The organism is Faecalibacter macacae (assembly GCF_003687725.1).
Lineage (GTDB): Bacteria > Bacteroidota > Bacteroidia > Flavobacteriales > Weeksellaceae > Empedobacter > Empedobacter macacae.
This window is the reverse complement of the sequence record NZ_RDOJ01000006.1, coordinates 57,672-160,402: the sequence shown is the minus strand read 5'-3', so window position 1 is coordinate 160,402 and position 102,731 is coordinate 57,672. Positions and strand designations below refer to the sequence as shown.

Genomic DNA, 102,731 nt, shown 5'->3' with positions numbered 1-102,731 from the left:
ATTCTCATGTGATCCTGAAAAGAGTTCTGGATGACTTTTAACTTTGATTCTTCAACAGGCTCAAAATTACAAGTCTCATAACTCTATTAATAAAGCCAAGATTTATAATAATCAGGATCTTCTAATCCTAACGCTTGTTCTGTTAACATCAATGGTCTAAAAGGATCAATCATCACAGCTAATTCGTGTGTTTCTTTTGCTCCAATAGATTTTTCTACAGTTCCTGGATGTGGACCATGTGGAATTCCTGCTGGATGCAAAGTAATTTGACCTTTTTCAACAGATTTTCTCGACATAAAATCACCATCTACATAATATAAAATCTCATCAGAATCTACATTACTATGATTATAAGGTGCCGGAATTGCATTTGGATGATAGTCAAAAAGTCGTGGAACGAAACTGCAAATTACAAATCCTGCACCTTCAAAAGTTTGATGTACTGGAGGTGGTTGATGAATACGACCTGTAATTGGTTCGAAGTTATGAATAGAAAAAGCCCATGGATAGTGATAACCGTCCCACCCGACAAAATCGAATGGATGTGTACCATAAACATAAGGATAAATCAATCCTTCTTTCTTTATCATGATTTTGAAATCACCATGTTCGTCGTGCGTTTCTAAATCTTGAGGTCGCTTAATGTCACGTTCGCAAAAAGGCGCATGTTCCATTAATTGACCAAAATGATTACGATAACGACGTGGAGTTTCAATCGGACTAAATGATTCTGTTATAAATAATCGGTTATTTTCATCATTAAAATGAAGCTGATAGATAATTCCTCGTGGAATGATCAAATAGTCTCCGTATTCAAATGGAATTTGACCATATCCTGTTTTTAAAACTCCAGAGCCTTCATGAATAAAAATTACTTCATCAGCCATTGAATTTTTATAGAAATAATCGGTCATAGATTCTTGCGGAGCAGCCAATGAAATATGTAAATCGTTATTGACTAAAACCGGAACACGAGAGGCTAAATAATCTTTTGTTGGCTTAACTTTGAAGCCTTTTAAAGATGTATGTTTTAAATGTTTTGCGCGAGCTATTTTAGGTTCAACAGAGTATGGCTCGTTGATTTCCTTAACCAATGTTGGCGGATAACAATGATAGACATTAGAATACGTACTCGAAAAACCATGTGTAGAAACTAATTCTTCGGCATATAAATCGCCGTTTGGTTTTCTGAATACTGTATGTCTTTTCTGTGGAAAATTTCCCAAATGATGATACAGTGGCATATAACTTTTGTTTGTGTTTTGATGTAATAAATGAAAATGAGTAATCGTTCGATTAATAAGTTAACCGATAAGCAATACTATAAAGAGTATTGAGCAAATACAATTTTAGAAAGTAAAGCAGAAGTCTGCTTATTCATTCCAATAAATAAAGGTTTTAAGTGCGCCTTCATTTTGATTACTATTCTTTTGTGTTTAAATCAAATATAGGAAAGAATTTTAGTTGTACAAAATACACTAATAAATAATATTAATATAAATTCGTTTAACAAATAATATCTAGATAATAATTAACACTAAAATCAATCTATTTTGAAAAAATTAACATCGATTCTTTTATTTTTTTTATGCATTGTTCTTCATGCTCAGAATTATAAACTTACAGAAATTACGATCGAGCCCGAAATTATTGGAAATCTATACCAAACTAATAATTCAAAATCAATTATACTTATAATTCCAGGTTCTGGACCAACAGATAGAAATGGAAATTCAGCAATGACAAATAATAATTCTCTCAAATTATTAGCTGAAAGTTTAGCAAATGAAAAAATTAACGTTTTTACATACGACAAACGTGTGGTATATATGGTTAAAAATTATCAGAAAGAAAAAAAAGAAATCCCAACATTGGATTTTAAACATGGCATTAATGATGTTAATACTATAATTAATTATTTAAAAAATCAATTAAAATACAAAAACATCATTATTGCAGGACATAGCGAAGGTGCTTTAATAGGAATGATTGCAGCACAACAAAATACTTCTGCTTATATTTCTTTGGCTGGTTCTGGTCATTCTATTGATGAGATTCTAAAAGAACAAATCAATAAACAAGCACCAATGTTAAATGCTGATAATGAAAAAATATTAACAGAATTAAAGAAAGGTAATCTTGTAAAAGATGTTAATCCATTTCTGAAAAGTATTTATGCAGAACAAAATCAACCATTTCTAATTGAATGGATTTCGTATAATCCTCAAAAAGAAATTGCAAAACTACAACTTCCTATTTTAATTATAAACGGAACGAAAGATATACAAGTTCAATCAAAAGAAGCAACTGCATTACATCAAGCTAATCCCAAATCTAAGCTTGCAATCATTGAAAATATGAATCATATTTTTAAAGAAATCAAACTGGATTCGGATAATTTAGCTTCATACAATAATCCAGATTTAATTAAAGAAATTACAACATTTCTAAAAGAAAATAAATTATAAACAAAAACGCCATTTGAAAATTCAAATGGCGTTTTTATACTATACAATTAGTAAAGCTTCTTCTTTTATTTGATTCATAGCTTTTGAATAAATAAATACTTCAAAATCTGATTGAGTAGATTCTTCGAAACTTTGTTTCATTTTTTGGTAAGAAATTGGTTTGTCAGATGATTTTAATTCTTTGATAAAATCTATCAACCACTCGCCTTCTTCTTTTTCCAATACAATTTCTAAATAATTATTTTTAGTGTGGAAAGTTAAAATCGCATTTTCAAAAGTTCTTCCTTTTTTCGATTTTTTACGAACTTCCATTGTAGGGATTCCGCCTAGCCAAACCACTTTTTGTGTTGGTTTATGTGTAATAAAAACTTCTGAAATTAAAACTGATTCTATATAATTCGGTTGAATAGTTGTTCGTGGTACTTTAACATCAAACCACTCTTGTAACGGAATTTCAAAACCGACTCCATGCATATAATTAAACAAGGATTTCTTTAAACCGAAAGAAAATTGATTATGATCTAATCCAGTTTTCTCTTCGTGAACCATGTCATTATTTGCAAAAGTTCCTATTTCCGTACTATGGTTAATAACGTTATATTCTTCAGGATTTAATCCAACTGGACTATGAGCCGTCATCGCAAACTGGTGCCAAAAACCTGATTGTAAAACACCAACTTCAAACATCTGTCGGACCATTTCTAAACTATCAATCGTTTCTTGTTTCGTTTGAGTCGGAAATCCATACATTAAATAGGCATGCACCATAATTCCGGCTTCCGTAAAATTACGATTTACAACTGCAACTTGCTCCACAGTAACTCCTTTATCAATTAATTTCAATAAACGATCTGAAGCCACTTCTAGTCCTCCAGAAACAGCAATACAACCCGAAGCTTTAAGTAAACGACACAAATCCATTGTAAAACTCTTCTCGAAACGAATATTCGTCCACCAAGAAACTGTTAATTTACGACGCAAAATTTCTAAAGCAACTTCTCGCATCAAAGCTGGCGGTGCAGCTTCGTCAACAAAATGGAAACCTGTATTGTTCGTTGTAGCAATCAATTCTTCCATTCGGTCAACAATCTGCTTAGCTGCAATTGGTTCATAAACTTTAATGTAATCTAAAGAAATATCACAAAACGTACATTTTCCCCAATAACAGCCATGCGCCATCGTTAATTTATTCCAACGTCCATCGCTCCATAAACGATGCATCGGATTAACAACCTCGATTACATAAATGTATTGATCTAAATTTAAATCAGTGTAATCAGGCGTTCCAACTTCACTGAATTTATAATCTTTAACCAATGGATTATTGATATATTCAACCTTATTATCAATCAAAGTAAACGTTCTTTTTAAATCAGTAACTTCAATTTGTTGGTTATTAAATTTCAATAATTGTTCAACTGGAGCTTCACCATCATCTAATGTAATAAAATCGAAAAATTCAAAAACACGAGTATCTGAAAGTGATCGAAGTTCCGTATTTGGAAAACCTCCACCCATGGAAATTTTAATCGTTGGATAATGTTTCTTTATGTATTGCGCACAACGAAAAGCTGAATATAAATTACCTGGAAATGGAACTGAAAATCCAATCATTTTAGGTTGAGAATTTTGAATCAATTTCTCTAATTCAGCAATTGTAATATGATCAATATAAGTTAACTCTTTTTGCAATTCTTGATACAATTCATCAAACGAATTTGCCGAACGACCTAAACGTTCTGCATAGCGACTGAAACCAAAATTTTCGTCAACCGCTTCGATAATCAAATCAGATAAATCTTCTAAATATAAAGTAGCTAAATGTTTTGCTTTATCCTGAAATGCCATCGTACCAAAAGCCCATTCTAAATCATCTAATTCAGAAAATCGAGAAGCTTCTGGCAAATATCCGTCTTGTACAATTGCATCTGCCAACGTAGAATTCTTGCCTTGTAAAAAACGAATAACAGGATCAATCGTATGAATATAATCGTCCTTTAATGAATAAATTCTTGTACTATTTTCACCTAATTCAACTTGAAATTCTTCAATATAATTGAATAAATCTGTTAAACCTTTTTTGCTAAACAATTGCAAAATAACATCTAATCCTAAATCTGATTGGAATGTTGTGTAATCCAATTGATTTAAAAAACCTTTTAAATATACTGTTCCAGGATAAGGTGTGTTAAGTTGAGTAAATGGAGGTGTGATAAGTAATAAATCCGTTTTCAATGGTAAGAATTTGTGCAAAAATACGGCTTCTTTATCATTTATCTTAACAATTGGATATTTTAAAAGTTTATGTAATTTGCAATAAACTACAAACAAAATGAAATTCGTTACTTATTTAGAGCAACAAAAAGAAAAAGTTGGTTTATTGATTGATGATTCGACCTACGATTTGAATCAAATCAATCCAAATTTACCACAAACATTAACTGAAATCTTAGCCGATTCAGATTTTTGCTTTCCTATTATTCATCAAATCCAAAAAGAAATTTCAAACGGAAATCATAAAAAAGCGATTATCTTAAATCCTCAACTCATTGCTCCTATTCCACATCCACCAAGTTTTAGAGATGCCTATGCTTTTCGCCAACATGTAGAAACTTCTCGCTTAAATCGTGGATTAGAAATGATTCCTGAGTTTGATGAAATTCCAGTATTTTATTTTTCAAATCATCAAGCGATTCAAGGTCCTGGAAAAGTCTTCGCAATGCCCGAACATTTTAATCAAATGGATTTTGAATTAGAAGTAGCAATTGTTATTAAAAAAGAAGGAATCAATATTAAAGCAGAAAATGCAGATGAATATATTGGTGGTTTTATGATTTTGAATGATTTGAGTGCAAGAGCATTACAAATGCAAGAAATGAAATTAAATCTTGGTCCAGCCAAAGGAAAAGATTTTGCATCGATGATGGGCCCATTTTTAGTTACACCAGATGAATTAAAATCTTATAAAGTTGCTCCAAAAGAAGGACATATCGGAAATTGTTATGATTTGGAAATGACTTGTTCTGTAAATGATATCGAAGTTTCTCGTGGTAATTTTAAAGATATGCATTGGACATTTGCTGAAATTATTGAACGTGTTTCTTATGGTGTTAAAATCTACCCAGGAGATATTATTGGTTCTGGAACTGTTGGTACAGGATGTTTCTTGGAATTAAACGGAACTGGAAAACGAAAAGATGAAAACTATATTCCGCAATGGCTTCAGCCAAATGATAAAATTGAAATGGAAGTTAAAGAATTAGGAAAATTAACAAATTCTGTTCATCTTTATGATGACAATTTAAACGATTATGCAAGAGACTAAATCATTCGAACCAAATACAAAAGAATTTGACAACTTACTAAAACATGCAATTGCTCCACGTCCAATTTGCTTTGCAAGTACAATGGATAAAGAAGGTAATGTAAATTTAAGTCCATTTTCTTTTTTCAATATGATGGGACAAAATCCACCTATTTGCGTTTTTTCACCCTTAAGAAAAATGCGAGATGGATCTACAAAACATACATTAGAAAATGTATGGGAACACCCTGAATGTGTCATCAATATCGTAAATTATGATATGGTTCAGCAGCAATCTTTAGCAAGTGTTGAATACGAAAAAGGTGTAAATGAGTTTATAAAAGCAGGATTTACTCCTATCGCTTCAGAAATTGTGCAACCTCCTCGTGTAGCTGAAAGTCCTTTTCAAATGGAATGTAAAGTAAGAGAAGTTATTTCTATTTCTGATGAACCTGGAGCTGCAAATATTGTGATTGCTGAAGTGGTTAAAATGCATGTGCAAGAGCAATATTTAGACGAAAATAACGATGTGCATCCACAGGATTTAGATTTAGTTGCTCGTTTAGGTGGTGATTGGTATTGTCGCGTAACTCCTGAAACTTTATTTGAAGTTGAGAAACCTATTCGTTCAATCGGAATTGGGATTGATTTAATGCCCGAAGATGTAAAATTCTCTAAATTTTTAACTGGAAATCATTTAGGACAATTAGGAAATGTAGAAGCTTTACCTGCTACAGAATTAATCGAAAATTTTAAAACGCAATTAGCTTCAAGATTGGATATTAATAAATTTAAACCCGCGGAAGTACGTCATCAAGTTGCTGCTAAATTATTGGATCAAGGTGATGTTCAAAGTGCTTGGTTTTGGTTATTGATGGATATATAAAAATTATGATGATATTAATCGCTGTATTATTCCCTTCTCTTTCTTTCCTTTTAAGAGGAAAAATCTTAACTGCAATATTATGTTTTGTGTTACAAATAGTCATTATTGGTTGGATACCTGCTTCTATTTGGGCAGTTGCTTCTCTATTGGACGAAAGAAATAAAAAAAGAACAAATAAATTATAAATTAATGCTTACCATAAAAAATCTACTAACCATAATCATCAAACTTATTGGTTTAATATTTATACTCATCAGTTGTGTATATATTATCCCAGGTTATTTTCATTTGATTTTTTTAGATGATGTGATGTATCCTGATGAAGTTCTTGAAAATCCAGATTTAAAAATGTCGACAACATTGTTGATTACAGATATCTTCATCAATATCGCTATTTATTATTTCTTTATTTTTAGAACAGAATTCATATTAAAATTTCTTCGAATTGATCAAGAACTTGGAAACAAGCAGATTGGAGAACTTAATATGAATTTACAAAAGTATGTGCAGATTACACTTTGTGTAGCAGCAATTGTACTATTTGTAATTTCGGTACCTGAAATTATAATTTCTACTGTTCAACACTTTCGTGTAAGAGATGAATATCTAACATTAGATAGTTATGGATTGATTAATAATATTTTCATTGGATTAACTTCAGTATTAATTATAGCTTTTAATGATAAAATCTCAAGATTATTAACGAAATAAAATAAGCTGTTTTCAATTAAGAAAACAGCTTATTTCGTTTTAAATAATATAAACTTAGTTTGGTTAAATTCCATTAAATCGTACACCAATACTCATCCAACGACTTGGTAAAGGTATTGCTCCAACTTCGTTGTAAGACGTATTAAATAAATTCTGAGCATCTAAATAAATAGAAAACTTATCATTTATGTTTTGATTAATTCTAACATCAGTAATCCAATACGATTTGTACGATTGTCTTGTATTGTAACGATTCGCTAACGAAATCGAAGTATTTTTTAGTTGATAATCTATCGTATTTATTAATTGATGTTTTAAACTTTCAATCTTATATTTCGAATTAAAAGCTTCATCTACATTTTTAAATTTCGGATCCAAATACGAATAACTTAACGCTAATTTTAAACTTTGATTTGGATTGATTTGATGCAAATATGTTACTTTCATATTTAATCCATTAGTTCGCATATCACCAAAATTACTCGCTTGCCAAGGCTCATCTGTCGTTAATCTAACCCAATCGATAAAATTGGTAATATTTCGATAAAAATAATACGCATTTAAAGTCCAATTTGATTGATTATATCTGAAACCAAGCTCAGTTTGAAAGGCTTTTTCTGAATCTACATTTGGATTTCCTATATTTCCAGGACGCTGATCCAAATACAAATCGGTAAATGAAGGAATTCGTTGACTTGTTCCTGCATTTGCAACAAATTTTAAATTAGAATTTATCGAATAACTCGCATCAATTCCTGGAAATATTTGCCAACCATATTGCGAATTATAATTAATATATGTTCCGATATTCGTATTTAGTTTTGGCGTAATATCCGTTTTATATTCCGCATAAAAACCAAAATTATCACGCGAATGCTCCTTGATACTTGTCGAATTAATTTGTTCATTTCTATATTCCAATCCAATTCCAATCTGTCCATTATTTAATTTATAAGTAGAATTAATTTCTCCCGAAATTGAATTTGAATAATGCTTTGATCTCGCTCGACTAATATCATGTTTGAAATAACGATAATCATCAAAATTATAACGATAATTCAGTCTTGGCATCAAAGCCAATTTTTCTGAAAGTTGATGTTTAGATTGAATTGTTGCCAAAGTTGTTTCTACAATTTCTTTCGAATTTTTATCACCTGGAGCGGCATAAAAACCATTAGCGCCAAATCCATTTTTTACATAACCATAAGATGCTTCCAATGAATTATTTTCGTTAAACTGAAAATTTCCTTGATAATACAATTTATTATTCTCGAAAGCTGTATTGTAACGATAACCGTTTCCTATTTCGTGACTTAAATACAACTGATGTTGATGATTTTCTTTGGCTAAATTACCTCCAATCTGAATTCCTCGATTTGTAAACGTATCGCCAGAATCTTCTTCATCTTTCTTAAAATTAGTTCCGAAATAAGTATGAGCGTAAACTCCTGTTTTAGCTGGTTTTCTCGTTATAATATTAATCACACCAGTCAAACTATTATTTCCGTAAACACGAGCTGCTGGACCACGAACTACTTCAATTCGTTCAATTGCCTCCAATGGTAACGGAAGATTTAAAGCATTATGAGCAGTTTGATGATCCATAATTTTTACTCCATTCACCAAAACTAAAGTTTGCTCGAAACTTCCTCCATCCATCGAAATATCTGCTTGCGAACCAAATGGTCCACGCTGACGCAAATCAATTCCTGATGCATATTGTAACACTTCTTGCAATGTTTTTGCAGGCATTTTCTTTAATTCAGCTTTCCCTAATACATAAATATTTCTATTTTCATTAGACAAAGGCGTATTCAATCGGTTATTAATAACCGAAACCTCATTAATAGCAATTGTATCATTTGTATTTTGCGCAAAAATAACTGGACTGATTAATGTAATCAAAAATGAAAATTTCTTCATTTTATTCGTTCTTAAGATGTTGAGTTTTATTGATACAAATGTATTACCTTACCAACCTATACAAATAGTCCAGTATTTAAGATTATGAATAGTCCGGCTTACACACAATTTGATTTCATCATTCTTGATTCTAATTCTGAAACTCCATTATACATTCAATTAGTTAATGAGTTTATTAAAGCTATACAATTAGGACAATTAAAGAATGGAACTAAACTACCTGGAACAAGGAAATTAACTGACATTTTTAAACTAAATAGAAATACAATTGTTAAAAGCTTTGAAGAATTAGCTGCGCAAGGTTGGATTGAGATTAAACCAAACAAAGGAACTTTTATTATCGATCAATCCTATCAAAAAAATCCGAAAATAAATGCAAGAACAGATATTAATATTCTTAACAAAGCATCATTTGATTTTGAAAAGTCGATACTTTTAGAACTTCCATCAGAAAATAATACTTGTTTATATCGCTTAAACGATGGAGTTCCCGAATTTCAACTAACTGAATTAAAATTAACAGGAAAATATTATTCGTCAGTTTTAAAAAGAAAAAATTCTTCACAGAAAATAGTTTCTAATGAAATTAACTTTTTCCTAAAGCAAATCACAAATTACCTTAATATCACACGAAATTTAGCTATTGATTCGTCTAATTTATTAATTACACGTAACAAAGAAATTGCATTACAAATTATTACGAAAACCTTAGTTAAAGCAGATGATTACATTGCTGTAAACGAATTAAGTCACTATAAATCGAATATGATTTTCCAGGAAAATAAGGCGAAAATAATTCCCATTGAAGGCGATAAATATGGATTAAAAACTGATGCTTTAAGATCAATTTGTCAGACTAAAAAAATAAGAGCGCTTTATATTTCGCCGAATTGTAATTATCCAACAACGATAGCATTATCAAATCAAAGAAAATTAGAGATTAAACAGCTCGCAAAAGAGTTTGGATTTGTAATAATTGAAACTGATCAGGATTTTGATATCTATTATAGTAATCGACCAACTATGCCTTTATTTACAAATAACTACGATGGAAATATCATCTATACATGCGCGTTTGGTGATGAACTTCCTCCAGGTTTTCGTTTAAATTTTGTCATTGGTCCCACGGATTTTATAAGTGAATGTAAAAAACAAAAAGTAATATATGAATCATTAGATGATCCTTTAATGATGCAAACTATTGGTGAAATGATTGCTGAAGGAGAACTATTTAAAACACTAAAAAAACATCGAAAAATATACCGAGAAAAACGCGATTATTTCTGTAATATTTTAATTCAGAGTTTTGGAAATGAAATTAAGATTCAAATCCCAAAGAATGGTTTGGCTGTTTGGATTGAATGGCAAATTCCAATTAACCTTTTTCAATTAAAAAAAGATGCAGAAAAATTAAATTTATTTCTTCCACAATCAATTTTATATCAAACCAGAGATAAAATAGGAATGCGAATTGGTTTCGCAAATTGGAACGAAGAAGAAATGCATCAAATCGTAAAAATAATACAACAGTGTATTTATACACAAATTTTAAAAAGCTGAAATATCAATTTCAGCTTTTCAATTATTTTAATTTCTTACTTTAAAAGTCCAAGTAAATTCAAATTCAGAAACTACATCACCTTCTTCATCAACACCTTTTGATTTTGCTAAAAACGTTACACCTTTTTGTGTTTCAATTGCTTCTTTTATTACTTGTTCAATTTCAGCACCTTGATCGCAAGTAAATATAATTTTACCCACAGCTTTTTTTAGAAATTTAGATTGCATTCCAATAACTAACATAGATACATTAGCACCAGATTCTTGAATTTTAGCAGAAGCCATTAGCCCCGATGAAAACTCGGCTGCCATACCTTGTACAGCCCAAAATATACTTTTAAATGGATTTTGATTAAGCAGTCCATATTTTACTTTAGTCGAAACTGAGTTTTTTTCCCATTTTTGTAATCTTACACCGGCAATCCATGCAATAGGAATTTGGTTTGAAATAATATTTCTAAAGAAATCTTTATTCATTTTAAATAATTTTTTTTGTGGTTATTATATGATTTTCATTAGCCAATTTAATAATCCTAAATCATATATTTGCACAATATATTAATTTATTACAATTTAAATGACTGGAGTAATTATATTGTTTATTATACACTGGTATGGATCATTATTTTTCCAAACATTCTTTCATCACCGTTATGCGTCTCACGCAATGTTTACGATGTCAAGAACTTGGGAGAAAATATTCCATGTTTTAGCTTGGATTTTCCAAGGAACATCTTATTTAAGCCCTTATGCTTACGGGGTAATGCACAGAATGCACCACAAACACGCAGATACAGAAAACGATCCACACTCGCCAATATTCGATAAAAATGTTTGGAATATGATGTGGAAAACTCGTATTTACTATAAAGAAGTTGGAACTGGGGAAAAGGAAATCGAACAAAAATACATCAAAGGTGTACCGGCTTGGAGAGAGTGGGATAAATTTGCCGAGCACAATATTGTACGTCTTGCTTGGATTTTTGTTTATATCGGTTTATACTGGTTAGTTGATGCTCCTATTTGGGCGTATTTTGTTTTCATTCCAATGCACTCTTTAATGAGCCCATTACACGGTGCTATCATTAACTGGTTCTCTCACAAATATGGTTACAGAAACTACGAAGTAAAAGATACTTCTACGAATTTAATGCCAGTTGACTGGTTAATGTGGGGAGAATGTTTACACAACAATCACCACAAATTTGGTGGACGTCCTAACTTCGCAGTTAAGAAATTCGAGTTTGACCCAATGTTCCCATGTATCCGATTAATGGAAAAATTGAATATTATTCAATACAAGAAAGGAAAATTAGACACAGATTATATGTAAGATAAAAAAGACCTCGAATCGAGGTCTTTTTATTTTTTATATACTTTTGATTGAATATAATTCCAAAAATATTGTTTCTCTTCAATTAAATTAAAATCATTGAATAAATGATCAATCTTCGGAAAATCTTTTGTTTTAATACCTGCAATCAAATTAAAAAACACAACCATTGACTTGGTTAAAAATCGTTGTATTAAATTTTGATTCTCATTAAACTCAACACAAAACCACTTCCCTTCTATTATTAAATTTGGATTGAATTTAGTAAATAAGACTTCACAATCTGAAGCTGAAAAATGATCAAAAATAAAAGCAGTAATTACAATATTATAGTTTTGATTAGTTTCGAATTTAAATATGTCTTCTTTATAAAAGTTCACTTTTAAATTAGAATGATTTCTTGTTTTTGCTTTGTTTATCATCACTGTAGAAAGTTCAACATAATCAATTTCTACCAGAATATTTAATTCATTAATTTCCTCTAAAAACCATCCACTTCCACCACCTAACCAAAGAATTTTATCGTTAGCTTTTAAATATTTCAATATGATTTTATGAGCGATCTGTTGACGATTTAAGAAACAAATTCTACTTAGCAAATCGTAATATGGAGCAATGTAATTGTAATTCATTATTCAAAAAGTAAAACGCTTAATATTCCGAAAATAGCTTTTATAAATATCATTCCGTCAATAGCTATTAAATAATATAAAATGGATTTTGGACGGTTCAAACGATATGCAAATAGTGCCATTAAAAGAATAGGGACTAACATAAAAAGTGTGCGATGTAAAGGTAAATTATACCAAAAACCAAATAGTATAAAGCTTAAAAAACCTAAAAATATTAAAGGTAAAATTACTTTATTCAGCATAAATTGATTTCCGAATTGAACTACAAAAGTTTTTAAACCTCGGTTTGTATCATCTTCGTAATCCTTCATATCAAACATAATTGCGTTTACTATGAAATACATAAAAGTTTGTGTAAATAAAAAATAAAATTTACTATCCACCTGAAAATGAACACCATTTTCTATTTCTAAAATCAATAACGGAAAATAAACAGTTGTTATCGCCCAAGTCCATGCAATTAAAGTAGGTTTAAACCATGTATAATTTCTTAACGACAAACCAAATTTCCAATTGTAATAACTTGTAGAAAGAAAAAATGTAGTTATTAAAACAAGATAATGAATCCAATGAAGCGTAAATATATTGTTAAACGATTTAAACAGTAAACTTACTCCAGAAAAACAACAGACTATAAATAAAATTATGTTAAATAGTTTGATCGATTTTTTATGATTGATGTAAAACTGTGTTCGAGGATTAGATGATACAGTCTTATTCTGTGGAGTTTTATATGCAAATAAATAGAATAACACGCTTAAAGAACTGATAAACAAATAATAATCTAAACTATTTAATTGTAAACCAATTTTGATATTAGTTTCCAAATTGAGACCAATAGACAACAAACCCATAAAAAAATTGGAGAAAAAAATGTATTCGATAAAACGATGTACTATTTTCTTCTCCATTTCTATTACGCTTTAAACTTTTCCGATACGTTTGTTTTATAGGTCTCACCTATCGGAATTTCAATGTCATTCAAATATAAAACTTTATTTTGAATGGATTTTATTTTTTTTATAGATATAATAAATGAGCGATGAACACGCATAAATAGTGCTTCTGGTAATTTTTCTAAAATTGATTTCATCGAAATTCTTGCTGTAATTTTAGAACCATCAACTAAATGTATTTTTACATAATCGTCTAAACCTTCAATGTATACAATATCATCATACATAATATTATTTAACTTATAATCAGCTCTAATCGAAAGATAATCTTGATTATTAGCTAATTTTTTATCTACTAAAATTAAAACTGCTTTATGAATCGCCTCTTCAAATCTTTCATATTCAATAGGTTTTAATAGATAATCTAAAGCTGCAACATTAAAACCATCAATTGCATATTCTGCATACGCTGTTGTAAATATTACAGGAGGTTTTACTTCTAAATTTTTATAAAAATCCATTCCATTCGTTCTAGAAATCTGAATATCTAAAAACAATAAATCAATCGGAAATTGATTCATATATTTTTGTGCATCTTTTGTATTAGAAAATGTCTTAACCAATTCTATTTCATCATTCCTATGACAATAATTCTCTATAACTATCAATGCCAATGGTTCATCATCTATTGCTATTGCTTTAATCATTTAAATTTAAATCTAATTTTAATTCAACTTTAAACTGTTGATTTGATTCGTCAATATTTAAATCATATCTATCAGGATAATAATAATCTAATCGTTTTTTTGAATTCGATATACCTGTTAAACTTTTATCTTCTTCATTTACATCATAATTTGAAATTGCATTAACAACCATGAAATTTAATATTCCTTCTTCTAATTGAATATCAATTTTTATTGGATTTTCAACTACATCTACTATACCATATTTAAAAGCATTTTCTATAAAATTGATTAACAATAATGGAGATATAGAATAATTAGTAAAATTACCTGTAATAGAAATATTAATCGAGTTTTGATTAACCAACCTCAATTTTTGTAATTGGATATAATTCTTAATGTAATCAATATCCTTTTGCAATGCAATAAAATCTGCGGCACTATCTGTTACTACGTAACGCATCATTTTAGATAATTTCATCACTGCATCTGGTGCATTATCAGATTTTTGTAAGGTTAAAGCATAAATACTATTAAGCGTATTAAATAAGAAATGTGGATTAATTTGAGCTCTTAAATATGCTATTTCAGATAATTGTTTTTCTTCTTTTACTTCTTGATAAACTTTCCTTTGTTTAATAATTACCGATATTAATGTAGCGCATGCAAATATTAATACTTTAGGACTCCAAATAATAAACCATGGTGTTCTTCTTGGCCTAAAACCCTCATCACGTGGCATAACCCTTCTTTCAAAAGGAAAAACAAAATCAGGTATAATATGTATGATTAAAAAAGAAATAAGTAAAACAATGGCATAAATCCAATATTTCTTTTTTAAGTATAACTGTGTTGTGAAAACAAAATAATTGACTATAAAAAACATTACCAATAAAATATTTTCTAACATTAATCTTTTAAAAAAAGAAGAAGTAAAAAAGTTTGTTGGTAAATCTGAATAAGGCGCAAAAACAAAAGGCATCAATAGAAAAACTATTGATATGATTGTCATTACAATTATTTCTTTTTTAGAAATTGTATTCATTTTTAATTCTTAATTAATATTCAATCGCAATAATTAGCGATTCAGTTGCTAACGATTCGTATGCAATAAAATCATTATTGTAGATCTGTAAAATTTTTCCCGCTTCAAGATATTGTCCATAAATTTCAACATCACCTAACAATGGAAATACAGTCCAGCATCTATCCTTACTTTTCAAAGGTAATTCACCTTTTTTACTTAAACCATATTTTCCGAAATAGACATTAAATAAATTATGACGTATAATTTTCTTCAATCTATTTTCTTTATCAACTTTAGTCGAAACTAATACCTTTTCTAAAGGTTCAAATTCTAATTTCAGGAACATAACTAAAATTTCTGAATGGTCAAATCGAGCAGATCCTTCAATTGAAAATTCATTTCCTTCTGCTAAATAATAAACAAAAGTTTGATTAGAATCTAATTTCCATTTATAACCATTCATATCCAATCGTATGTCATTTTCTAAAGTAAAAAGAATCAAATACCCATTTTCAATTACCTTTTTTTGATAATATCCATTTTGATTAATTCTTATTTCCTCTACGAAAGAAAAACTTGAATTATGAATAATTTCTTTGAACGATTTAACTCTTAAAATATCCTTATTTACTGAATAAACTTCGTCAGCTTTGCACAATATAACCATGATTTTAGTAATGTTATTCAAAAGTATCATTTGAGTAGTTGTAGAATAAATAATTGAGGTAAACCCTTTAATTTATGAGGTAAAAAAAGATTAATAAAATCTAAAACAAGATTACTAGATTTCACTATATTTATTAATCAAAAAGAAACCACAATAATATGATTAATAAAACAGTAAACTCAATCGAAGAAGCTCTTGAAGGAGTTGAAAGCGGAATGACAATTGCTTTCGGAGGTTTTGGTTTAAGCGGAATAGCAGAAAACTTAATTCAAGGTTTAGTCGACAAAGGTTTAACAAATCTAACTTGTATTTCAAATAATGCAGGAGTTGATAATTTTGGATTAGGATTATTGCTACATCGTAAACAAATCAAAAAAATGATTTCTTCTTATGTTGGAGAAAATGCCGAATTTGAAAGACAAATGCTATCCGGAGAATTAGAAGTTGAATTAATACCACAAGGAACTTTAGCTACACGTTTAATGGCTGCTGGTTATGGTATGCCTGCATTTTTTACACCTGCAGGTGTTGGAACTGAAGTAGCCGAAGGAAAAGAAGTACGAAAATTTACGTTTCATGGAATTGAAAAAGAATACTTATTAGAAAAAGCTTTTGAGCCAGATTACGCAATTGTAAAAGCTTGGAAAGGTGATACAGCAGGAAACTTAATATATAGAGGAGCAGCAGGAAACTTCAATCATCCGGCAGCAATGTGCGGAAAAATTACTATTGCTGAAGTTGAAGAATTGGTTGAAGCTGGTGAATTAGATCCAAATCAAATTCACACTCCAGGAGTATTCGTAAACCGTATAATGCAAGGAGCTAAATACGAAAAACGTATAGAAAATAGAACTGTTCAACCTAAAAACGATTAAACCCATGTTAGATAAAAATGGTATTGCGAAACGCATTGCAAAAGAAGTAAAAGATGGTTTTTACGTAAATCTAGGAATCGGTATTCCAACCTTAGTTGCTAATTATATTCCTGAAGGAATTAATGTCGAATTACAGTCTGAAAATGGTTTATTAGGAATGGGACCATTTCCTATAGATGGTGAGGAAGATGCTGATTTTATAAACGCAGGCAAACAAACGATTACAACTTTACCAGGTTCTTCTTTCTTTGATTCTGCGATGAGTTTTGGTATGATTAGAGCCAGAAGAATCAACTTAACTATTTTAGGCGCTATGGAAGTTTCTGAAAATGGTGATATCGCAAACTGGAAAATACCAGGTAAAATGGTAAAAGGAATGGGTGGTGCTATGGATTTAGTAGCTTCTGCCGATAATATAATTGTTGCAATGCAACATGTAAATAAAGCCGGAGAGTCTAAACTTTTACCTAAATGTTCATTACCATTAACTGGTATTAAATGTGTCAAAAAAATTGTAACCGAATTAGCTGTTTTAGAAATATTACCTGAAGGTGGTTTCAAATTATTAGAAAGAGCTCCAGGAGTTACAGTTGAAGAAATTAAAAATGCAACAGCTGGTAAGCTAATTATTGATGGTGAAATTCCTGAGATGATATTTTAAACGCTAAAATTTTATCAAATACATAAATTTAATCAATCACCCCTATTTTTTATAGGGGTGATTTTATTTTTAATATATTTTTGATAAAAATTATCACTAAAAACATCACACACACATGAAAATTATGAATGTTAACATAAAATGGCACATCGCATTTGCTATTATTTGTATTATTTCAATTATTGGTCTTTTTTGGGAACAAGACACATCATTTAACAACTTATTATTTAATGCAATCGATTCTATTGATAAAGCTGATACCGCTTGGTTACTTACTTCATCTTGTTTAGTTTTATTAATGACACCTGGATTGTCTTTCTTTTATGGAGGAATGGTTGGTAGTAAAAATGTAATATCTACCATGCTACAAAGCTTTATTTGCTTAGGTGTTATTTCATTAATTTGGATAGCCTTTGGCTTCAGTTTAGCTTTCGGAGATTCAAGTTTAACTGTAAATTTAGATGGAAATACTTACGGTTTAATCGGTAACTTCTCACAATATGCATTTTTTGATCAAGTCGGATTATATCCTCATAAAGTAATTGCATCATCAATTCCGTTTGCTTTATTTGCAATGTTTCAAATGAAATTTGCTATAATAACTCCTGCATTAATTACAGGATCATTTGCAGAACGTGTTCGATTTGTATCTTACTTATTATTCATTTGCTTATTTTCTATCATTATATATACACCATTATGTCATGCAGTATGGCATCCCAACGGATTATTAGGTGGATATTTCGGAGTAAAAGATTTTGCAGGCGGAACAGTTGTACATATGAGTGCTGGAATTGCAGCTTTAGCAGGAGCCCTATATATAGGAAAACGTAAAAAAGTACACCATACTCCAACTAATATTCCATTCGTATTATTAGGAACTGGAATGTTATGGTTTGGATGGTTCGGTTTCAACGCTGGATCAGCTTTAGCTGCTGACGGAACTTCGGCTATGGCTTTTGCGACGACAACAGCGGCTTCAGCTGCCGGTATGATAACTTGGATTTTCTTTGATCGAGTAAACGGAAGAAAAGTTTCTGCATTAGGAGCATGTATTGGAACTGTTGTTGGTTTAGTTGCCATAACACCTGCTGCAGGATTTGTATCTATTTCTGAAAGTATCTTTTTCGGATTCATTACATCAATCGTTTCAAATATATTTATGAATTTGTCTTTTTTGAAAAAAATAGATGATTCATTAGATGTATTTGCTTGTCATGGAATTGGAGGAATTATGGGAATGATTTTGACTGCTATTTTTGCACACGGAGAAAACGCAAGTTTATTACATGGAGGATGGAATGTTTTTGGACACCACATGATAGCATTAGCAATTGTATTTCTATTAACTTTTATAGGATCAATATTATTATTTAAAATAACAGATATCATAATTCCACTACGTGTATCACAAAAATCTGAGGAAGTTGGTTTAGATATTTCTCAACATAACGAATCAATAAGTAACTCTTTTTAACATTAAAAAAAGCTCTCTATTCATTATGAATAGAGAGCTTTACGTTTATATCAACTATATAATTATATATTTTATTTACTTTTAATTTTTAGTTTAAAAATTTTCTATATATATTTATTGTAACACTAATATGAATTTTTATGAGAAAAACTTTACTAAGTCTGGCATTTCTTGCCACGATTTCAAATACTGTAGATGCACAGTATTTCACCGAAAACTTTGATGGTAATGGTCCTGGAATAGGAGCTTGGACAACACTTGATTTAGATGGATTAATTGTAGCACCTAACGTCAATTTTATCACAAATGGATGGAATGTGATTGATTTAGATGGAGAAAATGGCCGTTTTGGTGGACCAGCAGGAGATCATGCAGCTGCAAGTACTTCATGGTATTCCCCAGCAGGATCTTCTAATGATTGGTTAATCACTCCTTTAATAAACTTAACTGGATCAACTTCTCCTATTTTGAAATACTCAGCTAAATCACAAGACCCTGAGTACTTAGATGGATATGTTTTAAAAGTAGCTCCTAATGGAGGAAATACTGTTAGTGATTTTACAGATACTTTATTTACAACTAATGGTGAAACAGCCTCTGAAGGTAAACCATGGACAGAAAGAGTTTTTAGTTTAGTTCAATATGCAGGTCAATCTATCCGTATTGCTTGGGTAAATAACTCGAATGATAAATTTATGTTACTAGTAGATGATATATCTGTTGAAGAATATGTTGCTCCTTCTGTATTAACACTTCCATTCCACGAGTCTTTTGATTCAAATTCAAATTCAAGAAATAATTGGACAAATATAAATGTGGATGGAAATGCAAGTTGGAGTTTTGCTATAGGTTCAACATCTACTATTACAACTCCAAAAGCTGGTGATGCCAATGCAAGATTTGTAAGTGTAAATGGTGAAAATACTCCTATTACCAAATTTGTTTCTCCTGTAATAAGCGCGGGAACTAGTACAAACGCATTTTTAGAATTTTATCACGGTAATCCTACATGGGCAGGTGATACAAATGCGCTAAAAGTCTACTATAGATTATCTGATACTGAAGAATGGGTTGAATTATTTTCTAAAGATACACCTACTGAAGAATGGACTAAAGAACAAATTCAATTACCAGCCGTTTCTACAACTATGCAATTTGCATTTGAAGGAATTAACAACTGGGGTCGTGCAAACGTAATTGATGAAGTTAAAGTTAATGCGGGATTAATCCCAATGACTGTAACTCTACCATTTAATGAAACTTTTGAAGATGATTCTTCAACAAGAGCTGGATGGACTCAACAATCAGTTGATGGAAATGCAGAATGGACATACGCTACTGGAGCTTCAGGAGGTACTGTTACTACAGCTCACAATGGAACTAAAAATGCTCGTTTTGTCAGCGTAAATGGAGATAACACTCCTGTAACTAAGTTAGTAACTCCTATTGTAAATGTTGGTAATGCAAATAAGGCTTATTTAGAATTTCATTATGCACAACAAGCTTGGGGTTCAGATATCAATGCATTAAAAGTATTTTACAGAACGAGTCCTACATCGGATTGGGTTGAAATTTACCAAAAAGAAACAGCTACATCTACATGGACTAAAAAACAAATCCAATTACCAGAGGTTTCTAATGAATTACAAATTGCTTTCGAAGGAATCAACAATTGGGGACGTACGAATGTAATTGATGACGTGCAAATAATTGCCGGTGAAACACCTTTAATAGTGGGTGAATGTGGATTCAATAGCCCTTCTAATGCTTTAGAAAATGGAGTCGGAAATACAAAAACATTTGCTTATGCGAACGATTTCACTGTAAACGCAGCAACAAAATTAGACGTTTCTCAAGTTTCATTCAATTTAGTATCTCAAACAAGTTCAATAGAAAGTGCCAGAGTTACTTTATTAACAGATAACAATGGCAAACCAGGTGATGTAATCTATACATTTACAGGAGCGCCTTCTGCAACTCAATCTAATGGTACTAACTTTAATTTTGATTTCTCAACGTATACTTTAAATTTACCTGAAACATTATCGTTAACAAATGATACTAATAGACATCAAGTGTATTGGATGCAAGTTGATGAGGTTGTTACTGCAAATGCAAATGCATATTTTGAAGTAACATCTTTAACAAATACTCCAAATCCACTCTACGTATTTGATACAAATACAGATGCTTGGAGAGAATTAGAATATGACGGTGTATTCTCAGTAATTGGAGAATGTGAAGAATTAGAAGTTGACGTACCTTGTGAATTCGAAACACCTTCTAATGAAATTGAAAATGGACACGGATCTATTTCAGGTGCTGAAATCGCACACGATTTCCAAGTTGAAGATGGAACAATGTTCAATTTACAATCTGTAGCAGTAAATATTTTATCATCTACTGGTGTAAACTCTGCAACTGTTAAAGTATATGCTGATGATAACGGTGTACCAGGAAGTATATTAGCTACTGTATCTGGTGCTCCTACTACTAGACAATCGATTGGTAGTAGTTTCGGATTTGATAGTTCAACTTACACATTCAACTTACCAAGTACGGTATCTCTAGAAGGTGGTAATACATACTGGGTTGGTGTAACTCAAGCTGTTTATGCTTCTGGAACAAATGGATATTGGGAATCTACTTCAGTTTTAAATTCTAACAATACTGGAAAATTCAAAGGAACTTCTGGTGTTTGGGATGATTTCAGTGAAGGTGAATGGGACGGAGTATTCAAAATTATTGGTGAGTGTGGTTCATTATCTATCAATGATGAGGTAATCGATGTAACTAAATTATCATTCTACCCTAACCCAGTAACTGATGTATTATATGTTAAACATAAATTAGCAGTTGAAGGTGTAGATGTATTTAACTTAGCAGGTCAAAAAGTTATGGCTACTAAAGTTAAAGCTGATGGTTCAGTTAACTTATCAAGCTTACCAAAAGGAGTTTACATTGTAAACGCTACTTTAGCTGACGGTACTAACCAAACATTTAAAGTAATTAAGAAATAATTTCTTAAACACTAAATAAAAACAAAGCCCTCCTGAAATTCAGGAGGGCTTTTATATTGAAATAGTATGATTTTAATTTTAGTCGATTACTTTTCCGATTAAATCGAATTCGTAAGCTTCAATAATTTCTACATTTACAAATTCACCAACTGGCAAATAAGTATCAATTGCAGAAATTAAAATTTCGTTATCTACATCTGGAGAATCGTGTTCTGTACGACCAACAAAATTATCTCCTTCTTTACGATCAATTAAAACTTTAAAAGTTTGACCAATTTTTTCTTGATTTAAATCGTAAGAAATCTGAGATTGAATTTCCATAATTTCTTCGACACGTTGCTGCTTTACCTCTTCAGGTACATCATCAACTAAGTTGTATGCATGTGTATTTTCTTCGTGAGAATATGTAAAACATCCTAAACGATCAAATTTTTGCTCTTGCACCCATGCTTTCATCTCTTGGAAATCTTCTTCAGTTTCACCAGGATAACCACAAATTAAAGTCGTACGAATTGTCATATTTGGTGCTTTTTCACGGAAAGCATCTAATAAGGCATTCGTTTTTTCTTTAGTAGTACCACGACGCATCGATTTTAAGATGTTTGTAGAAATATGTTGTAATGGAATATCTAAGTAGTTACAAACTTTAGGTTCTTCACGAATTACATCTAATACATCTTCTGGGAAACCAGCCGGAAATGCATAGTGTAAACGAATCCACTCTATTCCTTCAACCTTCACTAATTCTTTTAATAAAGATGCTAATTCACGTTTTTTGTATAAATCTAATCCATAGTACGTTAAATCCTGTGCAATTAAGATTAATTCTTTTGTTCCATTTTTAGCAAGATTAGTTGCTTCTTTTACTAAATCTTCAATAGGACGAGATACATTACCTCCTCTCATTAAAGGAATTGCGCAGAAAGAACAAGGACGATCACAACCTTCAGCAATTTTTAAATATGCATAATGACGAGGTGTTGTCGTTAAACGTTCACCAACTAATTCGTGTTTGTAATCAGCACCTAAAGCTTTTAATAACAATGGTAATTCGCGAGTTCCGAAATATTGATCAACATCCGGAATTTGCTCTAATAAATCTGGTTTGTAACGTTCAGATAAACATCCAGTTACGAAAACTTTTTCAACTAAACCATCTTCTTTACGTTGAACATAATCTAAAATCGTATCAATACTTTCTTCTTTTGCATTATCAATAAATCCACAAGTATTAATTACGACAATATCACCAGATTGTTCGTGAACAACTTCTTTTCCATTGGCTTTTAATTGTCCCATTAAAACCTCTGAATCATAAACGTTCTTAGAACATCCTAATGTAATAACGTTGATTTTCTTTTTTCCAACCGATTTTGTACGCATTGCTAAAATTTAAGTCTGCAAATTTACGAAAAATATCATTAGAATGGTATTAAATAAGAAGGTTTGAGCGAAATGAGATAAGGTTTTAAAAGAAGTTTTTAGTATTTTTTACATGTATTTACCAATATGATACAATATTATTTCTACTTTCGCAGATAAATTAAATTTAAAATGATTCAAAAGGTTACTGTAAATAATATTGAATTCAATTCAAAGACGAAAGTTCAAGAATACGCTAAAACAATATTAGTTAAGTACGCAGGTAATGATATTTTATCAAAAGAAGATCAAGAATTTATGATCGCTTATTTTGAACAATTTCATTATGAATGGAAAAGAAAAAAAGGTGTAGGAATTGAAAATCTATTCATCAAAAAATCTGAATGGGATAATAACGAATTTTGGATTAAACGTACAAATGATTCTATTACAGATGTAAGTTACATCATCAGAAAAATTGCGCGTCCAGATTATAAATATTGGTTAGAATTAGCATTAGGAAATGCTATAAAAGTTGAAGACAAAAAATCTTTAAAAGAAATTGTTATTGATTTCGCGAAAGCTAAAGAAATTTCAATTTCTGAAGAATTATTCACTGCTAATCAAGATCAAGAAATGGTTCCTCAATTAATTAATGAAACTTTAGTTGAAGAATTTATTGCATTTTACGCAGAACAGGCTAACTAATTGGTTTTGCAAAAAATTTTGTGAAATATAAAAAAACCTCATCAAATTTGATGAGGTTTTCTTTTAAATACTTACGATTTATGATTCCTGAAAAGTTTAAAAAAGTAAATATTTAGTAAAAACTGAGCATAACCATACACTGCATCTTCTATCGGAATCGTTCCTAATCTAATATTTAAGAATTCTTTTGAATTATAATTTACAATAGGATTTTCTAATCCTGTTCCTGTCAAAATTCCATTAACTGGAAAAAAACCTAACATCAATACAAAAAATACAAATGATGCTTGACCTATCCATTTTTCTTTTACTATTAAATGTATATACAACACAGTTAATATGGTAACAATTGCCGTAACAAACGTGTATATTTTATCATAATTTAACAATCCTATTACTGCACAAATTATTACCGTTACAAATGCTATTATGTTATTAAAACCATTCGCCCAGGTCAGATTAAAAAACTTTGTTAGACAGAAATAGGTAAATACACAAGAGAATGGAATACAATAAAAAAACAACCACTCTTCTATTGGTAATCCTAATAATCTAAAACCGATTAAATAAGTATCATTAAACCACCACACTCCTATTTTTGTAAACAATACATCCCATAAAATAAAAGGAATGGCTACAATTGTACTGGATTTTATAAACGTTAAAAAATGACGATTAAATTGAATTCTTTTATCAAATGAATAAATAAAACAAATAATTATCGTAAAAAAATTAATTAGTAAATAAGTGTACTTTTCCATTAGATATTTTTAGAATAAAACATTTTAAAATACTTAAATGGCACAAATAAAAATCCAAAACATTCGCCATCTTCTTTCGTTATATATTTATGATGTTGCTTATGCGCTCTTCTGATTGCTAAAAAATATGGATTCGTTGTTTTACTAAAAATTTTAATTCGCTGATGTATAAAAATATCATGAACAAAGAAATACGCAATACCATATAGCGTAACACCTAAACCAATAAAAAATAAATAATTATAATTTTTTAACGAACCAAAATAAAAGAGAACAATTGCTGGAATTGCAAAAATGATAAAGAAATAATCGTTCTTTTCAAATTCCCCTTCTGTACTATGATCGTGATGATCTTTATGCAAAAACCATAAAAATCCGTGCATAACATATTTATGTATCAACCATGTTAATGGTTCCATCAACAAAAAAACAGAGATTGTAATTAGTAAATTAATCATAAAACAGAATTTATAAGTTCTTTTAATTCAATTGATTTTACATCTTGATAATTCCTTTCAATAAAGTTTTTATCACGAATTAATTCACTCGAATATCCTAAAAATTTTGGAGCATTATTTTGAATTGAATATCGAATCAATCTAATTTCAATATTATTTTGATCTAGTAAAAATGCATTTTCAATATTTTTTTTTCCTTTATTAAAAGTTGAAAGTTTACTAATCGGATTAATCACATGATTTGCCAAAATTGTTTGATAAGCTCCTAAATAAGCCAAATAAACAGGATCTTTTGTAGTAGTAATAGAATCAATCATCGTTTTACATATCTTTTTATTATCTGGCGCTTTTGATAAATTATTACGTAACAACGATAAATCTTGACCATAAACTAAAGAATTAATAAATATGAAAAATGCATATAATTTCATTAGACTAAATTTGAAAATTTATAATCTAAATAACTACGAGATAACATCAAAAACTTATCAGAATTAGGAATCCTAATTCTTTCATTTAAAACCTTTTTTGCACTTGATTTCTGTATCTTTTTAAACAAAGAGAAATAATATTTGTAAGCTAAATAAACTCCAAATTTAGAAGTTATTGGCAACCTATTAATTCCAATCAAAGCTTCTTCAAATTCAGTATTAATATCACGTTCAATCTCCATTTTTATATGATCATTAAACTCAGTTAAATCTACATTAGGGAAATAGGTACGTCCTAAAACATAATAATCATCTCTTAAATCTCTTAAAAAGTTAATTTTCTGAAAAGCAGATCCTAGCTTCATCGCAAAAGGTTTTAACTCATCGTATTTTACTTTATCACCTTCAACAAAAATATGCAAACACATTAAGCCAACAACTTCTGCCGAACCTAAAATATATTCTTTATACAAATCGCTATTATACTCTATCTTTTCCAAATCCATTTCCATACTATGTAAAAATTGATGAATTAATTTTTCTTCAATTTGGTATTTATGTACAGTTTCTTGAAATGAATGTATTATAGGATTCAAAGATATTTTAGCAGCTAATGCTTTTTCTGTTTCATTTTTAAAATCAATTAATAATTGCTTTTGATTATAACCATGAAAACTATCAACAATTTCATCAGCTAATCTTACAAAACCATATATTGAGTAAATAGCCTCGCGCAATTGTGGATGCAAAGCCTTAATACCCATAGAAAAACTTGTGCTGTATTTCTGAGTTACTATTTTACTTAAACTAAAAGAAACTTCATCGTATATACTTTTCATAAAATTTTTGTTTTAGATATTAATTTCATTTGCGGCTATTTTACCCGAAATAATTGAAGGCGGAACACCTGGTCCAGGAACTGTTAGTTGACCTGTATATAATAAATTCTTAATCTTTTTGTTTCGTAATGAAGGTTTAAAAACAGCAGTTTGACCTAATGTATTTGCTAAACCATAAGCATTACCACCAAAAGCATTGTAATCTTTTTTAAAATCATTTATACAATAACTTCTTTGATAATCTATTTTAGATTTTAGATTCTTAACACCTGTTTTATATTCTAATCGAGCAATCATATCATCTAAATAAGTTAATCTTACCTCTTCAGAATCTTCAATATTTATTGCAATTGGCATTAATAAAAATAGATTTTCATGTCCTGATGGTGCAACGTTAGGATCTGTTTTTGACGGACAACAAGCGTAAAATAATGGATCTGTAGGCCATTTTTTATCAGTATATATTTCTTCTACATGTACATCCAAATCATGCTCAAAAAACAATGTATGATGAGTAATATTTGGTAATTTCTCAGTAATACCTAAGTAAAAAATTAAGCACGATGGTGCAAATGTTTTATTATTCCAATACTCTTCAGTATAGTTACGATACTCTTTATCTAAAAGTGTTTCTGAATGATGATAGTCTGATGAAGCGATAACAAAATCAAATTCTAAAATACGATCACCAATTTGTATTGCTTTCGCAACTTTATCTTTTACAATAATTTTATTAACCGATTGATTTGTAGATATTTTTACACCTTGTTTTTTAGCAATTGCTTCCATTGCTGTAACTAAACTATAAAAACCTCCCATTGGATACCACGTACCTAATTGGTAACCGCCATAATTCATCAAACTATATAATGCAGGAATATTTTTAGGTGATGCACCAAGAAATATAACTGGAAATTCCATTATAGCTTGTAAATAAGGATGCTTAAAATAATTAGAAACATAGGATCTATAATTGGTTAATAAATCTAATTTTAAAGCATTTACAATAACATTTAAGGAAATAAACTCTAACCAAGAATGACAGGGTTTTTGTACAAAATCTTTCATTCCTATTTCATACTTTTCCTTTCCTTCTTCCATAAAAGCAATTAATTTTTTACCAGCTCCTTTTTCAAAAGATTCAAAAAGTTGAACAATTTCATTAAAGTCTTCAGGTAAATTAATCGATTGATCTGGAAAAACAATTTCAAATTGTGGATTTAATGATACTAATTCAAAAAAATCTGAACTCTTAACATTAAAATCTATAAAAAAATTCTCAATAATATCTGGCATCCAATACCAAGATGGTCCCATATCAAAGGTGTAGCCATTCTCAGTTTTAAATTGGCGAGCTCTTCCTCCTATTTCATCATTTTTCTCAAAAATCTCTACGTCATATCCTTGTTTTGCTGCATAAGCAGCTGCTGACAATCCAGATATTCCACCTCCAATAATCGCTACCTTTCCTTTTCTTAAAGTCATTTCTTAATATTATATAATACTATTAAATACAATTTATCTTCAAATATAGTATATTATATTACTTTAATTAAGTTTTTATTATAAGATTTTTAAAAAATTGGTATTATTTAATTCTAAAAACAGATTTAAATATTGATTTAGGAATGACTTTGAAGTTGTAAAACGTAGCTGTTTTAAAATTTTAGGGTTGAATTTTAGTTAATACTCCTAAAAAAAACTCAAAGAATGGACATGCCCCAAAAAGTTAGACACTTTCTGGGCTTTTTTTATGGGAAGAAAAAAGAAATTTATATTGGAATTTAAATTACAATGTGTACTAGAATTTTTAGAAGATTCACAATCAGAACGAACAATATCAAAGAAATATAATATCAATCAAAAATTAGTGAATGATTGGATTAGAATCTATCGATACAATGGTTTAAATGGTTTACTACCAAAAAAATATACAAGCTATGATTCAAATTTTAAATTAAAAGTTATAAAAACGATCGAAAAAGAAAATCTCTCTCTATTTGAAGCAGGTTTACGATTTGGAGTAAATAGCAAAAAAACAATTATTGATTGGCAACGAAATTATGCTAAATTTGGAATTAACGGCTTAAATCTAAACCAATAGGTCGTCCAAGTACAATGAATAAGTCTGAATATAAGCAATTAAAATCGTATAATTTGATTTAAGCTTATTATTAGCTTGTTCAAAAATAGCAAGAAGTAGCTTTTATTATTATTTAAAGAGAAGTAAAACAGACAAATATCTAGAGGTTAAAATATTAATCACTAAGATTTTTCACAAGCATAAAGGAAGATATGGTTATCGACGAATTACAGATGAATTAAGAAAATCAGGAACTATCATTAATCATAAAACCGTTCTTAAATTGATGAATAGCTTAGGATTAAAGAGTTTGATTCTAAGAAAGAAATACAAATCTTACAAAGGAGAACAGGGAAAAATTGCTCCAAATATCTTAAAAAGAGTATTTAAGGCAAATAGACCCAACCAAAAATGGGTTACCGATATAACAGAGTTTAAAGTAGGAAATCAAAAGCTTTATTTATCACCAATTCTAGATCTTTATAATCAAGTAATTATCAGTTATGACTAAGTGAAAGACCTACATTTAATCAAGTGACAAATATGCTCAAAAAAGTATTTAAAAGGCTCCCAAAGGGAAGTAAACTAATGTTACACTCAGATCAAGATAGCAATATCAAATGAGACAATATCAATTTTTATTAAAAGAAAAAGGAATTACTCAAAGCATGAGTCGAAAAGAAAATTGTTTGGATAATGCTATTATTGAAAATTTCTTTGGAACATTAAAATCAGAATTTTTTTTCTTGAAAAAATTTAATTTAATACAACAACTTAAAAAAGAAATTAAACAATATATTTACTATTACAACTACCAAAGAATTAAATCGAACTTAAATAAGATGAGTCCGATACAATATCGAACTCATTTTTATAATAATTAATTTTTTAATCTGTCCAAACTTTTTGGTGCAGTCCATTAATAAGGTTATAATTTTCTTTCTTAATCAGCATCGTAGATTAATACTCGTTTTGCTAATTTATTTGGTCCATTTAAGAATGCGATATGTTCGGGATGTTTTTGATAGGTTTCAAATTGTTCCATTGTTTCAAACGCAGCGAATAAAGAAAACGAATATGATGCATCAATTACATCTCTTTCAATAGCAGCTGGAGTTCCAACATGGAAAAATGCTGAAGGAGCAATTGGTTCTAAATCCAATAATGCTTGATGAAATTGTTTCACTTCTTCTTCAGTTGCATCATCTTTTAACCAAAATAATACATGGTGTGCTAACATAGTTTTTATATTTTGTTTTAGTAAGCAATTTGCATTTTCACCTTCTTATTTTTCACTTTCTGACCGTTTAGTTTCTTTAATAATTCAGGAACTTTTTTACGGTTAACCGCTACATAGGAAGTCGTATCTTTTACTTCAATAATACCAACATCATTCTTTTCTAATTCACCTTTTTTGAATAAGAATCCAACAATATCAACTTTATTTACTTTATCTTTTTTACCAGCCGAAATGTAAATCGTTTGGTAAGGTGTACGAGCTGGAATTGGATATTCACCAGAAATATCTTCTACTTCCAATTTCTTGTCAACAAATGGAAAATTTTCTTCGTTACTAATCACTAAATAAACTGTCCCTTTTGCTTTCATACGTGCTGTACGGCCGTTACGGTGAATAAAAGCATCTTCTTTTGGAGGTAATTGGTAATGAATAATTGTATCAACTTCCGGAATATCTAATCCACGCGCAGCTAAATCTGTCGTAATTAAAACACGTACCGAATCGTTACGGAATTTCAATAACGCACGCTCACGCTCATCTTGTTCCATTCCACCATGAAAACTTTCGCGCGCAATTCCCATTTCGCGTAATAAATCACTGATACGAGTAACTGCATCACGGTGATTACAGAAAATCAACATACGTTGTGTTCCTAACTTACAAATCAACTTGAATAATGAATCTAATTTCTCTTCAGAAATTGTGTTAATTTGCTTCATCTTCAAATTAGGTTTAACTTCTTTATTCTTTAAGAAATTAATTACCTTATGATTATCTAAACCTGCAAATTCAGGAATATCTTTCATTTCCGTTGCTGAAGTTAAAATACGGTGATTTAAATTCTTCATTTCAAAAATAATAGAAGACATATCCGATTGAAAACCGAATTCTAACGCTTTATCAAACTCGTCTAAAACTAATGTTTTAACCGTTGTTGGATCAAAGTTTTCGTTGCGTAAATGGTAAGCAATTCTACCAGGCGTACCAACTAAAACAGCTGGAGCTTCTAATAAATTATTTTGTTCAATTTTAGTATTATGACCACCGTAACAACAAGTTACTTTAAATCCCGTTTTCATTGATTTGAAAACATCTTCGATTTGTAAAGCTAACTCACGAGCTGGAACCATGATTAGGGTTTGAACTCCTTTTACATTTGGATCTAAATCTCTTAAAATAGGAAATAAGAATCCTAATGTTTTACCAGAACCTGTTGGCGATAATAAAATAATATCTTGATTATCTCCCGAAAATTCGAAAGCATTACGCTGCATCGCATTCATGTCCTCGATGCCTAAATTTTTATATAATTCTTGGAATTGCATTAATTATTAAGTATTTGCATTAATTATTTTTTAATAAAATTAGTATCTACAATAATTTTGATGTGTAGATGATTTATCAAAAAATACAAAACGTTCAGTTGTACTGTACGATGTTGCAAATATAAGGAATAATAAAACAAGAGAGTTATTTAGATTTTTATCTTTTAAATCAAGCGGATAATGTTGAGCTAGATTAAATATTAGTTAAATCTTTAAAATACTAACAACCTATAATTAAGTAATGATAACTTTGATCGTTTGTTAAATACATAAACAATTATGAATATTAAAAAGACTATTATATCTTCATTATTTGTACTGTTAACTTTTACTTCATGCTCAAATGAAAAAGAATCAACTGAATTAATTGGAGATGTCGCATCAATTTTGAATACAGTGAATGAAATCTCAGGAGAAACTGAAAAAGATAATTCTGAAGAAAATAAGAATGAAAATGATTCTTCGGAAGAATTTTCTTCTAAAGGAAATGAAGATGTCGATAAATTACTAAATGAATATGAATCTTATATTAATGAGTATTCAAAATTATCAGAAATTGCTGAAACTGGTGATCCTACATTAATTTTAGAATATGCTTCTAAGCTGGATAAAGTGAAAGAATTAAAAGAAGTTATTCAACATGCTAAAGAAGAAAATAATTTAACCGATGAACAAATTTCTAGGTTAATTAAGCTTCAAACTCAATTAAAAGAATTAGCTCAATAAAATATATTACAGCTCGAAATATTAAATTAAAAAGCCCACAAAATGTGGGCTTTTTAATTATTTGAAAATATTTTCGATTTCTGTCTTATAATTTTCAGCGATTACTTTACGCTTCTTCTTTAAAGTTGGTGTTAATTCACCATTTTCGATAGTAAATTCATTCAGAATGATTGCTGGTTTTTTAATTTGCTCCCAGTTCCCAAAGAATTTGTTAGCTGAGCGAACTTCTTGATTGATTTTCTTTTGAATTTCGCTATGTTTTAAAAATTCTTGTTTCGATAACGCTACAATTTCAGGAGAAGCATCTTGTGCCCATTCCTTTAAACTTGCATAATTAGGAACAATTAAAGCTGATGGAAATTTCTCTCCATCTCCTACAACCATTGCTTGTTCTATGAATTTAGATTCTGTTAATTTATTTTCAATCGGTGCTGGAACAACATATTTTCCTCCAGAAATTTTAAACATTTCTTTCTTACGGTCAATAATTTTTAAGAAGTTTTTTTCTTCCCAAACTCCAATATCACCTGTATGCATCCATCCGTCTTTTAAAACTTCGTCTGTTGCTTCTTGATTTTTGTAGTATCCCATCATTACGTTAGGACCTTTCACTAAAATCTCACCGTCTTCTGCAATTTTAACTTCAACATCTAAAACTGGTGAACCAACCGTTCCAATTCTTAAACCAAGTTTATTTGGATTATTTACAGATATTAAAGGAGATGTTTCTGTCATTCCGTATCCTTCAAAAAATGGTAATCCTGCACCTAAAAAAACACGTGCGATACGACCTTGTAATGAAGCACTTCCTGAGATGATACTTTCGAAATTCCCACCTAATGCATCGTAAAATTTATTTAAAACTAACTTACGAGCAACTGCTAACTTCATGTTGTAAACAACAGAACGTTTCGATGGATCTGGCTCATATTCTGCAGCTACTTCTACCGCCCAGTCAAAAATCTTACGTTTTGAACCTGTTAAATTAGATCCTGTTTTAATGATTTTTTCATAAACTTTTTCCATTAAACGTGGAACAGCAGTCATGATATGAGGTTTTATTTCACTAATATTATCCCCAATTTTTTCTAAACCTTCGGCAAAATAAACTGTAATACCAATGTGTAAATAAGTATAAATTACCATTCGTTCGTAAGCATGACAAGGAGGTAAAAAAGTTAATCCGCGTGCATCACCTTGAACAAGTTTAGTTACCTCACGAGCTGCTAAATAGTTTGACACCATATTTTTGTGAGACAACATTACACCTTTTGGTTTTCCTGTTGTACCAGAAGTGTAGATAAGTGTAGCTAAGTCTGTTTCTTTTACAGCATCGCTTAACTCGTCTAATCTTTGATCTGATGTATCTTGTCCAACTTCGAATAGTTCAGACCAACTTCTTGAATCTGGAAATTCGTTAATTGCAAATACATGACGTAGACTATAAATAGAATCAACCATTCCGTTAATTCTATTGTACAAATTTTTATTACTTACAATACATAATTCAATTTCTGCATCATTGAAAATGAATTGATATTCTGCATCTGTAATATTAGGATAAATAGCTACTACCACTGCACCAATTTGCTGAATTGCAAAATCAATTACATGCCATTCGTATCTACTTTCACAAACTAAACCAACTCTATCACCTGGTTTTACACCTAAAGCTAATAAACCTTTAGATACTTGTCGAATTTGTTGTATATAATCAGTTGTCTTAGTAAACTTCCATTCACCATCTATTTTTGATGAAAACATATCATGATCTGGCCATAATTGAGCTTGACGATATGCTAAGTCAAATATTCTTGAAGAATTATTCATCTTGTTTTTATTTATATTTTTCCACTATATAAAAAGCAGGCAAATTTCGGAATAATTTTCAGAATAATAAACTTTCACTAGTAATTTATACAAATACAGCTGAGTTTTTATGCATATTTACATGTTATAAAAGTTAAATTTATATTTGAATAATAATACCTTAGCCTAAATAATAGTACATAAATAAAAGCATAAAAAAAGACCATTATTAACTAATAGTCTTTTAATATATTATTTGAAAATATTACTGATTTCTTCTTTATATTTTTCAGCGATTACTTTGCGTTTTTTCTTTAAAGTTGGTGTTAATTCTCCTCCTTCAATTGTAAATTCATCCGGAATAATTACACATTTCTTTAATTGTTCCCAATTCCCAAAAAATTGATTTGCTTGACGAACTTCTTGATTAATTTTCTTCTGAACTTCGCTGTGCTTTAAAAATTCATTTTTAGGTAAACTCGCAATTTCTGGAACTGCTTCTTGAGCCCACTCTTTTAAGTTTGGAAAGTTTGGAACGATTAAAGCTGACGGGAATTTCTCTCCATCACCAACAACCATTGCTTGTTCAATGAATTTAGATTCTGATAATTTATTTTCAATCGGAGCTGGAACAACATATTTTCCTCCAGAAATTTTAAACATTTCTTTTTTACGATCGACAATCTTTAAGAACTTACCTTCTCCTTCTACCCAAGTTCCAATATCTCCTGTATGTAACCATCCATCAATAATTACTTCAGCAGTAGCCTCAGGATTTTTGTAATATCCCGTCATAACGTTGGGACCTTTCACCAAAATTTCGCCATCCTCAGCTAATTTTACTTCAACACCAGAAATTGGAGAGCCAACAGTTCCAATACGAACTCCTAAGCGATAAGGATTATTTACAGTAATTAAAGGAGATGTTTCTGTCATACCGTAACCTTCATAAAAAGGCAAACCAGAAGCCATAAAAACTCGAGCAATGCGCCCTTGTAATGAAGCACTTCCCGAAATGATATTTTTGAAATTACCTCCTAAAGCATCGTAAAATTTATTTAAGACTAATTTACGAGCAACAGCTAATTTCATATTATAAGCTAATGATCTTTTAGATGCATCTGGTTCGTATTCAGCAGCAACTTCAACAGCCCAATCGAAAATCTTACGTTTAGTTCCTGTTAAAGAACTACCTGTTTTAATAATTTTTTCATAGACTTTTTCCATTAAACGTGGAACAGCAGTCATAATATGAGGTTTAATTTCACTGATATTTTCACCAATTTTCTCTAAACCTTCAGCAAAATAAACATTGATTCCTAAATTTAAATAACAGTAAATTACAGTACGTTCATAAGCATGACAAGGTGGTAAAAAAGTTAATCCTCTACTACCTGGTTCTAAAACTAATAACTCATTAGAAGCTTTAAAATTGGAAACCATATTATTGTGTGATAACATTACTCCTTTGGGACGACCTGAAGTACCTGAAGTATAAATTAAAGTAGCTAAATCAGAAGGACGAACGGCTTGACTTAGATTAGAAACATATTCATCTGAAATGTCTTTTCCTATTGTTATTAATTCTTTCCAATTTCTTGAATCAGGAAATTCATTAATAGCAAAAATGTATTGTAAATTGAACATAGAGTCTATTAATTTACTAATACGATTGTATAAATTTTTATTGCTAACGATACAAAGACTAATATCCGCATCGTTAAAAATAAATTGATATTCTGCATCTGTAATATTAGGATAAACTGCAACAACAATTGCTCCGATTTGCTGAATAGCAAAATCAATAACATGCCATTCGTATCGGCTTTCACATACTAATCCAACTTTATCGCCTGGTTTAATACCTAATGCTAAAAGTCCATTCGAGATTTCTTTCGTTTGTTGAATAAATTCTGAAGGTTTTGTGAATTTCCATTCACCATCAACTTTAGTAGCAAACATATTATTGTCTGGCCATAATTCAGCTTGACGATATGCTAAATCAAATATTCTAGTCGGATTATTCATCTGTTTATATTTTCCAAAAAAGAGTGCAAATTTCGTGATATTTTTCCACAATATTAAATTTTTCTTAAATATTCGTTAACGAAAATTTATTATATAGCTGGAGTACAATTTCATATTAAATAAAAAACTATCTTATTTATCTAAGATTCATAAACTCTAAAATAATATACGAAAAAAAAAGTGATTTGAATAATTTTAACTCAAATCACTTTTTATAATTTAAAAGAATAGAAGCTATTGATAAATTTCTTCAATCTCTTTTTTATATTTTTCAATAATTACTTTACGTTTTAATTTTAAAGTTGGAGTTAATTCACCACCATCAATTGTAAATTCGTTAGATAATATTGCTACTTTTTTAATTTTCTCCCAATTTCCAAGATTAGCATTTCCTTTCTCTACTTCTTGCATTACTTTATTGTAAACTGCTTCAGACTTAAAGAAATCTTCTTTAGTTGACGTAATCAAATCTTTAGCATTTGTTTTAGCCCAATCCAATAAATTTTGATAAGAAGGGACAATTAATGCTGCTGGAAATTTATGATTTTCACCAATAACCATCATTTGTTCGATATAATCAGATTCGACCATTTTAGATTCGATTGCAGTGGGAACAATATATTTTCCACCAGAAGTCTTGAACATTTCTTTCTTACGGTCAACAATTTTCAGGAATTTATTATCGATAATTTCTCCAATATCACCTGTATATAACCATCCCTCTTTTAAAACTTCAGCAGTTGCTTCTGGATTATTGTAGTATCCTAACATTACATTAGGACCTTTTACCATAATTTCACCATCATCAGCTAACTTAAACTCAACACCAGGAATTGCAGGTCCAACCGTTCCGATTAAAACACCATCTTGGTATGAATTTACTGAAATTAAAGGTGAAGCTTCTGTTAAACCATAACCTTCGTACACATTTACTTTTGCAGCAAAATATAAACGCATTAAACGTTGATTTAAAGCAGCACTTCCTGAACAAACAGCTCCTAAATTTCCGCCTAAACCTTCTTTCCATTTTGAAAGAACTAATTTATGTGCAATAGCATATTTGATGTCGTAGAAAAAATCTCGCTTTGTTGGATCTGGATCATAAGCTTCTCCGACTTCAACAGCCCAAAAGAATAACTTACGCTTAAAACCTGTTAATTCATTTCCTTTTGCCATGATTTTTTCGTATACTTTTTCAAGTAAACGAGGAACTGCAGAAATCATATCTGGCTGAACTTCCTTCATATTTTCACCAATCGTATCCATCGATTCGGCAAAGTAAACTTGCATTCCTTTGTACATGTACAGATACTGAATCATACGTTCGTACGCATGGCAAGCAGGTAAAAATGTCAACGATTTATCGTATGCTTTTGTAGGCGTTGGCCGATCAGCTGCCATCGAATTACTCAGAATATTTTTGTGTGATAACATCACACCTTTTGGATTTCCTGTTGTACCAGAAGTATAAATTAAAGTAGCTAAATCATCTTCTTTAACTGCCTCTTTTGAAGCTTCAACTTCTGATTGATTAATCGCATTACCAACTTTCTTTAATTCATTCCAATTCGTTTTTCCTTGAGAGGAATTAATCATGAATAACTTATCTAAAGTAGGTAATTGAGATTTTAAAGTATTGATACGATCGTATAAATTATCGTTACTAACGAAACAAACTTTGATGTTCGCATCTTTAAAAATATATTCGTAATCAGAATCGGAAATATTTGGATAGATTGCTACAACAACTCCACCAACTTGCTGAATAGCAAAATCGATAACATTCCATTCTAAACGATTTTCCGAGATTAAACCAACTTTTTCACCCGGCTTTACACCAACTGCTATAAGTCCACGTGAAACTTCGTTCACCATGTCAATAAACTGACTTGATGAAATAGCTTTCCATTGCCCATCAACTTTTGTATTAAGCATGTTTAGGTTAGGAAATAATTCTAATTGTCGGTAAGGTAAATCAAACAATCTTTTTGGTTGATTCATAATAAATTCTTTATGGTTTTGATAGAAACAAATATCAACTAAAAATTTAATTTTCCTATGCAAGAATAATAAATTTTTAAAATTTCATGCCTTTTTATTCTAAATACATAATTAATTAACAATATTAGTAAGTATTATTGAGATAATAATAAATAATATTAAAATGATTTTATTTAATCAAGACAGATAAAAAAAGCTTCCAATTGGAAGCTTCTGAATTATTTAGCGTATATTTTTTGAATCTCTGAATCAAATTTTTCTAAAATTATCTTTCTTTTCAGTTTTAACGTTGGGGTTAATTCGCCAGTTTCTATTGTAAATTCTTCAGGAAGTATACCAAATCGTTTTACTTTTTCCCAATTACCGAAGTAATTATTGGAAGAATCAACCTCTGCCTGAATTTTAGCAATTACTTTATCATGCAATAAAAACTCTTTCTTTGGTAAATTAATTAAATCGTTATTATCAGCTTTCGCCCAATCCAACAAATTAGAATAACTAGGTACAATTAAAGCAACAGGATAATGCTTTCCTTCACCAATTACCATGGCTTGTTCTATGAATTTAGATTCAACCATTTTTTTCTCGATCTGTTGTGGAACGATATATTTACCTCCAGAAGTTTTAAACATTTCCTTTTTACGGTCGATAATCTTTAAAAATTCCCCTTCAAATACTCCAATATCACCTGTGTGTAGCCATCCATCTTTAATCACTTCAGCAGTAGCTTCAGGATTTTTAAAATACCCTTTCATTACATTATCACCTTTGACTAAGATTTCTCCGTCTTCAGCTAATTTTACATCAATATTGATTAAAGGAATACCAACAGTTCCGATCTTAATTCCACGTTTAATACAGTTTACAGACACACAAGGCGCAGCTTCAGTTAAACCATAACCTTCCCAAATTGGAATCCCGGCAGCTAAATAAATTTTTAAAAGTCGCTCTTGTAAAGTAGCTGAACCAGATGCTACACCTTTAATATTACCACCTAATGCATCTTTCCATTTTGAAAAGATTAATTTACGTGCAATATTCAATTGAAATTTATACCAAGCTGAATGTTTAGATTGATCTACATCATATTGCTCACCTAATTTAATCGCCCAGAAAAATAAAGCTCTTTTTAAACCTGTTAACTGCTCTCCAGTTGCCATGATTTTATCAAAAACTTTTTCTAAAACACGAGGAACAGCAGAAAAAATATGAGGTTTAACTTCTTTCATATTCTCACCAATTACCTCCATGGATTCAGCAAAATAAATCGAAACTCCCATGTAGATATAAACGTATTGAAAAACACGTTCGTAGGCATGACATGCAGGTAAAAAAGTTAATGCACGATCGTAAGCCGTAATTGGAAACGAATATTCTGAACTAATAACATCCGATAAAAGATTTTTATGCGTTAACATAACTCCTTTGGGATCGCCAGTTGTACCAGAAGTATAAATGATAGTTGCTAAATCATCTGTTTTGACATTCGCTTTTAAATCATCTAAAATTGCATCTTCCACATGAATTCCTTCCTTAATCATATCAAACCAATGCGGAATATGTGGATAAGAATTAAATGTAAAAACGTTTTTTAACGTAGGAATTTTATCCTTTAGATTTAAAAGACGTTGATATAAAGAATCGTTGCTAACTAAGCAATATTTAATTTCGGAATGATTAAAAATATACTCATAATCATTATCCGAAATATTTGGATATACAGCTACTACAACAGCACCAATTTGCTGTATTGCAAAATCAACTAAATTCCATTCTAAACGATTTTCGCTAATCATTGCAACTTTATCGTTTGGACGAACACCTAAAGCATATAAACCTTTTGAAATGTTATTTACACGTTGAATGAAGTCTTTTGTTTTGATTCCTTGCCAAGTACCATCAGTTTTGGAACTGAAGATATCAATTTCGTTGTATTTTTTTAATTGAAAATAAGGAAGGTCGAAAACTCTAGTTGGATTTTTCATTTGATGATTTTGTATAAAAATCAAATTTCGGCAAATTATTATTGTAAAAAAAGACATTTAAGTCTTATTTAACAATATCGAGAATTGTTTTGAATGAAGAAAAATAAATCAAATTATACGATTTTAATCATATATTTAAATCTTTTATACATTATTGCATAAAAGATTTAAATATATAAAAATCAATAATATGTTTAAAAACCCATTTTCTTTTGAAGGAAGAATTAGAAGATTAGAGTACGGACTTTCCTACATTATATATGCTATAATATGTATTATACCATCAATTCTATTAGAAATAAATGAATCTTTAGTTTGGATAGCAATTATTTTATATGTACCATTCGTTTGGTTTATTATTGCGCAAGGAGCGAAAAGATGCCACGATAGAGGTAATAGTGGGTGGTATCAATTAATCCCGTTTTATGGATTATGGATGTTATTCGGAGATGGTGAACATGGAGAAAACGAATATGGAGAAAATCCGAAAGGAATTGGTAATACAGCACTTAATTTAGAAGAGCTAGGTAACAACTAAAAAAAATCCCCTCAATTCTTGAGGGGATTTTTAATTATTCATCTTCGCATTTTTGTGCTTTATTTCCTTCGAAATGAATCATCCAATTAATTCCGAATTGGTCTGCAAACGAAGCATACAATTCAGCCCAAAATTGCTCTCCCAAAGGCATTTCCATTCGTTGCGCATTTACGGATAATTTTTCATAAATCGATTTTGCTTCTTCAGCCGTTTCGGTATCTAACATCACATAGACATTATTACCAGCTTGGTACTGATGTCCAAATTCTGGAACTACATCAGAACCCATAATCATTGTAGTTTCATTGATAAAAAGTGCTGTATGCATTACTTTTTCCTTTGCCGAATCTGGAATAGCAGGCGCTCCTTCCATCGGAGGCATATCTCCCATTTTATAAATTCCAACATTCTTTGTGTTGAAAACGCCTTCATAGAAACTAAATGCCTCAGCACAGTTTCCATTAAAATTTAAATAAGCATGAATTTTAGCCATTGTAATACTTTTATGTGGTTTTGTATTTTAGATTAAAGATTCTCCATTTTCATTTATCGTTAAAACTTCAGTCATGTAATGATAAAATGGTAATAAAATTTGATATGCGTCTACTACTTTTTGAGGAAAATCTGACTGAAAAATTTCATCATCTTCAAACTTCTTGATCAATAAAAATTGTTTCTTTCTTAAAAGATGAATACGAGCATGATCTTTCGGAAAACCTTTAGGAGCAGTTTTTAATTCATCTCCATATAATTCTCCAAAAGCATTTACTAACTTTTTATCATTTAATAATTTTTCTAATTCAGATGACGAATCAATGGCTTTTCTAATTCGAAATAAATCGTCTTTTTCAGGTCCCCAAAATCCTCCTCCGATAAAACAATTTCCATTTTCAAAATGAATATAAAAACCACCTCTATCTTTCGGTTTTTTACGACCAACAAAAGCTGAAAAATGAGTTTTATAAGGTGTTTTATCTAAAGAAAATCGAACATCACGATAAATACGATATTTTTTTAAAGGTTGCAAAGCTTCTATTTCTGACAAAGCTTCATAAACTTCTTCAAAAATTGTATCCGCCTCCTTTTTAGCAATTTCATAGGCTGGTTTATTTTCTGTAAACCATTCTCTGTTATTATTTCGCTCTAATTGATGTAGAAAATCGAACAAATTTGTCATTACTTATTTTTTAGGTTTTAAAAGACTTTCGTACAAATTTACATAATCATCTACCGTGAATTTAGTTGACAATTCAGCAATTAAATCGTATGGAATATCCTCTACTTTCTTGAATCGAATACAACTTTTCCCCATGTCTAATTTCTTTTTAGAATGATTTGGAAATTCAGTTACAAACCAATCTAAAATTTCTGGATTCATGTAAATTCCCATGTGATAAACCGCTATATGATTTTTCTGAGAAGCAACTCCTACAAAAGGTAAAGGTTGAGAAGCATCGCAATGATATCCTTTTGAGTAAGTAGTAAACGGAACTACAAATCCGATATGTCCATAACTTACATGCTCGGAAAAACCAGAAGGTAAATTCTCTTTTATGGTTTGATATAATTTCTCGAAACCTGCTTTACGCTCTTCTGGAATTCCATCAAAATATTCTTGTGCATTTGTTGCTGTATATTGCATTAGCTTTTGTATTTATCGTTTAATCCTTTTCCGTCCAAAATCAAGGGTTTAATTTTATCCAACCTCGTTATTTTGGTTTTTTCTTGTTTTGCTTCGTCTATGTATTCAATGTAATCTTTTCGTCTACCTGGAGTTAAAGCGAAAAAAGCTAAACTAAAATCCTGATCCTCTTCTAAAGCATATTTTAAAATACCTTGCGGTTCTTTTGGTGGAGCTTTTTCTATGATTAGTTCTTTACCATCTTTAGCAATCTGAATTGCTTCTTTGATATATTTTTCAATTAATTTTTCATCTAAATCTGCTAATGTTTTAAAACGCCATTGACGTAATCCTTTTGTTTTTTCTTCATTAGCAGACATCAAAACTTTTGCTTTATCTTCTAAGAAAACTCCATTATGAAACCATAACGAATAATGATTTTTGAATCCACTAAAAGCTAAAACATTTTTACCGTTGTAAGTATAAATATCTCCGCCCCATTTAAACTCTCTTACTAAATCAGTTTTAGAAACAATTTCGACTAATTTTTCAGTAATATCTGCATATTGATCGTGGTATTTTTTCCAATCTGGAACTTCTTTGTCTTTTAAAATTTCAGCTTTATAAAGAATTATTTTTTCAAGTAAATCAAAAGGGATATCTTGGTCTAATGGAAGTTGAATTGTTCCTTTTGTTATTTTATAAGCCTTTAGATCTTCTTTAAAATGTACAATCATTTCATCACCAGGATAAATTCCTACATGATTTTTAAACATAGCAAAATGAATTAAATTTCCATTTAGCTTATATGTTGGCATTTTATAATTAATAATAGCTTTTGCCTCAGGAACTATCTTTTGGACAAAATCTGAAATCGATTGAAGAATAGTTTTTTTATCACCTTCAAAAGTTGCAATATATTCCTCGATAGTTGAAAAAGTTTGCGTCATCAATTAAGCATTAAAATTTCCTAAACCGAAAACTGCACCAGCTGGATCTTCAACTATTACATAAAAATAAGATCCATCTTTTTTACGAGCTTCATGAATCAATTTCCCACCTAATTCAATCACCTTACTCAAAGAATGTTCAACATTTTCTACATTGATGTACATGATCCATTACGAAGGTAAATGACTATGTTTACCACGCTTATTACAAATTCCGGCAGAACCTTCGCCATTATTTCCCATTCCGTAATCTACATAATCCTCCTCGCCATCTTTCATCGGTACAGTATTTTCTTCCCAACCAACAACTTCTTTGTAGAAATTTTTGATTTCATCAGCATTTTCAACTGTTAAATCAGACCAAAGTATTTTACCGAAATTATTCGTGTTTTCAGCCATTTATAGTAGTTTATTTTATCAATTTTAAGGTTTCATAAAATCAAAAGCACCTGTACGAAGATTGATTCCATACTCTAAACTCGCTTTCATACAAGCCAAGAAATTAGCCCAACCACCAGTTTGTCGCATCGCTTGTTCGATGCCTTCTTTATCCGAATTAAATTCGTGTTCGATGACATTGATAACTGTAAAATCTTCTCCAAATTTTTCAAGATAAATTTCAACCATCATATTATCTTCGCCACCACTCCAATCGAACGAAATATATTCATTGGGTTTCATTAAAATTCCAGTCACAGGAAAAGTATCATTGAATTCAGGAAATTTCCAAATCACAGTTTTATATGCTTCTAACTGACCAGATGAAGATTCAATAAAATAAGTACTCATTTTATCAGGCATGATAATCGCTTCATACACTTCGTGAATAGGTCTTAAAATCTGTATACTTGCTTGAGCTGTAATTTTCATATTGCTTGGATTTTATACTATCTAATTTAGATAAAAAAATGTTTAATAAATATGAATTTAAAATAGATAATACGCATCAAAACAATAAATTAAAATAGTTTAAAGTAATTGAAATAAAAAAATCCAGCCGTAAAGCTGGATTTATATTTAGATTTGAATTTGGTTATAAAGTAACCTTTCCGATTTTACCTTTATTACCGACCAAAATAACCGATTTTTTATCAGGAGAGGCATTGCAAGTATTGTAACTATCTTTTGTTATGATTTTCCAATTGTGACCACCATCAGAAGAATAATCAACCCCTGAATAGCCGCAAACTAAAACCTTATCTTTACTTAAGATTGTTACACCTGATTTATATCCTTCAGGATATTTCCACGAATCAATAAATTCAATTTTATTTGTTGTAGCATTAATTTTAAATTTATACAAATTATACTTCGATTCATTAGGTTTTGTATAATCTCCACCTACTAAATATCCAACATTATTCGTTGCATCGTATGCCATACCATTGATTCCTGAATTGGTAGAAGCTGTTTTTTCTAATGTATACAACTGCCCACCTTTTGGTGTATAACGATAAAGATTAGATGCTGCTCCACCAGAAACGATTAACACTTGCTTATCGTCTGCATATAAATTACTACCACTTGAAGCAAAAAATGCTTCTTTTGGATTTTTAAGACGTAAACCTTGATTCATTAAAGATTTTGCAATTGTCCATTTCGTTGGATCTGTACTTGTAGAGGTTAAAACAAAAGGTTTACCAGCTTCAATTGGATCTCCTAATACGATAATTTGTTTTGTTTTTGGGTTATAATGAATTGCATCTAAAAAGATTCCTTTCTGAGTATTTTCATACACTTTGTTCCACGTTTTCCCACCATCTTTTGTTAAAATAATATAGGCTGGCGCGTCAATCCCAATAGCTAAATACGTATCTTTTCCCAACACTTCTATATCACGAAAATCTCTATTTTCAACAACCGTTGGATTGATCCATTTAAATGTTTTACCTCCATCTGTAGTTCTACCAATTGTATTTTTAGATCCAGAAACTACAAAATTAGTTGCTGATTCTACCGCTAAGCCACGAAAACTAACATCGGATTTTTCTTCATTTAAAACTTTATATGTTTGAGCTAGCGAAAAACTAGATAATAATAAAAACAAATATTTCATAATCGTAAATAATTATAAGCCATGATTAAAAACGTAATAACGTGTAAATTCTAATTTAATTATAATAAATAATATTATTTGGTATAAGGTTTGAATTATATTTGAAAAAAATTTACAATATGAAAAAATTACTACCCTTATTTTTAATTGCACTTTTTAGTGTATTTGTAGTGAGTTGTACAACTGACGATGATAATTATACACAAGATACTGATACAATTTCTTCTGTATACGACATCAAAAATGTAAACTTTACTTACGATAATAATGGTTACAATATTTTTAGACAATTTCAAGTACCATTATATAGCAGTGATGTAGTTTTAATCTACAGACAATCTGCAACTGCTAACGGTAATCCAGTTTGGGAACTTTTACCTAAAACGTATTATTTATCTGACGGAAATGAAGTTGATTATACTTTTGATTTCACTGTAAATGATATTACAATTTATGCTGGAGGAACCTTTGACTTAACTGGATCTGAATTTATCAGAAATCAAACATTTAGAGTAGTTGTTATTCCTGCTAACTTTGGAAGATCTGCAAATGGAATTAATTATGAAAATTACGACGATGTAATTAACTATTATAACATTAACGATAAAGTAATAAAAGCTTTATAATAATTATAAAGCTAAAAAAGGGATGCAAATGCATCCCTTTTTTTTTTTATGATAAAATATTAATTAATTCTTTCCGCTACATAATCACTTTCATTCCCTAAACGATCAATTCCTTTTAACGCAACCGCATTTAAAGTTTTACCATTTTTCGATTTAGAAACTGTGTGGTATGTTGTATGTGGATTTAAAAATATCGTTTCCCAATTGTCATTATATCTTGCAAATAAAACCCATTGAGAAATATTGTTTGACTTCGATTCTTTCCAATTTACTACAACATCTTTTGGTTGATTTGTAACTAAAACTTTTGGCTTATCTAACTTTGCAGATTTAATCCAATTCATTGTTGGAACTAATGCTTTTGATTTATAAGGTCCGTTTTTTAAAGAACTTAACATCGAAGGATTTTTTGTTAATCCAGCTATACTCCAGTGAATAACACCAGGATGTTGATCTAAAATTTCATTTGAAACTTTAACCTGATTTACAATTTCTGTTGTACGATCTGTAGCTTTTACCTCAACGGTATTTAATCCAGGCCATAAGTGACGATTATGTGTATTCTCTGATTTCCACCATTCTAATAATTTAGGAAATGGTTGCCCTTTCGATTCAATTGGCCAATACAATTGAGGTGAAAAATAATCAACCCAACCTTTATTCAACCATAATTTAGCATCTGCATATAATTCATCGTACTGAGAAGAACCTGTAATTCCTACAGGATAACCTGGCTTCCAAATTCCGAATGGACTAATACCAAACTTTACAAATGGTTTTTCAGCTTTGATTTCTCTATAAATACGTTCGATGATGTAATTTACATTATCACGACGCCAATCAGCACGAGCTAATTTTCCACCATTTTTAACATATTGATTCCAAGTTGTATTATCTGGAAAATCTGCTCCTCCGTTGTAAGAAGCATATGGATAGAAATAATCATCAAAATGAACACCATCAATATCATAACGTGAAACAATATCTTTAACTACATTAGACACGTGATTTTGTGTACGCTTATCTGCAGGATCAAACCAATACATTCCGTTCTTTAAACGAACAACATTTTCTGGAGCTTGTTTCACCATTGATTGACTTGTAACTGCTCCTCCACTAGAATGGTGTGCACGATATGGATTTAACCAAACGTGTAATTCTAATCCACGTTTATGAGCTTCTTCAACCCAAAACTCTAAAGGATCATAATATGGATATGGACTTTTACCTATTTCGCCTGTTAAGAAATAAGACCAAGGTTCATAATTACTTTTATATAAGGCATCTCCCGAAGGACGAACCTGAAAAATTACAGCGTTGAAGTTATTAGATTCTAACATATCTAAAATCTTAACCGCTTCGTCTTTTTGCTGATCTGTTGTTAAAGTTCGTTTAGATGGCCAATTTATATTTGCAACAGTTGCAACCCAAGCAGCTCTAAATTCTCGGTTAATTTCTGGTAATGCTACCTTATAAATTTCCTCTTGCGGTTTAGTAACTTGTGGTTTTACTACAGTTGTAGTTTTATTTTGATTCGGTGTTACTGGTTTAGTTACCGGTTTTGATACTTTTTTATAAACGACTTGTTTCGATGATTTATTCGATGAACAAGCAGTAAATGTAAGTGATGCAATACCTAGCATCACCAATAATGTTTTATGATTTAATTTCATTAGAATGAAAATTCATTATTTATAATTGATTACTAAAGTATAAAATCTATACCATAAGCTTTACTATAATTTGGTTTTATTCTTCGTTAAACATATCATCAAAGCTAACTTCCTCTCGTCCAGGTAAAATTAAATTTAGCATTACTCCTACAATCGAAGCTAAAGCCATTCCTTCTAAAGAAAACATTTTACCAATATGAATCGCTGCTCCACCAATTCCTATAATTAAGATAACAGATGATATAATTAAGTTACGTTTTATTTTAAAATCTACCTTATTTTCTACTAACATTCTTAATCCGCTTGAAGCAATAATTCCAAATAATAAAATAGAAACTCCACCCATTACTGGGCCTGGAATTGTACTTAGTAAAACAGAAATTTTGCCACAAAAACCAAATATTATTGCAAAAAATGCAGCGCCTAAAAATACATAAATACTGAATGCACGAGTTATTGCTAATACTCCAATATTTTCTCCATATGTAGTATTTGGAGGTCCACCGATACAAGCTGCAATCATTGTTGCAATTCCATCTCCTAACATTGATCGATCTAAACCTGGATCTTTGATCAAATCTTTATTTACCACTTTACTTAATACCAATTGATGCCCTATATGCTCTGCAATTGGAACGATTGCAACTGGTACCATCAACAAAATAACATACCAAGAAATAAAAGGTGAATAATCGATAAATGGAACTGTGAAATCTGGAATTTGAAACCAATTGGCATCTAATACAGGTTGTAAATTAACAACACCCATAAAAATTGAAAAAATATAACCACCTACAATTCCAACTAAAACAGGAATTACACTTAAGAATCCTTTACTAAAAATTGCAGTGATTATTGTAATTAACAAAGTTACAAAACCAATTGTTACATACGTTAAATCGTATTCTCCTTTTGGATTATTGGTTACCATTCCAATAGCTGTTGAAGCTAATCCTAAACCAATTACCATAATAACTGGACCAACTACAATTGGTGGTAATAATTTCATTAACCAATTTGTACCTGCTTTTGCGATAATTAATGCAACTAATGCATAAACTAAACCTACTAAAAAACTTCCTACAAGAAAACTCCCTGTTTGTATACCACTTGCAGGATCTGCTTCTAAAACTTTTAAAGCTATAATTGGATTGATAAATGCAAATGAAGATCCTAAATAAGATGGAACTTTTCCTCTTGTAATTAATATAAAAGCTAAGGTTCCAAGACCGCTTGAGATTAAAGCTATGGATGGATTCATTCCTGTTAATGCAGGAACTAATACCGTCGCTCCAAACATCGCGAACAAGTGTTGAATACTTAATAATATTCCTTGTCCTAGTTTGGGTTTATCTTCAATTCTTAGCACAATATTTTTGTCATTATTCTGACTCATTATAATGTTTTTTGTTGTTACAAAATTAGAAGAAACAATTCGATTAAAAAATCTTCATATCACCATCTTTAATCCATTGTTTTTTCTTCATCAAGAAATAAAAAATATATGATAAAATTGCTGGTGCAATAATTTGTAAACCAAGGATTGATGTTAAAATATAAATTGACGAATATTCAGTTTTCATTACGTTAAATGTACCAATTTGACCAACCAATCCACAACTTCCCATACCAGATTCTAATGCCGAATTTGTCAAATTAAAATAAATAATTGCAATCGGACCAATTATAGCAGATGCTAAAGTAGGCGGAATCCAAATTCTCCAATTTTTATAAATGTTCGGCATTTGCAACATACTTGTCCCTAAACCTTGCGCCAAAAGACCTTTTATTCCATTATCTTTAAAACTAATCGTTGCGAATCCTATCATTTGAGCACAACATCCAATTGTAGCAGCTCCGGCAGCTAATCCGTCCAATTCTAACATCAAGCATAATGCAGCTGATGATATTGGTAAGGTTAACACAATTCCAACAATAACTGCTATTACAATTCCCATAACTAAAGGATTAGTATCTGTAGATAACATAATTAATTCGCCAATCCATTTCATTAATTGATTTACAGTTGGACCAATAAATTGAGCTAAAATTACTCCGACCAAAACGGTTATAATTGGCGTAATTACTATATCAATTCTAGTTTCGCCTGCAACCATTTTACCAATTTCTACAGCAAATATAGTCGCTATAAAGACTCCTAAAGGACCACCTAATTGATAAGCAGCTATACCAACAACAGCTGAAGAAAACATAACCAATTGTGGTGCGCGTAAACTATATGCAATGGCTAATGCAATTGCTGGACCTGTTGCTTGATTGGCAACGGGCCAAATAACATCTTTCAAGAAAGAGATTCCAAATTCTTCGCCAATCGTTTTTAAAATCGTACCAACCAATAAAGTAGCAAATAAACCATAAGCCATTGCTCCCATCGCATCAATAAAATAGCGTTTAGGCGATAACTCAATATCTTTTCTTTTAAGAAATTCTTTCATTTATAAAAAATCAGTTTACAAATATCATCATTCTTAATTCGCTATTTATCTAATTGTCTTTATTTTTTTAAATCAAATTAAACAACTTAAAATAAATAGGTTATCGAACTTTGATTTGGTTTGGAATATTTTAAAATTAAAATAGTAAATTCGAGTTAAATAATATATCCATGAAGAATCTTGCAACATTAACATTATCAATGCTTTTCTTATTTTCTTGTACTAACAATAAGAATAATACTGAAAATGCTGATGCTAAAACCAATGAAAGCATTTCCAAAGAAACTGAAGCTGCAAATACTGAATATAAACCAGCATTTGAGGGCCAAACACGCGCAAATTATATCAAAACGAAAAGTGGTTATGATGTGAGTGTCGTGAATGAGAATTTAGGTTTACCTTGGGCTATTGTTAATTTACCTGATGGAAAATTATTAATGACTGAAAAGTCTGGTTATATGATGATTATTGATTTACAGAAACCATATGAATTAAAAAAAATAACAGGTTTACCTAAAGTAAATCAATACAATCAAGGTGGATTATTGGATGTTATTTTAGATCCAAATTTTAAAGAAAATCGAACGATTTATTGGACTTTCTCTGAACCTGCAACTGATGGAAGTAAAAATGATCAAACATCTATTGCTAAAGCAACGTTATCTACTGACGAAACCAAAGTAGAAAATGTAAAAATAATTTATAGAACATTCCCATCTCATGATAGTGGTTTACATTACGGAAGCCGATTAGTTTTTGATAAAGACGGATATTTATATGCTTCTTTTGGTGAACGTTCTTCTGATGAAATGCGTAAATATGCTCAAGATTTAAAATCACCTTTGGGTAAAATTATTCGTATTACAACAGATGGAAAACCTGCATCTGGAAATCCTTTTGAATCAAACAAAGAGGTTTTACCAGAAATTTATAGTTTAGGTCACCGAAGCCCACAAAGTTTAGCGTTTAATGATAAAGGTGAATTATGGGAAATAGAACATGGACCACGTGGTGGAGACGAATTAAATTTAATTCAGCCAGGTAAAAACTATGGTTGGCCTTTAATTACATACGGTATTGAATATGCTGGTGGTAAAATTGCAAATGGAGCTACAAATAATGAAGGTTTAGAACAACCAAATTATTATTGGGATCCTGTAATTGCACCAAGTGGAGCCGAATTTTACACTGGTTCGATTGACGAATGGAAAGGAAGTTTATTTGTTGGTGGTATGGTAAAACAAGCTTTAGTTCGTTTAGTAATTGAAGGGAATAAAGTAATAGGTGAAGAACATTTATTATTAGATCAAAAAGATCGTATTCGAGATATGGTTACTGGTATTGATGGTCATTTGTATGCAGTTGGTGACAATGGGAAACTATACCGAATCGCTAAAAAATAATTGAAGAAAAAAGTGGTAATGTTGATTACCACTTTTTTAACGTAAATCCTTTACTGCCATGAAAAACATTTATATTCCTGTATTATTTTTAGTCACAAGTTTTTCTTCTCATGCACAAGAAAATGATAGTATCCAATTGAATGAAACAATCATTCAAACATTTCATCGCACAACTCCAATTTTAGAAACTACAACTTCTTTAAATTCAATTAATAAACATCAAATGCAATTGAATCATCCAGAACGATTAATGGAGAGTTTTAATACTGTTCCTGGAGTTAAAATGGAGGAACGCTCGCCTGGTAGTTATCGCTTATCATTAAGAGGAAGTACAATTCGTTCTCCATTTGGTGTTAGAAATGTCAAAATATATTTGGATGATTTTATTTTAACTGATGCAACAGGAAATGCCTATTTAAATTTAATTGAACCTCAATTTTTATCATCAATAGATATAATGAAAGGTCCTCAAGGTGGAGAATTTGGAGTAGAAACTGGTGGTGTAGCAGTTTTAAAAACATTAAAAAAAGATGGTGTAAAAGCTTCTATTGGTACAGGAAGTTATAACCAATTTCATGAAAATATCAATTTCAATAAACAAATAGGAAATCATCATTTACATTTAGGTCAATCACATTATCAATCCGATAGTTATCGCGAGCAATCTGCAATAAAACGAAATTCATTTCTATTGAAAGATCAATGGAATTACAAAAATGAGAATGAATTAAATCTTTTACTTTTATTCACAGATTTACAGTATCAAACACCTGGTGGATTAACTTATAATCAAATGCAGGCAGATCGTAGACAAGCACGATTAGCCACTGCAACTTTACCAAGTGCAGTTGAACAACAAGCTGGAATTAAGAATAAAACTTTTCTTGGAGGAATAAGTCATTTATGGAAAATCAATCCGAATTGGAAAAATTTTATCATGCTTCAATCTTCTTTTACAGATTTTAAAAATCCATTTATTTCAAATTTTGAAGTGCGAAAAGAAAATAACTTTCAAGGACGTTTGTATTTTGAGTACGAAAAACAATTAGATCAAATCAAATTAAATACTCGTTTCGGAACTGAATTAGGATTGAATAAAACTTCTTTTCGAAACTATGATAATAACGCAGGAACAAAAGGAAATCCTCAAAAATTTGATGATTTACAAACTTACAGCGGATATTATTACATCAATCAGCACGCAAACATCGCCAATCAATGGTTTATTGATGCTTCGCTAAGTCTTAATACGATGAACTACAATTGGGAAACATTATATCCTATTGTAGAATCAGGGAAAAAGTCATTTCAAATGCAATGGTTACCTCAATTGGGCGTAACTTATAAATTTATGAATAATTGGAGTGTTCGAGGAAAAATTGCTAAAGGTATTTCATCACCTACGACAGAAGAAGTAAGATCTTCTTCCCAAGAAATTCAACAAAATCTAAATTCAGAATATGGATGGAATAAAGAGATTGGTATTCGCCACAGTATTAACCAATGGTTTTTCGAATTCACTGTATTTGATTTTGATCTAAAAGATGCAATTGTTCGAAGACAAGATGAAAATGGTAACGATTATTTTATCAATTCTGGAGGAACAAAACAACGAGGAATTGAATTTCAACTACAATCAAAACCATTTAATTTTGACCATTCAATTTTCACGAAAGGTTCATTTTTTGTTTCAGGTCATCTCTATGATTTTAAATATAATCAATACAAAATCGCTAACAATGATTATTCAAATAATATCATACCTGGAATTTCTAAATTTTCAATTCAAAATAGCATATCTATAGAATTATTGAATAAAATACAAGTGATTTGGAGCAATTATTTTAATTCGAAGCTTTATTTAAATGATGCAAATACAGTTGAAGAAAAAGAATATATCATTGGAAATATACTCGTAGACACAAATTTTAAAATCAAGAAAAGTTCATTATCCATCTATACTGGTGTAAATAATCTATACAATTCGAAGTACAGTGCGGGATATGATTTAAATGCTTTTGGAAATCGATTTTATAATCCGGCAGCAACCATCAACTTCTATTTTGGAACACGATTTACATTATAAAAAAACCTGCAAAAATGCAGGTTTCATATTCTATTATTTTGACTTATCTGTACTTCTAAAATTCATTTTTTGAAAAGGAAAACTACCTTCGATAAAGGCCATTTCAAGTTCTAAAATTCTTTTTAAACTTAAATAATCTACCTTATCTGCATCATCTGTTGGACGATGATAATCTGGATGACCACCTGTATGGAAAAATAATACAGGTATATCTTTTTCGTAAAACGATGTTTGATCTGATCCTCCTCTACCTTCATAACCAGTATAATGTTTAATGAATTTAGCTTTATCTAATTTCTCATATAACATTTCAAATTCTGGAGAAGAACCATATCCTATAATCGAAACTCCATTATCTGGATTAAATCTACCAATCATATCCATGTTTAACATCCAATGTATATTACTTAATGGCAATGTTGGATTATTCACAAAATAACGTGAACCGACTAAACCTAATTCTTCAGCACCAAATGCTATAAATAGAAAATTAACAGGTTCTTGAATAGAATTTGAACTAAAAATTCTCGCTAATTCCAATAACCCTGCAATTCCAGATGCATTATCATCAGCGCCATTATGTATAATTCCATAACTATTGTCAGCCAATGAACTTCCTTGTTTTCCTTCACCAATGTGATCATAATGTGCTCCAATCACAATTGTTTTATCTGCATGATTGTTAATAAAACCAATCACATTTCGTGCAGAACGAATGCTATCAGGAACTACAACTCTTTTCACTTTAGCTAAAAAATTTTGATAATATCCATCTGTACCTAAAGGTACTAAGCCTAATTTTTTAAACTCTTTCGCTATATATTTTGATGCTTTTGTATTTTGTTTACTTCCAGTTCCACGACCCTTCATTTGATCATCTGAAAGGAAATAAATATGATTTTGAAGATTTTTAACCTCAATTTGCTGTGCATTTAATTGGATAGTAAATAGAAGTAAGAAAATGTACAATACTTTCATCTGATTGATTTAAATGATTATTCAAAAATAAGCTATATTGAGAATTTAGTGATAAAAACTTTAAATGATTATTCGTTTACAATAATGGTTATATTTAATAAATAATCTCAATACCAATGAAAATCACGCCTTTTTTATTGTTTTCGGAATTCTTGAATTAATTCAACTCATTTTAGCTTTAAATTTTATCTTCATAAACAATAATGGAGGTATGGCTTTAGGAGGAGTTATTACCTTAATCGGATTTATTATTGTAGGGATAGTTTTAGGATTAGAACAATTAATTTTGAAAAGTATAAAATTTAATCCTAAACCTGTCTGGATAATAGAAACTATAATAATCTTATTGTTAGGATTATATTTATATAAAAACGGATTATCTATTGGCTAAATTATAATTCAGCGTTAGGGATTGCAGCGGCATCCTTTGGTGAGGAACGAACCAAAGATATAGCGTAAAGCCCGACCGAAGGGAACGCCCAAAATAAAAATTTAAACATAAAAAAACGTATCTGAATTAACAGATACGTTTTTGTTTTTATACTAAAAATGCGTTTACATATTGCGGCGGTACTGACCTCCTACTTCGAACAATGCCGATGTAATTTGACCTAAAGTACAAACTTTAGATGCATCCATTAACACCTCGAAAATGTTTTTGTTGTTTATGGCTGCGGTTTGCACTTTTTCTAACGCTTGGGCAACTTCGTTTTCGTTGCGCGCATTTTGACTGTCTTTTGTTTTGATTTGGAATTGCTTTTCCTCTTCTGTCGCACGAATTACTTCGGCTGGAATTACCGTTGGCGATCCTTTAGAACTTAAGAACGTGTTAACCCCAATAATTGGGAAGGTTCCGTCGTGTTTTAAGGTTTCGTAATACAACGATTCTTCTTGAATTTTTGAACGTTGGTACATGGTTTCCATAGCTCCTAAAACACCTCCACGTTCTGTAATACGATCGAATTCGGCAAGAACAGCTTCTTCTACTAAATCCGTTAATTCTTCGATAATGAACGAACCTTGAATTGGATTTTCGTTTTTAGCTAAACCTAATTCTTTGTTGATGATTAACTGAATTGCCATAGCTCTACGAACTGACTCTTCGGTAGGTGTTGTAATGGCCTCATCATACGCATTGGTGTGTAACGAGTTACAGTTGTCGTAAATAGCGTATAAGGCTTGTAATGTGGTACGGATATCGTTGAAATCAATTTCTTGTGCGTGTAACGAACGACCTGATGTTTGAATGTGATATTTCAACATTTGCGCACGCTCGTTTGCTCCGTATTTATTTTTTAAGGCTTTTGCCCAAATTTTACGAGCTACACGTCCAATTACTGAATATTCTGGATCGATACCATTCGAGAAAAAGAATGATAAGTTTGGTCCGAATGCGTTAATATCCATTCCGCGAGATAAATAGTACTCTACGTAAGTAAATCCATTTGCCAATGTAAATGCCAATTGCGTTACCGGATTTGCACCAGCCTCAGCAATGTGGTATCCTGAAATAGAAACCGAATAGAAATTACGAACATTTTTCTCGATAAAATATTCTTGCACGTCGCCCATTAAACGTAAAGCAAATTCGGTAGAGAAAATACACGTATTTTGTGCCTGATCTTCTTTTAAAATATCTGCCTGAACTGTTCCACGAACTTGCGCTAAGGTATTTTTCTTGATTTCGGCATAAACGTCTGCTGGTAAAACTTGATCTCCGGTAACACCTAAAAGCATCAATCCTAAACCATCGTTTCCTTCTGGCAATTCGCCATTATAACGCGGACGCTCTGCACCTTTTTGTTTATAAATAGCTGCAATCTTCGCTTCTACTTCTGCTTCTAAACCGTTTTCTTTGATGTAAATTTCACATTGCTGATCGATAGCTGCGTTCATAAAGAAACCTAACAACATAGGTGCTGGACCATTAATGGTCATAGAAACCGATGTCATTGCATGTGCTAAATTGAAACCAGAATATAGTTTTTTCGCATCGTCTAAACAACAAATAGAAACTCCGGCATTACCAATTTTTCCGTAAATATCCGGACGGTGCCCTGGATCGTTACCGTATAAAGTTACCGAGTCGAACGCTGTTGATAAACGTTTAGCAGGCATACCTTTAGATACGTAGTGGAAACGACGGTTGGTACGCTCTGGTCCACCTTCTCCAGCAAACATACGTGTTGGATCTTCGCCCTCACGTTTGAATGGATATAAACCAGACGTGAAAGGGAATTCGCCCGGAACATTTTCTTGTAAAACCCAACGTAAAATATCGCCCCAAGCTTCGTATTTTGGTAACGAAACTTTTGGTATTTGTAAGTGAGAAAGAGATTCGGAATGCGTTTGAATCTTGATTTCTTTATCGCGTACTTTAAACGAATATACCGGATTTTTATATTTATTTACCTTTTCGTCCCAGGTTGTAATTACTTCCCAGTTAAAAGGATCTAAATTCATTTTTAATTTGTCGAACTCAGCTAAAAGCACTTTTGTTAAATCGGCATTTTCTGTTCCAACAATTTCGATTCCGTGTGTAGCTAGTTTTGGTTGTTTACCAGAAACTGTTTCTATTGTTTTAAAGAAACCATATAACTTTTGCGCTACTTCTTTTTGAGCTACAGCTTTGGCATCATACCCACGATTGTTTTCAGCAATTTCAGATAAATAACGTGTTCTGTTTGCTGGTATAACAAATATCTTTTCAGACATTTCTTTGGTAATTTCGAAAGTCGATTTTAAATCAGCTCCCGTTTTCTCAACCACTTTATCCATAATTGCTTTGTACAATTGGTTTGTTCCTGGATCGTTAAACTGCGAAGCAATTGTTCCAAAAACTGGCATGGTATCTGGGTTTTCATCCCAAAGGTTGTGGTTGCGTTGGTATTGTTTTTTTACATCGCGAATGGCATCTAAAGCGCCACGCTTATCGAATTTGTTGATCGCTACAATGTCAGCAAAATCTAACATATCAATTTTTTCTAATTGCGTAGCGGCACCAAACTCTGGTGTCATGATGTATAACGAAGCATCTGAATGGTCTAAAATTTCGGTATCCGATTGACCAATTCCTGAAGTTTCTAAAATAATTAAATCGTATTTCGCTGCTTTTAAAACCTGAATAGCCTGATCTACATATTTAGATAAAGCTAAATTGGATTGACGCGTAGCTAACGAACGCATATAAACGCGTGGATTGTTAATCGAGTTCATACGAATACGATCTCCTAATAAAGCACCTCCGGTTTTCTTTTTAGAAGGATCGACAGAAACTAAAGCGATTGTTTTTTCTGGGAAATCGATTAAGAAACGACGAACTAACTCGTCTACCATCGATGATTTTCCGGCTCCACCTGTTCCTGTAATTCCTAAAACTGGTGTAGATTTATCTTCTACTTTATCGTAATCGAAAAGTTTTTCAAATTCATGTTCTCTATTTTCGGCTAACGAAATTAAACGAGCAACCGTTGTAACATCTTTATCTAATAGAGATTGGTAAATGGTTTTACCTTCTGGAAGTTTTAAATCTGGTGTTGGGAAATCGGCTTTAGTTACTTTATCGTTAATCATACCTTGTAATCCCATGGCACGTCCGTCATCTGGTGAATATAAACGTGTAATACCATAATCCATTAAATCTTTAATTTCTTCTGGAAGGATTACACCTCCGCCTCCACCAAAAATTTTAATATGTCCGGCACCTTTTTCTTGTAAAAGGTCGTACATGTATTTAAAGTATTCGTTATGACCACCTTGGTAAGAACTAACAGCAATAGCATTTGCATCTTCCTGAATTGCAGTATTTACAACATCTTCTACAGATTTATCATGACCTAAGTGTATTACTTCACATCCTGTAGACTGAATGATTCTGCGCATAATATTAATTGCTGCATCGTGTCCGTCGAATAACGCGGCTGCAGTAACAATTCTTACTTTATTTTGTGGCTGATAAATTTCTTGTACTGGATGCACAAATTTCTCTTGCTTTACTTCTTTTGATAGTTCAGACATTTTTTTGTTGGGTTTTGATTTATACGAATATATAAAAAACGGAATTAATAAAACATCAGAAATTTAATTAATTATTACATTTTGTAAATAATTGTTTTAAGTAAAAAATATAATAATATTTAACTTATTCTATGAGTTCTATAAAAGAATATGTATTAAATAAAATTATTTTTAATTTATCAATTAAAGACACTTATAGAGCCAATAACCTTGAATTTTAACATGTTATAATCTGTTAATTAAATTTATATAAATACTATTACTATGCATGCATTCTTAATCATTGTAAAAAGAATTTTATTGTCAAATGTTTTTAATATTTTTAACCCATAATTGAATACAATTATACTCGTAAACTTTACTAAAATTAAAAACAAATAGACCAAAAATGGTAATAATTAACAACTTCGAAGAATATAAAGCATTTGAAGGAAAAATAATTGGAACTTCTAATTGGCACACAATTGACCAAGAACAAATCAACATTTTCGCTGATGCTACAAGAGATCACCAATGGATTCATTGTGACAAGGAAAAAGCAGAAAAGGAAGGACCATTTAAATCTACAATTGCTCATGGATATTTAACTTTATCTTTAATTCCTTATTTATGGAAAGAGATTGCTGATGTTCGTAATATTAAAATGGAGATTAATTATGGAATTGAAAACTTTAAATTTGGGCAACCAGTATTAGTTAATAGCGAAGTTCAATTACAAGCTAAATTAAAATCAATTCTTAATTTAAGAGGCGTTATTAAAGTTACAATTGAATCTACTTTAATAATCAAGGATAACGCAAAACCTGCTTATGTTGGTGATGTTGTTTTCTTGTATCACTTCAATGATTAAGATTAAAAACAATATTTAATAAAAGAGCAACCAAATGGTTGCTCTTTTTATACCATAAAAAACCCCAATCTTAGACTAAAGATTAGGGTACACATGAAAACTACTCATTACTTTTTGAAAATATTCTTAAAAGTATTTTTATTAAATATCATCCTTTCGGTTGACTTTTCAAAGCGAAAAATAAAAGCACCTTCTACTACTACAATAAAAGACACTTTTTAATAATTTATAGATTATAAGGTTGGTTTCTATTTTGTATTACAAATTAACCTAATAATATATAAACTAAAACTTTAAAATATACAAAAACAGATATTCAGTTTACGAAAGACTTAAATACCTATACTGAACTAAATAATATCGTAATATTTTAAGGCATTCCAAATTCCATCCTCATCAGCCGAAGTTGTCACATAATCTGCAGCATTTTGCACATTTTCTTTTGAGTTACCCATCGCCACACCAATAGCACAACCATTAATCATTGGAATATCATTTCCACCATCTCCAAAAGCCATTGTCTTACTCAAATCCAAGTTATAATGTTTAGCCATTCGTTCGATTCCTTTCATTTTATTGATTCCTTTCGGATTAACATCAGCAAAATAAGGCATCCAACGAGAAGATTCACTATTAATCATCACTTCTTTCATTAACCTTTCTTCTTGTTCTTCATCAACAAAAAAATTCATCTGCATAATTTTATCCAATTCAATCTCTTTTGCATCCATAAGTTTCGGAACATTCATTCCGAAATATTCAAAAGATTTTTCTACAAAATCATTCACTCGATTGATTGAAAAACCTTTTTCAGTCATAAATGAAAAAGCAAAAGGATGTACCTCATCATATTGTAACAATGCTTTTACATCTACTTTAGAAATATAATCAATATGAAAAGGAATTCTATTCTCATCAGAACACATTCCACCATTATTGTTAATGAAACCATCAAAATTTAATTCGGAAAGAGTTTCCGGAATATCTGTCAAATTACGACCTGTTGCTAAAAATATTTTATTATTTTTTGCTTTTAAAAGATGTAAAGCCTCTTTAGTTGAAGCGCTTATAGAATGTGTTTCGAAACCTTGTAAAGTTCCATCGAAATCGAAGAAAAATGAATTTATTGGCATAAAAAAAGGAGTATTAATTACTCCTTTAAAATTATAATTAAATATTTAATTATTAAAACCTAACTCTTTTATATAACTATTTATTTATCTACTTTTTTAAATCCATTTCTGATGAAAAACTTTCTATCATTTTTTTACGCGATTCTTCTTGTAACTTTTTGAAATCGTCTGGAGAAATTTCCATACCTTTTAGAGGTTTAATTTTAGGTAATTTCTTAGGATTTATATTAATCTTCTCTGCTTCTATTATTAAAATAGTTCCTAATTTACTGCTTGTTTCACTAATCGATTTTAAGATAACACCTGGCAAACCATTGATTTGATTCGGACCAGCATTTACTTTCAAATCTGGTGCATACCAAGCAGCTATTTTGTTCCCATTAATTTCAGCTACGGCTTTTATCGTTTTATAACCTAAAATTGTTTCTTCAATATCAGTAATTTTCCATTGGTAATCTTTGTAAGGCGATTTTAAAATATAATCAACTTTATCCAGATTAATTTCTTGATTAAAAACTTTGTTTACAGGATCATTAATTAATGTTTTAAATTGACCTCCAACACTAATAGAAAAAGAAGAAGTTGGAGCATCTTGATTATTATTAACCAATTCTAACTTTCTATAATGTGTAATTCCTTGGTTATAGGTTAATTCATATTTTTGATCAGGGCCTCCACTAATTTTAACAAAACCACCAGTTGATGAACTTCTTTCTTTTTCAAATTCCTTTACTTTTTCAGGATCCATTTCATTTCTTTGACGATATTCTACAATCATTTGATCTTGGGCATTCACAAAAGCTGTACTTAATAGTAAAGTTAATAGTAGTTTTTTCATATTGATAATTAAATTTTTATGAAGATAATAAATTTCTTTAATTCTACAAACATAGAACTGATTAAAAACAAAAAAGGGTGAAAATAAATAATTAATTTCACCCCCATTCAATAAATAAAATAATTAAGCCAATGCTTTTTTAACAATGTCTAAAGCTTGATTAACTTCTTTAAACGAAACATTAAGATGCGGTCTAAATCGAACCGAATTATCACCACAAGGCAATAAAATCAATTTAGAATCAAAACATTTCTTAATAAAATCAGTTCTAGATTGATCATTATCAAAATCAAAAGCAATAAATAAACCTTTTCCTCTTACATGTTTTATCTTATTAGTATGATTTGCAATATCATTTAGTCTATCAATAATATATTCACCTTTTTCGGCTGCATTATCTACTAAATTTTCTTGCTCAATCACCTCTAAAATTAATTTAAAACGTAACATATCAATATAATTTCCACCAAAAGTTGAATTGATACGGCTTGATTCTTTAAAAACATTATTTGGAACAATATCTAATTTTTCTTTGTTAGCTAAAATTCCACAAACTTGTGTTTTTTTACCAAAAGAAATAATATCAGGAATAATATCATAATGTTGAAAAGCCCACATTTTACCAGTCATTCCCATTCCTGTTTGTACCTCATCAAAAATTAATAAAATTTCCTCTTTATCACATATTTCTCTTAATTGTTTCAAGAATTCTGGACGGAAATAATTATCACCACCTTCTCCCTGAATGGTTTCAATAATAATACAAGCAATTTGATCTTTACGATCCGTAAGTGCTTTATTAATTTGATTGATTGCTAATTCTTCTGTTTGTTTTGTTTGCGCGATGTTTATGTCTGTTTCTGGGAAAATGATTTTAGGATTCTCGATTCGAGGCCAATCAAATTTTGGGAAATATTGATATTTACGTGGGTCTTTTGTATTAGTTAATGATAATGTATAACCTGAACGACCGTGAAATGCTTGTTTAAAATGTATAACTTCTCCTGCCTCTTTTTCTATTCCTTTAGAAAAATTAATCTTTGTTTTCCAATCAAATGCAGCTTTCAATGCATTTTCTACTGCAAGAGAACCACCAGAAATGAAGAAACAATATTGTAATTCTTTTGGCATAGCCACACGTGCAAAAGTATCTATTAAATCTGCATAATCCTTTGTATAGATATCAGACATTGCTGGCTTATTGATAGCATTTTGACCTAAAAAATCTTTATGTGCAACCAAATGTGGATGATTATATCCAATTGCAGTAGAAGCAAACATAGAAAACATATCTAGATATTCGTCTCCATTTTGGTCTACTAAAAAAGAACCATGTGATTTGTCAATGTCCATCACAATAGGATAACCATCAGCTAAGATGTGTTTTCCTAATCTTTCGTGAATTGTTTCGTTTAAAGTCGTTATATTCATAAGTGTTGTATTAAAAGTTAAATTGAATTCCTTGTGCTAAAGGTAATTCTGTAGAATAATTGATTGTGTTTGTTTGACGGCGCATGTAGATTTTCCAAGCATCAGAACCTGATTCTCTTCCTCCACCTGTTTCTTTTTCTCCACCAAATGCTCCACCAATTTCAGCTCCAGAAGTTCCAATATTAACGTTAGCAATACCACAATCTGAACCTTGATGAGATAAAAATAATTCAGCTTCACGTAAATTAGTAGTCATAATTGCTGATGATAAACCCTGTTTAACTCCATTCTGAATATCAATCGCATCTAAAACATCACCTGAATATTTAATTAAATATAAAATTGGTGCAAAAGTTTCGGTCTGAACAATTTCTAATTCATTAGAAGCTTCTGCAATAACTGGTTTTACATAACATCCTGAACTATATTCTTCTGTTTCTAAAACTCCACCATGTACTAAAAATTCACCTCCTTGTTCTTTAATTTTTTCCAGAGCAAGCAAATAATTTCTAACAGCATCTTGATCGATTAATGGTCCGATATGATTTGAAGCATCCAAAGGATTTCCTATTTTTAATTGTTCATAAGCATTTTTAAGGATAACTTTTACTTGATCGTAAATTGAATCATGAACAATTAAACGACGAGTTGTTGTACAACGTTGTCCAGCAGTACCTACTGCACCAAAAACTGCAGCAGTTAATGTTATTTTTAAATCTGCATCTGGAGTTACAATAATCGCATTATTACCACCTAATTCTAATAAAGTTTTACCTAAACGAGCAGCTACCACTTGGTTTACTTCTTTTCCCATACGAGTTGAGCCTGTTGCAGAAATTAAAGGAATTCTTTCGTCTTTTGACATCCACTCACCTACTTCTTTTTCCCCATTAATCAAAGAACAAATACCTTCTGGTAAATTATTTTCTTTTAAAACTTCTGCTAAAATATTCTGACATGCAACTGCACATAAAGGTGTTTTTTCGCTCGGTTTCCAAATAATTGAATCACCACAAACCAAAGCCAAACATGTATTCCACGACCATACAGCTACTGGAAAGTTAAATGCTGTAATTACTCCTACAATTCCTAATGGATGATATTGTTCGTACATACGGTGTGATGGACGTTCTGAATGAATTGTTAATCCGTATAATTGACGAGATAAACCTACAGCAAAATCACAGATATCAATCATTTCTTGTACTTCACCGTAACCTTCTTGTAAAGATTTCCCCATTTCGTATGAAACAAGTTTTCCTAAATCTTCTTTGTACTTTCTTAATTTATCTCCTAATTGTCTTACAATTTCACCTCGTTTCGGAGCTGGAATTAATCGCCATTCTTTAAAAGCTATCTGTGCTTTCGAAACAACTAGTTCATATTCTTCTTTTGTTGTAGCTCTAACTTTTCCAATTTCATTTCCATCAACTGGAGAGAAAGAAGTTATAAAGTTTCCAGTACCAAACCAATCTTGTCCCGTTGATGTTCCAAAATTTTCTTGCTGTATTCCTAATATAGTTTTTTCGTTTCCTAACATTTTTTCAATTATTTTGTGTTTTGATTTGATACCTAAATTAAACAAAAGTTAATAGAAACAAAATTTTTAATAAATAATATTCATATTTCTTTTTATTATTCTGAATAATATTTAGTTTTATAGAAACATAACTGCACAAAATGAACACAACAACAGATTACTTTAAAATAGATGACCTTTTATCTGAAGAACATTTAATTATTAGACAATCCATAAGAGATTTTGTCGATAAAGAAATAAAACCAATCATAGACGAATGTGCACATGAACATAAAGATGTTCCTGATTTAATGAAAAAATTAGGTGCTATTGGAGCTTTAGGTCCATACATTCCGGAAGAATATGGTGGAGCAGGATTAGACCAAATGGCTTACGGAATTATCATGCAAGAATTAGAGCGAGGTGATTCGGCTGTTCGATCTGCTGCATCTGTACAATCATCATTAGTCATGTATCCTATTTTTAGCTATGGTTCTGAAGAACAAAAAAGAAAATTCTTACCAAAATTAGCTTCAGGAGAATTTATTGGATCATTTGGATTAACGGAACCAAATCATGGATCTAATCCTGGTGGAATGGAGACTCGTTTAACAAAAGATGGTGATCACTATCGTTTAAATGGAGCAAAAATGTGGATTACAAATGCACCTGTTTGTGATTTAGCGGTAGTTTGGGCAAAAGATGATGAAGGGAAAGTTAGAGGTGTAATTGTTGAACGAGCTATGGAAGGATTATCTACCCCTGAAACAATGAACAAATGGTCTTTACGTGCTTCTAAAACTGGAGAATTAGTTTTTGATAATATCTTGATTAAAGAAGAAAATATTTTACCTGGAGTAAAAAGTTTAAGAGGTCCATTATCTTGTTTAAACTCGGCTCGATACGGAATTTCTTGGGGAGTTATCGGTGCTGCAATTGATTGTTATGAAACGGCTTTAAAATATAGTTTAGAGCGTACACAATTCGGAAAACCAATTGCTTCATATCAACTACAACAAAAGAAATTAGCCGAATTTATTACAGATATTACGAAAGCCCAATTATTAGTTTGGCGATTAGGAACTTTAAAAAATGAAGACAAAGCTACCCCTGAACAAATTTCTATGGCAAAACGTAACAATGTAAGAATGGCAATAGATATTGCGAGAGAATCTCGTCAGATAATTGGTGCTATGGGTATTGTTGGTGATTATCCTAACATGAGACATGCAGCAAACCTTGAATCAGTAATTACATACGAAGGAACGCATGATGTACATTTATTAATTACTGGTGCTGATATTACTGGTATTAATGCATTTGTTTAATCGATAAAAATTTGATTTTATCCATATAAATCTTTAGGTTTACATAAATACAATTTGTGTAAACCTTTTTTATTTTACAAATGTTCAAAATACTCTCAGCTATTATTTTAACTTGTATTTCTATTCACGTTTCTGCACAAGAAACATACAAAATAACTTACGAGAAATACACGCATCAAAAGAAAATATCAGAATCTAATCCGACTTTAGTTTTAGCAAACAGTCAAAAAACCATTATTGGTACAAGTAATTCGTTTGACGAATATCGATTTTATCCAAATGAAATCACTTATTATACGAACGAAGAACCAAATAATATTTATTCTTTAATTCAGTTTGATAGCTTACAAACTATAAAAACTATCGATACTATTTCACTTAAAAAACATGAATTTAAGAAGCTGAATGGCACAAAAAAGATATTAGGTTTAAGAGCTAAACATGCGCAAATAATCATCAATTCTAATACGATTGATCTTTGGTATGTAGATAATATTAATATAAAAGCTGCACCAAATACTGTTGGTTTAGACTTAGGATTTGTGTTAGAACATACACGAAATAACAATTATACAATTAGAGCATCAAAAATTGAACGTATAAAAAATGATCCTACAGAAAAATATCACGATGAGATAAATTTACCAACTTTAGATCCATTAACCTATAAAGATTTAGTTTGGAAAAGTAAATTCATAACTGTTCCCTTACTACAAAATCAAGAGATTAATTTCGGAAATGAAATCACTTCTAACGATAGTATCTTAAGATTTGCACACGGAACAATAGCAGTTAGAAAAATAAGATTACCGAGAATACGTAAAGGTTCTCAGATTTTTTTAGATATTAACCAAATATCTAATGGTGATGCATATGATAGAACTGGATCTGCATTCTTAATTCCATTCAATAAAAAACAATCATTTTTAGATGGCCTTAAAAACGGAATAAACAAGTTACCGATTTACGAAAACGGAAATGGTAAAAAATATCAAGGAATTACTTTAACTCAAGATTATGAACCATTAATTGAATTGATGCGATTCTTTACTCCTTTCGGAATTGATAAATACAATTACATTCAAATCAAAGATAAAGAATGGCATAAAATTGCATCTTATCGACAGGATATCTCTGAGTATTATGATTTATTGAATGATAAAGAAGTTTATATTGGATTCTTTATAGGAAATTATGATAAAGGCGGACATAAAATTGATGCAAATATCACAATACATGACTCAAACAAGCAATTAATTCCGAACAATAAAATTCTTGCTTTATTCAATACAACTAACGTAATGGAAATGGCAGGTCAAGAATATCCCACTTTATTTAATTCAGATCAAGGTTTACGCATCGAATTTGAATTAAAAGATGATTGGAAAAATGCTAAACTTAGATACACTACAACTGGCCATGGTGGTTGGGAAAATGGAGATGAATTTGTACCAAAAGTAAATTCTATTTTCATAGATGATAAAAAAGTGTTTTCTTTAGCTCCTTGGAGACAAGATTGCGGCGCATATAGGTTATATAATCCTGCATCAGGAAATTTTGACAACGGATTATCATCATCAGATTATAGCCGATCTAATTGGTGTCCAGGTACTGTAACTAATCCGTACATCATCGAACTTGGTGATTTAAAAGCCGGTAAACACACAATACAAGTAAAAATCCCACAAGGAGAAACAGAAGGTGGAAGCTTTAGTTCATGGGCTGTTTCGGGAGTTTTATTAGGAGAATGATAAAATTGGGTTAAATACGTTCCAATACAAGGATATCGTACACCTTTTTCAAATTAAAATTAGTAAGTTTGTAGACTTAAAATTGTAGAAAAATTCTATGGAATATAATACACTACGTTCACAATTAATTATTCCAGAATATGGACGTCACATCCAAGAAATGGTTAATCATTGTTTAACGATTCAAGACGAACAAGAAAGAAACGAATTCGCAGAAATTATTATCGAAGTAATGGGAGAATTAAACCCTCACCTTCGTGATGTTCCAGATTTTCAACATAAATTATGGGATCAATTATTTATTATGTCTGATTTTAGATTAGATGTAAAATCTCCGTATCCTATTCCAACGAAACATGATACTGTATACAGTAAACCAAATAAGGTAGAATATCCTAAATCAATTTACAAATACCGTTATTACGGAAATAACATTCGTAAAATGATTAATGTTGCTGTAACATGGGAAGAAGGAGAAAAAAGTGAAGGATTATATTTCGCTATCGCAAATCACATGAAAAAATGTTACCTTAAATGGAACAAAGAAACTGTAGATGATAACGTAATTTTTGAGCACTTATACGAACTTTCTGACGGGAAAATTGATTTAAGAGATGTAGATGAAAATCTAGTTCAACCAGAAAGACAACAAAATAATAATCAGAATAATTACCAACAACGTACGCATTCTAATTATCAACATCGTTCGAATAATCAAAATACCAACAACCAAAATAATAACAGACAGAATAACCAAAACCGTCAAAACAACAATTCGAACAATACAAATAATAACAATCAAAATAGAAATAATAACCGTAACCAAAATGTTAGGAATAATAACAATAAAGGTTAATTAAAATATTATCATCACTTACAATGGCAACATTTCAAATAAAGGGAGGAAAGAAATTAAAAGGTGAAATTACACCTCAAGGTGCTAAAAATGAAGTTTTACAAATTTTATGTGCTGTTTTATTAACAAGTGAAGAAGTTAGAGTAAAAAACATTCCAGACATTCGTGACGTGAATCGTTTAATCGAAATTTTGGGAGATTTAGGTGTTAAAACTCAGAAAAACGGAAAAGGTGATTACACTTTCCAATCTGATGATTTACGTTTAGATTATTTAAAATCAAAAGAATTTAAAAAAGACGGTGCTTCATTACGTGGATCAATCATGTTAATGGGACCTTTATTAGCTCGTTTTGGAGAAGCATTTATGCCAAAACCAGGAGGAGATAAAATTGGACGACGTCGTTTAGATACACACTTTGAAGGTTTCTTTGCATTAGGTGCAAAATACCGTTTCAATCCAGATGAAGATTTCTACGGTGTAGAAGTTGACGAAAATGGATTACAAGGTGCCTACATGTTATTAGACGAAGCTTCTGTAACAGGAACTGCTAACATTATTATGGCTGCAGTTTTAGCGAAAGGAACAACAACTATTTACAACGCTGCTTGTGAACCTTACATTCAACAATTATGTAACATGTTAAACCGTATGGGTGCAAAAATCACTGGTATTGGTTCTAATTTAGTTACTATTGAAGGTGTTGAAGAATTAGGTGGAACAGAACATACATGTTTACCAGATATGATTGAAATTGGATCTTGGATTGGTTTAGCTGCCATGACAAAATCTGAAATTACAATCAAAGATGTTTCTTGGGATAATTTAGGTGTAATTCCTAATGTATTTAGAAAATTAGGTATTCAATTAGAGCGTCGAGGTGATGATATTTTTGTACCAGCTCAGGAAAATTACGAAATCGAGCGTTTTATCGACGGTTCTATTTTAACTGTTTCTGATGCTCCATGGCCAGGATTCACACCTGATTTATTATCAATTATTTTAGTAATTGCTACACAAGCAAAAGGAAGTGTATTAGTTCATCAAAAAATGTTCGAATCTCGTTTATTCTTCGTAGATAAATTAATCGAAATGGGAGCTCAAATCATTTTATGTGATCCACACCGTGCTACTGTTATCGGTTTAAATCACGAAAATCCATTAAAAGGTGCTCAATTAACTTCTCCTGATATTCGTGCTGGTATGTCTTTATTAATTGCTGCTTTATCTGCAAAAGGTACAACAGTTATTCATAACATCGACCAAATTGATCGTGGTTACGAAGACATCGATACACGTCTAAGAGCTTTAGGAGCAGATATCATTAGAACGGCTTAAAATAAAGCATTATGCAATCTATTATTGATTTTTTTAGTGATTTTGTACAACGTCCAGATCGAGTAATCATGAATATGATTGATGCTTATGGCTATTGGATTTATATTATCTTATTCACTATTATTTTTGCAGAAACAGGTTTAATTGTAATGACATTTTTAATGCCATTTCTTCCTGGCGATGCTTTAATATTTTCAATTGGGATGATTGCCGCAAATGACGCACAAAATCATTTACATATAGAATATATCATTCCATTGTTAATGTTTGCTGCTGTTCTCGGAGATAATGTAAACTACTATGTTGGTAAAAAATTCGGTCACTGGATTTTAAACAAAGAAGATTCATTTTTCCTAAAGAAAAAACATTTAGAAAAAGCAACTGAATTCTTTAACGAAAATGGTAAAAAAGCGATTATTATTGCTCGTTTTATGCCAGTTGTAAGAACGATAATTCCGTTTATTTGTGGAACTACAAATCTTAATTATCGAACATTTCTTACATATAGTGTAATTGGTGCATTTTTATGGGTTGGTGTAATTTCTATTTTAGGATATTTTTTAGGTGGTTTTGAAATCGTTCAAAATCATTTAGAAAAATTCATTTTCGGAATTATCATTGCAGCAAATATGCCTTTAATTACACGTATTGTTAAAGCTCAATTCAATAAAAATAAATAGCATGAAACAATTTGGATTAATCGGGAGAAACATCTCCTACTCTTTTTCCAAAGGTTATTTTGCTGATAAATTTAAAAACGAAAACATCGTAGGTTCTGCCTATGATGTTTTTGATTTACAGCAAATCCAAGAAGTAGAAAAAGTATTCGAAACCGAAGATATAAAAGGTTTTAACGTAACTATTCCTTATAAACAAGATGTCATTCCATTTTTAGACGAACTTTCGCCTGAAGCTAAAGAAATTGGTGCTGTAAATACAGTTTTAATTCAGGATAGAAAAAAAATTGGTTATAATACAGATTGTTTTGGTTTCCAAACTTCTTTACAACCGCTTTTAAAACCCAATCATACCAATGCATTAGTATTAGGTTATGGAGGTGCTGCTAAAGCGGTAATCTATGTTTTAGAAAAATTAGGTATTCAATATCAAATTGTATCAAGAGAAGCTTCAGAAGGTAGAATTTCCTATGATGATTTAAATGAAGAAATAATTAATTCACATCAATTAATCATCAACTGCTCTCCTATTGGAACATTTCCAAACATCACTTCAGCCCCAAATATTCCTTATGAATTCTTAACATCTGAGCATTTATTATATGATTTAATCTATAATCCAGAAGTTACACAATTCTTACAAAATGGGATTGAAAAAGGAGCAACTATAAAAAATGGATACGAGATGTTAGTTCAGCAAGCTGAAAAATCTTGGGAAATATGGAATAAACTATTGTAATTCACTTGATTTTATAGTTTTGTTTTATTAGATTTGTTAGGAACTAAACTTTCTTTTTATGAGTATTGAAATGGATAACCTGCACTCAGCAGACGGACAAAACTTAGCAAATAACACTTCTAATGACTTAAATAATGAGTCATATAAACTAAGTGAAAACAACGATACAAAGCAAGAAGCTGTAATCGAGAGGAAAGATTACAACTCGTTTGGATTTGATGTTTTAATTGATGAAGCTAAAAATCTTTTAAACAAATATCCGGTTAATCAAGTGAGAAATCACATCGAGCAAATCAAAGAAGTTTTTCGTCAAAAAATTGAAAATGATGAAAATCAAAAAAAGGAAGCTTTCCTTGCTGATGGTGGTGATGTATTAGATTTTAGATATGAAAATAGCTACAGATCTAAATTCTCTTTGGTTTACAATGATTATAAAAATCAACTTTCAATTTATCATAAAGAAAACGAAAAACAAGAAAAAGAAAATCTTGTGGAACGTTTATCTATTGTTGATGAGTTAAAAGCTCTTTATACTGAGCAAAACGAATCAAATACTCAAATGTTTAAATCATTTCGTGATTTAAAAACGAGATGGCATAACGCAGGACGTATTCCGGCATCTAATGCAGAGAATGTGTTCAAAAACTACTTCTTCCATTTAGATAACTTCTACAAATATTTGGACATGAACAAAGAATTACAAGCTTTGGACTACCAACATAATTTAGAGGTTAGATATTCAATTATCAAACGAGCGGAAGAATTAGTTGAGGAAGAAAATGTACAAAAAGCATTAAACGAATTACAATATTTACACCGTCTTTGGAAAGAAGAAGCTGTACCTGTAATCGAAGAAAAACGTGAGGAAACTTGGCAGCAATTTAAAGCGATTACCAATAAAATTCACGATCGTAAATCGGTACTTAATGAACGTCTAAAGAAAGAACAAATAGTTAATTACGAGAAGAAAATTGAAATCATTAATAGAATCAAAGAAATTTCAGAAGCTACCGCTAAAAAATCGCACAGCGAATGGCAAAAAGCAATCAAAGATATTAATGATTTACGTGATGCTTTCTTAACTATTGGTCGTGTACCAAAAGATAAAAACAATAAAACTTGGGATGCTTTTAAAGAAGCTACACGTGAGTTTAACCATATTAAAAACGATTTCTATAAAACGCTTAAAAATGATCAACAAGATAATTTAAAAAAGAAATTAGCTTTATTAGAAATTGCAAAAGAACACAAAGATAGTCGTGATTGGAACAATTCTGTGAAGGTGATTAAGAAAATACAAAACGACTGGAAAAATATTGGACATGTTCCGCGCAAAAATTCAGACAAAATTTGGAAAGAATTTAAAGACACTTGTAATCAATTTTTTGATCGTTACAAAAATCGTCAAAATGAGTACAACGAAGAATTTGAACAAAATTTAGTAGAAAAAACTGAATTATTAAAGGAGTTCAAAGAAATTCTAATTCCAGAAAATAAAGAAGAAGCATTAAGTTTATTAACTAATTTTAATGCGAAATGGAATAAAATTGGAAAATTGCCAAACAACAAAGCAGAAATTAACCAAGAATATTCCAAATTATATAACGAAAAATTAAAATCGTTACAATTATCACAAAACCAGATTCAGGATTATAAATTACAAGCTTTTGTAGATCAAATCGTAGCTAACAGAGACAATAGATTATTAGACGATGAAATCCGTAAAACTAAAAAAGTAATTGAAGATCTTGAAAAAGAAATCAATCAATTAGATAACAATGTTAGTTTCTTTGCGAATGCAAATGCAAACAGCCCTTTATTAAAAGATGTGTACAAGCAAATAGACGAAAAACGTACAAAATTGACTAATGCTGAAGTAAAATTAAGAACACTTTATAGTGTTGAATTTTAAATGATCAAAAATTAAATGTCACAAAATATTATCGATGAGCAATTTATGGCTCGTTGTATACAAATTGCTCAAAACGGGTTAGGGTCTACATATCCTAATCCGTTTGTTGGTTCTATAATAGTTCATAAAGGAAAAATTATAGGCGAAGGATTTACTTCTAAATATGGTGGCCCGCATGCTGAAGTAAATGCTGTAAATAGTGTTAAAGACCAATCTCTTTTAAGTGAATGTACTTTATATGTTACCTTAGAACCATGTTCGCATTTCGGTAAAACACCTCCTTGTTGCGATTTGGTTATTGCTAAAAACTTTAAACGTGTAGTTATTGGAACATTGGATCCGTTCGCAGAAGTTAATGGACAAGGGTATCTAAGATTATTAGAAAACGGTATAGATGTTACACTTGGAGTTTTAGAAAAAGAATGTATTGAGCTAAATCGTCGTTTTATTACTTTTCATCAAGAAAAAAGACCATATATAATTCTGAAATGGGCACAAACTCAGGATGGATATATGGGACATAATGATGTACAAAAATGGATTACGAATCGTTTTTCTAAACAAATTGTCCATCAGTGGCGCACAGAAGAACAAGCAATTTTAGTTGGAAAAAAGACCGCTTTAATTGACAACCCACAATTAAACACAAGATATTGGCATGGTAAAAATCCATTGCGACTGTCTATCGATAAATTTTTAGCTATTCCTAGAAATTATCATTTGTATGATCAAAATGTTCCTACTGTGATTTTTAATGCGATTGAAGATTCTGAACAAGTTAATCTAAAACTGATAAAAATTGATTTTAACGAAAATATCATTCCTCCAATTTTAGATTATTTATATCAAAATAATTATCAATCATTAATCGTTGAAGGTGGCAGTGATACGATTCAAAAATTTATTGATTTAAATTTGTGGGATGAAGCAAGAATATTAACTTCGGACACTTTTTGGAATGAAGGTATTTTAGCACCTACAGTACGTGGAAAAAGAGTAAATCAACACAAAGTATTAAACGATTACGTTACAGTAATTAGAAATCAAGAAAATGAGTGATTCATTCAGAACGATAAAAGAACCTATAGAAGATATTATTTTTAAAGAATCTGGAAGTAAATTTATTAATTACGCTTATCCTGTAGATTCTGAAGATGATGTAGAATTCTATTTGAGTCAACTTTACGAAAAATGGCCTGATGCAACTCATCATTGTTATGCTTATATTATAGGAATTGACGGAAAAAAATTTAGAGCAAATGATGATGGTGAACCTGGAGGTTCAGCTGGATTACCTATTTACAATCAAATATTATCAAACGAAATAACAAATGTTTTAATCGTTTCTGTACGTTATTATGGCGGAACTAAATTAGGAATTCCTGGTTTGGTGAAAGCATATAAATATGCAGCTCAGGTTGTTTTAGAAGAAGCTAAAATAGTTGAAAAATTTGTCACAAAACGAGTTAAAATGGTATTTTCATATGATCAGCAAGGAATTGTTGAGCGTAATGTAGATCGTATGGAGGGTGAAATTATAGACAAGCATTTTTCCGATAAATGCATGTTTACAATTTCTGTCAGAGAAAGTAAAATGGATGATTTTATTCGACAATTTGACGAATACTATCAAATGGAAATAAAAATTATAGACTAATGCTAAACAGCTTAACTTCTTTGCGATTTTTCTTCGCATTTGCTGTATTCTTATCTCATTTAACATTTGTAAAAACAGATTTGCAATGGTATAATTGGTTAAAAAACGTTGTATTCTTTGAAGGATACGTTGGTGTTGGATTTTTCTTTATTCTTAGTGGATTTGTACTTGCATTAAATTACGAACACAAGATTATAGACAATCCTAAATTTTCTTTTAAAAACTTCTACATTGCACGTATGGCAAGGGTTTATCCACTACATGTCCTTACGTTTGCATTAATGATTCCTTATGTAATCATCCAAGGAATTTTTGGTTGGGATAAAGCACTTTTAAACTTATTCTTACTCCAATCATACATTCCAATTAAAGATTATAACTTCTCTATTAATAATGTATCTTGGAGTATTTCTACAGAATTTTTCTTCTATTTAATGTTTCCTCTTTATGTTATTTGGTTACATAAATACAAATGGTTAAAATATGCTTTATTTATCATAGCTATTCCATTATTAATCTATTTTGAACCTTATGTAAGAGGACATAAAGACTGGGAAAAAGGGTTTTATTACGTTAATCCTATTGTACGAAGTTTAGATTTTATCATAGGAATTTTATTATGTCAAGTGTATAAAACGATAAAAGATAAACAAATTTCGTTCACCAAAGGAACATTATTTGAAGTTGGAGTATTAGCTGTTTTCATTCTGTTTTTCAGCTATTATGGAGAAGTTTCGAGAACATTCAGATTTAATATTTACTATTGGATTCCAATGGTATTAATTACATTAGTTTTCGCATTACAAAAAGGATTTATTTCAAAATTATTACAAAATAAAAGCTTAATATATTTAGGCGAAATCAGTTTCGGATTTTATATGATACACATGATTGTCATTAAATATGGAAACTATTTAGTTCCTGAAGGAAATGATTTCATAAAGATTGGAGTTTACTTCACAATCGCAATCATACTAAGTATTCTTTGTTTTGAGTTTTTTGAAAAGCCTTTAGCTAAAAAGATTAAACAAATATTTACCAAATAAGAAAACGGGATGAAGTTACTTTCATCCCGTTTCTTTTTTTATATAATTATTAAATTCCTATTTCAACTTGTAAACGTGCGTACCAGTTATTTTTAGTAGAACTATCGTAGAATTTTAAATTTTCGTACGTAACCTCAGCCTGTAACTTAAAAGCATGTTCCCAAATATACTTCGTTAAACCTAAACTATATTGATTAGAATTTGGTGCGAATTGGAAAATCTCATTCTTCATTTTTTGATTAGAATAACGACCAATTACTTCATAATTTTTAGGAAATGTATACGATGTTTGGAAATCGTGTCCTTGTCCAGCATAAACATATCTAAAATCAGTAGTATCCTCAGGATTATACGTAAAAATTGTATCAGAATTACGATTCATATATGCATACATAAAAGCCCATCCATTATATTTTAACATTGCATCTAAAAATAATGATTGAATATTTGCTGTACCAAACATTTCGTCACCTAATTGTCCTTGCGTACGATGTGCATTGTTATTGTATGAATATGCTGCAGAAACCATTAATTTTGGTTTTTCTTCACGCATAATATCACCCTCAAAATTTGTCCCATCATTTTTGAACGAACCTAAAGGTAATAATTCAACTTTACCTGTATAAGCTAAACCTGTATCATTATGATCGGTCCAGTTACGCCCTTCCCCACTTGAAATTGCACCTCGTAAAGTATAAGAAAATTTATCTTTTTGTTTTTTACTATGTTGTACATGTAAACCAAAATCACGATCAATATTAAAATCTGCATTATTAATCGAACGATCAGTTAATTGTAAAGCACCAGAAGAATTTATACGCTGTCTATTTCCAGGTAATTTTGTCTGACCAAAACCAAAACTCCAATGTTTATTTGGTTTATAGAAAATCATGGCATCACGTATGATGTTTGTATTTTTACCTTCTTCAGCTGCTCCTACATCACCTGAAGCAAACGATAATTGAATCGAATATTCAAATTTTGGATTTCCTACATACCCATCAAATCGTAAACGTAAACGTCTAATTTGTGCATCAATTGCGTCTTCTTCGTCCTCATTATTAAAATAAGTGACACGATTTTGCATTCTAAAACGAATGTTTACTTGATAAATACTATCTGCTGAAGTAATACCTAATCCATCGCCGTAGCTATAATAAGGTGACATATTGATTTTATAATCATCAGATACTGCCTCCTTTTTTACCTTAACTATGGTTGAATCAGTTTGAGCAAAAACTAAATTTGCTGCTACAAAAAATAGCGTGAAAAGTAAATTCTTCATATTTGTTGTTTGTAGAGCGAAAATAGTTAAATTAATGTTGCTTCAAGTTTAACTTAATGTTAAGTTTGAGATGCAATACAACCAACTTTTGGTATAACTAAATATAGTAAACTATCTAGAAATCAACTAATAATTTATGAAAATTTGAAATTCTATGGTCATCTTCAACCAAAGTAATTTCTATTTTATTAGGATTATTATAATCGTACATTTCGAAAAATGCTTTAGTTTGATGAGCGTCTAAAACCTCGTCTTTTAAACCAATAATAACTTTTGTATTTGAAAAAGTATCCATTGGACTTAAGTATTGAACTAAATGATTAGGGAAGTTATCCTCGAATTTATACATCAATTCGATCATCGGATTTATTAGAATTAATTCACAATTAATTCCTTCAGTCAATAATTTTTGTTGAATTTGCCAAGCGAAATTTCCACCAATCGAACTACCAATCAAAGTAATAGGATCTTTTACAGTCTCTAACATATGAAATGTATTTTGTAAAAAAACATCTACATTATCGTTGAATTTCCATTCTAAACATATAGCTGTTGGGTATTTTTGTTGAATAAATCCAAATTTTCTTGAACTTCTTGATCCGTATAAACCGTGAATATAAAATACTTTGTTTCCTTCTGCAATCATCATTTTCATTTAAAGCGACCGCAAATGTATAAAATTTAAGTTTTATTCGTTTATCGTATCAATAATTTATTACAATAAACGAATAAAAAACATTGATTACTATAGATTTACTAATAAAATCAATTAAATAATACTCTTTTTATTTCTTGCGTTTTATCATATCAAAAGTCGAATCAATAATAAAAATTTCACCATAATCAACAGGTATTTTCATTGTATTTTTCAAAGAAATTTCTAAAATAATTTTCCAAAAACAACGAATAACACCTGCATGCGCTACAATTAATACTTTTTGATGATTGTATTGTTTTAACTCTTGATAAAATGAATTTACTCGATTAAAAAGCTGTAGCATCGATTCACCATTTGGAGTTGAAACCGAATCAAAATTGTTCATCCAATTTTCAGATTCTTCCAAAGGAATTTCATTCCATTTTTTCAACTCCCAATCACCAAAATTCATTTCCATTAAACGATGATCCATTTGATAGTCATCAAAACCTAATACTTCTGCCAGTTGCGTACATCTTTTTAACGGACTTGAAATTATTGCATCAAAATCAACAGCTAATTCTTCTTTATAAATAGATAAATATTTTTCTAAATCTGCCTTATTTAAACCAACATCACTTTGACCATAACAAATTCCTTTTTCAAGATTTACAGGTGTATGTCTTATGATATAAAGTTCCATATTGCTAATAAACTTATTAAGAAAATCGCTTCACAAATTTGTTCTACAGCGCCTAAACAATCCCCAGTATAACCGCCAATCCATTTAAATAAAAAGTTTTTAAAATAAAGTAATACGAAGAAAATAGGAACTATCGAAAATATAAAATAAACCGAATAAGAACATATCAGAAATAAAGGAATTAGTCCAAAAAAACAAACCCAAAATAATTCTTTTTTTGTCTGTTTTTTAGCAATTGGTTTCGCTTTACTTTTCTCATCATCACGTACATAATCAAGCACAAAACTCAAGGAAATTGCTGCAAGACGAGCAAATGCATGATATCCAACAAATAATATAAATACAGCTAAAATACCAAATTGAGTAAAAATTGGAATCAGAAAAATAAGACCATAATATTTTATCGCTAACTGAATAATTGTCGCAACCATTCCATATGTACCGACACGACTATCCTTCATTATATCAAGGATTTTATCTTTAGTCCAACCACCGCCAAAACCATCAAAAAAATCAGCTAAACCATCTTCATGAAAAGCGCCGGTTGTTAACATACCAACCACTAAAGATCCAATTACACTTAATTCTAAAGGCAATACAAATTGCAACAAATAAAAAGTAATGAAAGACAATGCACCTACGACATATCCAATTAATGGAAAATATCGAGTTGCTTTATTTAGTTTATCATCGCTATATTCAATTTTAAATGGAATTGGAATACGAGTATAAAACATCAATGCAATCCAAAATAATTCTAATTCTTTTTTCATATTATTTGTTAGATACGCCAGCACTTTCAAAACTTGCCATCTCATTTAAGAAAGCAACAGCATTTTCAAGAATTGGATAAGCCAAAGCACAACCTGTTCCTTCCCCGACTCTCATATCTAAATGTAATATTGGTTTAACATCTAAATAATTCAACATTTTTTGATGTCCAATTTCATTACTATTATGACAAAAAACTGCATATTCTTTAATTTCTGGATACAGAGCTTGAGCAACTAAAAAAGCACTTGTCGCTATGAAACCATCAACTAAAATTAACATTTCGTTCTTATAAGCTGCGATCATAGCACCGCAAATCTGAGCAACTTCAAAACCACCATACGTTTGAAGAATTTCCATTGGATCATTTAATTCGCCATGAAAATTATTTGCTTCAGTTAATAATTCAATTTTCTTCAATAATTGTTCGTCATTAACTCCTGTTCCTCTCCCAATACAATCATTTAAAGTAATCTTTGTAACGTGGTGCATAATCATCGATGCCGAGGAAGTATTTCCAATTCCCATCTCTCCAAAACCAATCACATTACAACCGCTTTTAGCAACTTGATCTACAATTTGAGCAGATTTTTCGAAACATAAATTTAGTTCATCACTTGACATTGCTTTTTCGACAATGAAATTCTTCGTTCCAAAATTTATCTTATTATCAATTAAACCATCTACAACGCCAAAATCATAATTTACACCTGCATCAATAGTTAAAAAATCTAGTTTATTTTGCTTACAAAAAACCGTAACAGCAGCACCACCTTGAACTATATTCATCACCATTTGAAAAGTAACTTCTGGTGGATACGCACTAACACCAGCTTTTGCAACGCCATGATCTCCTGCAAATAATAAAATCGTAGGATTAATTAATTTAGGATTTAACGATTGTTGCACTTTACCTATCTGAAAAGCTAATTTTTCTAATAAGCCCAAAGCTCCTAAAGGTTTAGTTTTTAAATCAATTTTTTGTTGTAATTGATCAGTTAAAGTAGTTGTAGTAGTTGAATTTTGAATCATTTTATTTTTAATAAATTGTTTTTTGATTTAATACAGGAAATTGTTTTTCAGCAAGAGCAAAAGTCCCAAATAATAAAGCTGAAAATCCTAAATCTCCTAATAATGTTCCTTTTATAAATGGAATTCCGGCTATGTAACATTGAATTAACCCTTCTAAAGATTTTGGGTACATATTAGATGAAATCCAAACGCCGAAATTTGATACTAAAAAGAAAAGAAATGAACCAAATAAGCCCATTGTTAACACGCGTAATGTCGTTACTTTCTTTAATGCAAAAATGCTAACAAGTGCAATTATCGCATAACAAAGATATTGCCAATAAAAGCCTTGATAAAAGAAAGTGAATGATTGAAAATATTCTTTATATAGAATGTTATTAACTAATAAATCGCTTGTCCAAACACAAAGAATTGGAATCAAAATAGCTTGCCATTTTTTAACAAAATATGCTCCACCAAATAAACTAATTGCAGTTAATGGCGAAAAATTAGGTAAGAAAGTCATTAATCGCGTCGAGGCAACTAAGACAATTAATGCAAAGACAAATAAATGTCTTACGTTGATTTTTGCTGTTTTCATATATTATTTTTAATATTTTTTGTTGAAACAGCAGTCTGAAATAAATTAGAATATTTGAAATATAAGTCAAATATTTTCTATAAATCATCCCGCGGAATTACAGTTTTATTTCGTTAAGGTATCTGACTTTAGACTTTTGTCTATTTACAGTTGCGCGACAGTTCGTGAATTTCACACGATTCCCTTAGTGATACTTTATACACCATACGAATAAAGTAAATGTATAAATTATTTTCTTTATTTAAATATATTATAATCTATATGTTTATTAAAAACGTAATATAAATTATTAAAGTAATGTTTTTATGGCTTATTATCACTAATTTTGAAATGTGAAAACCTGGGTAATTTATATATTTACATTTCTATATCTAACGACATCTACACAGTTGTCGCAAGTGTACAAATTACCAATATTTATCTCCCATTTTATCGAACACGATAAAGGCGGAAATTTCTTTGATGAAATGAAAGTCTATTTAATTCATCATTATGGTGGACATGATAAAGATGAAGATTGGGAAACCGATCAGAAACTTCCTTTTATGAAGGTTGAAATTGCTCACATTGATTTAGCTGCACTTCCTAAAATCACATTTATTTCACCATTTATTGTCAAAGAAAAAATCACTTCATCTATTGAATATTTTGATGAAGATAATCTATATTCTCATTACTTAAATTCAATTTGGCAACCGCCAAGACAAGCGTAAAATTTATAAATCAACCATTTACTTTCTCATTAGATCGTAAATGCATTATGCTATTTGAAGAATTCATTTAGCTAATAGTCTAATTTATATTATTTTACGATGTTAAATAAAATCATTGATTTTTCAATCAAGAACAAATTCATCGTAGGTTTATTTACGGTAGCTTTATTAATCTTTGGGGTTTATGAAGCGACCAAATTACCTATGGATGCACAACCTGATATTACATCTAATCAGGTACAAGTTATTACCGTTGCACCTTCTTTTAGTGCAGAGGATATCGAGCGTTTAGTTACTTTCCCGATCGAGCAAGCAAATTCTAACATTGCTGGAATTTCAGAAATTAGAAGTTATTCTCGTTTTGGATTATCGTTAGTAACAATCGTTTTTGATGATGATACGGATGTCTTTTGGGCTCGTCAACAAGTTGGAGAACGATTAGCGCAAGTGAAAAGCGAAATTCCTGAAGGAATTGGCGAACCTTCTATGGGACCAATTTCAACTGGTTTAGGAGAAATTTATCAATATGTGGTTCGTCCAGCAGATGGTTACGAAGACCAATACGATGCAACAGAATTACGAACAATTCAGGATTGGATTGTTCGTCGCCAATTATTAGGCGTTCCAGGAGTGGCCGATGTCAGTAGTTTTGGTGGGAAATTAAAACAATACGAAATCGGAATTAATCCTCAACAATTACAAGCTTTTAATCTTACAATTAATGATATTTTTGAGGCTTTAAGTGAAAATAATCAAAACACTGGTGGAGCTTATATCGAAAAAGGACAAACTTCTTTATTTATTCGTTCTGAAGGTTTAATAGGAAAGATTGAAGATATTCAGAATATCGTCGTAAAACGTTCTGGAAGCGGAACACCAATTTTAATGCGTGATGTTGCAGAAATCAAAACAGGTTTTGCAACTCGTTACGGAGCGATGACCTATAACGACAAAGGCGAAGTTTCTGGAGCGATCGTTTTAATGCTAAAAGGTGCTAATAGTAACGATGTTGTTAAAAATGTACAAGCTCGAATCGAAGACATCAAAAAAACCTTACCTGAAGGCGTAGTAATCGAACCTTTCTTGGATCGTAAAAAAATGGTAGATAATACCATTTCTACAGTCGAAACTAACTTATTAGAAGGTGCATTAATCGTTGTTTTCATTTTGGTTATTTTCTTAGGAAATGCGAGAGCCGGAATCATCGTAGCTTCTGTTATTCCCTTAGCCTTATTATTTGCCATCATAATGATGAATATGTTCGGAGTAGGTGGAAATTTAATGAGTATGGGTGCTTTAGATTTTGGTTTAATAGTCGATGGAGCCGTAATTATTGTCGAAGCGGCAATGCACCAATTGGCACATAGCAAAAAGTTTGGGATAAATAATAAATTATCTCAAAAAGATATGGATCAAACAGTGGGAGAATCAGCCAAGAAAATGGTGAATTCTGCGGTATTTGGTCAAATTATTATCTTAATCGTTTATTTACCAATCTTTAGTTTACAAGGAATTGAAGGGAAAATGTTCAAGCCAATGGCACAAACTGTTGCCTTTGCCTTAGTTGGCGCTTTTATATTATCGCTGACTTACGTTCCGATGATGAGTAGTATTTTATTGAGCCGTAAAAAGAAAGAAAAACCAAATCTTTCGGATCTTGTAATGGCGAAAATAGAAGTCTTTCATCAAAAATATTTAATCAAAGCTTTAAAAGCAAGAACGATTATTTTAACCGTTGTTATTTCTTTATTCGCTGTCGCAGTTTTTGTAATGTCTCGTTTAGGTGGAGAATTTATTCCAGCTTTAGAAGAAGGAGATTTTGCCGTAGAAGCGCGAATTTTACCAGGAAGTAATATTTCAACAACCATAGAATATACGACCAAAGCAGCCAAAATTTTAAAGGATCGTTTCCCTGAAGTGGAAATGGTGGTGACAAAAATTGGTAGTGGTGAAATTCCAACCGAACCAATGCCAATGGATGCTGGTGATATGATTATTGTTTTGAAACCGAAAAAAGAATGGTCATCAGCTACAACTTTCCCAGAATTATCAGCGAAGATGCAAAAAGAATTGGAAGAAATTCCTGGTTTATCGGTGAGTTTCCAGTTCCCAGTGCAAATGCGTTTTAACGAATTAATGACTGGTGCAAAACAAGATGTTGTGGTTAAAATTTTCGGTGAAGATTTAGATAAATTAGTTGAAAATGCACAAAAAATTGGAAAAATCATCAATTCGGTTGAAGGTACAGATAATTTATACATCGAACCGGTTAATGGAATTCCGCAAGTGGTTATCGAATTTGACCGAGCGTTAATCGCGCAATATGGTTTGTCAATCGGTGAAGCTAATCGAATCGTTAATATGGCTTTTGCAGGTCAATCAACAGGACAAGTTTTCGAAGGAGAAAAACGTTTCGATTTAGTCGTTCGTTTAGCACAAGAAAAACGTGCGAATATCGAAGATATTAGAAACCTATTGATTCCAACACCATCAGGAACTCAAATTCCGTTGAGTCAATTAGCGAAAGTAGACTATAAAAATACACCAAATCAAATTCAACGAGAAGATGCTAAACGTCGTATCGTAATTGGATTTAATGTAAAAGGCCGAGATATTGAAAGTGTTGTGACTGAATTACAACAAAAAGTAGATGCTAAAGTTAAATTACCAACTGGTTACTATACAACTTACGGTGGTGCTTTTGAAAACTTAAATCAAGCGAAAGCTCGTTTAGGAATCGCGGTTCCAGTTGCTTTAGTTTTAATCTTTGTCTTATTATTCTTTGCATTTAAATCGATCAAAGAAAGTTTATTAATCTACACTGCCATTCCATTATCATCCATTGGTGGAGTTTTATTCTTAGCTGCACGTGATATGCCATTTAGTATTAGTGCGGGTGTCGGATTTATCGCCTTATTTGGTATTGCTGTATTGAACGGAATTGTATTAATTTCTGAATACAACCGTCTACGCGATCACGGAATTAAAAATACAACTCGAATTGTTATAATAGGAACAAGAACTCGTCTTCGTCCTGTATTAATGACAGCTGCAGTTGCTTCGTTAGGTTTCTTACCAATGGCAATTAGTAACGGATCAGGAGCAGAAGTTCAGCGTCCGTTGGCTACAGTAGTTATCGGTGGTTTAATGGGTGCCACATTCCTTACCCTTTTTGTTTTACCAATCTTATATGTGATGTTTGAACATATTCAATTTAAAAAGAAACGTAGAAATAAAAAAGCAATTTCTACTGCGGTAATTATCGCTTTTGCATTGTTTTCTATTCCAACTCAAGCACAAGAAAAATTGAGTTTTGATGAAGTGGTGAAATTAGCTGAAGCGAATAATCTTGAAGTGAAACAAGCTGAACTAAATACGTTGTACCACGAAAAGAATGTATTTGCGAATCGCTCTTTAGGTCCAACAGAAATTTCTGCTGAATTAGGTCAAGTCAATTCAGGTCAATTTGACAATAAGATTACAGTTGCTCAAACTTTTCAGTTTCCGGTCGTTTTCAAACGTCAAAAAGCATTAAATGAGCAAATGATTTCGGCTTCTAAAATGAATCAATCCTTAACTAAAGCGGAAATTAAACAACGCATTGCACAAGTGTATGTGATGATGCAAAACTTAGAAGCGCAACAAGATTTATTGAAAGAAAATCAAGCCATATATCAGCAATTTTTAGACAAAGCTAATTTACGATTAAAGAAAGGTGAATCGAACCGAAGCGAAGTTGCAACAGCTACTATTCAGTTAAAGTCGATTGAAAATCAAATCAAAATGATATCAACTGAAATTGATAATCAAGCGCGTCAATTGCAATATTTAACGAATTCTTCGACTAAAATTTATGCGACGAAAGAACCAATTCATTGGACTACATTGAATCAATTACAAGTTGCAACTTCGCATCCCATTTTAAAAATTGCAGAAGAAAATATCAAAACTTCAACTTTAGAAACGGAAGTTGAGAAATCGAAAAAATCGCCACAATTATCTGTCGGTTATTCTAATCAAAGTTTTTCTGATTTAGATCAAAACCGTTACAATTCTTTTCAATTAGGATTACAAATTCCGTTGTTTAATCGTGGAATCAATTCATCAATTGAAGCTTCAAGAATTAAAACCGATATGGCGAAACAAGATTATTTCATTCAACAAGCTAAATTGAATCAAGATTTCGAAATTTTAAACAATCAAATTCAAGCTTATAATACGATTGTAATTGATTTTGAAACTTCGCAAATTCCAGCTTCAGACGATTTACAAAAAACGATTAATCGTCAATTATTAGAAGGTGAAATTAACTTTTTGGATTGGGTGATTTTAAACAATCAAATCATTGAAGTGAAAACAAAATTCTTAGAAGCTAAGAATTTACGCGAGCAAACATTAGCCACGATGTCTTATTATACAATTGATTAAAAATGAAAAAATATATTATCCTACTTTGTTCATCATTGGTACTTTTTACCAACTGTTCTAAAGAAGAAAAGAAAGCTGAAGAACAAGAAACGGTTGCCGCTGAAACCTCGATTTTGAAATTAACAGATGTGCAATTAAAGAATTTTGTGATTGATACAGCTTCATTGCAAAATCAACATTTACCAACAACTGTTCGTTTAAATGCGAAAACAGAAGTTACGCCACAAAATACCATTTCGATTACGAATCCTTTTGGCGGTTATGTAAAACGCATTGCGCTGATTCCTGGAAATTACGTGAAACAAGGGCAAATTGTTGTGGTTTTGGAGGATCCACAATATATCCAAATGCAAGAGGATTATTTGACCACAAAAGCGTTATTAGAACAAGCTGATGCAGATTTTACACGTCAAAAAGAATTGAATGCGGATAAAGCTGCAAGTGATAAAGTAATGCAACAAGCAAAAGCGACAAAGCAAACATTGTTGGTTAAAAAACGTGCGTTGGAAGAGAAATTACGATTGATGAATATTAATCCAAATGCTGTTTCGTTATCAAATATTAAACGTACAATTAATGTGTATGCGCCGATGAGTGGTATGGTGAGCGAAGTTTTTGCTAATACGGGTCAATATGTTTCTCCAGCTGATGCTATGTTAGAAATTATCAATCCAAACAGTTCCTTATTGAACGTAAAAGTGTTTGAAAAAGATTTAGCAAGTGTACAAATTGGTCAATATTTAAACGCGTATACGAATGCGAATCCTAATCAGAAAATGACAGCGCAAATTTCATCAATTTCGAAACAAGTCAATGAAGATGGAACGGTTGATGTATTTGCTCGAATTACAAATCCAAATGGCATTAAAATGACAGCGAATATGTATTTTAATATTGAATTGACTGTGAATCAAATGCACGCCAATGTTTTGCCAGAAGATGCTGTAGTACATTACGAGGGGAAAGATTTTGTATTTGAACGACAAAACAAAAATCAATTCAAATTAATTCCTGTGACGATCGGAGCTTCTGCTAACAAAATGGTCGAAATTAAATCACCAGCCAATTCAGGAAAAGTATATGTAACAAAAGGTGCTTATAATCTTTTAACTGCATTGAAAAATAACGGTGAAGAAGAATAAACTTATACACCCATTATTAATAATTAAATAATGGGTGTTTTTTCTTTTATAGAATTTAAATTTGGCTAAAAACATAAAACATTTCAGCAGCAATTTGTAAACTTCTTTCAGTATAAACTTTGTCTTGAATAGATGAATAGTCTGATGCTTTTGGATCTTCGAAAGGAATTGAAATTCTCGTTTCTGCTCCTACAATAAATGGACATTCATCATCAGCTTGCGAACAAGTGATAATCGCAACAAAATTCGAAATTGGATTGAAAGAATGATCGTGTTTCTTGGAAAATCCTATAATTGGCTGAATATTATCTGCATATTTTATAGCATAAATAGGATTATTTCCTTCAGAAATACTAGCGATAGAAAAACCTTGTATGGAAAGTATTTCTGCAACTTTAGGAAATAAAGCTGTTTCTTCTGTTCCTCCCGAATAAGTTGTTAGCTTTTCAACACCATAATAATAAGTTGCAACTTGAGCCCAAATTTGAGCTAAGTGACTTCTGCGAGAATTATGTGTACAAATGAAATTTAAATTAATAGCTTCTTTATTCGCTTGTTTTGATTGAATAAAGTCAATTAATGGTTGTAAAATTACTTTTCTATCAGCATTAATAGTATCAAAATTCAGAAACTGTTCTATAGTTTTGGATAACGAATTAAACATGAATTTTAAACTAAATTAACAACATCCAGAATTTGGAGTACAACAATTAGATTGGATTTCAGACAATTTAACTTTTGGCTTTTGAGCAGGAATACCACATGCGTCTTCGGCTAAACAAGCAGTTTGTTTATTCTTTAAGATAAACGTTTTTCCATCAAATTCTAAATCGTATTTTCCAATTGTAGTCGCTTGATATTCTACTTCGATTTCTGAATCTTCTATTCCTAAATGTTTCTCTGAAAGTTCGATAATCGAAAGTAATTTACCTGGTTTTAAACGATGTTCATAATCATCAGCATTCCATAGTTGGAAATTCACGACTTTTTCTTCACGAATAACTCCTCCACAATCAATAAATTTTTTATTAATTTGTCCAACTTCAGTTACATGAAAATGTTCTGGAACAAAAGTTCCATCTTCCAATTTAAATTCAACATTATCTAATGTTTGTAAAATAGATTTGATTTCAGATAATTTCATAATTTTTATTTTTAATGTAAAATTGCAATATTACGATGATATGAATTATAAAAAATGCTTTTAACAGCATTGATTAACAGTTACATTTTGATTAAAAAATTGGTTAAAATCAACTTGGATTTCTTTCCAAATCTTTTCATCGATACAATAACAAACAGACTTTCCTTCGATTGTACCTTGTATGATCCCGCTATTTTTTAATTCTTTTAAATGCTGAGAAATTGTAGCCTGAGCCAATCCCAATTCATCAACTAAATCATTACAAATACAAGCATTTTGCTTAATTATACACTGCAAAATTGCAATACGAGCTGGATGAGCTAAAACTTTAAATAAAGTAGCTATCCTATTTTGCTCGTCTGAATATATTTCTGATTTTGTAATTCCCATCGTAATTATTTACATCGCAATATTACGATAATAATTTATATCTTCAAAAGATGTTGAATAAAAATTTCCAATTCACTCTTTTTAACTTGAGCGAATAGCCTCATTTCTTGAGTTGAGTTGTCAAAAATATATGCTTTGTCCACCAACTTTAAAGCCGGAAATAAATTATTTAGAGTAGAATGGTATCGTTTAACAACTTTTTCTTCTGGCACAGGATGTCCACCTTTTTCTACCCTATTTTCTATACGAGAGATATTAATTAAGGGATCTTCAATACATACAAAATACATATAAGTTTTGAACCCTTTCTTTTTTGCATCCATAATCTCATCGAGTTTAGATGGATGGCTCATCACAGTTTCGAAAGAGTATGACTTACCTTTAATTAACAAGTGTTTACGAATGAAAGATGTAATAAATGCTGCCTCATAACTATGTGTAGCCTTCGACTTATCGACTAAAACATTATTTTTAAATATAACATCAATTGATTTACCTTCTAATTTAGCTTTCTCAAAAAGAGAAATTGATGCTGTTTCAGTTTTAAAATCTTCGAAGTCCTTTTCGGTAAGTTTTAATTCATAGCGATCTAAATCAATGAAACCTTTTGATGAAATTTCCTTTTCGATAAGATCAGAATTAATAAAATATCCAGCGTTAAACTTAGATGAAATGGTTTCGAATAATGTAGATTTCCCAGAACCGTTAGGTCCAGCAAAAACGCGTAAACGTTTTATTTTAGACATAATTTAGCACCTTTTTTTAATTCCTTTGGAGCTTTTACACGGTCGATAGTTTTTATGATTTTAATCTCACCATTTGGCTGTCTTTCAACGATACGATTCCCTTGAACATACTGAACCGATAAATCTAACGCTTCCGAAACTCTAATTGCAGTTTGGGATGCAGATTTTGCTAAACGATTTAAACGTTAGTTTCTTCTAATTTTAGTATATCTGAGTCTTTATTCATTTTGAAAGGTTTTAAGTGAGTATTACAACTCACATAAATATAGGCAAATTTAGTGAAACCCTTACAATAATCAAATCTAAAAAAAAGCAGGAACTAATCCTGCTTCAATTATCTTTTTAAAAATCTTTGTGTACTATTCAGCATATCCTGCTTGAAATGCTCATCAGTTAATTTCTTCGCAAACTCTATTTGAAATTTACGCATACTTAATGCAACCTCATCAAATATCTTTTTATACGCCAATTGTTTGGTATGCTCATCTGGATTATTAAGATATTTTGTTTCGTAGTCTGGATGAGTTACAACTTTATCTGTAAATGTAAAGAATAATTGTCGTTTATCTTCTGGGGTAGCATCCCAATTCGCAAACCATCTTTCGTTAAAATCACGAATAATTTCTTCTAGTCTAGCTTTATCATCATCAGCATGCGCACCTCGTGGTAGATTGCCAGTTGCATCTAATCTTGTTTCATCAGCATCTAATTCCAGCTTTTCATTTAATTTAACTCGTTCAATACCATAAGTCGCAAGATCAACAGATTCTAGCAATTCGTCCAGTATTTCGTCTTCCTTGCGCTTTACAATCATTTTAGGAATTAAAAATTTGGCAAACCAAAATAATTTTTCCCATTCCAATTTTTCGAACGGAATAATAGCTGCTACCTGCCCATACACCTTAACAAATTGCTTGGCTTTAATTTTTAAATCAGCTTTTTGATCATCGTTTAATTCTAATTCTTTATTAAAACGTTGAGCAGCAACATCAATTATTGGGCTTAGTGATTCTGCTGGTTCACCTTTAAAAAATCTGGTATTAAAATCTTCCACTTCGTACCATTCATAAACTCCAGAATCATCAAGTTCTTCTTTCAATTCGTGTAATACATTCACATCAGTTGCTTTAGACAACGATGTTGAGGTATAATACGGATCAAATGATCGTTTGATATCTTCCGAGTCATTAAAGAAATCCAACACAAATAAATCTTCTGTTTTCTTACCCAATTTTGGATTCGAACGGTTTAAACGAGATAAAGCTTGTACGCATAAAACTCCTTGTAGTTTCTTATCCACATACATCGCTGTTAATTTAGGTTGATCAAAACCTGTAAGGTATTTATTCGCAACAACTAATATCTTGTACTCATCTGTGTCAAATTTATCTTTCGTTTCCGTGTCAGGGAATCCATTCATTCCAGACTCAGTATGTTCAACACCATTAATCATTTTTGTTCCAGAAAATGCAACGACCACTTTGAATGGATTATTTTTTTCTTCTAAAATTTTCTTGATCTCTTTGTAATATCGAATAGCTGATTCAATGCTTTGTGTTACAACCATTGCTTTCGCTTTCCCTTTTAATAATTTTCGATCATAAATTTGCTGCACAAAATGATCAATCATGATACGGGCTTTTGCTTCTATCGTACGCTCATCACGTTCCACAAAAGCCTTTAATTTTTGTTGCGCTTTCTTTGTATTAAATTCAGGATCGTCTTCGATAGATTTCTGAAGTTGATAATAACTTCTGTATGTTGTATAATTCGATAAAACATCCAAGATAAAACCTTCTTCGATCGCTTGTTTCATCGAATACAAATGAAAAGGTTTAAATGAACCATCATCCTGTTTAACGCCGAATCGTTCTAAAGTCGCATTTTTAGGCGTTGCTGTAAAAGCAAAGTAGGACGCATTAGATCTCATTTTTCTAGCTTCCATTGCACGAATAATTAAATCTTGTCCATCTACTTCACCTTCTTCATTGGTTTCTAGTTTCCCCAGAACTTGGTTCATCTTATCCGCAGCGGTTCCACCTTGAGATGAATGAGCCTCATCGATAATTACAGCGAAACGTTTATCACTCATTTCATCTACACTGTCTATGATATGTGGAAATTTCTGGATGGTTGTGATAATTACCCTTTTTCCGCCCTCTAAAGCGAGTTTTAAATCATTAGATGAGTAAGCAGCTCCAATAATATTTTTGATATCTGAGAAGCTCTTAATATTATCTCTCAGCTGTTTATCTAATATACGTCTGTCGGTTACCACAATAACAGAATCAAACATTGGATTACCATCAGTATTTTCTAACTCAATTAGTTGGAATGCAGCCCATGTTATTGAATTACTCTTGCCAGATCCAGCTGAATGTTGGATAAGATAAGTTCCTCCTACACCATTTTCTTGAACATCATTAATCAGTTTAGCAACAACATCTAGTTGATGGTAACGCGGAAAAATATAAAACTTTTTATTCAATGGATCTTTGTCAGCACCTTCCAACAACATAAAGTGTTGAATAATTTTGGCAATATTTTCTTTTTGAAAAACTTCTTCCCACAAATAAGCTGACTTGTGACCATTTGGATTTACAGGATTTCCTTTCCCTAAATTGTTACCTTTATTGAAAGGTAAGAAAAACGTGTCTTTACCTTGTAATTTCGTCGTCATATACACTTCGTCTGTATCTACAGCGAAATGAACTAAGCAACGACCAAATTCTAATAATGGTTGTTTGAAATCTCTTGTAAGTTTGTATTGATGTATGCCTTGTACAGCAGCTGTTTGACCTGTCCAAGCATTTTTTAATTCGATGGTGCAAAAGGGTAAACCGTTGATAAAAATTACCATATCAATTTCTTCTCCCGCATTTACCGAAGAATATCTTAATTGACGTGTTACAGAAAACTGATTTTTCTTGAAGTTATCTTTGATCGATTGTGCACTACTTGCACTTGGAGCTTCGTAGAATAAAGTGAAGTGAGCATTGTCGACATCTAAACCTTTTTTAAGTAGATGCAACAATCCTTTTTTCTTGATCATTCGCTCGAAACGTTCCAAGATTTTTAGCTGCCAATCTGGAGAAACTTTTAATTTTTCTAATTCTAATTTCTGTGTATTTTCTAAAAAATCCCAGAAACGAGTTGTGTCAATTGCATATCGTTTATCAAAATCACTTGGTGAACCAATATAATATTTGTTTGCAGTAATATAGACTTGATTTTCCTCGTTAAATAAAGATAAAGTTTTTCCTTCGTTTTTTAAATCTTCCAAGGAAACACCAACAAGGGATTTTTCGATTGAAGATTCTAGTGCTTGTTCGTTATAGTGAGTTGACATTTTATTCTTTGTGTTAAGTTTAGTAAAGGTTAATTTGAATTAATATATGATTCGTTTTTAACCTTTTAATTATAGTCGTTTAGTTGGTATTGATTAACAAACCTTAACTTTCCCCGTTACTACATCGTTAATTAAGCTTTGTTTGTATTCTTTTAATTTGGTTATTTGTTCTTGTTTTTGGGCAATGGCTTCGTCTATTTTTCCTGTGACTTCATCCAAATAAGCAACAATTTGTTCTTGTTCATCTAATGGAGGATAAGGAACTAAAATTTGACCAAATTTTTCAAAGTATAAACGTAATCTCATTTCCATTATTCCTCTAGAATGTCTTTTTAATTCAGTTGATGTGGACTTCATTCTAAATAAATTATGGTAATATAGACCTATAATAGGAACTTTATTTCTTAATATATCATATGCTGGACTGGTAACGCCATTATAATTGGAAATACCTATTGCACCCATCCAAGCAAGTAGTTTATTAACAATTATATCTCCTTTTCTAACAATCCAATAACCGTCAGTAGTTGAAGCTTTATTACCTTTCTCTTCAAGTTCTTTTCTAGGTTTTACTCCGATGTCAGTATATACCGATAGTAATTCATAATCATTACCGATAGGTGCTGGCTCAATTATTAATTTAAATATTTCTTTAACTTTCTTCACCTCCCAATGCGCTGGAATTTCACCGATCCATGCTACACCTGAATATTTTGTTGGTGCATTGGCATCTAAACCTTTGGTAACAGCTTGATGAATTTTGGCTTGGCGCAGTTCTTTAAGCTTTTCTATTTGATGCTTTTTGGTTTGCACCAACGCATCAATTTTCGCTGTTTTTTCGTCTAAGAAATTCGCAATGGCTTCTTGTTCGTGGATTGGGGGTATAGAAATTATAGTGTCATTTATATATTCTTGTTTAATGTTAATTCTAGTAAATCCACGTCCACATAACTCATAATAATTTCTATAATTCTTACTACTTAGTAAATAATTTGTAAAAATTGAATTCAGTTTAGTTGATGAAATTCTAAAACCCTTACAAAAAGAATTTAAATACGAAGACTTATCTAATAAATAAACAGATGTTTTAGCAATATCATTTAAAGTCTCACTACTCATTAAAAAAAGTAAATCATTTTTTATTACTTTATTTTGAATTTCGTTTTGAGAAATTCTCACATATTGAAATCTTTCATCTTTAATTTGTGAATAATTACATATAGTTGTAAATGGAACAAACTCTTTTGCTCCTTCAAAAATTTCTTTATTAAAATCATCTCCTTTTTTACCACTTAAACCAGGGTATATAAATCCTAAATATTTAAATTTTTCTAGTTCCCAATGCGCCGGAATCTGTCCAATCCAGTCGATCCCGCTATCTTTGTACTGTACGTAGGTCATGGCTTAAAATTTTAGGATTTCAGCCAATAAACCATCACCTTGTTCTTCTAAGGCTAATAAATCGGCTGTAATGGCTTCAATTGAACGAAGTGGTGTGTGTTGGTAAAAATATTTGTTAAACGAAATTTCGTACCCAATTTTAACTGAATCTAGATTAATCCATGCTTCTTCTACGTGAGGAATTACTTCGCGTTGGAAATAAGTTAAGATTTCTTCGTTTAGCGAGATTTGTTCACTATCACGTAAGTCTGATTCGGTTTCATACGTAATAAATTCACCTGCTTTAGCCGTTGGGTAATAGCCAAAGAATGGTAATTCGTCGACTGTACATCCTAATTTATCAAGCAATTGGTTTAACTTGTCACCAGAAAGTTTTTCAACTTTTTTAATTACTTTTTCAGCTGTTGCATCGTAAGTAGAAATGGCGTTTAAGATCGCCTTTTTCTCAGCTGCTGAAAGGTTGAATTTATGTTTCTTAACAATTTCATCCACTAACGAACTAAAGGCGTTAAAATCCATAAAAATATCATCACCAACGTGATTCCATAAAGCTAGCGCAGCGTCGTAAATGGCTTTTGGTTTTTGCCAAGTCGCAGGATCCACTAACTTCGCAATCTGTTTTTTATTTAAACCCCAATCTTCTTTTTCGGCGCGTTTAGCAATTTCATCAATTTTCGATGATAAATCTACATACGCTAAATCACCGTAGGTATCGTAAATTAATTGCATTGGCGTAGCCAAAGCTTTATCGAAACGTAAAGTTTCTAAAGCTTCTTTCGTAAACTGAGAACGTAAACGTTTTGGACGCTCGATGTTTACTTTGTAATAACCGAAATCAGTATTTTTAAAACGTTTGATTTTTAATTCAGAACCTTCTTTCGTTTCCTCTAAGTTATCTAAATAAGCTTGAGCAATTTCTTGAATTTGTGCTGGCGTTAATTCGCAGTTTTTAGAACCTAAATTTTTACGTAATTTCTGAAATAAATTATTGGCATCTAACAATTGCACATAACCTTGTCGTTCTTTTGGTTTGTTATTGTTCAATAACCAGATATACGTCGTAATCCCCGTGTTATAAAACATATTGTTGGGTAATTGTACGATGGCATCTAATAAATCATTCTCAATAATGTAACGTCGAATGTTGGACTCACCCGAACCTGCATCACCAGTAAATAAAGACGAACCGTTGTGAACCGAAGCAATTTTACTTCCGATTTTATTGGCAGTTGGTGCTTTCATTTTATCCACCATTTCCATTAAAAACAGTAATTGTCCGTCTGAAGTTCTTGGTGTGGCATCCACTACTTCCCAATTTCCCCAATAATCTTTTAATTTGAATTGGAAACGAGTATCAATGACATCTTTTCCATCTTTGATGTATTTTACTTCCGAAGCCCACGATTTCCCGTATGGTGGATTAGATAACATAAAATCGAATTTCTCCCCTGAAAACTCATTCGTTGACAAAGTAGAACCGACACGAATATTTTCTGGATTCTTCCCTTTAATCATCATATCCGATTTACATATCGCATAGGTTTCATCATTGATTTCTTTTCCGTACAGATAAATATCACCAGCATAACTGATTCCACTATCTTCGATTAAGAAATTCTCTGACTCCGACAACATTCCTCCAGAACCACAACATGGGTCATAAATCGTAATAACAGGAGGTAATTTATCTTTGATTGGTTCGAAAACCATTGACGTCATCAACTGAATAACTTCACGTGGCGTAAAGTGTTCCCCTGCTTCTTCGTTATTTTCTTCATTGAATTTACGAATCAATTCTTCGAAAACATACCCCATACCAAGATTAGATAACGCTGGTAGTGGACGACCTTCGGGATCGTTAATTTCAAATGGAGTTAAATTGATATACGGTGAAGTAAACTTCTCTAAAACATCTAATAAAACATCTTTAGAAGCCATATGGCGCACCTGAGCAACTAAATTGAATTTCTCGATGATTTCCTTCACATTCGACGAGAATCCGTTTAAATATTCTTCAAAATTAGCGATAAGTTTTTGTTGAGAATTAGTAGCTGTACCTTTTAGCTTCTCCATTGTCCACGATGAGGTGTTGTAGAATACATAACCCGATGCATCTCTTAACCCTTGTGGATCTAATTCTACTTGTCCTAACTCTTCTCTTTGGAATTTAACTTCTTCAAGAACTTTATCTTTTGTTGGTTCTAAAAGCGAGTCGATACGACGTAAAACTACGAATGGCAATATAACATCTCTGTATTTTCCTCGTACATAAACGTCGCGCAAACAATCATCTGCTATTGACCAAATAAAGCTAACTAATTTATTATGTGAATGGTGTGTCATTTTATATGCTATGGATCTTATTGTTCGAAAATACGAAAATAACAATCGGATATAAAGTGAAGCGAAGAAATTTATTGGATGTAGTTATTCTGTCACAATAATAGTACTATTTTTGTCAATATAATATAAGATAAAATAAGTTGAAATCCTATTTTTTTTGATTAGAGAAATCACTATAACTTCATAAACGTTTTAAAAAAAGATAGTCTATGAATAACATATGGCTAAAAAAGTTTTTCAGAAAAAAAATAAGCTAGAAGAAATTCTGTACGGTGCAGATAATTGTCAAAAGCTAAGATGGTCACCATCAACTTTAAAACGTAGAGTAAAGAGCGGATTACCTCATTATTTAGAAGATAAAGACAATCCATTTTCTACAAAATATTTTATAGAGGAAGAAGTTGTTAATTGGTTACTAAGACACAAAAGTGGGTATAAAAACCCCTCTTTTTTATTTATATGTAAATAATACTGAATCTAGATCTTTACTTGCCTCATAAAACTGAATCGCTCTATCTATATCACTTCGTTTATCTTAAAGGAAGATTGCAGTTCCATCATTCATTCCTTGATGCGTCATCATTTTAACTTTATTCCTATCCATTCTAAGATTAAGTGCATTTGTTATAAAGCTAGCTCTACAAACATGGCTACTTGCAATTTCATTTAATTTTTTGGTTACTTTCACCTCACCTACTCCGAATATAGTTTTGGTTAAATTAACCTCATCTTCAATTCCAATTTCTATTAGTAACCTCCGAATCTGCCTAGTTATTGTAGTTACACTATTATAAGAAGGGAACCTTCCCAAACGATCATAAACCTCCATTGCTGGCTTCATAATAGGTGATAGCAACTTGATTCCAGTTTTATCAGCCTGATACATGACAACATAAAACTTATCCACTTCTGGTGTTATAATTTCAATTGGATGTTCATCATATATTAAAGCTACAGATTGATGACGCATTCCTGTTGTTGATGCGATCATAATAAAATCCTTTGCATGCTGGGTCATTTCAGATTCAGGTTGATGATTATAAATCTGAAGAAGTAGTTCTTCATTAAAATAATAACCTCTTGATCCCTTACCAACTCCAACAACCAACCTGTCATCATCTAAAACAATGTTGAATGTATATTATAACCACGAATACGTGCTTGTTTCAAAATATATCTAAGTTTAGTTGATATCGTATTCATGGTGTCTTGAGAATATCCTAGTTTATTAGTTAATCTACTCTTACTCTTAATGTGATTAAATTGCAATTTTATTAATCACATCTAAAAACTCCATATACATTTCATAGCTAAACTCATCAACATAAATTTGTCTTTTAAGATATTCCTGATAGTTCTTAATGTGAGTTCCTTGCTCCCTATATTTATTTAATGAATTCTCCTTAATTGGATTCTGTCCTTTGAGAGTCATTTGGGTTCTTTCATTGCAATACTTCTCAATAAAATCGACTAATAATATCCTATTATCATCTTCTTCGAATTTCCTTCCAAGATTAATTAATAATTGTTCTTTAAAATCATCTTTAAAGGGTTTAATTCCATTCGCTATGAAGAAAGCTTCAGTTTTAGAAGTCGCCGCCTCAAAATCCTCCAACATCTGTTTAAAGATTATAACACCGTGCTTCTTAGACTTATTAATTTTATCTCTATTAAACTTAAAATTATTACCAGCATCACCGAATTCTATTGGATTGATTGATTTACCTACTGAGATTTTAAGTCTGTCACTTGGATTTCTAAAGTATCCCGTAAGATATGCGTCTACAGATTGTAGGTTTATTAGTTTCCTTTCTTTTTAAATGAAAATTAATCATGCTATAACTTTGGTATTAGAATTAACTGCAACTAAAATACCCCTATTCCTCGGGGGGAGAAATAGGGGGAGATTTATTGAACCAAAGTGAATATTATTGAATCTTATTAAAACATATTGAAGTACACATAAGATTAACACTCAAATAGTTAATTATTTAATTGATTAATTATTAATGATTTACTTCTTCCACTTCAAAGCCCCAATCAATTCCTTTCATTGTAGCAGGAACTCCAGTAGTCATCCATTTCGGAGCAGGAGCACCTTTTAAATAATGATCAAAAAATTGTTGTTGACGTCTTTGAATATCATTTCTATTGGCACGATTCATTAAGTTATGTTCATCGTTGTTGTAATTTAACAACCATGCTGGTTTTCCTAAACGACGTAGTGCCATAAACATTTCAATACCTTGGTACCACGGCACAGCTCCGTCATTATCATTGTGCATAATTGCAACTGGTGTATTTACATTTGGCGTATAAAATAAAGGCGAATTTTCGATGTATAAATCCTGAGCTTCCCAAAGATTTTTACCAATTCTACTTTGTGTACGTTCGTATTGGAATTGACGAGACATACCTGTTTGCCAACGAATTCCACCATAAGCAGAAGTCATATTCCAAACTGGTGCACCAGACCAAGCCGCTGCATACATATTTGTACGCGTAATTAAATGTGCTACTTGATATCCACCCCAACTTTGACCTTGAATTCCGATTTTATCTCCAGCAACCCATTTATTTTTCTTTAAAGCTTCAACACCTGAATTGATATAATCTTCTGCAGATTTACCTGGATGCCCATCTTCATAAGAAATGTCTGGTGTAAATACAATATATCCGTTACTTACAAAGTATGAATGATTTAAACGAGAACGTGTTGGAGCTGGTTCTTGGTAACGATTTAATCCATCAGAAACTTTTTCGTAGAAATACACAATCATTGGATATTGTTTATTCTCATCAAAGTTTTCTGGTTTATATAAAACACCGGTTGCCTTTTTACCAGAATATGTTTTCCATTCAACTAATTCAGATGTTTCCCAAATGTAATCTGCTTGTTGTGGATTGATATCAGTTACTTTCGTTTCATTAACGAAATCTTTCGAAACATAAATATCCGCAGGATCTTTCACCGTTTCTTTCAAATAAATAAATATATCAGCATCTTTCGCTTTCTTCATGTTCTGAGCAGCGTACATGTCTGACATTTTAACTAATTCAGGATTTTTAGCTTTTTCGATGTTTCCTTTGTAAACGCCTGAAGCTTTAGTTTTATTATTGAATGCAGTTAAATATACATCTTTATTACGATCTAACGTTTCTATATCATCGTGTAATTTTTTAATATCAAACGTGATATCATTCTTACGACCAAAATTATTTGTAACATTATTTGGTTTCTTTTTTCCTGTTAAATCAAATTCCCAAATATCATATCTATCCTTGATTAAAACTGTTTCATCATTATTCGTAAAGTAAACAATACCGTATTCACGCGCTTCTGTAGGCATATCATTTTCCTCGTCTTCAAAAGAAACTTTTAATTTTTTATTTAAAATAACTGTCTGTTTTGTTGCTGGATTAAATGAATGCCATAAATGATTTTCTCTGTTGTAATACACGATATATTTACCAGTTGGCGATGCTGTTAAACGACCTACTAAACCATTTACAATTGGTAAACGACGACCAGTATTAACATCTACTAAATAATAATCTTTACGACCAGAAATATCCCATTGCGAAGAAACACGGTACATATTATCTGAAGATCCAATTGCATAATCAGCGTTTCCGTTTGCAACTAATTCAACTTGATTCATCGATGCATCAGCTAACTGAACCATCTTTGAAGGATTTGTTGGATCAATTGAAACTAAGTATGAACGTTTTTTCTCGCGATCAACATTCTTTAATTGCATTGGTTGAATATGATCTTCATTCCAGTGCCAAATATCAACTTTTGCGTAATCATCAGCAATTAACGTCGTGTCTTTCTCTACTGGTTTTGGTGCAACTCCTAAAAACAATTTTTTACCATCTTTACTAAAACTTGGTTTTCTATGTTCAGAAACTACCCAATCCGTTGGTAAATTTTCAATCTTAGCAGAATCAATTTTCCCAGTTAACGGTAATTTAGCATAATAATATTGATAGGTTTTTGTCTTAACTTTCTCACCTTCTTTCGTTCCAAAGAATGAAACTTGTGAAGCATTTTCATCAAAAGCAAATTGTTTATATTCACCTTTTCCTTCTACAACTAATTGTTTAGAGAAATTAGCAGTATTTACTAAGTATACTCCGTATTGAGTTTTATCTGTAGAATCTTTCTTTTCTGGTTTAGTAGAAAAAATTAATTTTTTACCATTTTCACTGAAATCATAATCCACAACATTTTTAAAAGTTTCCTTTTTACCTGTTGCTAAATTTCTAAGAATTAAATCTAACGGTTGATCTTTTTTCGCATCCTTTTTAGGCGCTTCTTTTTTATCTTTTACTTTAGTTGAATCTTTTTTTGGTTCTTCTTTATGTGTTAAATACGCAACAAATGACCCTCCTTTTTCTGGAACTTTAAAAGATTTTAAATTCGGTAATTTCTCTACTTTTTGAGTTGATAAATTGATAATTCCAATCGAATCTTTAGCTATTTCGTGTTCTTTCTTCTTTTTAATTCGAACCTCTTTTAAATCTTTGTAAAAAGGTTTGATATTAAAAATAGCAAAATTAGAATCTGAAGTGAATTTTACTTGATCTCCACGATGAAATTCAAAATTCTTTTGTGTTGGAATTCCAAAAATTCCTAATGTATTATCACTTTCCTGAGTTTTAACTTGGTATGCAACCCAGTTTCCATTATTTGATAAAATTGAATATCCAATAGATTGCCATTCGTCATAAACTGTATGATCTAATGGTTTCTTTTGTGCATCTACTTGTGTAGACAATAAAGTAACAGCTGTTAACGCAATTGCTTTTCTGCGTATAAATTCTTGAGAATAAGAAACTACTGTACTTTTCTTGGCAAGTAAGTTTTGTATCATGTGTTGTGTTTTTCAGTATTAGACTAAAATAATTACAAATAGTTTAATTAAGCCCATAAAAATGTAGACTTTTAGCCGAATTAGTAAGTATTTTTGATAAAATATTAGTTTATGAAAAAGTATTTGATCGCTTTCTTATCTTTTGGTCATTTAAGTGGATTTGGACAATCATTAGAAATTGTTCCTTTGGGTGTTTATGGTGGATCGGACGAAAGCAATCTTTCCTCTTATTTAGTTGCTGAAACAAATAGCAATCAATACATAACAATGGATGGCGGAACGATTTATTCTGGTATTAAAAAAGCCATTGAAAAAGAAACTTTTACAACAGATATTTCTACAGTTTTAAAAGAATATATTAAAGGTTATTTTATTTCTCACGGACATTTAGATCATTTAGGTGGAATGATTATTAATTCGCCAGAGGATAGTAAAAAACCTATTTATGGTACAGCTGAAATGATTGACGTTTTAAAAAATAATTATTTTACTAATGCAGCTTGGGCTAATTTTGGTAGTGAAGGAGAAGCACCAATCATCAATAAATATCACTATAAAAAACATCAACATTTAGATACTTTTTTAATTGATGGAACAAATTTGGAAGCTAAAATATACGAGTTAAGCCATGTAAATCCGTGGAAAAGTGCAGCGCTAAAAGTTGCTACAAAAACTCAATCTTTAATCTATTTTGGAGATACAGGAGCAGATAGAATTGAAAAAACAAATCATTTAGAAAACGTTTGGAAAGATATTGCTCCAGAAATTAAAGCTGGAAAATTAAAAACCATTATGCTCGAAGTTTCTTTTCCAAACAATCAACCAGATCATTTATTATTTGGGCATTTAACACCAAATTTATTTATAGAAGAAATGCAAGTTTTAGCAAAATATGTAGGGAAGAAACAGATGAAGAATTTAAATATTGTTGTAACTCATATCAAACCAAAAGGTGATAATGTTTCTATTATCAAAAAAGAATTAGATAAATTGAACAATTTAGGTCTAAATTTCATCTACCCACAACAAGGAGAAAGAATCATTATAAAATAATTAAATTATTGTTTTATTAATTTAAGTCATGATAATTTACACACTATTTATTTTAATCCGTCAATTTTTACAATTTCGTTAAAATAATCATTGTTTAATTTCAATAATAGGTAGTTGCTTTTATATATTTGGGTCAAACCACTTTAAAAATGACACCACAAATTGGAGAAGTCTTCCTTATGGAAGGTGAACAATATTTTATAGATCAACAGCCATTACACCAATACTTTATTACATTTAATAATCCACCCTATTTTACGCCACCATCCCCAACTTGTTGGAGAGGATATTACGGAAAATGGGAAATTAAAGACAACGAATTGTATTTAATTAACTTTAGAGGTTACTTAGATGGATTTGATGAAGTGGATATGAACTTTTTATTTCCATTACAGGAAGAGGTTTTTGCCAAATGGTTTTCTGGAACAATAAAAGTTCCGCAAGGAAAAATATTAAAATGGAATGAAACGTTAAATGGTTCGCTGTACGAAGAATATTTACATTTAACCTTTAAAAATGGAGTTTTAACCCAATACGAATACAAAGAGACACAAGAAAATCTTAAATCGCAAGAAGAAATTTCCCATTAATTACAAACAACTTATTGCACACTTTTTGGCGATATTTGAGCAAGCAACTGAAGATTCTTAAATTAGTTTTGTGAAAAATATCGCCGAATTTTTGTTCAAACATTTTAAATCCTATCGAAAGATTTCATTGCATATTTTCTTACGATAATCAAATAAATCTTCAAGATTATTTAAAACTAAAGGT

93 protein-coding genes and 1 riboswitch (1 of these 94 only partly in view) are annotated in these 102,731 nt (G+C 30.8%); of the genes, 38 read left to right on the top strand and 55 right to left on the bottom strand.

Annotation, left to right across the window (positions count from 1 at the left end):
• Positions 1-86: 86 nt before the first annotated feature.
• Entirely contained in the window at positions 87-1,244 is a 1,158-nt protein-coding gene (locus EAH69_RS06455; protein ID WP_121934365.1) for a homogentisate 1,2-dioxygenase, read from the bottom strand.
• 309 nt (positions 1,245-1,553) lie between these two features.
• Between EAH69_RS06455 and EAH69_RS06450 the strand changes: the two genes are divergently transcribed.
• Positions 1,554-2,468 (top strand): alpha/beta hydrolase, encoded by a 915-nt coding sequence (locus EAH69_RS06450; RefSeq protein WP_121934364.1) that lies wholly within the window; start codon positions 1,554-1,556, stop codon positions 2,466-2,468.
• A gap of 39 nt (positions 2,469-2,507) precedes the next feature.
• Here the strand turns inward: EAH69_RS06450 and EAH69_RS06445 are convergent, their stop codons facing one another.
• Positions 2,508-4,703, bottom strand: a complete 2,196-nt coding sequence (locus EAH69_RS06445) for a B12-binding domain-containing radical SAM protein (RefSeq protein WP_121934373.1) — start codon at positions 4,701-4,703, stop codon at positions 2,508-2,510.
• A 97-nt stretch (positions 4,704-4,800) separates the two neighbouring features.
• Here EAH69_RS06445 and EAH69_RS06440 point away from each other — a divergent pair, with 97 nt between their 5' ends.
• Genes EAH69_RS06440 through EAH69_RS06425 form a run of 4 tightly spaced genes read left to right on the top strand, consistent with a single transcriptional unit; the run spans position 4,801 to position 7,369 of the window.
• Positions 4,801-5,793 carry a fumarylacetoacetate hydrolase family protein gene (locus EAH69_RS06440; RefSeq protein WP_121934363.1) on the top strand — a complete coding sequence of 331 codons (993 nt, stop codon included), beginning with the start codon at positions 4,801-4,803 and terminating at the stop codon, positions 5,791-5,793.
• Complete coding sequence (locus tag EAH69_RS06435; RefSeq protein WP_121934362.1) at positions 5,780-6,658, top strand: flavin reductase family protein; 879 nt, start codon at positions 5,780-5,782, stop codon at positions 6,656-6,658. Before EAH69_RS06440 ends, EAH69_RS06435 begins: the two co-directional genes overlap by 14 nt.
• A 5-nt stretch (positions 6,659-6,663) precedes the next feature.
• Entirely contained in the window at positions 6,664-6,843 is a 180-nt protein-coding gene (locus tag EAH69_RS06430) for a YqaE/Pmp3 family membrane protein (protein WP_317124732.1), read from the top strand.
• A 4-nt stretch (positions 6,844-6,847) separates the two neighbouring features.
• Entirely contained in the window at positions 6,848-7,369 is a 522-nt protein-coding gene (locus EAH69_RS06425) for a hypothetical protein (RefSeq protein WP_147439101.1), read from the top strand.
• A 63-nt stretch (positions 7,370-7,432) separates the two neighbouring features.
• Here EAH69_RS06425 and EAH69_RS06420 read toward each other — a convergent pair whose 3' ends face one another.
• Positions 7,433-9,292, bottom strand: a complete 1,860-nt coding sequence (locus tag EAH69_RS06420; protein WP_121934360.1) for a TonB-dependent receptor plug domain-containing protein — start codon at positions 9,290-9,292, stop codon at positions 7,433-7,435.
• 84 nt (positions 9,293-9,376) lie between these two features.
• Between EAH69_RS06420 and EAH69_RS06415 the strand changes: the two genes are divergently transcribed.
• Entirely contained in the window at positions 9,377-10,852 is a 1,476-nt protein-coding gene (locus tag EAH69_RS06415) for an aminotransferase-like domain-containing protein (protein ID WP_121934359.1), read from the top strand.
• Between the two features lie 27 nt (positions 10,853-10,879).
• Here the strand turns inward: EAH69_RS06415 and EAH69_RS06410 are convergent, their stop codons facing one another.
• Complete coding sequence (locus tag EAH69_RS06410; RefSeq protein ID WP_121934358.1) at positions 10,880-11,329, bottom strand: DUF4442 domain-containing protein; 450 nt, start codon at positions 11,327-11,329, stop codon at positions 10,880-10,882.
• A 100-nt stretch (positions 11,330-11,429) separates the two neighbouring features.
• On the opposite strand from EAH69_RS06410, the gene EAH69_RS06405 reads away from it, so the two are divergent.
• Positions 11,430-12,185 carry an acyl-CoA desaturase gene (locus EAH69_RS06405; protein WP_121934357.1) on the top strand — a complete coding sequence of 252 codons (756 nt, stop codon included), beginning with the start codon at positions 11,430-11,432 and terminating at the stop codon, positions 12,183-12,185.
• Positions 12,186-12,214: 29 nt separating this feature from the next.
• Here the strand turns inward: EAH69_RS06405 and EAH69_RS06400 are convergent, their stop codons facing one another.
• From EAH69_RS06400 to EAH69_RS06380, 5 genes are all read right to left on the bottom strand, one after another.
• Complete coding sequence (locus tag EAH69_RS06400) at positions 12,215-12,817, bottom strand: methyltransferase domain-containing protein (RefSeq protein WP_121934356.1); 603 nt, start codon at positions 12,815-12,817, stop codon at positions 12,215-12,217.
• The gene (locus EAH69_RS06395) at positions 12,817-13,644 is read right to left on the bottom strand and encodes a UbiA family prenyltransferase (RefSeq protein WP_230466729.1); all 828 of its coding nucleotides are present in this window, start codon (positions 13,642-13,644) and stop codon (positions 12,817-12,819) included. The genes EAH69_RS06400 and EAH69_RS06395 overlap by 1 nt, the downstream gene beginning before the upstream one ends.
• Before the next feature lie 89 nt (positions 13,645-13,733).
• A complete protein-coding gene (locus EAH69_RS06390) occupies positions 13,734-14,420 on the bottom strand; it encodes a LytR/AlgR family response regulator transcription factor (protein WP_121934354.1) in 687 nt (228 codons plus the stop codon).
• The gene (locus EAH69_RS06385) at positions 14,413-15,444 is read right to left on the bottom strand and encodes a sensor histidine kinase (protein WP_121934353.1); all 1,032 of its coding nucleotides are present in this window, start codon (positions 15,442-15,444) and stop codon (positions 14,413-14,415) included. Before EAH69_RS06385 ends, EAH69_RS06390 begins: the two co-directional genes overlap by 8 nt.
• A 13-nt stretch (positions 15,445-15,457) precedes the next feature.
• Complete coding sequence (locus tag EAH69_RS06380; RefSeq protein WP_121934352.1) at positions 15,458-16,093, bottom strand: hypothetical protein; 636 nt, start codon at positions 16,091-16,093, stop codon at positions 15,458-15,460.
• A gap of 158 nt (positions 16,094-16,251) precedes the next feature.
• Between EAH69_RS06380 and EAH69_RS06375 the strand changes: the two genes are divergently transcribed.
• The 4 genes from EAH69_RS06375 (at position 16,252) to EAH69_RS06360 (ending at position 22,126) form a co-directional block, all read left to right on the top strand.
• On the top strand, positions 16,252-16,968 hold the full coding sequence (locus tag EAH69_RS06375; protein WP_121934351.1) for a CoA transferase subunit A: 717 nt from the start codon (positions 16,252-16,254) through the stop codon (positions 16,966-16,968).
• A 4-nt stretch (positions 16,969-16,972) separates the two neighbouring features.
• Positions 16,973-17,629, top strand: a complete 657-nt coding sequence (locus EAH69_RS06370; protein WP_121934350.1) for a 3-oxoacid CoA-transferase subunit B — start codon at positions 16,973-16,975, stop codon at positions 17,627-17,629.
• Positions 17,630-17,753: 124 nt separating this feature from the next.
• Positions 17,754-19,106 (top strand): ammonium transporter, encoded by a 1,353-nt coding sequence (locus tag EAH69_RS06365; protein WP_121934371.1) that lies wholly within the window; start codon positions 17,754-17,756, stop codon positions 19,104-19,106.
• 140 nt (positions 19,107-19,246) lie between these two features.
• Positions 19,247-22,126, top strand: coding sequence for a T9SS-dependent choice-of-anchor J family protein (locus EAH69_RS06360; protein ID WP_121934349.1), 2,880 nt, complete (start codon positions 19,247-19,249; stop codon positions 22,124-22,126).
• Between the two features lie 78 nt (positions 22,127-22,204).
• Here the strand turns inward: EAH69_RS06360 and rimO are convergent, their stop codons facing one another.
• Positions 22,205-23,509, bottom strand: a complete 1,305-nt coding sequence (gene rimO, locus EAH69_RS06355; protein WP_121934348.1) for a 30S ribosomal protein S12 methylthiotransferase RimO — start codon at positions 23,507-23,509, stop codon at positions 22,205-22,207.
• A 171-nt stretch (positions 23,510-23,680) separates the two neighbouring features.
• Between rimO and EAH69_RS06350 the strand changes: the two genes are divergently transcribed.
• A complete protein-coding gene (locus EAH69_RS06350; protein ID WP_121934347.1) occupies positions 23,681-24,196 on the top strand; it encodes a DUF3223 domain-containing protein in 516 nt (171 codons plus the stop codon).
• 71 nt (positions 24,197-24,267) lie between these two features.
• Here EAH69_RS06350 and EAH69_RS06345 read toward each other — a convergent pair whose 3' ends face one another.
• Genes EAH69_RS06345 through EAH69_RS06325 form a run of 5 tightly spaced genes read right to left on the bottom strand, consistent with a single transcriptional unit; the run spans position 24,268 to position 28,170 of the window.
• A complete protein-coding gene (locus tag EAH69_RS06345; RefSeq protein WP_121934346.1) occupies positions 24,268-24,957 on the bottom strand; it encodes a lycopene cyclase domain-containing protein in 690 nt (229 codons plus the stop codon).
• Positions 24,957-25,415, bottom strand: a complete 459-nt coding sequence (locus EAH69_RS06340) for a sterol desaturase family protein (RefSeq protein ID WP_121934345.1) — start codon at positions 25,413-25,415, stop codon at positions 24,957-24,959. Before EAH69_RS06340 ends, EAH69_RS06345 begins: the two co-directional genes overlap by 1 nt.
• Positions 25,412-25,846, bottom strand: coding sequence for a hypothetical protein (locus tag EAH69_RS06335; protein ID WP_121934344.1), 435 nt, complete (start codon positions 25,844-25,846; stop codon positions 25,412-25,414). The genes EAH69_RS06340 and EAH69_RS06335 overlap by 4 nt, the downstream gene beginning before the upstream one ends.
• Positions 25,846-26,685 carry a phytoene/squalene synthase family protein gene (locus tag EAH69_RS06330; RefSeq protein WP_121934343.1) on the bottom strand — a complete coding sequence of 280 codons (840 nt, stop codon included), beginning with the start codon at positions 26,683-26,685 and terminating at the stop codon, positions 25,846-25,848. The genes EAH69_RS06335 and EAH69_RS06330 overlap by 1 nt, the downstream gene beginning before the upstream one ends.
• Positions 26,686-26,697: 12 nt before the next feature.
• Positions 26,698-28,170: a phytoene desaturase family protein gene (locus EAH69_RS06325; RefSeq protein WP_121934342.1), complete on the bottom strand. Its 1,473-nt coding sequence runs from the start codon at positions 28,168-28,170 to the stop codon at positions 26,698-26,700.
• 292 nt (positions 28,171-28,462) lie between these two features.
• On the opposite strand from EAH69_RS06325, the gene EAH69_RS06320 reads away from it, so the two are divergent.
• From EAH69_RS06320 to EAH69_RS14120, 3 genes are all read left to right on the top strand, one after another.
• Complete coding sequence (locus EAH69_RS06320; protein WP_147439100.1) at positions 28,463-28,789, top strand: transposase; 327 nt, start codon at positions 28,463-28,465, stop codon at positions 28,787-28,789.
• A gap of 85 nt (positions 28,790-28,874) precedes the next feature.
• On the top strand, positions 28,875-29,279 hold the full coding sequence (locus EAH69_RS13935) for an IS3 family transposase (RefSeq protein WP_121934340.1): 405 nt from the start codon (positions 28,875-28,877) through the stop codon (positions 29,277-29,279).
• Positions 29,280-29,388: 109 nt separating this feature from the next.
• A complete protein-coding gene (locus EAH69_RS14120; RefSeq protein ID WP_121934339.1) occupies positions 29,389-29,652 on the top strand; it encodes an IS3 family transposase in 264 nt (87 codons plus the stop codon).
• 59 nt (positions 29,653-29,711) lie between these two features.
• Here EAH69_RS14120 and EAH69_RS06305 read toward each other — a convergent pair whose 3' ends face one another.
• Positions 29,712-30,008 (bottom strand): Dabb family protein, encoded by a 297-nt coding sequence (locus EAH69_RS06305; protein WP_121934338.1) that lies wholly within the window; start codon positions 30,006-30,008, stop codon positions 29,712-29,714.
• 17 nt (positions 30,009-30,025) lie between these two features.
• Positions 30,026-31,333, bottom strand: a complete 1,308-nt coding sequence (locus EAH69_RS06300; protein WP_121934337.1) for a DEAD/DEAH box helicase — start codon at positions 31,331-31,333, stop codon at positions 30,026-30,028.
• A 279-nt stretch (positions 31,334-31,612) separates the two neighbouring features.
• Here EAH69_RS06300 and EAH69_RS06295 point away from each other — a divergent pair, with 279 nt between their 5' ends.
• Positions 31,613-32,059, top strand: a complete 447-nt coding sequence (locus EAH69_RS06295; RefSeq protein ID WP_121934336.1) for a DUF6591 domain-containing protein — start codon at positions 31,613-31,615, stop codon at positions 32,057-32,059.
• A 57-nt stretch (positions 32,060-32,116) separates the two neighbouring features.
• On the opposite strand, the gene EAH69_RS06290 is transcribed toward EAH69_RS06295, so the two are convergent.
• From EAH69_RS06290 to EAH69_RS06275, 4 genes are all read right to left on the bottom strand, one after another.
• Positions 32,117-33,889, bottom strand: a complete 1,773-nt coding sequence (locus EAH69_RS06290) for an AMP-dependent synthetase/ligase (RefSeq protein WP_121934335.1) — start codon at positions 33,887-33,889, stop codon at positions 32,117-32,119.
• Positions 33,890-34,120: 231 nt separating this feature from the next.
• A complete protein-coding gene (locus tag EAH69_RS06285) occupies positions 34,121-35,896 on the bottom strand; it encodes an AMP-dependent synthetase/ligase (RefSeq protein ID WP_121934334.1) in 1,776 nt (591 codons plus the stop codon).
• Positions 35,897-36,130: 234 nt separating this feature from the next.
• Positions 36,131-37,897 carry an AMP-dependent synthetase/ligase gene (locus EAH69_RS06280; protein ID WP_121934333.1) on the bottom strand — a complete coding sequence of 589 codons (1,767 nt, stop codon included), beginning with the start codon at positions 37,895-37,897 and terminating at the stop codon, positions 36,131-36,133.
• A gap of 218 nt (positions 37,898-38,115) precedes the next feature.
• Positions 38,116-39,882: an AMP-dependent synthetase/ligase gene (locus tag EAH69_RS06275; protein ID WP_121934332.1), complete on the bottom strand. Its 1,767-nt coding sequence runs from the start codon at positions 39,880-39,882 to the stop codon at positions 38,116-38,118.
• A 190-nt stretch (positions 39,883-40,072) separates the two neighbouring features.
• Here EAH69_RS06275 and EAH69_RS06270 point away from each other — a divergent pair, with 190 nt between their 5' ends.
• On the top strand, positions 40,073-40,420 hold the full coding sequence (locus EAH69_RS06270; protein WP_121934331.1) for a DUF805 domain-containing protein: 348 nt from the start codon (positions 40,073-40,075) through the stop codon (positions 40,418-40,420).
• A 34-nt stretch (positions 40,421-40,454) separates the two neighbouring features.
• On the opposite strand, the gene EAH69_RS06265 is transcribed toward EAH69_RS06270, so the two are convergent.
• The 8 genes from EAH69_RS06265 to EAH69_RS06235 all read right to left on the bottom strand — a co-directional run bounded on the left by EAH69_RS06265 (position 40,455) and on the right by EAH69_RS06235 (position 45,047).
• Positions 40,455-40,913: a VOC family protein gene (locus EAH69_RS06265; protein ID WP_121934330.1), complete on the bottom strand. Its 459-nt coding sequence runs from the start codon at positions 40,911-40,913 to the stop codon at positions 40,455-40,457.
• Between the two features lie 27 nt (positions 40,914-40,940).
• Positions 40,941-41,597: a DUF2461 domain-containing protein gene (locus EAH69_RS06260; protein WP_121934329.1), complete on the bottom strand. Its 657-nt coding sequence runs from the start codon at positions 41,595-41,597 to the stop codon at positions 40,941-40,943.
• 3 nt (positions 41,598-41,600) lie between these two features.
• A complete protein-coding gene (locus EAH69_RS06255) occupies positions 41,601-42,062 on the bottom strand; it encodes a DUF1801 domain-containing protein (protein WP_121934328.1) in 462 nt (153 codons plus the stop codon).
• Positions 42,062-42,991 carry a DUF1801 domain-containing protein gene (locus EAH69_RS06250; protein ID WP_121934327.1) on the bottom strand — a complete coding sequence of 310 codons (930 nt, stop codon included), beginning with the start codon at positions 42,989-42,991 and terminating at the stop codon, positions 42,062-42,064. The genes EAH69_RS06255 and EAH69_RS06250 overlap by 1 nt, the downstream gene beginning before the upstream one ends.
• A gap of 3 nt (positions 42,992-42,994) precedes the next feature.
• Positions 42,995-43,156, bottom strand: a complete 162-nt coding sequence (locus EAH69_RS13930) for a VOC family protein (protein ID WP_230466727.1) — start codon at positions 43,154-43,156, stop codon at positions 42,995-42,997.
• A 6-nt stretch (positions 43,157-43,162) separates the two neighbouring features.
• The gene (locus EAH69_RS06245) at positions 43,163-43,390 is read right to left on the bottom strand and encodes a VOC family protein (RefSeq protein WP_121934326.1); all 228 of its coding nucleotides are present in this window, start codon (positions 43,388-43,390) and stop codon (positions 43,163-43,165) included.
• Positions 43,391-43,414: 24 nt separating this feature from the next.
• Positions 43,415-43,861 (bottom strand): SRPBCC family protein, encoded by a 447-nt coding sequence (locus tag EAH69_RS06240; protein WP_121934325.1) that lies wholly within the window; start codon positions 43,859-43,861, stop codon positions 43,415-43,417.
• Positions 43,862-44,024: 163 nt separating this feature from the next.
• Entirely contained in the window at positions 44,025-45,047 is a 1,023-nt protein-coding gene (locus EAH69_RS06235; protein ID WP_121934324.1) for a WD40/YVTN/BNR-like repeat-containing protein, read from the bottom strand.
• A gap of 119 nt (positions 45,048-45,166) precedes the next feature.
• Between EAH69_RS06235 and EAH69_RS06230 the strand changes: the two genes are divergently transcribed.
• On the top strand, positions 45,167-45,673 hold the full coding sequence (locus tag EAH69_RS06230) for a hypothetical protein (RefSeq protein WP_121934323.1): 507 nt from the start codon (positions 45,167-45,169) through the stop codon (positions 45,671-45,673).
• A gap of 59 nt (positions 45,674-45,732) precedes the next feature.
• On the opposite strand, the gene EAH69_RS06225 is transcribed toward EAH69_RS06230, so the two are convergent.
• The 3 genes from EAH69_RS06225 to EAH69_RS06215 form a co-directional block, all read right to left on the bottom strand.
• Positions 45,733-47,346: a glycoside hydrolase family 10 protein gene (locus EAH69_RS06225; RefSeq protein WP_121934322.1), complete on the bottom strand. Its 1,614-nt coding sequence runs from the start codon at positions 47,344-47,346 to the stop codon at positions 45,733-45,735.
• Positions 47,347-47,422: 76 nt separating this feature from the next.
• Positions 47,423-48,742: a solute carrier family 23 protein gene (locus tag EAH69_RS06220; RefSeq protein WP_121934321.1), complete on the bottom strand. Its 1,320-nt coding sequence runs from the start codon at positions 48,740-48,742 to the stop codon at positions 47,423-47,425.
• 43 nt (positions 48,743-48,785) lie between these two features.
• The gene (locus EAH69_RS06215) at positions 48,786-49,802 is read right to left on the bottom strand and encodes a PTS transporter subunit IIC (RefSeq protein WP_121934320.1); all 1,017 of its coding nucleotides are present in this window, start codon (positions 49,800-49,802) and stop codon (positions 48,786-48,788) included.
• A gap of 170 nt (positions 49,803-49,972) precedes the next feature.
• On the opposite strand from EAH69_RS06215, the gene EAH69_RS06210 reads away from it, so the two are divergent.
• Together EAH69_RS06210 and EAH69_RS06205 are read left to right on the top strand one after the other, a co-directional pair.
• Positions 49,973-51,205 carry a PQQ-dependent sugar dehydrogenase gene (locus tag EAH69_RS06210; RefSeq protein WP_121934319.1) on the top strand — a complete coding sequence of 411 codons (1,233 nt, stop codon included), beginning with the start codon at positions 49,973-49,975 and terminating at the stop codon, positions 51,203-51,205.
• 58 nt (positions 51,206-51,263) lie between these two features.
• The gene (locus tag EAH69_RS06205; protein WP_121934318.1) at positions 51,264-53,291 is read left to right on the top strand and encodes a TonB-dependent receptor; all 2,028 of its coding nucleotides are present in this window, start codon (positions 51,264-51,266) and stop codon (positions 53,289-53,291) included.
• A gap of 33 nt (positions 53,292-53,324) precedes the next feature.
• On the opposite strand, the gene EAH69_RS06200 is transcribed toward EAH69_RS06205, so the two are convergent.
• Positions 53,325-54,269, bottom strand: a complete 945-nt coding sequence (locus EAH69_RS06200; RefSeq protein WP_121934317.1) for a M20/M25/M40 family metallo-hydrolase — start codon at positions 54,267-54,269, stop codon at positions 53,325-53,327.
• Positions 54,270-54,480: 211 nt separating this feature from the next.
• On the opposite strand from EAH69_RS06200, the gene EAH69_RS06195 reads away from it, so the two are divergent.
• Positions 54,481-54,660, top strand: a complete 180-nt coding sequence (locus EAH69_RS06195; protein ID WP_121934316.1) for a hypothetical protein — start codon at positions 54,481-54,483, stop codon at positions 54,658-54,660.
• A 164-nt stretch (positions 54,661-54,824) separates the two neighbouring features.
• Here the strand turns inward: EAH69_RS06195 and EAH69_RS06190 are convergent, their stop codons facing one another.
• Positions 54,825-58,286 carry a methylmalonyl-CoA mutase family protein gene (locus tag EAH69_RS06190; protein WP_121934315.1) on the bottom strand — a complete coding sequence of 1,154 codons (3,462 nt, stop codon included), beginning with the start codon at positions 58,284-58,286 and terminating at the stop codon, positions 54,825-54,827.
• Positions 58,287-58,674: 388 nt separating this feature from the next.
• Here EAH69_RS06190 and EAH69_RS06185 point away from each other — a divergent pair, with 388 nt between their 5' ends.
• A complete protein-coding gene (locus EAH69_RS06185; protein ID WP_121934314.1) occupies positions 58,675-59,136 on the top strand; it encodes a MaoC family dehydratase in 462 nt (153 codons plus the stop codon).
• 350 nt (positions 59,137-59,486) lie between these two features.
• Here the strand turns inward: EAH69_RS06185 and EAH69_RS06180 are convergent, their stop codons facing one another.
• The 4 genes from EAH69_RS06180 to amaB all read right to left on the bottom strand — a co-directional run bounded on the left by EAH69_RS06180 (position 59,487) and on the right by amaB (position 64,078).
• On the bottom strand, positions 59,487-60,269 hold the full coding sequence (locus tag EAH69_RS06180) for a Cof-type HAD-IIB family hydrolase (RefSeq protein ID WP_121934313.1): 783 nt from the start codon (positions 60,267-60,269) through the stop codon (positions 59,487-59,489).
• A gap of 88 nt (positions 60,270-60,357) precedes the next feature.
• The gene (locus EAH69_RS06175; RefSeq protein WP_121934312.1) at positions 60,358-61,107 is read right to left on the bottom strand and encodes a GLPGLI family protein; all 750 of its coding nucleotides are present in this window, start codon (positions 61,105-61,107) and stop codon (positions 60,358-60,360) included.
• Positions 61,108-61,230: 123 nt separating this feature from the next.
• On the bottom strand, positions 61,231-62,538 hold the full coding sequence (gene lat, locus EAH69_RS06170) for an L-lysine 6-transaminase (RefSeq protein WP_121934311.1): 1,308 nt from the start codon (positions 62,536-62,538) through the stop codon (positions 61,231-61,233).
• A gap of 10 nt (positions 62,539-62,548) precedes the next feature.
• Complete coding sequence (gene amaB / locus EAH69_RS06165; protein WP_121934370.1) at positions 62,549-64,078, bottom strand: L-piperidine-6-carboxylate dehydrogenase; 1,530 nt, start codon at positions 64,076-64,078, stop codon at positions 62,549-62,551.
• A gap of 140 nt (positions 64,079-64,218) precedes the next feature.
• On the opposite strand from amaB, the gene EAH69_RS06160 reads away from it, so the two are divergent.
• The 10 genes from EAH69_RS06160 to EAH69_RS06115 all read left to right on the top strand — a co-directional run bounded on the left by EAH69_RS06160 (position 64,219) and on the right by EAH69_RS06115 (position 75,360).
• The gene (locus EAH69_RS06160) at positions 64,219-65,385 is read left to right on the top strand and encodes an acyl-CoA dehydrogenase family protein (protein ID WP_121934310.1); all 1,167 of its coding nucleotides are present in this window, start codon (positions 64,219-64,221) and stop codon (positions 65,383-65,385) included.
• 80 nt (positions 65,386-65,465) lie between these two features.
• The gene (locus EAH69_RS06155) at positions 65,466-67,136 is read left to right on the top strand and encodes a PNGase F N-terminal domain-containing protein (protein WP_121934309.1); all 1,671 of its coding nucleotides are present in this window, start codon (positions 65,466-65,468) and stop codon (positions 67,134-67,136) included.
• Positions 67,137-67,233: 97 nt separating this feature from the next.
• On the top strand, positions 67,234-67,992 hold the full coding sequence (locus EAH69_RS06150; protein ID WP_121934308.1) for a DUF4290 domain-containing protein: 759 nt from the start codon (positions 67,234-67,236) through the stop codon (positions 67,990-67,992).
• Between the two features lie 23 nt (positions 67,993-68,015).
• Complete coding sequence (gene murA, locus EAH69_RS06145; RefSeq protein WP_121934307.1) at positions 68,016-69,329, top strand: UDP-N-acetylglucosamine 1-carboxyvinyltransferase; 1,314 nt, start codon at positions 68,016-68,018, stop codon at positions 69,327-69,329.
• An 11-nt stretch (positions 69,330-69,340) separates the two neighbouring features.
• Complete coding sequence (locus tag EAH69_RS06140) at positions 69,341-70,009, top strand: VTT domain-containing protein (RefSeq protein ID WP_121934306.1); 669 nt, start codon at positions 69,341-69,343, stop codon at positions 70,007-70,009.
• A gap of 1 nt (position 70,010) precedes the next feature.
• Entirely contained in the window at positions 70,011-70,745 is a 735-nt protein-coding gene (locus EAH69_RS06135) for a shikimate dehydrogenase family protein (protein WP_121934305.1), read from the top strand.
• Between the two features lie 58 nt (positions 70,746-70,803).
• On the top strand, positions 70,804-72,657 hold the full coding sequence (locus tag EAH69_RS06130) for a DUF349 domain-containing protein (RefSeq protein WP_121934304.1): 1,854 nt from the start codon (positions 70,804-70,806) through the stop codon (positions 72,655-72,657).
• A 15-nt stretch (positions 72,658-72,672) separates the two neighbouring features.
• Entirely contained in the window at positions 72,673-73,716 is a 1,044-nt protein-coding gene (gene ribD, locus EAH69_RS06125) for a bifunctional diaminohydroxyphosphoribosylaminopyrimidine deaminase/5-amino-6-(5-phosphoribosylamino)uracil reductase RibD (protein WP_121934303.1), read from the top strand.
• Positions 73,709-74,314: an IMPACT family protein gene (locus EAH69_RS06120; RefSeq protein ID WP_121934302.1), complete on the top strand. Its 606-nt coding sequence runs from the start codon at positions 73,709-73,711 to the stop codon at positions 74,312-74,314. The genes ribD and EAH69_RS06120 overlap by 8 nt, the downstream gene beginning before the upstream one ends.
• Positions 74,314-75,360 (top strand): acyltransferase family protein, encoded by a 1,047-nt coding sequence (locus tag EAH69_RS06115; protein ID WP_121934301.1) that lies wholly within the window; start codon positions 74,314-74,316, stop codon positions 75,358-75,360. The genes EAH69_RS06120 and EAH69_RS06115 overlap by 1 nt, the downstream gene beginning before the upstream one ends.
• Before the next feature lie 49 nt (positions 75,361-75,409).
• Here EAH69_RS06115 and EAH69_RS06110 read toward each other — a convergent pair whose 3' ends face one another.
• From EAH69_RS06110 to EAH69_RS06085, 6 genes are all read right to left on the bottom strand, one after another.
• Positions 75,410-76,645, bottom strand: a complete 1,236-nt coding sequence (locus tag EAH69_RS06110) for a porin (protein ID WP_121934300.1) — start codon at positions 76,643-76,645, stop codon at positions 75,410-75,412.
• Between the two features lie 115 nt (positions 76,646-76,760).
• Positions 76,761-77,294, bottom strand: a complete 534-nt coding sequence (locus tag EAH69_RS06105; RefSeq protein WP_230466726.1) for a YqiA/YcfP family alpha/beta fold hydrolase — start codon at positions 77,292-77,294, stop codon at positions 76,761-76,763.
• Between the two features lie 136 nt (positions 77,295-77,430).
• Entirely contained in the window at positions 77,431-77,985 is a 555-nt protein-coding gene (cobC, locus tag EAH69_RS06100) for an alpha-ribazole phosphatase (RefSeq protein WP_121934298.1), read from the bottom strand.
• Positions 77,967-78,758 carry an adenosylcobinamide-GDP ribazoletransferase gene (locus EAH69_RS06095; protein ID WP_121934297.1) on the bottom strand — a complete coding sequence of 264 codons (792 nt, stop codon included), beginning with the start codon at positions 78,756-78,758 and terminating at the stop codon, positions 77,967-77,969. The genes cobC and EAH69_RS06095 overlap by 19 nt, the downstream gene beginning before the upstream one ends.
• Before the next feature lies 1 nt (position 78,759).
• The gene (cobT, locus tag EAH69_RS06090) at positions 78,760-79,788 is read right to left on the bottom strand and encodes a nicotinate-nucleotide--dimethylbenzimidazole phosphoribosyltransferase (RefSeq protein ID WP_121934296.1); all 1,029 of its coding nucleotides are present in this window, start codon (positions 79,786-79,788) and stop codon (positions 78,760-78,762) included.
• A gap of 7 nt (positions 79,789-79,795) precedes the next feature.
• A complete protein-coding gene (locus tag EAH69_RS06085) occupies positions 79,796-80,368 on the bottom strand; it encodes a DUF6580 family putative transport protein (protein WP_230466725.1) in 573 nt (190 codons plus the stop codon).
• A 97-nt stretch (positions 80,369-80,465) separates the two neighbouring features.
• Positions 80,466-80,592, bottom strand: a riboswitch (cobalamin riboswitch).
• 174 nt (positions 80,593-80,766) lie between these two features.
• On the opposite strand from EAH69_RS06085, the gene EAH69_RS06080 reads away from it, so the two are divergent.
• From EAH69_RS06080 to EAH69_RS06070, 3 genes are all read left to right on the top strand, one after another.
• The gene (locus tag EAH69_RS06080; RefSeq protein ID WP_147439099.1) at positions 80,767-81,081 is read left to right on the top strand and encodes a hypothetical protein; all 315 of its coding nucleotides are present in this window, start codon (positions 80,767-80,769) and stop codon (positions 81,079-81,081) included.
• Positions 81,082-81,180: 99 nt separating this feature from the next.
• Complete coding sequence (locus tag EAH69_RS06075; RefSeq protein WP_121934294.1) at positions 81,181-85,509, top strand: CusA/CzcA family heavy metal efflux RND transporter; 4,329 nt, start codon at positions 81,181-81,183, stop codon at positions 85,507-85,509.
• 2 nt (positions 85,510-85,511) lie between these two features.
• Positions 85,512-86,651: an efflux RND transporter periplasmic adaptor subunit gene (locus tag EAH69_RS06070; RefSeq protein ID WP_121934293.1), complete on the top strand. Its 1,140-nt coding sequence runs from the start codon at positions 85,512-85,514 to the stop codon at positions 86,649-86,651.
• A gap of 55 nt (positions 86,652-86,706) precedes the next feature.
• On the opposite strand, the gene EAH69_RS06065 is transcribed toward EAH69_RS06070, so the two are convergent.
• The 7 genes from EAH69_RS06065 to EAH69_RS06035 form a co-directional block, all read right to left on the bottom strand.
• Positions 86,707-87,315 (bottom strand): low molecular weight phosphatase family protein, encoded by a 609-nt coding sequence (locus EAH69_RS06065; protein ID WP_121934292.1) that lies wholly within the window; start codon positions 87,313-87,315, stop codon positions 86,707-86,709.
• Between the two features lie 15 nt (positions 87,316-87,330).
• Positions 87,331-87,795 carry a DUF6428 family protein gene (locus EAH69_RS06060; protein ID WP_121934291.1) on the bottom strand — a complete coding sequence of 155 codons (465 nt, stop codon included), beginning with the start codon at positions 87,793-87,795 and terminating at the stop codon, positions 87,331-87,333.
• A gap of 60 nt (positions 87,796-87,855) precedes the next feature.
• Positions 87,856-88,185: an ArsR/SmtB family transcription factor gene (locus tag EAH69_RS06055; RefSeq protein WP_121934290.1), complete on the bottom strand. Its 330-nt coding sequence runs from the start codon at positions 88,183-88,185 to the stop codon at positions 87,856-87,858.
• A gap of 35 nt (positions 88,186-88,220) precedes the next feature.
• Positions 88,221-88,931, bottom strand: a complete 711-nt coding sequence (locus EAH69_RS06050) for a hypothetical protein (RefSeq protein WP_121934289.1) — start codon at positions 88,929-88,931, stop codon at positions 88,221-88,223.
• A gap of 334 nt (positions 88,932-89,265) precedes the next feature.
• Positions 89,266-92,280, bottom strand: a complete 3,015-nt coding sequence (locus EAH69_RS06045) for a type I restriction endonuclease subunit R (RefSeq protein ID WP_121934288.1) — start codon at positions 92,278-92,280, stop codon at positions 89,266-89,268.
• A 93-nt stretch (positions 92,281-92,373) separates the two neighbouring features.
• Entirely contained in the window at positions 92,374-93,681 is a 1,308-nt protein-coding gene (locus tag EAH69_RS13925) for a restriction endonuclease subunit S (RefSeq protein ID WP_230466724.1), read from the bottom strand.
• Between the two features lie 3 nt (positions 93,682-93,684).
• Positions 93,685-96,024 carry a type I restriction-modification system subunit M gene (locus EAH69_RS06035; RefSeq protein WP_121934287.1) on the bottom strand — a complete coding sequence of 780 codons (2,340 nt, stop codon included), beginning with the start codon at positions 96,022-96,024 and terminating at the stop codon, positions 93,685-93,687.
• 220 nt (positions 96,025-96,244) lie between these two features.
• Here EAH69_RS06035 and EAH69_RS06030 point away from each other — a divergent pair, with 220 nt between their 5' ends.
• Positions 96,245-96,493, top strand: coding sequence for a hypothetical protein (locus EAH69_RS06030; protein ID WP_121934286.1), 249 nt, complete (start codon positions 96,245-96,247; stop codon positions 96,491-96,493).
• A gap of 66 nt (positions 96,494-96,559) precedes the next feature.
• On the opposite strand, the gene EAH69_RS06025 is transcribed toward EAH69_RS06030, so the two are convergent.
• The 3 genes from EAH69_RS06025 to EAH69_RS06015 form a co-directional block, all read right to left on the bottom strand.
• Positions 96,560-97,042 (bottom strand): site-specific integrase, encoded by a 483-nt coding sequence (locus EAH69_RS06025; RefSeq protein ID WP_147439098.1) that lies wholly within the window; start codon positions 97,040-97,042, stop codon positions 96,560-96,562.
• Between the two features lie 240 nt (positions 97,043-97,282).
• Positions 97,283-97,642 carry a hypothetical protein gene (locus EAH69_RS06020; RefSeq protein WP_121934284.1) on the bottom strand — a complete coding sequence of 120 codons (360 nt, stop codon included), beginning with the start codon at positions 97,640-97,642 and terminating at the stop codon, positions 97,283-97,285.
• 388 nt (positions 97,643-98,030) lie between these two features.
• On the bottom strand, positions 98,031-100,904 hold the full coding sequence (locus EAH69_RS06015) for an alpha/beta hydrolase family protein (protein ID WP_121934283.1): 2,874 nt from the start codon (positions 100,902-100,904) through the stop codon (positions 98,031-98,033).
• A 111-nt stretch (positions 100,905-101,015) separates the two neighbouring features.
• On the opposite strand from EAH69_RS06015, the gene EAH69_RS06010 reads away from it, so the two are divergent.
• The gene (locus EAH69_RS06010; protein ID WP_121934282.1) at positions 101,016-101,957 is read left to right on the top strand and encodes an MBL fold metallo-hydrolase; all 942 of its coding nucleotides are present in this window, start codon (positions 101,016-101,018) and stop codon (positions 101,955-101,957) included.
• Between the two features lie 149 nt (positions 101,958-102,106).
• Positions 102,107-102,547 (top strand): hypothetical protein, encoded by a 441-nt coding sequence (locus tag EAH69_RS06005; protein WP_121934281.1) that lies wholly within the window; start codon positions 102,107-102,109, stop codon positions 102,545-102,547.
• A gap of 111 nt (positions 102,548-102,658) precedes the next feature.
• Here the strand turns inward: EAH69_RS06005 and EAH69_RS06000 are convergent, their stop codons facing one another.
• A protein-coding gene (locus tag EAH69_RS06000) for an SRPBCC family protein (protein ID WP_121934280.1) crosses the window boundary here: on the bottom strand, positions 102,659-102,731 show its final stretch. It continues 383 nt past the right edge of the window; 73 of the gene's 456 nt are visible here — the last part of the coding sequence; the start codon falls outside the window, past its right edge; its stop codon occupies positions 102,659-102,661.

What these genes read in the sequence shown, in the direction of transcription:
- EAH69_RS06220 (WP_121934321.1), bottom strand. Translation starts at nt 48,742, where the DNA reads ATGAGTCAGAATAATGACAAAAATATTGTGCTAAGAATTGAAGATAAA.
- EAH69_RS06455 (WP_121934365.1), bottom strand. Translation starts at nt 1,244, where the DNA reads ATGCCACTGTATCATCATTTGGGAAATTTTCCACAGAAAAGACATACA.
- EAH69_RS06325 (WP_121934342.1), bottom strand. Translation starts at nt 28,170, where the DNA reads ATGACTTTAAGAAAAGGAAAGGTAGCGATTATTGGAGGTGGAATATCT.
- EAH69_RS06350 (WP_121934347.1), top strand. Translation starts at nt 23,681, where the DNA reads ATGATTCAAAAGGTTACTGTAAATAATATTGAATTCAATTCAAAGACG.
- EAH69_RS06095 (WP_121934297.1), bottom strand. Translation starts at nt 78,758, where the DNA reads ATGAAAAAAGAATTAGAATTATTTTGGATTGCATTGATGTTTTATACT.
- EAH69_RS06375 (WP_121934351.1), top strand. Translation starts at nt 16,252, where the DNA reads ATGATTAATAAAACAGTAAACTCAATCGAAGAAGCTCTTGAAGGAGTT.
- EAH69_RS06380 (WP_121934352.1), bottom strand. Translation starts at nt 16,093, where the DNA reads ATGGTTATATTGTGCAAAGCTGACGAAGTTTATTCAGTAAATAAGGAT.
- EAH69_RS06435 (WP_121934362.1), top strand. Translation starts at nt 5,780, where the DNA reads ATGCAAGAGACTAAATCATTCGAACCAAATACAAAAGAATTTGACAAC.
- EAH69_RS06180 (WP_121934313.1), bottom strand. Translation starts at nt 60,269, where the DNA reads ATGCCAATAAATTCATTTTTCTTCGATTTCGATGGAACTTTACAAGGT.
- amaB (WP_121934370.1), bottom strand. Translation starts at nt 64,078, where the DNA reads ATGTTAGGAAACGAAAAAACTATATTAGGAATACAGCAAGAAAATTTT.
- EAH69_RS06340 (WP_121934345.1), bottom strand. Translation starts at nt 25,415, where the DNA reads ATGATTAATTTACTAATTACAATCTCTGTTTTTTTGTTGATGGAACCA.
- EAH69_RS06405 (WP_121934357.1), top strand. Translation starts at nt 11,430, where the DNA reads ATGACTGGAGTAATTATATTGTTTATTATACACTGGTATGGATCATTA.
- EAH69_RS06385 (WP_121934353.1), bottom strand. Translation starts at nt 15,444, where the DNA reads ATGAATACAATTTCTAAAAAAGAAATAATTGTAATGACAATCATATCA.
- EAH69_RS06070 (WP_121934293.1), top strand. Translation starts at nt 85,512, where the DNA reads ATGAAAAAATATATTATCCTACTTTGTTCATCATTGGTACTTTTTACC.
- EAH69_RS06185 (WP_121934314.1), top strand. Translation starts at nt 58,675, where the DNA reads ATGGTAATAATTAACAACTTCGAAGAATATAAAGCATTTGAAGGAAAA.
- EAH69_RS06390 (WP_121934354.1), bottom strand. Translation starts at nt 14,420, where the DNA reads ATGATTAAAGCAATAGCAATAGATGATGAACCATTGGCATTGATAGTT.
- EAH69_RS06425 (WP_147439101.1), top strand. Translation starts at nt 6,848, where the DNA reads ATGCTTACCATAAAAAATCTACTAACCATAATCATCAAACTTATTGGT.
- EAH69_RS06410 (WP_121934358.1), bottom strand. Translation starts at nt 11,329, where the DNA reads ATGAATAAAGATTTCTTTAGAAATATTATTTCAAACCAAATTCCTATT.
- EAH69_RS06240 (WP_121934325.1), bottom strand. Translation starts at nt 43,861, where the DNA reads ATGAAAATTACAGCTCAAGCAAGTATACAGATTTTAAGACCTATTCAC.
- EAH69_RS13930 (WP_230466727.1), bottom strand. Translation starts at nt 43,156, where the DNA reads ATGTACATCAATGTAGAAAATGTTGAACATTCTTTGAGTAAGGTGATT.
- EAH69_RS06280 (WP_121934333.1), bottom strand. Translation starts at nt 37,897, where the DNA reads ATGAATCAACCAAAAAGATTGTTTGATTTACCTTACCGACAATTAGAA.
- EAH69_RS06135 (WP_121934305.1), top strand. Translation starts at nt 70,011, where the DNA reads ATGAAACAATTTGGATTAATCGGGAGAAACATCTCCTACTCTTTTTCC.
- EAH69_RS06295 (WP_121934336.1), top strand. Translation starts at nt 31,613, where the DNA reads ATGAATATTAAAAAGACTATTATATCTTCATTATTTGTACTGTTAACT.
- EAH69_RS06140 (WP_121934306.1), top strand. Translation starts at nt 69,341, where the DNA reads ATGCAATCTATTATTGATTTTTTTAGTGATTTTGTACAACGTCCAGAT.
- rimO (WP_121934348.1), bottom strand. Translation starts at nt 23,509, where the DNA reads ATGCGTACAAAATCGGTTGGAAAAAAGAAAATCAACGTTATTACATTA.
- EAH69_RS06200 (WP_121934317.1), bottom strand. Translation starts at nt 54,269, where the DNA reads ATGAAAGTATTGTACATTTTCTTACTTCTATTTACTATCCAATTAAAT.
- EAH69_RS06345 (WP_121934346.1), bottom strand. Translation starts at nt 24,957, where the DNA reads ATGGAAAAGTACACTTATTTACTAATTAATTTTTTTACGATAATTATT.
- EAH69_RS06195 (WP_121934316.1), top strand. Translation starts at nt 54,481, where the DNA reads ATGGCTTTAGGAGGAGTTATTACCTTAATCGGATTTATTATTGTAGGG.
- EAH69_RS06285 (WP_121934334.1), bottom strand. Translation starts at nt 35,896, where the DNA reads ATGAATAATCCGACTAGAATATTTGATTTAGCATATCGTCAAGCTGAA.
- EAH69_RS06115 (WP_121934301.1), top strand. Translation starts at nt 74,314, where the DNA reads ATGCTAAACAGCTTAACTTCTTTGCGATTTTTCTTCGCATTTGCTGTA.
- EAH69_RS06060 (WP_121934291.1), bottom strand. Translation starts at nt 87,795, where the DNA reads ATGAAATTATCTGAAATCAAATCTATTTTACAAACATTAGATAATGTT.
- EAH69_RS06270 (WP_121934331.1), top strand. Translation starts at nt 40,073, where the DNA reads ATGTTTAAAAACCCATTTTCTTTTGAAGGAAGAATTAGAAGATTAGAG.
- EAH69_RS06305 (WP_121934338.1), bottom strand. Translation starts at nt 30,008, where the DNA reads ATGTTAGCACACCATGTATTATTTTGGTTAAAAGATGATGCAACTGAA.
- EAH69_RS06050 (WP_121934289.1), bottom strand. Translation starts at nt 88,931, where the DNA reads ATGTCTAAAATAAAACGTTTACGCGTTTTTGCTGGACCTAACGGTTCT.
- ribD (WP_121934303.1), top strand. Translation starts at nt 72,673, where the DNA reads ATGTCACAAAATATTATCGATGAGCAATTTATGGCTCGTTGTATACAA.
- EAH69_RS06035 (WP_121934287.1), bottom strand. Translation starts at nt 96,024, where the DNA reads ATGACACACCATTCACATAATAAATTAGTTAGCTTTATTTGGTCAATA.
- EAH69_RS06025 (WP_147439098.1), bottom strand. Translation starts at nt 97,042, where the DNA reads ATGACCCAGCATGCAAAGGATTTTATTATGATCGCATCAACAACAGGA.
- EAH69_RS06105 (WP_230466726.1), bottom strand. Translation starts at nt 77,294, where the DNA reads ATGATGATTGCAGAAGGAAACAAAGTATTTTATATTCACGGTTTATAC.
- EAH69_RS06110 (WP_121934300.1), bottom strand. Translation starts at nt 76,645, where the DNA reads ATGAAGAATTTACTTTTCACGCTATTTTTTGTAGCAGCAAATTTAGTT.
- murA (WP_121934307.1), top strand. Translation starts at nt 68,016, where the DNA reads ATGGCAACATTTCAAATAAAGGGAGGAAAGAAATTAAAAGGTGAAATT.
- EAH69_RS06045 (WP_121934288.1), bottom strand. Translation starts at nt 92,280, where the DNA reads ATGTCAACTCACTATAACGAACAAGCACTAGAATCTTCAATCGAAAAA.
- EAH69_RS06205 (WP_121934318.1), top strand. Translation starts at nt 51,264, where the DNA reads ATGAAAAACATTTATATTCCTGTATTATTTTTAGTCACAAGTTTTTCT.
- EAH69_RS06055 (WP_121934290.1), bottom strand. Translation starts at nt 88,185, where the DNA reads ATGGGAATTACAAAATCAGAAATATATTCAGACGAGCAAAATAGGATA.
- EAH69_RS06430 (WP_317124732.1), top strand. Translation starts at nt 6,664, where the DNA reads ATGATGATATTAATCGCTGTATTATTCCCTTCTCTTTCTTTCCTTTTA.
- EAH69_RS06335 (WP_121934344.1), bottom strand. Translation starts at nt 25,846, where the DNA reads ATGAAATTATATGCATTTTTCATATTTATTAATTCTTTAGTTTATGGT.
- EAH69_RS06005 (WP_121934281.1), top strand. Translation starts at nt 102,107, where the DNA reads ATGACACCACAAATTGGAGAAGTCTTCCTTATGGAAGGTGAACAATAT.
- EAH69_RS06440 (WP_121934363.1), top strand. Translation starts at nt 4,801, where the DNA reads ATGAAATTCGTTACTTATTTAGAGCAACAAAAAGAAAAAGTTGGTTTA.
- EAH69_RS06075 (WP_121934294.1), top strand. Translation starts at nt 81,181, where the DNA reads ATGTTAAATAAAATCATTGATTTTTCAATCAAGAACAAATTCATCGTA.
- EAH69_RS06210 (WP_121934319.1), top strand. Translation starts at nt 49,973, where the DNA reads ATGAAGAATCTTGCAACATTAACATTATCAATGCTTTTCTTATTTTCT.
- EAH69_RS06215 (WP_121934320.1), bottom strand. Translation starts at nt 49,802, where the DNA reads ATGAAAGAATTTCTTAAAAGAAAAGATATTGAGTTATCGCCTAAACGC.
- EAH69_RS06420 (WP_121934360.1), bottom strand. Translation starts at nt 9,292, where the DNA reads ATGAAGAAATTTTCATTTTTGATTACATTAATCAGTCCAGTTATTTTT.
- EAH69_RS06155 (WP_121934309.1), top strand. Translation starts at nt 65,466, where the DNA reads ATGTTCAAAATACTCTCAGCTATTATTTTAACTTGTATTTCTATTCAC.
- EAH69_RS06065 (WP_121934292.1), bottom strand. Translation starts at nt 87,315, where the DNA reads ATGTTTAATTCGTTATCCAAAACTATAGAACAGTTTCTGAATTTTGAT.
- EAH69_RS06190 (WP_121934315.1), bottom strand. Translation starts at nt 58,286, where the DNA reads ATGTCTGAACTATCAAAAGAAGTAAAGCAAGAGAAATTTGTGCATCCA.
- EAH69_RS06175 (WP_121934312.1), bottom strand. Translation starts at nt 61,107, where the DNA reads ATGAAAAAACTACTATTAACTTTACTATTAAGTACAGCTTTTGTGAAT.
- EAH69_RS06360 (WP_121934349.1), top strand. Translation starts at nt 19,247, where the DNA reads ATGAGAAAAACTTTACTAAGTCTGGCATTTCTTGCCACGATTTCAAAT.
- EAH69_RS06120 (WP_121934302.1), top strand. Translation starts at nt 73,709, where the DNA reads ATGAGTGATTCATTCAGAACGATAAAAGAACCTATAGAAGATATTATT.
- EAH69_RS06415 (WP_121934359.1), top strand. Translation starts at nt 9,377, where the DNA reads ATGAATAGTCCGGCTTACACACAATTTGATTTCATCATTCTTGATTCT.
- EAH69_RS06265 (WP_121934330.1), bottom strand. Translation starts at nt 40,913, where the DNA reads ATGGCTAAAATTCATGCTTATTTAAATTTTAATGGAAACTGTGCTGAG.
- EAH69_RS06150 (WP_121934308.1), top strand. Translation starts at nt 67,234, where the DNA reads ATGGAATATAATACACTACGTTCACAATTAATTATTCCAGAATATGGA.
- cobC (WP_121934298.1), bottom strand. Translation starts at nt 77,985, where the DNA reads ATGGAACTTTATATCATAAGACATACACCTGTAAATCTTGAAAAAGGA.
- cobT (WP_121934296.1), bottom strand. Translation starts at nt 79,788, where the DNA reads ATGATTCAAAATTCAACTACTACAACTACTTTAACTGATCAATTACAA.
- EAH69_RS06020 (WP_121934284.1), bottom strand. Translation starts at nt 97,642, where the DNA reads ATGTTGGAGGATTTTGAGGCGGCGACTTCTAAAACTGAAGCTTTCTTC.
- EAH69_RS06160 (WP_121934310.1), top strand. Translation starts at nt 64,219, where the DNA reads ATGAACACAACAACAGATTACTTTAAAATAGATGACCTTTTATCTGAA.
- EAH69_RS06250 (WP_121934327.1), bottom strand. Translation starts at nt 42,991, where the DNA reads ATGACGCAAACTTTTTCAACTATCGAGGAATATATTGCAACTTTTGAA.
- EAH69_RS06130 (WP_121934304.1), top strand. Translation starts at nt 70,804, where the DNA reads ATGAGTATTGAAATGGATAACCTGCACTCAGCAGACGGACAAAACTTA.
- EAH69_RS06085 (WP_230466725.1), bottom strand. Translation starts at nt 80,368, where the DNA reads ATGAAAACAGCAAAAATCAACGTAAGACATTTATTTGTCTTTGCATTA.
- EAH69_RS06235 (WP_121934324.1), bottom strand. Translation starts at nt 45,047, where the DNA reads ATGAAATATTTGTTTTTATTATTATCTAGTTTTTCGCTAGCTCAAACA.
- EAH69_RS06300 (WP_121934337.1), bottom strand. Translation starts at nt 31,333, where the DNA reads ATGCAATTCCAAGAATTATATAAAAATTTAGGCATCGAGGACATGAAT.
- EAH69_RS06400 (WP_121934356.1), bottom strand. Translation starts at nt 12,817, where the DNA reads ATGAATTACAATTACATTGCTCCATATTACGATTTGCTAAGTAGAATT.
- EAH69_RS06365 (WP_121934371.1), top strand. Translation starts at nt 17,754, where the DNA reads ATGAATGTTAACATAAAATGGCACATCGCATTTGCTATTATTTGTATT.
- EAH69_RS06330 (WP_121934343.1), bottom strand. Translation starts at nt 26,685, where the DNA reads ATGAAAAGTATATACGATGAAGTTTCTTTTAGTTTAAGTAAAATAGTA.
- EAH69_RS06275 (WP_121934332.1), bottom strand. Translation starts at nt 39,882, where the DNA reads ATGAAAAATCCAACTAGAGTTTTCGACCTTCCTTATTTTCAATTAAAA.
- EAH69_RS06230 (WP_121934323.1), top strand. Translation starts at nt 45,167, where the DNA reads ATGAAAAAATTACTACCCTTATTTTTAATTGCACTTTTTAGTGTATTT.
- EAH69_RS06225 (WP_121934322.1), bottom strand. Translation starts at nt 47,346, where the DNA reads ATGAAATTAAATCATAAAACATTATTGGTGATGCTAGGTATTGCATCA.
- EAH69_RS06245 (WP_121934326.1), bottom strand. Translation starts at nt 43,390, where the DNA reads ATGGCTGAAAACACGAATAATTTCGGTAAAATACTTTGGTCTGATTTA.
- EAH69_RS06290 (WP_121934335.1), bottom strand. Translation starts at nt 33,889, where the DNA reads ATGAATAATTCTTCAAGAATATTTGACTTAGCATATCGTCAAGCTCAA.
- lat (WP_121934311.1), bottom strand. Translation starts at nt 62,538, where the DNA reads ATGAATATAACGACTTTAAACGAAACAATTCACGAAAGATTAGGAAAA.
- EAH69_RS06255 (WP_121934328.1), bottom strand. Translation starts at nt 42,062, where the DNA reads ATGCAATATACAGCAACAAATGCACAAGAATATTTTGATGGAATTCCA.
- EAH69_RS06370 (WP_121934350.1), top strand. Translation starts at nt 16,973, where the DNA reads ATGTTAGATAAAAATGGTATTGCGAAACGCATTGCAAAAGAAGTAAAA.
- EAH69_RS14120 (WP_121934339.1), top strand. Translation starts at nt 29,389, where the DNA reads ATGAGACAATATCAATTTTTATTAAAAGAAAAAGGAATTACTCAAAGC.
- EAH69_RS06010 (WP_121934282.1), top strand. Translation starts at nt 101,016, where the DNA reads ATGAAAAAGTATTTGATCGCTTTCTTATCTTTTGGTCATTTAAGTGGA.
- EAH69_RS06030 (WP_121934286.1), top strand. Translation starts at nt 96,245, where the DNA reads ATGGCTAAAAAAGTTTTTCAGAAAAAAAATAAGCTAGAAGAAATTCTG.
- EAH69_RS06015 (WP_121934283.1), bottom strand. Translation starts at nt 100,904, where the DNA reads ATGATACAAAACTTACTTGCCAAGAAAAGTACAGTAGTTTCTTATTCT.
- EAH69_RS13925 (WP_230466724.1), bottom strand. Translation starts at nt 93,681, where the DNA reads ATGACCTACGTACAGTACAAAGATAGCGGGATCGACTGGATTGGACAG.
- EAH69_RS06260 (WP_121934329.1), bottom strand. Translation starts at nt 41,597, where the DNA reads ATGACAAATTTGTTCGATTTTCTACATCAATTAGAGCGAAATAATAAC.